Raw genomic sequence first — 115,343 nt, forward strand, 5'->3', positions numbered from 1 at the left:
TTTCCAAAAACTCCAAAGTCATTTGATTTTGGAGTTTTTTTATTTTATATAATTCATGAAATACATTGTTTATGGGGCATGTTCAAAAGTTGGGGACTAAGCAAAAAGATTAGATAATCTGAATAAGAAAAAATCTAGGATCAACACGAAAACCTGTAGATTTATAATTTAATCGTAGATAATAGGTTAGTCCAAAAAAGAAAATTCTCCATTTCTTGCATCTCAGAACTATAAGAACCTTTGTTTAAGAGCTAATATTAAGCTTATATCCTTTGCCACGAATAACAACAATTTTGATGTCCGGATCATGTTCTAGTTTTTTTCTAAGTTTTGATATGAACATATCCAGACTACGGCCCACAATAACACCTTCATCTTCCCATATCTCTTTTTGCAGTCGGTTTCTTTCTATGATCTCATTAGGAGACAATGCAAAAATGAGCAATACACGGTTTTCCGTTGCCGTCAGGTCTATTGTCTTCTCATTCATAATAAGCTTCCGACTTTTCGCATCGAACAACACTGAACCCAAAGTAAATATATTAGTATCTTGACTGTCAGGAAAATCTTTTCGTGGCTTAACAGATCTCAAAAAAACAAATCCAACAAATGCTAAAAATGACAGACCACCAAGAAGATATCCATTTTTTGCTGTAGCTATCCCTGTTGGTTTAAATTTAATGTTAATCATGTAACATGCTCTGGGCTGCTTTCTCCCTATACAGGCTACAATATCATCTTGCTTGTTTTTTGAAATAGCATATCCATAAGCTACACTGCCATTGCCACAGTTCAGAACGTTAACTATATAATTACTGGCAAAGGGCGTTTTGTCTAAAAAACGTCTGGTAATACTTATTAGGGAATCAGGTTGAAAAGTAAGTTCATTTTCAAAACTAATTTGGTATTCATTTTCGGCGATCTTTTTTACCGGAAGTACTCTTGATGTGCTGTCGCCCGACTGCAAAAGTAGTTCATGTCCGATCCTGCGGAGTAAAACTTCCCTTCTGGAGATATCAAAATCATTATCATCCTCCATATTGAAAGCCACACAGATTACAGAGATAAACAGAAATACTATCAATGTAAACAGGTATCCGCGTTTTCCGGACAGAAGTTTTTGGCTATCAAGCATAGTGTCAATACTTTATTTACAAAGTTTACATTTTTATTTACAATTCATATCTATCAAACAGAAAAATATCAAAGTAATTTTGTTTCAACAACTTTAATAAGGATGTGAAAAATAAAAAGAATGTTTTACATGACCAAGATTTATCATGAGATAGATCTGTTTTAATTAAACCTAAAAAAAAATATGAAAAAAATCATTTATGCGCTGATCTTAGCGCTGGTTGTAGTAAGTGGACTAGTGTTTGCAAATTGCGAAATTAAAAATGAAACTACCAAAAAACTACTCTCTGCTGATGAAAAAAAAACAGAATTAAAGAAATGGGAAGCTACCCCTGATGGTATAAAGGTCAAAAAGTGGAAAATGTCTCCCAAAGGTAAAAAAGTTCTTATCGATGCTGCTAAAATAAGCAAGCATATAACTGCCTTTACCGATTTAGAGGCTGTTATAACCTGCCTTTCTCTTCCGCCAGGATCATTACTAGGTTACGGAGTAATGGCCAGAATTAATGGCGAAGATTATATTCTTACATTTGAGCCAGAAGAGTCTCAACTTAAGCAATTGAACAGCCTGAAAGTTAACGACAAAATAATTTTAAAAAGCCAAAGTGTATCGTACGCGCCAAAGTATTCATATCCAATAGTATCGGTCGACTATGTACAACGAGGTAGTAAAGTAATTTATAAACGTGCCCCTCGCAAAGGCGGCTGCTAAGTAATAAATTAAAAATAGATTCACATAAAAGCATTAGGGATATGCAACAGTCGTTTTTAATGCTACTCTTATTCTAAAATTTTATATTTTCGAAAAACGTCAAAATTGGCATCAAGTGTTCGATTACTATCCCTGACACTCCACAAAAAGACAAACAACGCCATTGGATTCCAGTGGCGTTGTTTCTTTGTTTACACACTTCAAAAATTGTTTTACAAAATTTTATAATCTTAAAAGAGTAAAACTATTCTAGAACCGAAGTTTGTTTTTTATAACTTTGTAAAATGCAAAACAAAATAACACGCTCGGTTTCAGAATTCAATACTGAATTAAAACTAAAAGGCTTTAATGTTTTTCAAATAGAAAGTGATGGTAATGCAACGCGCAATTACAGCCGCAAAGATTTTTATAAAATCTGTTTGACTACCGGGAAAAGCATTATTCACTACGCCGATAAAAGTTTTAATGCCGAAGGAACTGTTTTGTTTTTTGGGAATCCGCATATTCCATATTCCTGGGAAACTATTTCAACAAGTTATGTAGGTTATACTTGTTTATTTTCTGAGGAATTTTTAAAACCTGACCGTTCCGAAAGTTTACAGCATTCTTCATTATTTAAGATTGGAGGAACTCCGATATTAAATATAACCGAAGAACAAAGGAATTTTTTGAATACACTCTTCCAAAAAATGATCACGGAACAGCAAACAGATTATGCCTATAAAGATGATCTGATCCGAAACTACATTAATTTAATAATTCATGAAGCATTAAAAATGCAGCCTTCTGAAAATTATACCAACACTAATAATGCTCAATCCAGAATTGCATCTGTTTTTTTAGAATTATTGGAAAGACAATTTCCTATTGAAACCAGTGAACGACCACTCGAATTAAAAACAGCACAAGATTATTCAAAGGCGTTATCATTGCATGTTAATTATTTAAATCGTGCAGTGAAAGCTGTTACAGGAAAATCAACTACAACTCATATTTCTGAGCGCATTATCGGCGAAGCAAAAGCACTTTTACAACATACTAACTGGAACATTGCAGAAATAGCTTATGCACTTGGCTTTGAATATCCATCTTACTTCAATAACTTTTTTAAGAAGAATACAGGAACAAATCCCAAAAATTTTCGTTTAGATCTAGTTTGAAATTCTTAACTATCGGTTTGATTCGTTTTACTGCATAAATTTAGTTCCCCTGTAATTTTGTATTCATAATAAATGCAAATAAATATGGAAACTATATCAATTTTTACAAGAGATAAATCTGGGGAAACAATTCAGCTTGATGATCCAGAATACCCCCAATTATTTCAGATTATTCAAAAGGCTATTCGCGCTACTGCAAAGCTCAATACGCTTGTAACAGATGATATACAGGAAATCAATGCTATTTTTAGCGAATTAATTGGCACAAAAGTAGATGATAGCTTTTTTATAATTCCACCTTTCTATTCTGATTTTGGAGAAAATATTACCATTGGAAAAAATGTATTTGTAAATCACGCCTGTACTTTTATGGATAGGGGCGGTATTATGATTGAAGATAATGTTCTTATTGGTCCAAAAGTAAATATTATAACAACCAATCATCCCATTAATCCTTCTGAAAGAAGAGCGACAATTTCTCAACCAATAATCATAAAAAAGGGAGCTTGGATAGGAGTAGGAGCTACAATACTTCCGGGCGTTACAATAGGTGTAAATTCTATAGTTGCAGCAGGCGCTGTAGTTTCTAAAGATGTTCCCGACAATACTATTGTAGGTGGTATCCCTGCTAAGATCATCAAATCTATTTCCGAAAATTATTAACAATATTCAAACAAATAAAATGAAAAGAATTTCAATTTTAATAATTATATCTCTTATGCTGTATGGGCAAACTTACGCACAAAAGAGTCAAAAAGATCAAACAAAAATGAAACAGATCGCAGCAACAGAATTTACAACTTTTAAAGTAAGTGACAATGTTACAATGTACGAGGTTACTTTTAAAAATCAATATAAATTAGAGATTGCAGGACATCTTTTTATTTCAAAAAAAATTAATCAAAATATAAAAAATCCTGCAATTATTGTTGGACATCCAATGGGAGCTGTAAAGGAACAAAGTGCGGATGTATATGCCGTAAATATGGCAGAACGAGGATTTATAACTTTAGCTATTGATTTGTCTTTTTGGGGAGAAAGCGCAGGTGAGCCTCGTAACGCTGTTCTTCCAGATATGTACGCTGAAGATTTTAGCGCTGCAGTCGATTTTTTAGGAACACGTCAGTTTATTGACAGAGACAATATTGGCATAATTGGAGTTTGTGGCAGTGGCAGTTTTGTTATAAGTGCCGCTAAGATTGATCCAAGATTAAAAGCCATTGCAACGGTGAGTATGTATGATATGGGATCGGCGAATCGTAATGCATTGAATCATTCGCAGACACTTGAAGAGAGAAAGAAAATTATAGCTGAAGCAGCTCAGCAACGTTATGTAGAATTTAATGGAGGTGAAACAAAATACACAAGCGGAACCGTACATAAACTAGATGAAAATACGCATCCTATACAACGCGAATTTTACGATTTCTATCGTACACCAAGAGGAGAATATACTCCTAAAAATGGATCGCCAGAAACTACAACTCATCCAACTTTGAGCAGTAATATTAAGTTTATGAATTTTTATCCATTTAATGATATAGAGACCATTTCGCCTCGCCCGTTGCTTTTTATCACTGGAGATAAAGCCCACTCAAAAGAATTTAGTGAAGACGCTTATAAGCGAGCAGCTGAACCAAAAGAATTATATTATGTTCCAGATGCAGGTCATGTAGATCTTTATGATAAAACCGAATTAATTCCGTTTGACAAATTGGAAAGCTTTTTTACAAAATATTTAAAAGGATAACTACATTTTAAGCTTGTAATATTCTAAAAATTAACATTATGAAACAGAAAATTTTAATGCTTATTTTGGTGTTTTCTTTTTTTAAAGTTTTTTCATGCTGCAGTAAAGAACAAGAGCAACGTGTTACGGATTCTATAAATAACGAAAACACTACTGATAACGAAATGACGAATAGTAAAATAAGAATTAAGATTGATTCAAAAGTTTTTAACGCTACACTTTCAAATAACGCTACAGCTGCTGCTTTTAAAGCAATGTTGCCCATGACGGTTAATATGACAGAGCTTAACGGAAATGAAAAATACTTCAATCTATCCAATAATTTACCTGTTAATGCCTCTAATCTATCAAATATTCAAAATGGAGATTTGATGATGTATGGCAGTAATACGCTGGTTCTTTTTTACAAATCTTTTGCGACAGCCTACAGTTACACTAATCTTGGGCGTATTAATGACACAACTGGCTTAACCGATGCACTTGGTACTGGAAATGTAGAAATTACCTTTGAATTTCAATAAGAAAATTTCTTTCTTAGCCAGATGAACGGTTTCATTATAAAAGATTTCAGTTATATCTTAAAGTCCATTATTAACAATAATATTAGACCGAAAGTATTTCTAAATTTTGTAAAAAATGGTTCGTAAATAGGTTCGTAAGGACCATCCAGAAACTTCATTAGAAAAATAATGAAGTTTTTTTTCAAACATATTTGAGATCAATATGAAAACGGAGGAGCAGTTTTAAAACAGTGAACTTAAAAAAAGTAAATTCGGCTTACAGCCGCTAAAGACACAATAGACCTTTTAGCCTTTACCTTGTTGCGTCCTAATTCCCATTCCTTTAACTACTTAAAATGAAATACCGTATAAATACGCATGTTTTATAGCTAAAATAATCCTTAATTTGAGGTTATAAATTATAAAAACAGTCCTAATGGAAACCAAACCAAAAATCAGTATCGATTCGCACGATTTAGACATGGTTGCGTTTAATTCAAACCAAAAGACAAGGGCTAGAAATGCTGTGTTAGGAGTTGATGCAGCCATGCAGGAAAACTATTCAGCTTTAAAATCAGAATTAATTGGGCATTTAAGTCCAGTGATTGTAGTGCAAAACGATGGACAGGGAGGGACTTTTACTTTAGTGTATCAAGGTACACAGGAAACTGTTCAGCCTGTACCCCAGCTGTTTCAATTGGTTAAATCAGTTAGCCATACGCCTCTTGGAATTTATGTTATTATTGCACCTTATTTAAAGCAACCCCATATAAAAGATTGGGTTAAACCTTTGGAAAAGTTCAAAGAGACGCTTCAAGAAGCCCAGAAAAATTTACCCGATGCCCAATTGCCACAGCTTGCATTAGCATCTTGTACAAAAGTACTGGATGGCGGCATTCAATTTATAAACGATTCTGTAAAAGCAGACTCCTTTAGTATTGAAAGTTTTCAGACATTTACAGCTAGTGTCCAGGGAGACATTCAAACCAACATGAGTTATGCTGCCAAGGCACAGGTCGATGGAGTAGAAGGGCTGTTGGAACGCTGGCGCAAAAAACTAGGTTCGGAACAATGGAAAAAAACTTACGCCATTGTTTTAGCTATTTGGACTACTGAAAACTTGAATCAGAATTGGCTAATATTGCGTCATATGATGGACCCTAAAACGGTAGATGCGCATTTGATTACCATAGGAATAGCCAGTTTTTCCGAAAACACAGTGGCTGTTGCTTTAGACAACTTGGCTCGTATTGTTCAGGATAATGTTGCAGCCGCTATGGTTTTTCCCAAGGATTCTGTACTTGCGGATTCTTTAAAAGGACCTCAGGATCTGCTTTCTACAGCGATTGAGAAAATTATTGGCTGTCCACATGCTGCTAAAATGCTAAAATAAAGTGTTACTAATTTTATCTGTTTATGCTGGTTAACTCAAATCTCAACCGCTTCTTGTTACCAAATGTATCACAAAGCGAGGCCGTGAAAGATTCTGTCATATAGGACTGTGCCGCGTAATATAATCGGAACTGTTCCACAAACTAACGCACCCGTTTCATACAGATACCTAATTATATCTAATAAAAAGGTAATTTTGCAGTATGAAGAACTTCAAAGACTTTAAATCATTTAATAACCACATTGGGTTACAAGAACCTTTGGATGAAGATATTGATGTTGGATATTACGATCCTTCTAATATGCTTTTAAAGTCGGATCCTGTAATAGTCGATTTTTATCGTATTTCTTTTAAAATTAATTTTATTGATAAATCGGCTGATGATGGTAAACCTATAACTGCTGTTTTCTTCAATAGTCCAAATCGAGCCAATGGTTGGGATGTTGAGCCTAGTTACACAGGAATGTACCTTCAGCTTTCAAAAAAAATAATAGAAAAGAATCGTTTCTTATTTAAAAATTATCTTGATTACGGCGAACATGAAGCATTATATTTAACTGAAAATGAAATTCAGGAAATTAAAATTATTTTTGATTTAATGTTCAAATACTACCAAGAAAATCAGATAAACTATGAGGTATTAATTTCGTATGTTCATGTTTTAATTTCACTGGTAGAAGCTTTTTACAAAAGACAATTCTCAACACATCCTAAAGAATACAATCATATTCTATCAGATTTCCAGCAACTCTTAAACGAATACTATAACCAGCCTGTAAGTCAGATTCCTTCGGTACAATATTTTGCTGATAAACTGGATTTAACTCCAAATTATTTAGGAGATATCATTAAGCATTTTACTCAAAAATCTGCCATTGAAAACATACACGAAGTGGTCATTAAAAGAGCAACAACATTGTTAAAAGAAAATAGCACTCTCAATAACGCTGATGTAGCTTATGAACTTGGTTTTGACTACCCAAATTACTTTGCTAAGTTTTTTAAAAAAAATCTTGGTTTGACTCCGAAACAATACCGATCTGAAGTTTTAAAAAGACAAAAACAATAGACAAACACCATAACAAGGTGCTTTTTTTGTATCAGTAAAATGCTTCCTTTTTAGGAGTAGTCTGTATCCTTTGCATAGATGGCTTATTTATAATTTTGCATCGTAACCTTTATACTATCGTGTAAAATCGAGAAATAAAAAAACGATACAGATATGAAAGAAATCAATTCACGAAGAAATTTTATTCAGCAAACCGCTCTTGCCGGAACTGGAATTATCTTGGCACCCTTGCTATGGAGCGCCACATCAGATCCAATAATAAATAATCCTGATGTAAAATTCAATAAAAAAGAATCCAATATGAAAACAAGAAATTTAGGAAACCTTAAAGTTTCAGCATTAGGAGCAGGGTGTATGAGTATTAGTGCCAACTATGGTCCATCTGCTAACAAAAAAGAAGGTATTCGCGTTATCAGAGAATCATATGAAAAAGGAGTTTCATTCTTTGATACTGCCGAAGTCTACGGACCGTATATTAATGAAGAACTTGTTGGAGAAGCACTTGCTCCATTCCGTAATGAAATTAGTATTGCTAGTAAATTTGGATTTAATATTGAAGCAGGTGGTTCAAATAGCAGACCAGAACATATTAAAAAAGTAGTTGAGGAATCACTTAAACGTCTTAAAACTGACCGAATAGACCTTTATTATCAGCACCGTGTCGATCCAAATGTACCAATTGAAGATGTTGCAGGAGCAATTAAAGATCTTATCAACGAGGGAAAGGTACTTCATTTTGGCCTTTCTGAAGCAAGTGCAAAAACGATACAAAGAGCACATCTTATTCAACCTGTCACAGCTGTTCAAAGTGAATATTCTGTTATGGAAAGAAGTCCCGAACGCAATGGCGTTTTAGCAACCTGTGAAGAACTAGGTATTGGATTTGTTCCTTGGGGTCCAGTTGGAATGGGATATTTAACAGGTAAAATTAATAGTAATACGAAATTTGACCCTAAAAATGATCTTCGATCGGGGTTTGATCGTTTTTCTGCCGAAAACATCAAAGCAAATATGCCTGTTATCGATTTACTTAAGAAAGTTGCTAAAGAGAAAAATGCAACTCCTGCCCAAATTTCGTTAGCTTGGCTTTTGGCACAAAAAACATTTATAGTTCCTATTCCAGGTACTCGTAATATGGATCACCTAAACGAGAATTTAGCATCACTAAATATTGAATTAACAGTTTCGGACCTTAGCCGTATAAATACTGCATTGTCTAAAATTGAAATTTATGGAGGACGCATGAACGAAATGCAAATGAAAATAGTAGAATAAAAAGAGAAAATTTAATTAAATATTGATTTTTAAAAATAAACATAATGAAAAAAGTATTATTGATAGACGCACATTTAACTTATCCTAATTGGACAGAAGGAACCCTTAACAACTCATTTCTTCAAAAAGCCAAAGATTTTTTCAGTTCGGAGAACTACGAAATTTTAGTAACTAAAATTGAATCTGGTTACAATCCAGATGAGGAAGTAGCAAAACATTTACTTGCCGATATTGTAATTTTACAAATGCCAGTAAACTGGTTTGGCGCACCTTGGATATACAAAAAATATGTTGATGAAGTTTTTAATAGCGGATTACATAGTCAAAAATTTCTTTCCGGAGACGGAAGAACAAGAGAAGATGTTAGCAAGCAATACGGGTCGGGAGGAAAAATGCAGGGGAAAAAATTCATGATCTGCGCAACTTGGAATGCCCCAAAAGAAGCTTTTAATAATCCGAATCAACAATTATTAAGAGGTAAAGATACATCAGATCTATTTTTAAATATAAGTTCAAATTACCGTTTTTGTGGTTATGATATCGCTGAGGGGTATAATTGTTTTGATATTTTTAAAAGTGCCAATATTGAATCCGATTTAGAAAATTATCCAGCACATCTTAAAAATGTGATTGAAAATTAAAAAAATGAAAGTATAGCTAATACAGAGGTAGCTTCTTTAATGCATTTTTTTCAAAGATTCTCAGTTGTTTGACATTTTTACAAGACAGATTTTAAATCCGAGCGATCGAATTGTAATTTTTTGTTTCAACAAAAAATATCATAGCAAAAATAAATTATATTTACGCAAATAATGAGATTCGTACGTTTTTAAACAAACCAACGGCGTATACCATTTAAGTGAAATTTTCCAAAAAACCAACAAATAGAAATTTAACCATGAGACATTTTAAAATTGTATTGCTTTTACTCTTATTTAGCATTAATAGTTTCGGACAAACCAAATCTTTAACAAATTATAATTCCATTGCCGATAGTTTGTACAAAGCAAAAAACTACAACCTAGCTACAAATTTATATATAAAAGCATCACAGTATGCTGATTTCCCTAGTAGGAAAGCAGGTGCTTTATATAATGCAGCTTGTTGTTTGGCCCTTCAAAATAAAAAAGACAGTGCTTTCATTTTCGTAAACAAAGCCGTAGATTTTGGTTATAATGATAAAGACAATATTACAAACGACACCGATTTTAATTCTCTTCACGGAAATAGTGAATGGGATAATTTAATAAAAAGGTTTAAAGAAGAAAAAACAAAATCGGTAAATGACAATCCTGCAAAAGTTACTTTTTTTACAGAAGATATTCATAGGTTTTGGAAAGCATACGATTTAGCCAATAAAGATTCGATTCATTATAAAGAAATTTTTAAAACTTATTACTTTGACAAAGCGAGCATTGGAATGAATGATTATTTTGGCAGTAAAGTTGGTAGTATTGATGAGTTTATTAAGCATATAAAATCAGCACCTAAGTTTTACCATTCTATCAAAAAAAACACTTTAAAAGTTGATGACTATAAAAAGGATTTTAGAAAATCATTTCAAAACTTAAAAGATATCTATCCTGCTGCCAAATTTCCTGACATTTATTTTGTCATTGGCGCTTTTACAAGTGGCGGAACCGTTTCAAAAAACGGCTTATTAATTGGACTGAATCAAGCAAGTGAAAGTGATGAAACACCAACAGATGAACTAAGCGAAAGACAAAAAACGAGATTAAGCAAAATTAAATATTTACCTAATTTACTTGCACATGAACTGATACATTTTCAACAAAAAACAAAGAGAGACACCATTACTTTAGGTTATGTAATAATTGAAGGAATGGGTGATTTTATCGGTGAGTTGATAAGTGGAAGTACCGCAAATCCAGATTTGATGAATTGGGCACAAGGAAAAGAAAAGGTAATTTGGGAAAAATTCACAAAAGATATGTATTTTAATAGATACAATAATTGGATTGCAAATTCAAAACAATCTTCAGCAGATAATCCACCTGACCAAGGTTATTGGATTGGTTATGAAATTTGCAAAGCGTATTACGAAAATGCAAAAGACAAAAAGAAAGCCATTTCTGAAATGCTAAATATTCAAGATTATAGAAAATTTTTAGCCGAAAGCGGTTGGGAGGAGAAACTAAGCAGGATGAAATAAACACAACATTTTAGCAGATAAATTAAGCTCGTTTAATTCTTTTTAAGCGAGCTTAATTTTTATTAAAATATTATTTCTTAGATTTTTGTACTATAATTTGATTTTTTTTCTGCCAATAGGAGAGAAGCAACAATAGCACGGTAATGGTTTACATGCCTGTAAAGAATGTCATTTTTATTTTGAACCAATTTTCATAAGTTCGGCATATATATTATTTAAAAAATTTTGCTGATCTGCATTGTCCTTAAAATAGCGCTGATAGAGTACACTACAACTCTCAACATCTGAAATGTTTTTTGTGTTAAAAGACCAATCATCAGTATTTTGCACTGTAATTCCTAAATCATTACTGCAACTTTGCCACAAGTCAGAGAATTTAGTTTTTTTATCATTACTTAATTTATCAAAGTTTGCATAAACTGTAAAACCATGCATTTCCGAATTAAAAAATTTATTAATCGAAGTTACGGGAACACCACCCCAATCTATTGTTTGATTAATTGGAAGTTCTAGTGTAATGAGTTTTTCCTCACTTAGCATTTTATCTTGTTTCCCTTTTTTAAAAAAGGACTCTTCATAAGATAACTTTGTCCCCGCCGGAACCAATATCTTTTTAACAACCAATGGTTCTGTAGTGATAAAGTAAGGATAATTTGGCGTAGAATTTCCACCTGTAGGATTCATATTTCCAATACAACCAGTTAAAAAGAGTAAGCCAAATAAAGAATAATAAGGTTTGAAAAATTTCATAAGCGTTATATTTGTTATTCTTGCTTAACGAAAATAAGAATAAAAACACTAATTCCACTAAATTCAGATATGATTAGAGACTAGCTCAAATAAATCGGCTAAGATTTGTTACACGTCTTTTTTCGTCAAACATCTTCCTCTCGGCTGATCGCCCTCATGAAGCACAATTTCAGAATGCAGGAACTGTGCGGCTTCTGCTGAATCTTTTACTTTTACAGCGCTGCGTTCTAGCATTTCTGCTTCAAAATCATTTAATACACTTTTCCTAATTCCAGCTTTCCTCCATTGAGATAAAGGTCTGCATTCTTTTGTGATTCCTCGAGCCAGTGAGAGCGCATCCAGTAGCGCCTGATTTGCTCCTTGTCCTTTAAATGGACTCATTGGGTGAGCTGCATCTCCAATAAGAGTTACTTGTTGTCCTTTTTGTAACAATTCGGGTTTGAGTAATTCTCGATCATAAACAGGATAGCCAGAAATTTGAGCTTCTTGAGTCGCTGTTATTATCTGAGGAATAGGGTCGTGCCATTGAGTTCTACGACAAGCTTCTTCCTTGAGCGCTTGAATACCTTGAGCACTTAACGCTTTTGCTTCTTCTTCTGGCATTGGGAAGCTGAGTTGCCACATAACCGAATCTGACGTATAAGGCATAATATAGATTCGCTCGTTACCATTGGCAGTTTGAAATACGGTAGCAGAATCCAGTAAAGAATTATTAAGACCTTCGAGAGCGCTTAAAGGACAAATCCCCAATATTACAATACAATCCAGGTAACGCAATGGAGTAGTTTCCTCGCCAATAAGTAATCTGCGGACTGAACTACGAATACCATCGGCTCCAACTACAAGATCTGCCTTTGAGGTCTTTATCTTACCATTTACCAGAAAGCTTAAATCAACGCTTCCATCCTCAGATTCTTTAAAATCGATTAATTGATGTCCCCATTCTACAACATCATGCTTGCCCAGTTGTTCAAGTAGCTCTAAGCGCAAAGATTGTCGTGCAATATGTATATTTGAACGTTTCGGAGAAGTTTTTATATCAGATTGTATCCACTTTCTAACTCCCCATTCACCAATCACTTTTCCTTCTGTTGTATGAACGAGATGCCTTGTTGAAACCACGCCATCTTTTAAAGAAAAAATACCTAATCCTTCGATTGCTTTACTAGCTTGTTGCAAAGTAAGTCCATAGCCTTGAGATCGGGCAGCAAAATCATTATCACGTTCGTAAAGAGTAAAAGGGATTCCGCGATGTAAGCAAGCCACAGCCAGAGCAACTCCGCCTATACCAGCACCAATAATAGCAACTTGTGGATAGTTTTCTTTATCTACCACAGGTGGACTAGAAGAACGTACCAATCCAGATCCGTGACAGATCGGGCAGGAGTACAAATGTCCTTTAGGGCGAATTGGAGCTGTTCCTTCGTCTTTGTTTTTTTCAAATTGATCGAGAGCTATTTGGTATTGGAGTCGCACTTTCTTGCTGATTCTTCTGCTTTTTTTGCCACGTCCTTGGCATTCCTGGCAAGTAGTCCAGCTTACCTCTTCATTTTCTCCTTTTTTCACTTCCTCTTTATTAACTTAATCTTGACTTCGTTCTGTATGCAAAAATAAGAGTTATGGTGAGACCTATTTATTATTTAGTGTTTAATAATTGCTTTTTATTCAATTCATTTGGTTTTCTATTTATGATTTTAGTAAACTACTCAGAACCTTTTTACCGTTTTCGTTATTAGGATTTAATTCAACAGATTTTTGATACATCTTAATAGCTTCTTCCTTTTTACCACATTGCAGTAATGTTTCTCCATAACTATCATAAATATTCCAGCTCTCTGGGAATAGTAATGATGCAGTTTTAAATGTTTGTAAAGCATTTTCTTTTTTTTGTTGTCTAAGAAACTCATACCCTAATCGGTTAAAATCTCTTTCGTTTGCTTCAAAACTTTTAGGATTTTTTAAATACTCATCAATCGCTTGATTTGCTTTTTCTTTATTTCCGTTTTCTAGTAAATTGCCATAGGTTCTCGAAAGATTTTGTGCAGGAATTGTATAATGCTTATTATCAATTAATTGCGAGGCAGCATTAGCGATAGCAAATACAGGGCAGTTTCCTGTATTGGATAAAAGTATTACTGTTTGATTCTTAGTAATATTATGTGCCAGAATACTGGTAAGTCCTGTAATAGATCCGTCGTGAAAAACTATTTTTCCTTGGCTTTCATCAGTGTACATTTCCCATCCTAAGCCATAACTAGTTTCTTTTCCATCTATAGTATAAGTTACTTTTTTTCCGTCATTGAGTATTGTAGCCGTAAGAGCTTCTTCTAGTTCTGTTTTGCCTAAAATTTGATGGGTAAATAATGCATTTTGATATTTTTGCAAGTCCAAAGCTGTACTTATGATTCCTCCATTTCCATAAAAATTACTTTTTTCAAATATAAAGAATGGCTCTTTTAAGGTATTTGCATTTACATAATCGTTTGAATATGAATTGGGATAGGTGTGTAGTTCTACCTGATTTGGGTTTTTTATCTTTCTGTTATTGGGAACAAATGAATCTTTCATTTTTGCAGGACCAAAAATATTTTGTTCTAAATAACTAGCATAACTTATTCCCGATATTTTTTCGATAATTAGTGCAGCGATGCAAAAATTCACATTGTTGTATTCCCATTTGCTTCCGGGTAAAAATGTGAGTGACGTTTTAAAACGAATGAATGTTGGGATAATATCCTGATTTGTAATTATTTTTTCTGGTTGCTCTTTTATTACACTATCAAACAAATTATAGTATTGTGCCAATCCTGATGTGTTATTAAGCAGTTGTTTGATGCTGATATTCGGATAAGGAAAATCGGGAAGGTATTTCTGTACGGGATCATCAATTTTAAGTTTACCTTTTTGCTTAAGCTGTAATATAGCAGTTGCTGTAAAGGTTTTTGTTATAGAAGCAATAGGAAATTGAGAATTATCATTAAACTTTTCTTTCTTTTCGATATTAGAAAATCCATAAGTATTAGAAAAAATGGTTTTTCCTGATTTAGAAATTACCACACTTCCATTAAAAAGATTTTTTTCAGAAAGTGTTAAAAAGAAATTATCTAATTCTTGTGCCGAAACTGTGTTTATCAATAAATTAGAGAATAAGATAATAAAAAATATTTTTTTCATTTTATTTTAATTTTTACTGTTTGCTATTACTTTTTCAAAACTTCACCATAATTTGTATCAAACAAATAATCCCAATGTAACTAGAATTAAGGTATTTATAATTATTTTTACAGATAGATGTTTTTATATATAGACTAATAATTAATAGGATTGTTACGCCTATAATTTTATTATTTTGAATTATAGCGTTTATCTAGTTGAAAAGTGTACGAAGTCAAGAGACTTCGTATAGTTCAAGAGCTAGCAAAACGTACCAATCCAGATCCGTGAAAGATTGCACAGGAGTACAAATGCTCTTTAGGGCGAATTGGAGCTGTTCCTTCGTCTTTATTTTTTTAAATTGATCGAGAACAATTTGGTATTCGAGTCGCACTTTCTTGCTAATTCTTCTGCTTTTTTTACCACGTCCTTGGCATTCCTAGCAAATAGTCCAGCTTATCTCTTCATTTTCTCCTTTTTTCACTTCCTCTTTATTAACTTAATCTTGACTTCTCTCTATAAAAAAATTAGCCGATATAATTGATGCCGGATTCAATAGTAAATTGTTGCTAGTAAAAGAAGATTATATTTTTTTTGATATTATTATACTATCAACTTCAAATGATTTATTTCTCCATTTTGGTTTTATCAATTTATCTTTACTCAATTGCAATAAAATGATTGAAGCAAGTAAACAAAATATAATTGCTTGTATTGATCCTTCCGGTCCAAAATCCCCACCTGTAATTAATTCACTTCCAACTATCTTAGTTGTTAGTAAACCAGTTGTTTGGTCATTACCAGAAGTAACCGCTCCAAAAATACCTGATTGCATAAAATTCCAAGCAAAATGTATCGCTATTGGAAACCATAAACTTCTAGTATAAATATAAGCCAAACCAATTAATAATCCAGCTTCCAAGGCAACACATAATGCTGATATTGGAGTACTACTAGGATTGCTTAAATGCAATGCGCCAAAAATAATTGCAGAAATAATCAAAGAGATATAACTCCCTAATTTCTCTTCGATTATTCTAAAAATAATACCTCTGATCAAAATTTCTTCAAAAATAGCAACGGTAAAAGCTATTGTAAAAGGAATAATCATATTGGAGATAGGATTAATAGAAACTATTTTGAAACTTCCATTAATAAAAATGATCAATATTGTCAGACTTTGTAATATTGCTCCTAAGAGCATACCTGTTATAATATATTTGATTGCTCCCTTACTTGAAAATTCTGTCACTTCTCTTTTCTCATATTTTCTAAAAAAAAAGACATACGCACTAATTAATAACGCAGATACAATTATTCCTTTTACCAGATTCCTGAAATCTCTATTTAAAGGAGTTAAATCAAGCATTTTAGATGCAAATTGTTGCGCTAGTATAAAAGTGATAAAACATGCCAAGAAACCCAGTATGATTCTAGTTACCGGGAAATTTAAAACTCGTTGTTTGGTAGTAATTGATTCCATAATTTTTGCAATTAATTGATTTAGATTGATTACAAAAATAATAGCGCAGGAATTCTAAAAATAGAATGAAATTTGCCTTTTGAATTATAAATTTTGGAATTTTTTTGGTAAAAATCCTGTTTGCTGCTTAAATGTTCTAATAAAGTGACTTTGGTCTGCAAAGCCGCATTCAAAACTAATCTCAGTTAATGATGCCGAAGGTTTTTGTATTAAAGTAAGTGATCTGTTTATTTTCAACCGTCGAACATATTCTCCCAAAGTGCATCCAAAATATTTAGGAAAATGCTTTGAAATAGAGATAGGATTTATATTTAAAATTTTTGATAATTCATTTAAACTTGGGTTTTCATTCCAACAATCATTTAATAATTCATAGAGTGGATATACCCAATTTGGACATTTGGAAAATTGGTCCAAATAATTTTTATTGCTAGCTAAATCAGTGAATAGCATATGTATTGAATCTTTAGAAAAAGCATCTCCAATTAAACATTCGTTATAGATTTTTAGAATTAATAATTTTGTCTTTACTGTATTTGCAGTTCCTATTTTTAATAATTCTTCGGTGATATCAAATTCATTAAGATGGTTTTTGCTTATTTCTATATTTATATTTTTTGATGGGAATAGCGTATTTTGATTTAAGTGGAGTTCATCGCTATGATAAAACAATACTGTTCCTGGTGAAACTGAAAAATTTTCCTTTTTCCTTTTTTCAATTGTCCCGCCTTTCAAGAATAAAGTGATATGAGCATTTTCATGAGAATGCCAACCTTCATATACTTTGTTCTGATATTCAGTTTCTATGATAGAAATTCCTTCAGACTTATTATATACATTTTTTGAATTTCCTAAATAAATTTCTTTTTCTAAATTATACATTTTATAATTTTAATTTAAACCATTTTTCAGGTAATCAATTAAGCCAATTTTTTTACTTGTTTTAAATGTTTTTAGAAAAAAGCGTTGCATTTTGGAAACTTGGGAATTCATATGAATTCTCAATAAGAAAATTTAATAATTCTTTAGCAGCATTATCAGAACAAGATAATAATTTATTACCAACATATTCTCTTCCACTATCTGAACTTGCATAACTTAAATCAATATTTTGCGGAAGAAAATAGTCGTCAAACACGGATTCAAGCGCTCTATTTATTTGATCTAATTTGCCAAGTTCGGAATCTACGAAAAAACAAATTTTTGATTCTTTATACTTGTCATTATTTACATATTTTAAAAAATACTTCCAACTTACTCTTTCAGGATTAATGTTGTTTAAATCATTTATAGAGAATGCAATAGCTCTTATTGGTATAATAGAAACTCCAGAATTTGAAGTCCCCAGAATACTTAGACAACCTACGCAGACTTTTTTATCACCAATAAATTTTGTATTGGTATCACACGCGAATACCATATTATAACGCTTATTTAACCGCTCGTCATCAAATTCTAGTATTCTATCAACAAAATATTGCGAATGTATAACCTTATCCTTACCGCTATCCCTCTCATAAACTATTTCCGTTTTAATTTGATCTAACTTTATATCATTGAGTTTGCCAATATTCGAAATTCTGAATGTATTTGATTTGTTATCCAATTCAAAATTTGGAATTTTAGTTGAATTAATAAAAATTTTAATAATTTTCTGTTTCTTTTTTGATTTCATCGTGATGTAATTATTATTGGTAAAATGTGTAGATTACTCGATGTTTTCCTATTAAGGATATATCATAAGGAATACAAAAGCAAATAAATTAACCAAAAGTACCACTCCATAAACAATATTCGATTTCCCTTTGCTTAATGACAACATTACCGTAAACACTGATAATGCTAATAAAACAATCGATTTAATGTCAAGCCCCAGAATAATAGGCATATCCATATAAATACAAACTGCAGCAACACTAGGAATAGTTAATCCGATACTTGCTAAAGCAGACCCCAAAGCTAAATTTATACTCGTTTGAAGTCTGTTTTTTCTAGCCGCTATAATCGCAGCAATTGCTTCAGGTAGTAAAATTATTGCAGCAATTACAACCCCAACTAAAGTTTTTGGAAGATGATAGCTTACAATGATACTTTCAATAGTTGGAGATAGCGTTTTTGCCAATAATACAACAATACCTAAGCTTATAACAAGGAAAATGAGACTTGTATAAAACGTTTTATTATTGATTAATATAGGTTCTGCTATTTCTTCGTTTTCATCGTCTCCAATTGTTAGAAAATATTGTCTGTATCTTGTAGTTTGTGCAAATAGAAAAGATGCATAGATAATAATACAGGCACCAGATGCAAAAACGAGTTGTGGGATCGAATAATAAGATCCTTTAACACTTTCTGTGAAGGTAGGGAAGACCAATGTAAACACTATAATCGAAACTAATGAAACCAAACCAATGGTTACAGATGAGACAGAAAAATTCTGTTCATAATGCTTTAAACCACCAATTAACAGGCATAGTCCAATGATACCATTAAGAATAAGCATTGTTGCCGCATATACAGTATCTCTTGCCAATGAAGCTGCGGCAGAACCTTCGGACAACATTAAAGACACAATAATTGAAACCTCAATAACGGTTATAGATATAGCCAAAATAATGGTTCCATAAGGTTCTCCAACTCTTTCTGCTATTATTTCGGAATGATGCACTGCCGACATAACGCTAAGGATAAGCAGTATACTTGCAACAATTTGAAAGAAACTGCTGTTGTCTACAAGCCCGCTAAAAAAAAGAATCCATGCAAGTGCTGGAATGATGATTGTCCACTGAAGTAATTGTTTCATTTTATAATAGGTAAATTAATATCTTGCCAATAGTTCTTACCACAAATCGGCTTTTTTATTTCCCCCAATATAGAGTTTTTTAGCTAAAAATAACTAAAAAAACGTATTATCTTTAGTTCCATACTATTATATATGTAGCTAATCTCTTTTTAAAACACATATAAAATAACTCGTAAACAGGTTCTTAAACAACATAAAATTCAATTGTAAATAATGGAGTATTTTCATGGAATAAAATTAAATTATTTTATATTTATTAAAATTTACACAATGAATATAATAACTAAAAAGAATAGAATTATACTTTTCATCATTTTATTAATTACTTGGAGCGATTGTTACAGCCAATCCTATCAAAAACAAACTAATCTTGATAGTCTATTTCAAAAAGCTCATAAATCAAAAGCCTTCAACGGAAATGTTTTAATTGCTCAAAAAGGCAAAATAATATATGAAAAAGCCATCGGACAAGCTGATGCAAGTAACACAACTCAATTAAATGAAAAATATCGCTTTCATGTAGGTTCAATTGCTAAAGAATTTAATGCTATAGGAATTATGATGCTTAAAGAGCAAGGAAAATTAAAACTTGACGATACAATTACTAAATTTCTTCCTGAGCTTCCTTCTTGGGCAAATAAAATTAAAATTATTCACTTACTTCAATATACAAGTGGCCTCCCACAAATAAAATGGAATGAAGTTAATCAAGATTCAGACAATATGGCAATACTAAAAAAAACATTGCTTCTTGATTTTGAACCCGGAACAAGATATGATTATAACAATAATAATGTATTTCTGCAGAGACGGATTATAGAAAAAATTACCAATATGTCTTTCAATACTTTTGTAATAAAAAAAATACTTCAACCCATTGGTATAAAAAATGGACTTATAGATCCTAATGAAAATGAAAAGCTTTTTGCAAAATCATTTAATAATAAAGGAAAACAAGATGTTATTAAATATAACATCTCAGGCTGGACAGCATTAAATTTAGAAGATTTTTATAAATGGTCTGAAGCAATAAATAAATTTAAAATTATTAATCCTGAATCAACACTTGAACTTTTTACTCCTTTTTCCAAAGGAAATCAAACTGGGTTAGGAGAAGGCACTATTGAATTAGGTCAAGTTAAAAGTCATATACACGATGGTGCTGCTTTTAATTACCAAGCTTTACTAATATGCAATTCTAATTTTACAATTATTTTGATGACTAACAACAAACAAAATAATTTAGATGAAATTAGCAATTCAATACAATCAATACTCGAAGAAAAGCCATACAATTAAATTCAGAATTCTATAAATAATTAAATTAAACTTCCAATTTTTAATCAATTCCGACTTTATTCTCGGAACAGTCTATATATATGCAGTTTTTCAAAAATATTTTATTACCTAACATTCCTGTCATTCCCGAAAATTTCATAAGCATATATTGCGTTTGTGAAAATCCTTCCACATAAGTAACTTCGTTTAATGGAATTACTTTGTTTTTAAACAGTATTGTATTATTGCTTTTTGCGGTAAAGGTTGTTAAGATATTGTGCTTCGATTGGGCTTTCTCTATTATGATTTTTGAATTTGGTAATTTTAAATCTTTCCAAATTTCCTTGCTAGTTAATAATTCAAAAGCACTTGTACCTGAATCATATAGGAATTTTTCACTTTTCCCTTTTAAAAGTGCTTGAATAATGATTTTTCGTCTTTTAAATTTAAAGTCAATTAGTTTATTTTGAAATTCGATTGGTTGATTTAATAGATTAAAAACAAGATAATTTTCTCTTAAATTGATAATTGTTTTTCTGTTTTCAAGAATATCCGCACCAAGAGTACCAATTATTTTAATCGAATCATTTTTATCGGTTTCTTTTCCTGTATCAGCAATTTTGAATTTATCGGAAGTAATTTTTGTATTTCCTATATAGAATGAGGTTTCAGCAATTTTATTATTGATTTTTATCTCTTTCAAATGTTTTATTGATCTATAGTAAAACTCTGTATATTCGGATCCTGTATCAAATTGCAGGTAATATTTTGCAGTATCTTCAGGGAATTTTATAGGAACTAATAGTACGTTTTTATCAATCCCTAGCCAAGTTGGTTCAATTTTTTCACTCTCTTTTTCTACAGTTAGATAATTTTTATCTGGAGTGAATTTTTGGTCAAAATAAAAATAACCACCTAATAACGATAAAACAATAATAAATAAAATAGTCGCTGCAATTTTCTTAAATATTTTCATACTGATATTTTTCTGCAAGATTCGGCTTTAAGAATCGATTTTCTTGCAAAAACAATATGACAATTTTACGTCAGTTTTACGACTGACCTTATAAGGAGTTGTTTTTCAGTTTGATATATAAGTCGCTTTTTCGATTTAAACTTATACCATTCTTTAAGATTACTAATAATTTTACACCAATAAGAATAATCAAAAATAGGAGGAAAAGGGGAAATTGCATTGATAATGCTTTTTGAATGAATGGGCTTATAATCATTAAAATAGAAAGAATAACAGTTAAAATAATCTGAATTGCTACTATATTTTTTCCGAGTTCCTTATTCTTTGAATCGTTTGTTTTATAAGTTAAAATTAAAGGAAAAATAACACCTCCAAATGGCACAATAAGACCCGACAAAGCCGAAAAATTAATTATTTTGGCTCTGTCAATCGCAGTATTTTCTTCAACATTAGAGATAATCCCCTGTGGTTCGACTTCCAAAGATTGGGCAATCGCTTTTAAAGTAAAACCTTTTGGGGTATTTCCTGCTTCAACTCTTTGAATTGTTCTTAACGAAAGTCCTGATTTTTCGGCGAGTTCAGTTTGAGTCATATTTTTCTCTTCTCTCAAAATCTGAACTTTATTCTTAATTTTCATTTGGCTATCTTTTTTGATAAACTTCATACTAATCTTTTTTTGCATTAAGCATAAATAATCTAAGTTTTACAAATTTAATCAAGGTTCCCAAAGTTCAATCTTATTTCCTTCGGCATCCATAATATGTACAAATTTACCATAATCGTAAGTCTCAATATTATCAAGTATAGTCACTCCGTTATTTTTAAGTTTACTTACAAGCCCTTCAATATTCTGAACTTGGTAATTAATCATATAATCTTTTTTGGATGGAGAGAAATATTCATCACCTTTTTTAAATGGACTCCATTGAAGACGGTTTATCTCATCTGGATTATTAATATTTCTGGATTCAAAAGTAGTACCCCATTCATTGACTTCCAATCCTAAATTTTTGGCATACCATTCTTTGGATTCATCCGGATTGTCAGAAAAAAAGAAAATACCCCCAATTCCTGTCACCTTTGGTGTTGAGTCAACAGATGAAGCTGAGTTGTCTGTTTGATTTTTTGAATCTTCCATAATGTTTGTTTTTATAGTTAGCGAGTTAAAAATACAAAATGGCTTCTATCATCCTAATTTAGAGTGACAATATTCCATTAATTATTATGTTATAATTGCGAATATATAGATAATTTTACTACAAATAATAATTTTAGAGCTAAACATCATTCTGTAATTTTCCTTTATTTTAATAATTAACTTTGTATAAATTCCCCTTAAATATGGAAGAAGATATAAATATGTCCACGGTTGAGCCTTTGATTAAATATTTCGAAAAGCTCATTCCTTTAAGCCAAGATGAAAAAGCACTTGTGAATGAAAAATTCCAAATGAGACTCTATAGAAAAAAGCAATACGCATTACAGGAAGGAGATATATGTAGCCATCTCCATTTTATAGTACGTGGCTGCTTACGAATGTATAAAATAGATCCCAAAGGGAATACACATATTCTAGATTTTGCTGCCGAAAACTGGTGGATAAGTGATATTGGTAGCTATCACTCGGTACTACCTTCAGAGATGAATATTGATGCTATAGAAGATACTATGGTATTCCAGATAAGTTATAAAAACCTCATAACGCTCTATACTCAGGCGCCTAAATTTAATCTCATCTTTAGAGTACTCATTGAAAATAGTTATGTAGCATTACAAAAACGACTGTTGCAAAATATAAGCTCTACGGCAGAAGAACGCTATAATTATTTCCTGGAAACCTATCCACATCTTATTAACAGACTGCCACAAACCCAGATAGCTGCATTTGTAGGTATAACCCCTGAGTTTGTAAGCCGCCTTCGTAATCGCCGCATAAAGCCATAATCTTAAACCAGATCAATATTATTTCTTGATTCAGATCATTGGTACGAGATAGCTTTTTACTAGAAATTTGTCTTATCAAACATTGAATTGTTTAACCATAAAAAGAAATATTATGTCATCAAAAAAAATAGCCATTATTGGCTTAGGAAACATCGGAAAGGTAGTTGCTCAAAACCTTGAGAAATCTAAACAAGAGTTTATTGTAGCCGGGAATGATTTAGAAAAAACAAAACAAATTGCAACTACAATTGCCCCATCTGCTAAGGTAACAGATATCACCACTGCAATTAAAGAGGCTGATATTGTAATATTACCAATACCTTTTAAAAGCATTGTTCCTTTTATAAAAGAATATGCAACCGAATTAGAAGGTAAAATTGTGGTTGATCCTTCGAACCCAATTGCTCCTGACGAAAATGGAGGATTCAAAAAAATCATCGACGAAAAGACTTCTGCCGGACAGGTTAATGCCGCTGCATTACCAAAGGGTATAAAACTAGCTAAAGCACTTGGTACATTAGGCGCAGGCTCATTATCGACAGCTGCTTTTCAAAATCCTAAAAACGTTTTGTTCTACGCTACAGATGATACTGCTATTAATGCCGATATTGAGCAACTTATTGCAAATGTAGGCTTTGCAGCGGCTAGAGCAGGAGGTATCGACCAATCTATTCGCATCGAGGTATTTGGAAATCTGCATGAATTTGGAGCCTTAGGAAAAACCATAACTTTGGAAGAAGCTAAATCAGTAATTTAAGCATATACAAAATGGTTCCTGAAAACTATAAAAGCTTCTTAATTTTTTAGGGAGCTTTTATTATAAAAAAATAGAGTAAATACTTTATGAACGGGTTACTTTGTTTTTTTACATATAATGTTGTAGAATGGAAAATTCTCATTGACGGTTGTAATTTCTTGTAATTCAAAATTGTCAAACTCTGCATGAACAGATTCTAAATCATAAAAAAACATTTTAACTCCTTCGAATATTTCATAACGATCCTTACTTATAAATTTACCTTTCCCATAAGTTTGAGCATCTTTTGTAATAACGGTAAAAACCATATAACCGTTATCAGATAGTTGATTATAACAATCCTGAATTAACTTTTTTCTTTCGTTATTATCTAATAAATGTATTAAGGCATAGCAAAATATTCCATCATATTTACAATTATCAAATGGCATATCTGTTACAGAACCGTGATGGATTACCATATCGGTTCCATAATGTTTTGTAGCCATTTCAATAGCTGTTTTTGATATTTCGATACCAGTTACAGTTATTCCGTTATCTCTAAAAATTTGCGCATTCCTTCCGTAGCCAATTCCCGGAATAAGCATGTTTTTTACTGATGTTTTTACAAAAAAATCTTTTGTTAATACTGCCGATTTAGAAGGTTCAGAGCCCCACATTTCCTGCTTTTCAACAAAGTTTGATTCCCAAAATTCTGCCATAATTTGCTGTTTACACATTCTTCCTACCTCAATAATTCTTTTCAAAGTTATGAATTACATCTTTTAATGCCTAAATTTTTTTATCAGCCTTCTTATCCAGATAAATAAGGGAATTTAGTCGAAAATAGTATTTCTAAATAGTCATAATTAAAACGAACTGCTTTTATAATAATTATTCTGTAATACTATCTTTAGCTTCTAATCCGTTGTTACATTATAAATTGAGATTATATTACAAATGATTATTTTAGCAAAAGAACCAAACTTAAAAATGAAAAACATTCACTTTGCCTATATTTTATTATTGCTCAACATCTTTACTATATCCGCACAAACTAAATATAAATCCCAGAATGTACTTCTGCAACAAATGACCGATTCTATTACTAAGAATCATTATTCGGGAATTCATAGTGTCCTTATCGCAAAGGATAATCAACTGGTATATGAACGATACTTTAATGGTTACACACGAGATTCTCTACACGATTCCCGCTCCTCTTTTAAATCAATTACAAGCTTACTAGTAGGAATAGCTATTGATAAAGGTTTTATTAAAGACGTCAACCAGAAAGTCTATGAGTTTTTTCCCGAATATCCATCACTAGAAAAAGATCCATTAAAAAAACTCCTGACTATAAAAAATTTATTGGAAATGAAATCCGGTTTTGACTGTGAGGAATTTAATGACACAAAAGATTGTGAGGATGAAATGAGTTTAAGCAAAAACTGGGTGGAATATGCATTAAATCTCTCAATGAAAGACAAACCTGGCGAAATATGGTCATATACCTCAATAGATCCAATGATTTTAAGTGGCGTGATAAGAAAAGCTACCAATATTTCTATTATGGATTTTGCAAAAAAATATTTATTTGAACCTCTGGGTATTTCATCCTATAAATGGACAGTAGATCCAAGTGGAAATGGCATGACTGCTGGATCGTTTTATATTCGCCCAATAGACATGATGAAAATTGGACAACTGGTAAAGGATAAAGGAGTTTGGGGCGGTAAAAAAATTATTTCGAGCAAATGGATTACTCAATCTACACTTTGCGATATTGCAATTCCTGATTTTTCATATATGAAATCAAGCAAAAGTAAAATAGCATCGCCACAACCAGCTTATTATGGTTATTATTGGTATCGAGAGCAGATAAAAACAAATGATTTACAGGAAAATTTGCTCTTTGCATCAGGTAATGGAGGTCAGTATATCTTTATAATCGAAAATTTAAATTTAACTATTGTTTTTACTCAGGGTAATTACAGAACTTATAAAGCTAAGCAGGCTTTTGAAATTTTGGCTAAATATATTTTACCAAGTTATAAAAATTAAAAATTTAACCAGAAACCATTTTGACAGAAACAAAACCAATTTCGCAAAGTCAGCGAACACCAATTATTGATATTTTAAGGGGCTGTGCATTATTTAGTGTGGCTGTAATGAATTATTCTGCAATACATGATTGGAATAATCACTCAAAAAATGCTAATTCAAATTCTATTTCGGAAACTATAAAAACAATATCAGAGATTGTTATTGAATCCAAAGGCTGGACATTATTAGCATTGTTATTTGGTTATGGGTTTTCTGTTTTACTAAAAAACATTAAGCAAAATGAACAAAATCACTATACTTTTTTTATAAATCGCATGCTTTGGTTATTTGTATTTGGGTTTGTAAATACGCTATTTTTTGGTGGCGATATTTTAAACGATTATGCATTAATGGGTTTAATACTACTGCTGTTTTATAATTGTAGTACAAAATCGCTCTTTATTTTGGCAACACTTATATTACTACTAACGCCTGCATTACAGTCACTTTTAGGAAGGTATCATTTACTGTTTACACCAAAATATCGTGATGCTTTTTATGAACTTTATAATGCAGATACAACACTGGATAGTATTAAGGCTAATTTATATATGCGATATAAATGGATGTTACGCTTGGGTTATTCGATTGTATTACATCTAGTCCAATTAGGTTATTTTATATTAGGGATGGCGTTACAAAGAAGCAATTTCTTCGAAATGATAGATAAAAAACCAAGAAGAGTTCTTAAAAAAATAATGTTCTATAGTTTGATATTTTCCATAATAACATTTGTATCACAAATGGTTATAGAGAAATACGAATGGTCATTTAATGATTATTACAACTTGTTTTATCCAAAAGCATTAAGCTCAATGATTTTCTTAAGTTCGCTTATTTGTTGGATATATTTTTCTGGATATTTCAAGAGCACTTTCAACCTCATAAAAGCAACCGGGAGAATGACATTGACCAATTACATTTTGCAAAATATAATTTCGTTCTTTTTATTTATTTGTATAAGACCGGATTGGGCATGGCATTGGTATTTCTTTACAGGAGTTATTATTTACATTTTGCAAATGTTTTTTAGTAATTGGTGGTTAAATAAGTATAACTACGGCTTATTGGAGTGGTTATGGAGAAGTTTATCATACAAAAAGTGGTTTCCTTTGATTAAAACAAAATAGTAAGCGATCATACAATGCTCCATTTTTTATGCCATTTTATTTAAACAACTATCAAGTATAAACCTACTTAATGCTGCAATATTCTTGCTTTTCTGAGCTATTCCAGGATTTGTTTAAATTAATAAAAAACTTAATTATTTATAATTTAAAAAACATATACAGTAATTTTATAGTTAATTTATAGATTATTTCGTATCAAAACAGCGTAAAATAGTACAAAAAAATCATCATAAATAAAAATACCTTTGGTCTCAATATTAACAAACCCCAAAAATATTATGAAACTAAAATTATTTTTATTTATGGCGTTCATTTTCATTCTCAAAGTAAGCGCCCAAGGCCTGCCTTGTAGAGCAAAAGAAGAAAATGATAAGATTTACAAACAGAGCCCTAATGCATTAAAAGAAAGACAAGATTTTGATGCATTTAGTAAAAAGTTTAGATCCGAAAGAAAATCTAAAACTTCCAAAGTATTACAGACATCGTATGTGATTCCTGTTGTTTTTCATATATATGGCGATGTTCAAAGCGGAAAAACGATTACTTATCAAAAAATCGTTAATCACTTAGCACAACTTAATGATGATTTTAACGGTCGTAATGCCGATTATGCAACGGTTGATCCCTTTTTTCAAGCCAGAAGAGGTACATTAAATGTTGAATTTAAGTTGGCCAAAATTGACCCAAATGGAGGCTGCACTTCCGGAGTTATATTCCATTCTGCCAAAAACGGTTACGGCAATGGTAGTGGATATGATGATCAAATTGCAGCAGATGCCTGGGACAATACAAAGTACATGAATGTTTATATCCAAAATGACCTGTATCAGGATGGAACACTCAATAACTCTGGCGTTGCATGGTACCCAGACTCAGGAATGACAGCCAGTAACACGGCGAGAGTTGTTTTTAATGGAGCTTATTTATATGATAACTCATACAGTAAAGAGTTTTCGGCTACATTAACACATGAATTTGGACATTTCATGAATTTAATACACACTTTCGAAGGCGGATGTACTGGCACAGATGAAGTAGATGACACTCCTCTCGAGGATGGGAAACATACACTAGCCTGCACTCAAGGAACAAATTGTAACGGAGACCGGGTAAACAATGAAAATTACATGGGATACAACGGAGCACAAGGTTGTTATAAAATGTATACTCAGGGACAAATTGACCGGATGCTCGCGGCCTTGGAACATCCTGCAAGAAAAACACTATGGCAAGAAAGCAACCTCATTGCAACCGGAGTGAATTACACCGGAAGCTTACTGACTGCAAATACTAGTTCTTTTAAGGAAGCTGTTGCAAATGATGGCTCTTTCGACACAGCATCAATAATCACACTATCAGGAACAAAAATACTCACACTTAGTTCCGGAACAATGATCGCAGGAACACATTTTACGCATACATTTCCAGCAGGAATTACACCAGTACTTACAGTTAATTCCAATTCACAAATAACTGTAACATTAACAGGTAAAGCGACAAATCATTTAGTATCCAATAATATAAAAGGAGCTATTACATTTTTACCGGCTGCATTCTCTGGTGGCATTACAGGTTTATCTTGTACAAGCTTATATTACGATTTTAAATATGTGGATCCCTATGGGATTTTCTTTGTTGATATGCCAGACGTAACTGTTTCATCGGCACTTACATGGAAATATTTTGAAATCGAAAAAGGGGATGATTCTGCTTTTGGAGGATGGAGATTTGCAGCAAATGCGTTAAAAATCGAAACCTATGCCAAAAAATTAGTATGCGAAACAGGTACAAAAAATATTTCGCTATTAGGAGCAAATACTCAAGTAGGAACTACAAGTAATTTTACAGCACCAGGAGCATACCCTAATCAGTTGGATTTACGCACAGCAGCTTATACAAATTGGGATGGTAAAACAGGATATGTAGGTTTTGACTACCTAATAGACGGATTAACTTGCTATGGCTGGTTTAAAGTTACTGTCGCCGCAAATGGAGATGGATATACAATCTCCGAATATGCGTATAACACCCAACCGGGAGCATCAATATATACAGGCATGACGGCAAAAACCGCTGTAGTATTATCTGCCAATACTTTGTATGAAGGAGACGCAAATGATGGCGGAATTACCTCTAATACCGAAATCTCATTATCTACCAATAATGGAACTTTTACCAAAAGTACAGGAACTTTTACCGCAGGTACCGATTATACTATTTCGGGAGTTCCAGCAGGTTTAACTGCCGTTTTAACATTACAAAGTAACTCCAAAGTAGCACTTACATTTACAGGAAAAGCAAGTTCACATTTACCGGCAAATGACGCTTCAGTAATAGTTACATTTAAAGATGTTGCAATAACAGGAGGCATAGTAACACTCGATAATGCAGTAAAAACAATAAATTTAAAATTCGATGCTCCATACGGAATCGTTTATGTAGACAATCCAGATTATGTAGTATCTCCAGCAGTTACCTGGAAATATATTGATCTTGGTATAGGAGATAATACCGAATACGGAGCTTGGCAATTTGCAGCCAATGCACTAAAAATCGAAACCTATGGTAAAAGATTAGTAGGTGTAACAGGTACACGAAATATTGCAAAAATTGCTGCAGGAACTTCTATAGGTTCTACAAGCACATTTGTAACTCCGGGGGCAGCATATCCTGACCAATTGGACTTGCGTACAGCAACTTACACAGCTTGGGATAATCAAACCGGTTATGTAGGTTTTGAATACACAAGCAGAGGTAGAGCTTGCTACGGATGGTTTAAAGTTAAAGTAACTGCAAGCGGGGATGGATATACCATTACAGATTATGCCTATAACACCAAACCTTATGAAGCTATAATAGCAGGAGCAACAAGCGGAACAACTGTTGCCGCGCCAACAAATTTAGTAGCGACAGCCAATTCAACTTCACTTCAAGCTATATTAACATGGACAGATAATGCAACCAATGAAACAGCATATACTTTAGAAAGAGCCTCAACAGATGGTGTTTATAGTGTTATCGCCACGCTTGGAGCAAATGTAGCAACTTATACAAACACAGGGCTTACCGCAGGAAATACTTATACATACAGAGTGAGAGCAAATGCAAACACTACTTATTCTGATTATTCGAATGTTGCAACGGCTGTAATCACATCCACTTCAGCTTATTGTAGCGCTCAGGGAACTAATCAATACGAATATATTAAAGAGGTAGTAATTGGAAGTTTCACAAATACATCTGGAGCAGATACTTCGGGGTATGGAAATTATACTTCTAAGAATATTACATTGACTCCAAATGCTAGTGTTGCAGTAAGTTTAACTCCTGGTTTCTCAAGCTCAAATTATACAGAATCTTGGGGAGTTTGGATTGATTACAACAAAAACAACACATTCGAAGCTTCAGAAAAAGTAATTAATGGACTTTCGTCAAATGGTACAGTTACGGGTAATTTTACTGTAGCAAATGCAACCGGAACTACCAGAATGCGTATTGTAATGAAGTACAATGCAAACCCTGAATCTACATGCGGAAGTATTGGCGATGGAGAAGTCGAAGATTATACGGTAACATTCGGACCTACAAATCCAAATCCAGTAACTTTGGCAACACCTACAAATATTACTAACTCAGGAATTTATGCTTCTGGATTCTATGCATCATGGACACAAGTAACCAGTGCCACAGGTTACGAGGTACAGTTGTATAAAGCTGCAACTGGATGGGCTACTATTGGAACATCAACTACGTATTATTTATGGATTCCAAAACAAAGTACAGAAACTGCGTATAGATTTAGAGTAAGAGCAACAAACGCAGCAGGAACGAGCGATTGGAGTAATTATCTTGATATAAATCTTCCTCTTGCCGGAGCCGAAGTCAATGATATATCAACTGGTAATAAATCTTTTGCAATGTATCCAAATCCAGCTTCAGATGTTCTTAATTTCTCTTTCGAAAATGTAAATAGTACAACGGCAGTGATTACGATTTACAATAACAATGGGGTTATAATTGACACTATTCGCAATGCATCCAGTTATACGTTACAGTATTTACCAACTGGTATTTATCATGTAATACTCACAGATGGTACTTTTAAGCAAAGCAAAAAATTATTAAAAAAATAAATTACTGCTTATTTTAAGAGAGTAATGCTAAACTAAACCCGTTGAAAGAAAGCCTTTCAACGGGTTTTTATTTGCAATTTGTTAATGTAAAAAACTATACTTTTTGTGTCTTATTGTGTTTCTTATCTATTGGTCTTTTTTATAAATTCTCTCCTGTCCGTCCTGATAGATTCTTTTGATTCCTGTTATTGAATTATTCTCGGAAATTATTCTAATACGGAAACTATCTATTCCATCAACCAAAAATAAATCTTTTTCCAAAGGCGTTAGCAAAAGAGTAACCCTATTATCCCATTTATAATATAAATTATTTGTTTCGTATATCAATTCTGTTTTACCATATTTTCCTTGGTATGATTTTAAAATTGCAGGATCTACATTTACCGGTTTTTGTCTGTTTTTTACAACAGGAACAAACCAATCAATATCTTTTGATGAATCCTCATTTTTTAAGGCTAGTTTTTGCAAGGCTAATAAATGCGAAGTATTTACTGCCTCTTCGCTTTTGCAAAGAACATCTGGTACAACACCTTTTCCTTCGAAATCAAGATTTGTGATAGGATCTTTCACTTCTCCAAACGGAATATTTACAGAAAAACCTTGCGGTAATACTTTTCGATCAATAGGATGTGCTCCGCCTGCCGTTTTTTCGCCCACAATAATGACCCGTTTTAAATTTTGAAGCGAATAACTCATCCATTCGGCAGCCGAAAAAGTAGCTCCACTCGTTAAAATATAAATATCAATATCATCCAGACGTTTACCTGGGACAGATGGCAACAGCCACATTTCTCTGTCTATTTTTTTTCTGTTTTTCTCGTAATAATAATATTTATAAAGCGGTAGTTCTTTATCCGAATAAAAGTAACTACTAATAAATTGTCCCATTTCCATTGCTCCACCATTATTTTTGCGTAAATCTATAATTAGTGCATCTGTATTACTTAAAAATTGCATCATAGATGCGGCAGTTTCGCTTGCTATTGCAGGATCTTCAAAATAAGTAAATTCTAAATATCCAACATTTCCCTCCAGAATTCGAGCTTGTTGAAATCCAAAATTCTTCTTTTTAGCTTCTGCTAATTCCTCTGCTTTAATTTTCTTACGAGACTCATTATCAATATTTTTTAACTGACTATCCGACCATTGCGGATCATACATCACTCTAAAATGTAAATCTTTACTAACATCCAAGAGACCTGTGGTGAGTTTAAGAGCAAATTCATTTGGATTTAAAATGTTTTTATAGTTTCCTTTTTTATAATTTTCATTCAGTTTTTTCTTTATTTCGCCAATAGCGTTTGGTCTAATATAAAACTCATCGAGTTCCTTGATTAGCGAATCGATGATTTGTTTTTTGTTTAATTCCGTAAGATTGATTTCTTCTTTTTGAATCGATTCTTTTTGTGAATATCCACAAATCGAGAATAGTAACAATGCTAAAGTTATAATGTGTTTCATTTTTATGCAGTTTTACAATTAGAAATTATTTTATGAAGTAGTTTGTCAAGTAATTCTATTTCATCAATAGCCAGTCCATCAAGTGCTGTTTTGCGATTTAGCTTAAATATAGGCGTCAATAAACCAATAGTTTTTTGCCCTTTTTCGGTTATTACAAGCTTCGATTTTCTTTTATCAAGTTCATTTATTTCTCTTGACAGATAATCTTTTTTAACCATTAATTCAATTATTCTGGTGACCGAAGCATTATCCTTAAAGATTAGTTTCGCCATTTCTATTTGAGAAATTTTTGAGTTTTCGTTTAAGATAATTAATACTAAACATTGATCGACTGTAATATCACTTACAATCTTCTGTATGTTCTTTTGACAAACTTTCCTATATTCTTTAATTGCCTGCTCAATGGTGTAAAGTACTGTTCCAGTTGGGTTTTTATGCTTCATATTGAACTGTTTATATATTGAATTACTTGATATATCAAATATAATTATTTATTCTAATATTAGAATAATATTTGTAAAAAAGTAAAAAGAAAATAATTTTGAGGTTGGAACTAACTGTTTAAGAAGACATAAAAAAGCGCAAAAGTCAAAAAGACGTTTGCGCATTATTTTTGTGGTTTCTTGAGAGAATAGGTTAGGAGCCAGGTTCTACAAAAAATCTCCATAAGAAACTGGAAATAATTTTGTTGGAGCTACTTGAAGGCATATGTTAGTTATCTTTTTAGCCTATTTGTAAAGATTATTCAATAGTAAGACAATAAAATCATCCCTCAATCAAACAAACTTCTAAAGTAGTTTTTCCATCTTCATTCTTATAGGCTAGGTAACCGCCATGAGCCTCTATAATACTTTTGGATAATGTTAATCCTATTCCGGCGCCTTCTTGTCGAGTGGTGAAGAAGGGTAAGAATATTTTGTTTTCTATTTCCTTTTCTATGCCTTTCCCATTATCTGTAATTCTTATAAAAGTTCTGTTTTCTTTGGCTTCAGTCGAAATGAAAATTTGCTTATTGTGAATGTCTTCAAGCGCATAAATACAATTTGTTAGAAGATTTATCAGCACTTGTTCCATTTGTTGTGAATCAACATTTATCGAGCGATTAAAAGTGATTGTATTTATAACTTCTATTTGATTTTTTCTGAATAATGGATTCATGATTTTAAGAGTATTATCTATCAAATATTGCAAATCTATTCTCTCCTTTTTGGGAGATGGCAACATAGCTAGTTTTCGATAACCCTCTACAAATTTTTGCAAATGATCGCTTCGCCTCAACATCGTGGAAACACTATTTTTTATATCCTCCAGATCTTCGGCCGACATCGTATCTTGCTCTACCAAGTCTTGCAGGTTTTGACAAATGGAACGAATAGGAGTGATGGAGTTTAAAAGTTCATGAGAAATGACTTTCATCAAATTGCTCCAAGCTTCTTTCTCTTTTTTCTCTACTACATTTTGAATTGAGTCCAGCAAAACAATAAAGTAATCCAAATTACAAATTTCTGTTCTGGAAGTTTGCATCACAAATGTTTGTACGTTTTCATGATTTACACGAATCTCTAATGATGTTTTAATTTCTTGAAAATCTTGTCCCTCAATAACCTCACATAAAGAAGGTAAATGATTTTTTAAGTATTTCCATTTTGTGATTTTTGGAACATCAAAGTGTGTGGAAAAATAATCATTCATTAAAAAAATGTTCCAGTCATTACCTTCCTTTTGCAAAATGAAAATTCCAGTTTCAATATTATTTAATATAGAACGATAAATAATATCCTTTGAAACCTCCTCTTTTTGTTTGTTTTTTAGAGTATCATACAGATTAAATAAATCATCATAGTTTTTATTGAACTTTAGCTTAGAAAAGTCTGAAGTGAAATCATTTTGCAATATAGAACCTATAGTTTTATTATAGAGTAAAACGAAATTTCGAACATATAAATACATTTCTCGGATAAGAAAAAGAACAATGAACAAGCCAAATATAGCCGTGAAAATCAAATCCTTTTTAAAAGAGTAAATAGAAATTTCGATACCCAATAAAATAAGTATTAACCTCAGGAAAAGAAGGTTGTATATTTTTAATGATTTAAACATATCTCTTATGGGTTTATGTTATATTTCTCTAAACGTCGGTATAATGAGCCTCTTGATAATCCTAGTTCTTCGGCTGTTTTACTAATGTTATTATTGTTTTTAAGCAAAGCTTTTTCAACCGTAGCTTTTTCTACAGACGAAAGCTGAATATCATCCGGATTTTCGTCATAAGTTGTTATTTCGCTTAAATCTAAATCAGAAACTGTAATGCGATTGTTTTCACAAAGAATAACAGCGCGCTCGATTTTGTTTTCCATTTCACGGATATTCCCCTTCCAAGCATGCTTTTCGATTTGTTCGAATACTTTTTTGTCAAAAGTAATTTTATCTCTATCGTATTTTGTTATCATTTTTTCCAAAAGATATTCTGCCAGAGGAATTTTGTCCTCGTTACGTTCTCGCAATGGAGGCAAGACTATTTCCATGGTATTAATACGATAATATAAATCTTCTCTAAAAGTTTTATCCTCAACTTCTAGTTTAAGATTTAAGTTGGTTGCCGTGATGATACGCACATTAAGCGGTCTGGGTTTTGTTTCTCCTAATCGGGTTACGGTTTTAGTTTGTATAACCTGTAACAGTTTTGATTGTAAATGTAGCGGGACATTTCCTATTTCGTCCAAGAAAATAGTTCCGTTTTGAGCCATTTCAAAACGTCCTGGGGTATCAATTTTTGCATCGGTAAAAGCTCCTTTGGCATAGCCAAATAATTCACTTTCGAATATATTAGAATTCAGCGAGCCCAAATCAACTGCAATAAACGGGTTATTTTTCCTTTCGGATTGACCGTAAATATGATGTGCCAAAACAAATTTACCTGTTCCGTTTTCGCCCAATATTAAAACATTGGCATCAGTTTTAGCTACTTTATCTGCCAATGAATATGCTTTTTTTATAATGTCTGAATTACCTACAAAGAAATCATCGGCAGGTTGGTGGTCTTTAAACTTCTTTTGGTCTTTACGAGATTTATCTACTGCTTGTTTTACAGATTCTAATAATTTTTTATTTTCCCATGGTTTTAAGATATAATCAAAAGCTCCAGATTTTAATCCTTCTACAGCCGTTTCGACTTTACCAAAAGCCGTCATTAGGATAACTACTGTTTTTGGCGAAAGCGTTTTTATCTCTTTTAATAAATACAAACCTTCTTTTCCGTCCTCAAAACCTATTCGATAATTCATGTCGAGCAAAACTACATCGATGGCATTTTTTGCCAATAATTCGACGATATTTTTTGGATTATTGAGCGTGTAAATGTTCTCAAAATACTTTTTCAGGTACACTTTGGACGCAAAAAGGATGTCTTCCTGGTCGTCTATGATTAATATTGAGGCGTTTGTCTTTTTCATTTTTGTTCGGTTATGGACGAATAATGTCCAATAATGGACACTTTAAAATTTGGCTTTAAATAAAAATCTAAAAATAAGGCAGTTACAATGTTTAAAATTTTGGCATGAAAATCACATTAGGACTAACAAATCATTAAGTATGAGCATCATAATTGCAAGTAAAAGTAACAAAAAAAGGTATTTCTCAATTATATTGTTAATTATCTTAATTTCGAACCTGTTTCTTTTACCTCGGCAATAAAAAAAGTATGAAGAAATCAATAACCATTAAATAATCATCATGATAACCATTAACAAACTTTCTAAAATTTTTAGATCCGAGGAGTTAGAAACCAGTGCATTAAATGAAATTACATTAACTATTAATGAAGGTGATTTTGTATCTATTATGGGACCATCGGGAAGCGGAAAATCAACTTTATTAAATATCATAGGATTACTGGACAGTGCGTCAAGCGGAAGTTATCTATTACTAAATCAAGAGATGATCGGATTAAAAGAGAAATTTAAATCGAAAGCCAGAAAAGAAAATATTGGGTTTATATTTCAGAATTTTAATTTAATTGATGAATTATCGGTTTATGATAATATCGAATTACCGTTGATTTACAATAATGTTCCATCATCTGAAAGAAAGAAGAAAATAGAGAATATTGCAACTGTATTGGGGATTTCGCATCGATTAAAACATTATCCGCAACAACTTTCGGGAGGACAACAGCAACGTGTAGCCGTTGCGAGAGCTTTGATAAATGATCCTAAAATTATTCTTGCTGATGAACCTACAGGAAATCTGGATAGTAAAAACGGAAATGAGGTAATGGAATTACTTACCGATTTACATGCCAATGGCGCAACTATACTTATGGTAACACACTCGGATTATGATGCGTCTTTTTCTCAAAAAACGGTTTTAATGAAAGACGGAATTATACTTTCGGAAAAAATGAATAACAGAAATGTAGATGTATTAGTTTCTAATTCTAAAAAACTGGAATCATGCTAAAAAACTGGATCAACATATTTTTTTATCAGATAAAAAACAATAAGTTTTTTACGGCTTTAAATGTTTTAGGTTTGAGTATTGGAATTGCAGGATTAATTTTTGCCACTTTGTATTGGAATGAGGAGCATTCCTATGATCAATGGAATCCCGGGAAGGATAAAATTTACACTGTCCTTAATAATATTGGTGGCGGTAATGTTTGGGCTGTAAATTCGGCCGTTCCAGGTCCAATCTTAAAAGCAACTTCTTCGAATTTACAGGATTATTGCTACTTTACAACTAATTACAATAAAGAAACCATAGAATATAATGGAAAAATAGAATTAGTAAATAAGATTTTCTCAGCACAAAGTAGTTTCTTTTCTTTTTTTCCTTTTGAATTTATTCAGGGTAATAGAAAAAGTGCTCTTCATGATCGTAATAGTATGGCTATTTCTGAAGAGCTTGCTTCTCGCTTGTTTAAGAATGAAAATCCAATGGGAAAGCAGGTTAAGTATGCTGGTAATTTCTTCATTGTTCGCGGCGTATATAGTTTATCACAAAAATCATCTGTGATGCCCGCTGCAGTTACAACTATAATCGAAGAAGAGCTGGAAAAAAAGAAGGATAGCTGGGGATTAAATTTCGGATTAATGCTAAAGCTAAAAAAGCAAAGTGATACAACTGCTATACTCAAAGATTTAAATAATATTTATGTTGAAAATAACTTTAAAAAACAGGCTAAGGAAGAAGGAATAACCTATGAAGCATTTTTAAAACTGTATGGTGAGCCAGTAAAAGCCAAATTACTTCCGCTTCCTAGTGTGAGACTTCATTTAGGAAATTACCCATTTCCGGAAGGAACAGCAAATCTTCATTTTCTAAAAATTTTAATGGGGTTATCAATACTTATTTTACTGTTATCTATTGTAAATTATATTAATCTAGCTACCGCAAACGCTGTAAAACGCGCTAAAGAAGTTGGAGTAAGAAAAATAGTAGGCGCTACAAAACCGCAAATTATTACTCAATTTGTATTTGAAACGACTTTAATTACGCTTTTTTCACTTTTATTGGCACTTGTAATTGTAGAACTTTCATTGCCTTTTTATAATTCACTTTTGGCAAAAAATCTGGTTCTTAAAGGTGCTCAATTTTATGTACAATTAATCTTTATTTTTATAATTGTCATTTTAGTTGCTGGAGTTTTACCTGCTATATATGTTTCTAATTTTGAGCCTTTGAAGGTTTTAAAAGGGAATTTCTCTCGTAGCAAAAGCGGAATTTGGCTTAGAAATGGTATGCTGATTTTTCAATTTGCTATAGCGACATTTTTCATAATTGGTTCATTCATTGTATATCAGCAGGTAAATTATATGGCCAATAAAGACTTAGGTTTTAAAGGTGCTCAGGTAATGGATATTACCTTTAAACCTAAAAAAGGGAAAAATCAATTAGAAAGATACAAAACAATAAAACAAGAGCTTTTAAAAATAAAAGGCGTTCAGGCTGTTTCGGCGGGAGTATTTTCTATAGGAAACGATGTTAATTCGTGGTCTGGAATGCATTATAAAGATAATAAAGAGGTTATTGCACAGCAAATGGCAATTGATTTTGGAATGCTGGATGTTTTAGGTGTACGAATAATTAAGGGAAGGGATTTAACAAATAAAATTGCGTCGGATAGTATTAGTAACGTTTTACTGAATGAAGCTGCTGCAAAAACATTACTGGAAAAAGACCCTATCAATAAAGAAATTATTTGGGAAAATAGAAAATTAAAGGTAGTTGGAGTTGTTAATGACTTCAATTATTTTGGACTTCAAAATCGTATTGCACCAATGATTTTCATGCATATCACAGCATTTGACTGGATACAAAAAGATTTACTTAATATTTCGGTTAAAATTGCACCTCAGGATATGCCTAAAACGATTGGCGCCATAGATAAATTCTGGAAGGCTAAAGTAGATGCTGAATATCCTTTTGAATTCAATTTTGTAGATAGAAGCTTTGCTCGAACTTATAAAGAGTATCAAAATCAAAGTCAATTATTTTCGCTCTTAAACGTGATTGTTATTCTTATTGCTGTGTTTGGATTATTTGCCTTGGCTTCTTTCTCTATGGAACGTAGATTACGCGAAATTGCGATTAGAAAAACACTAGGAGCAGAGACTAATGTTTTGCTCAAGGAATTATCCAAGCAATATGTAATCTTTTGTATAATAGGATTCATAATAGGGATTATTCCCGCGTATCTCTTATTGCAACAATGGCTCGATTTCTTTGCTTTTAGAATAAATATTCAGGTATTCCCATTTATAATCGCTTTTGTCTCTTTATTGTTTTTAACGCTTACAATTGTTTTGGCAAAAGCATATCAGGTTACCAAAATCGATATTTTGAAGTATTTGAAATATGAATAAAGGTTCTGAGTTGCAAAGGTTCTAAGGTTTTTTAAGAAATAATGGGACAAAGATGTAGGAGAGACTAAGTTTGAGTAGATAATCTATAGAATAGCGTATATACTCAATTAATCTTATCGCAATCTTGTCACTCTCGCGGAGTCGAAGAGCAATACTGATTTTCGATTAAGTTTATCCTTTGCGAACTCTTATTAAGCATAATTTAATACGCAGATGACACGGATTCGTCAAAGATGAAAACTCGGATAAGAACGGATTTTTTCTTATTGTAATTTTAAAAAATCTATTTTTATCTGTGTCTTTATGAAGTAAGTCCATATCATCTGCGTTTCATCTTTATAATACTTATGCGTTTAAGGCATCATCGCTTTTGAGACTTCAATAAATGAATCTGTGTAATGATGTCCTCCGTCCAGATATATAATTCTTGCACTCTCCTTTGAGATATGTTCGATAGGAAGGTCATCTTCGTCTTTCCCAAAGAAACAGATTGGATGTATATCTGTGATTTTATTAATTTCATTTGGTACTGAAAGTCCTGCTGGAGCATCGCCTATATTAAAGAGTTCCGAAACATGAACCTCAAAGTCGGTATCTTTTGACGGTGATAATAAACCTACTCCAGATATGTTCTTTTTAAACTTTTCGGGTAGTCTATTGTATACAAACGGCATAACATCTGCACCGAAGGAATATCCCATAAGTATAACTTTTTCCTTTTTCCACTCTTCCAGATAAGTTTCTATTATTCTGGCTACATCTACTGTAGTTTGTTCTGGGCTTTTTTTCTGCCAAAAATATTTAAGTGCATCAAGACCTATTACAGGTGCGCCTTTTGAAGCAAATGAAGTTGCCATTTGTTGGTCAAAATCTGTCCAACCACCATCACCAGAGATAAAAACAACCATATAAGGACTTATTTTACCTGCTGCAGAATTTGTGACATGGAGTGGGAGGTTAAGATTTTTTGCTACTCCTTCGGGAATAGATTCATCTTTTTTTTCCAATATACTGTTATATGCCAGCATAAATTGTGGCAACCAGTTTTTTTCTACACCATAACCGTGTCCAACTTTGGCAAGCGATATTACTTTGGCATTAGGCACATCTTTAAGAAAAGCTACTGTTGCCTGGTAATTACATACTTGATCTGTTTGTCCTTGCAACGATATAAAGGGTGTCGCTAGATTTTGAGCTGGACCTAAATCATATCCTTTTCCATTGGCTAACTTGGTATTAATAAATTTTCCTGATCCCAGACACAAAGGTTTGTCTATTTGTATGTCGGGACAAAAACCCATTGCTATCCCTGCACGAAAAGTGTTTTGAGGTGCTTGGGCAACCAATCCATAAACTAAAGTTGCACCTGAGGAATATCCCAAAAGTACCGGTATAGTATAAGTTTGGTAGCCTAATTTTTTTTGCACAAACTGACTCATACGTTCAAAGTCGGCAGCAGGGTAGAGGCAAGCCGATTTGCTTTTTTTCATGTATTTAAATACCTGACGAATATCTACACCAATAATCAAAGTGTTTTCGTTTTTTAGATGAAGTGCAATTCCTTCAATTCCTTTATTCCAACCTCCATCTCCCGAAATACAAATAACCACATCGGTAACTGTTTTAACAGGTTTATAAAGCGTAAGGTAACCAAACCCATTACAAGCAAGTGTATCTTTTTGTATCATAGGAGTTGCCGCAGATACAGCATGAGATAACATTGAAAATACTACTGCAATTAAGATTTTATCAATTCTGATAGACTTTATTTTTTGTAACATAATATATTTAAGTTTAACCGTTTACAGATCTGTTTATAAAATAGATACAGATTTAAAGTTACTATAATTATATGATTTATTGTTAACCCATTTCATATATTTATTTTAGATTTTAAAACTTTGCGAACCCACAATAAATCTTTATGAACTTCGCGGTTAATTTTTTTGCCACAGATTTAAAGGATTAAATATGTTTGTAAAAAAATTAGCCACGAATTACCACTAATTTTTATTTAACTAAAAAACTACTAAAACCTTTGCATCCTTTGCGTAAATCTTTGCGGACATTGCGGTTAATTTTTTGCCACAGATTTAAAAGATTAAAAGGATTTAATATGTTTTAAAAAAAAGTTAGCCACGAATTACCACTAATTTTTATTTAACTAAAAAACTACTAAAACCTTTGCATCCTTTGCGTAAATCTTTGCGGACATTGCGGTTAATTTTTTGCCACAGATTAAAAGATTAAAAAAACTTTGTGTTCAATTTTTTATACTCTAAGTGAACCACGGAATCCTCTAACGGCATAGTAAGAATCGGCACCATTATGATACACGAATACAGTACCGTAGCGATAATCGCAAAAGATAGCGCCGCCAAGTTTTCGGATATCTACGGGTGTTTTAATCCAGCTTGAAGATTTTGCATCAAAGTTTCCAAGTTGTTGCAAAGCTTTATATTCTTCCTCTGTTAGAATACTAATCCCCATTATAGCAGCCATATTTATAGCACTATTTTTTGGTTTATGTTCTTTTCTTGCTTCTAGTGCTTCATGATCATAACAAATACTTCTGCGCCCTTTGGGAGTTTCGGCCGAGCAATCATAAAAAATGTATTCATCTGTATTCTTGTCATGACCAATAACGTCTGGTTCGCCTCCAGTTTCTTCCATTTCATTAAGCGACCATAATTTTTCGGTATTTGCTTCGAGTTTTGTTTGTATTTTGAGCCATTCAAAATCTTCATGACGCTTTTTATTTTTCTCAAAACGGGTTTTTAATGTGTTAAGTAGTTCTTCAGATTGTTTTGGTGATAATTCTTTTTTCATGATTTCTTAGTTTAATTTATTTGCGATTTCTTGTAATCGGTTATGCGCCATATTTAAACCTTGAGCAAAAGGCAATTTCAGCATTTGATCCCGATGGGCAACAGATTTATATATGCTATGTATTGTAAGTTTGCTTGTATTATCTGTCAGTTTTTCAAATTCCAAAAACTCTAGTTGAACGCTAAAAGGGGCGTTTTCCATTTCAAATGTTCTTATAATTTTCTGATTTTGGATGAACTCATGAATTGCACCATTGGCTTTAAATACAATGTTTCCCTTGGCATCGCTTGTTTCGAATTGCCAACTTCCATGCTTTTTATTTTCGAGTTTCAGTACTTTAGTTCCCATCCATTGTTCTACAATTTTAGGCTCAGTATATGCTTTAAAGAGTAATTCTAATGGTAAATCAAATTCCCTTGTAATCGTTAAGTCCTGCTTACTGTTCTCGGCATTAATTTTTGTTTTTTGTTCCATAGTTAGATAATGTCTTTATAATTTTTCATTATTGTTTCTAATTTATTGAATCGGTCATCCCACATTTGACGGAATGGCTCAATAAAATCGGCTACATCTTTCATCTTTTTAGCATTAATGTGATAGTAAATTTCTCTACCATTTTGAACCTGTTCCAATAATTCACATTCTGTTAATATTTTTATGTGTTTTGAAATAGTTTGTCTCGATGAGTCAAAATTTTCAGCTATTGCACCAGGAGTCATTGCCTGTATTGCTACTAAACTAAGTATTGCCCTTCGGGTAGGGTCGGCTATTGCCTGAAATACATCTCTACGAATATCCATATATGCTGTTATTTAACTGCTAATATAACGCAGTTATTTGACTGCGCAAAATATTTTAGCAAAAATTTAAACCTTAACTAACTAGTTTTTAATAGTATTCCGTTTTCAGTCTCAGTTTGAGTGAAATTCTTGTGATTTTTCCTAATCCTAATGTGTTCTTTTTAATTGATTAAAAAAACGATATGTAAATTATTAAAGAGAATAAACTCATGACATTATCCTGTTTTTTAGACAATGTTCATAACTAGCCCAGATAGGAGCGGTATCCTTTTTATCTCGTTTTTTTAGAGATAAAAAGATATAGCGGATAGCTGGAAAAAGCTCCAAATTCGGCTAAAATGTATTCTTAATTTAGGTTTATTTCTCTCAATAAAAATATACCTTTGTGATATATTGATTATCTACAAAAACATAATTTTATGGATTATGACAAATTTATTTTCTGCCTCGAAGCTGTTCGAGATGTAGAAACTGAGACAACTACCGAAGTTGTTAAAAACCTAGAACAACTGGCTTTTGATCAAGGTATTACCAGCATTCATAAAACTTGTGATACTATCGAGGGACTGGAAGATAGTTTGAATGCTTTGCTTTATGATGATCATAACTTTAAGGATTACGAAATAATATACTTGGTGATGCCAGGGGAGGCAAATAATGTATGCCTAAATGAATATTATTACAGTCTGGAAGAAATTGCCGAGATCTTTGAAGGCAAAATGAAAGGTAAAATTTTACATTTTGCCAATGCAAAAATATTGGATTTAAGCCAGGAAGAAGCACAATACTTTCTTGATATTACTGGAGCACGTGCCATTTCGGGCTATGGTGCTGCATTTAATAAAATAACAAGTAGCAGTACACTTGACAAAGCTTTCTTTAGTTTGTGTCAGGATGAGGATGATGTAATCGAAATCGTTGAAGAATTACACCAGAAACACTATGACCTTTGCAAGCACCTCGATTTTAGATTGTATTATTGATTTTAAAGAATTTAGGAATCCTAATGCAATATCGGATGCTCTGGCAAAAAATAAACACCAACATAAAGAGAATAAAAGCAAGAAATGTTTTTAGGAATAATAAAAAGGGAAGTAGGAATAGAAGATTATATTTTAAATGCAACTTAACCTTACTTAAATTAAGTTGCATTTTTTTACTTACAAGTTGCATTAATGTGACACCGATTTTAAGCCGATGATAGAGCCTACTAATGTTGCAATAAAGAACAATCTCCAAAAGTTTGTTGGGTCTTTAAATACAAAGATTCCCACTAAAACTGTTCCTACAGCTCCAATTCCTGTCCATACCGCATATGCTGTTCCGATTGGCAGTGTTTGTGTACTTTTAATAAGTAACAACATACTTATAATAAGCGAAGCCAAAAAACCTCCGTACCATAAATAAACATCATTTCCTGTTGCTATTTTTGCTTTTCCTAAACACGAAGCAAACGCTACCTCAAATAATCCCGCAATAACCAAAAGAATCCAATTCATATTTTTATACTTTAATATGGCAAAGATCCTTAAGGGAAGTCATTAAAAATTTAACAAATGATAAAAAATAATACTATTTTATTTCGGCTCGTATTCGGCTTAAACTTACTTGGGTAATACCGAGATAGGAGGCAATATAACCTAATTGTACTCTTTTTATTAAATCGGAATTATTGGTTATTAGTTCATTATATCTTTCGGACGCTGTTTTAAATTGTCTCGAAATTAGCCTTTCTTCTGTTTTTATGAGTTCTTTTTCGGCAAATTTCCTTCCCCAGTTGGCAATATGAATATCTTGTTCAAACAATCTTTGTAGATTTTCTGTTTTTAATTCATAGAGTTCGCAATCTTCCAGAAGTTCTATATCTTCATAGCCTTTTTGCTTTTCGACATAGCTTTTCATAGAAATGATTGTTTCTCCTTCTTTTACAAAACAAAAAGTGACATCAATATCCTTTTGAATCACGTAAGCTCTTACAATTCCTTTTTTTATAAAATAGATATTTGTCTCTATTTTGCCTGCTTTCAATAAAATATGCCCCTTTGGATAATTTACCTGAGTAATATTATCTTCTAAGGCTTTCTTAGAGCTCTCTGGTAATTCGAATATCCGATCAAGAATAATATTGATGTTCATTTATGGGATTATTAATTTGGAATTTTCCAATTGCTTTAAAACTCAATTACTAATAGGATATGGATAACGATTTTATTCTGCAAATTTCCATTTAAATTGTTTCTCTAAATTCTCTTGTTCTTCTTTGGTTAGCCTCATTATTGCAATTGACTGTCCAAATCCATATCCATCATCTCCTAAGCAATCAACTATTCGGATATTTTTTTCTTTTATTTTTTCTTTACAAATCCTAAAAACAATTTCATCCAGCCAATCATCACGAAATTCGGGCTTGAAATTTATTTTCTTCTTATCAAGTTCAAATTCAACTTCGATTGACCCTGTTTCGCTATTCCAGGTTTCTTTTATATTCTTTGGATTAAAAACATAATCTGTTAATTTCGAATGCAAGTTTATAACTTCTTCATAAACTTTGTTTTCTTTACATACACCAGCTTCTAAATCAATAAATATCACTTTAGTATCATCAAGACAAGCTAAATCAAATTCATCTAATTCCATTCCTGGATCGTGTTCTTTTTCGAATAATTTTGAATATTCAATTTTTCTAATAGAATGCAATTTCTTAAATATCTCTGTATTACTTAGCTTTTCATAATTTTTAAAAAAGCCGCTTTTTCGTAAAATAGTAGTATTTTCAATGACTTTATTTTTCATTAAAACGGCTTTATCTTTCGATAAATTTTTCTTTGGTTCTTTATTACATGAAATTAGTAACAAACAGATTATGAGTAAATATTTCATTTGACAAAATTTTTAAACTTCTGATGAACTTATTCTTTAGTTGAGAAACTAAATAAAATTTATAATAGAGATTTCTCCAAATTAATTCTGCAATACAGGAATAATATGCTCCCAGTTAAATTGTTTCGCATAATCTAGTGCAGTTTTACCTTGATTTGTTTTCATGTTGGTATCTACTCCAGATGCCAATAAAACTTCTACAGATGTCAAATTTCCTGCAATAGTTTCTCTGTGCAATAATGAATATCCTTCTTCATCCTGATGAGTGATTTCGTTCTGATTTTGCTCAATAAAATCAATCAATTTCTCTTTCATGTTTTTACTCATAGGATGCTCTATAAGATTCTCTGGCTTTTCATTTTGCTCATTTACTAATAAAACTTCATTGTAATCACCAAAATCTAATCCCCAAGCTTTATCATGTTCTTTTCTTTCCTGATTTGACATTTCTGAGCGTATTGCCTGAATCGTAAATCCGCCATAAGTTTTGGGCTGAGGAGAAGAAAATAATTTCGAAAGCCCCTTTGGTGCGCTTCCATGAATTGCAAATAACCAATCACTTATCTGACTTAAAGGAACTGCTACAGCATCCCCATTTTCGATATTTGTTAACTCATCGGGGGCATTTATCAAAATACCTCTTACCAATTCTCCATCAAAATCAATGTCGTTAATCCACATATGTTCTACTATAGGATTCTCACTTCCATCTCTGTTTTCTGAGAATGCAACTTTTGCACATGCCACGCTTAATCCAGGAACAATTCTTCGGTATTCCCAAGATAATTCTCTCCAAAAATATTTAAAAGTTTCTTGTGCATTTTTAAAAGCTTCAATCATTTTTGGACTATTTCCATCAGCAAAAAATATTTCTTTATTCGTCATTTATCAAATTATTTTTAGTTTGTTTTATATTTCGGGGACAATTTTTGTACTGCTAATTTAGTTTAATTGTCCATTCTATATTTACTTATTTCTAAAAAAAAAATCACAATATGACATAAAAATAAATACCTATTGATTGTAGTTGTTCCTAATATGATGTTGCAAATACCCCAATTACTGATCGACACATTGACCACAATAACAACATAGAGTCTAATAATTAGATAGTTAATACCTATATAGACTTAGAAAGTTACACTTACTTTGGCTAGATTATATCCATATGCACGGGATGCATTAAAATTATAGGTGTATCTTTTATTTTCTAAATTTTTGCAGCTTTTTTTAATCTTACTATTAGCAATATTTTTTCCAATAATATACCCCATAACCAAAGCAACCGGATAATCGGATACCCAATGTACTCCTCCTTGAACCATTTCGAATCCTAAAACGGTTATTAGGCTGTAGCCAACAGGTTTAATCCATTTTACCTCTGGATAATTACCCATAATTACATATAATGCTGCTGTTGCAGTCATTAAATGCCCGGATGGAAAAGCATCATAATTTGGCGTATTGGAAGCAAAAGCTTTAAAACTAGGAAAAGGATTCCATGCTCCACCGGGATTTCCATCTGCGATAGCAGGAGCAGGGCTCTGTCTTCCTGTAACTCGTTTTATCGTTTGACTAAATACGCCCGATATTGCAAGACTCTCTATTAATCCCGAAGCTGTGTTTAATGATCGATAATCATCTTTTATCAATCCATAACTTGCAAAACCTAAACTTAGCAATAATGGAGTCGTACCATTTCCTAATAAATAGATTCCCGAAGTAATGTTTGGAGGAATATTACTTAAAGGTCCGAAATTTTTATATCTCGCCGTTTCCTGTAATCCTATTTTCTCTCCAATTTCACGTGATTGATCCAGTAAATATTGATCTGCAGGTAATAAGGCAACTGTAGTAACTGCAGAAACTCCTAGAGCAATAAGATTTTCTTTATTACCAATGTCTTTTATTGTTCCCGTAAAGTCTTTAGGCAGTTTGGTAATAAAATCAAAAAGATGAGGCTTTTTATAAGTATAAAATTCACCGTTCGGGAGTTGGTAAACTTGATATTTTAATCCATCGATTAAACTATCCTTAACTTGTGATTGCACGCTTTGCGATAATATAAATATAAAAATATAAAAGTAGATTGATTTTCTCATGTACAAAGGTAAAGCGCTTATATATAGTGGTAACCCAACAAAACACGTTGGATAACAATTAAATATTTACGCTTGAATTTTATTAAAAAAGCGATAAGTGAGACTGAATAAATAAGACCTAATCATTTTACTTGGGATTGATACATTAAAGTTTATAGTTTCCTAAAATAGAGGATATACAGACTTTAATGTATCTAAACTAAATAGGCACACAGTGAATCTATACTGGAACTAAATAGCCAATATAAGACATTGCACAACTAAATTTGAGATTATTTCTTTTTGAATAAATAACTTTCTAATGAAGTTATTTAGCTTGAGCAATTTGTCTTCTGGTCTTGTAGGCTTTTAGGTATTCTCCTTTGGGAGTTCCATCATCAAAAGAGCCAAATTTAGTTATAAATCTTGTACCTAGACGCGCTTGTTCGTTAGTGAAATTTTCATATTCTATTCGATACAATGCCGAGTACATTTCGGCTCTGCCTATACCGTGATAGCAATGAATAAGAACAGGATAATTATCCTTATTATCCATTATTTTAAAAAATATATCTAAGTTTTTTTTAACTGGAACCTGATCCGATCCATCGTTAAAATAATTAACTCCTTTTATTTTTGCAATTGCTTCTTTTTCGGCAGTTAGTTCAGCTGGAATTTCCGGATTATTATCTAAATCCAAAGTTCCTGGAAAACGTAAATCAATTACTGATTTAATATGATATTTGTTGATATAATCTGCCAATTGATCTGGCGGAATAACTCCCGACTTATACACTTTTCCCTCGGATATTGTTTTAAAATTATGATTGATATTCATATCATAAACATATTTTGCAACACCGATAAGTATAATTGCAATAATAGCAAAACCAAATATTTTTTTCTTATTTTTCATTTATTCTAATTTTATGAATTTTGTTATTTCTTATAATAAAGTTTCTGATCAACGACTCTGTTGTAATAATCTTCTATAAATGCCTTACAGTTCAATTCTATTTCCTTCATTTCGGCATTTTTATGAGCAATTAAATTATTTTTCAGGTCTTTATCATTTTTATCATAAAAACCAAGGGCATTTTTACCATCAAACGTGCAGATATAATTTCCTTTTGAAAATTGATAAATAGTCCCGGTTGAGTTAATAACAAATGGTTGGGATGATTTTTTATCAAGTAAACTTCTGCCCCAACTTCTAAAAGGTTTTGGGTATCCTATCATATCCAATATTGTAGGATAAATATCTATTTGTTGAGCAAAGTCATCATCAACACCTACGTATTGGCTATTAGGCTTGTAAATGATAATAGGAACGGCAAAATGATTTATAGCTTTTTGATATTCATCATAATAAATCTGATTACAATGATCGGCAACCAACACAAAGATTGTATTGGAAAACCACGGTTTCTTTTTGGCTTCGTCAAAGAATCTTTTTAAAGCATAATCGGTATATTCTGCACACTTATGAATAGGAACTCCACCTTCGTGAAATCTATTTTTATATTTTTCGGGAATAATATAAGGTTCGTGTGAAGAAACTGTAAATACACTGGCAAAAAATGGTGTTTTCTTTTTATCCAACGTTTTTTCCATAAATTGTAAAAATGGCTCATCCCATATCCCCCAATAACCATCAAATTGCGAGTCGTCATTAAACTCTGTTCTTCCATAATAATTGTCGATTCCTAAGATATTGGCAAATCCTAAAAAACCCATGGAACCATTTGCAGCTCCATGAAAAAAGGAGGTATTATATCCTTCGCTTTTTAATGTAGAAACTAATGACTCAATCTTTTGTTTTGGGTATGGCGATGATGTAAAGGCATCCTTAAAAGAAGGAATTCCTGCCAAAACAGATGACATGCCGTGAATAGATTGTCGTCCATTTGCGTAAGCATTTGTAAAAATCATACTATGCTGAGACAAAGAGTCCAAAAAAGGAGCATGGCTTTTATAATTTGGGATTTTGGAATCTTTATTGAATGCTCCAATATATTCGCGACCATAACTTTCGAGTATAAAAACAACAACATTAGGCTTTGTCTGTGGGTTGTTTTTATATTGTTTTATCGGCTGTACTTTTTCCAGAATTATCTGTTCATTTACATCTATGTAATTTGTCTTCTTGAAGCTATTGGTAAACAAGGTTCTAAGAATTGCAAATGGTGTATTTAGTACAATATCCGAATGTACAATATTGGTTACATGGCGACTAGCATCTAATATATTAATTGGTCGGGTAGATTTTTTAAAATCACCTCCTCTAATTCCTCCAATTGTAAACAAAACAACCAGTAGAAAGCTAATCGTTGAAAATCCAAAATAGTAAAGTTTATTTGTCGGTATATTAACCTTAACTGTCACTCTTTTATACAAGAATATCCAAAATGCCGAGAAAATAAGGAATAGAATAAGTATATACCAATAATCTACAAGAAAGCTAAAGAGCAATACTTTCTTATTCGTTTCATGTTGCAAGACATTTAAAACCACAATAGTCGTTCTTGCAAAAGTATATTTGTAGTAAATAAAATCAATAAAATTGGTTGCATACGCAATTAGATTTGTAGTAAAATAGAGGTAGAAAAGAAATTTTTGATACCCTGGATTTGTATTTCTATATAAAGGAATAACTGATAATACTATAAACAGTAAGTTAACATATAAAATCGCTGTAGTATCAAATGCTAATCCATAATAACAAAGAGAAAAGAACTCGGAAATAGAGTCTACTTTTAATATATTTTTATTAAAAAGATAGAATAAAATTCTGGCGAAGAAATAAAAAAGATAAGCTAATGAAAGTCTATAAAATAAGACTAGGAATTCATTTAAACGAATGTGTTTAGGCATTTTTATTATTTTTTAATTGCAATTTTTGATTAATCAAACATGGTTGTAAATAAATGAATATAAGTTTACTCCAACTTGTAATCAATGTGATATTTGAATAAACAAACTGTTTGTTTAATGTTATATCAGGCTGAAATTTTCCTGATATAATGCTTTAAATCACTTACTGTGTAATCAAATTGTTAAGTTTATCAACTAAATAAAAACACAAAAATCCTCCCAAGTAGAATATTGGAGGATTATTGAAGGATCTATTCTTTGATTTGATTTCTGCTTTAGCAAATGATCTTACGTCAGACACAATTGCTCTTTCTAAGAATGTTTTTTCCATCTTTAAAAAATAAAACTTGAATTATTAATTTTATTCGATAAAGGTGATATTCAATTCTATTTTAATTCTATGCGAAGTTGCCGAATTAACTTATTTTACTTTTAATGTAAAACGATGTTCATTATTAATGAATTTATATTTTAGTTTTAACCCGCTTACTTCGGCTATTTCATATGCAATTGCCAAGCCTAATCCTGTAGATAAATGCGAAGTCGACATTTTTTGGAAACGCTCTGCAAGTAATAATATATCAAGAGGTTCTTCCTGACCGGTATTCTGGATAGAAAGGGAATTATGTTTTATAGAAATAACAATTTTTCCTTTATTAATATTATGACGAATTGCATTTTGAAATAAATTATTAATCAGAACCAGACATAAATCGGTATTCATATTGATTAAAAAATCACTCTGAATATTTTTTTCAACACTAATTTTATTTTCTTTAATATGTTCCTCAAACAATACCAGTGACTGGTTTACCATTTTTTCGGCAGATACAATTTCTGTAGTTTTAAATTGTCTGTTTTCTATTTTGGTAAGTAATAACAATGATTTGTTTAAGCGAATCAATTTTGAGCAAGCATCATCTATAGCAATAATTAGCTCGATATCATTGGGTTGTAAACTTTCGGATTGAATAAGAAGATCGACCTTTGATTTTATTACTGCCAATGGCGTCTGGATTTCATGTGATGCATTTTCTGTAAATTTCTTCTGGCTGTTATAATCCATAATCATCTTATTCATCATTTCTTTAAGCGAATGATTTAGTTCTTTGAATTCATTTACACATGTTTTTTCAAATTCGGGAACCTCATTATCACTTGCCCGAAAAATTTTCAAATGATGTATTGCATTATAAAACGGTCTCCATAAGGTTCTTGAAACCCAAAAATTAATAAGCATTGAGATTATAACTTGCAAGACTAGAATAGCCGTGAGGAGAAAAAATATACCTTCAAAAAGTTCTTCAAATTCTAGTGTACTACGCCAAATCTTGATTTGATAATTGGTACCATTAACTTTTACATTGGAGGTAATCATTTGGTTTATGGCAAGCTCTTTTTCTATCTTGTCATAAATTAAAGTATCCGAAAATATGGTTTGATTCTCTTTTTTTAAGTCCAGATTATTAATTTTATTTATCTGGGCTTCTTTACTTTTTGTAATAAAACGAAGTGAAATACTGTCATTATTCTTTAAGTACTCCTCAATCATTATTTTACGGTCTAATAACATATCTTCATTACTTTCTTTTAGTTCTCCAGTAATAAAATAATAGCTAACAACTCCGGATATGATTAAAATCGGAATACTAAGAATCAAGAAATATAAATTAGTCTTTACAAGTAATTTCATTCATGTATTTTAAAGTTATACCCAATCCCGTATATGGTTTGGAGGTAATCGTCACATTTTTTTTCCAAAAGTTTTTTTCTCAAATTCTTTACATGATTATAAATAAAATCAAAATTGTCTAAGCGATCTGCATTATCTCCCCAAAGATGTTCGGCCAATGCATTCTTACTTACTACTCGATTCTTATTGGCTATAAAGTAAAGTAATAAGTCGTATTCTTTGGAAGTCAAAGTTACACTTTTGTTATTGACAAAGACACTTCTTTGGGCTGGCAGAATTCTAATTTCATTTATGATAATTTCCATATTACCATCAAAGCTTTTTCGTCTAATCAAAGCTTTTATTCTCGAATTAAGTTCGGATAAATGAAAAGGTTTTGGCAAATAATCATCTGCACCAAGATCTAGTCCATAAATTTTATCATCAAGAGAATTTTTGGCAGAAATAATGATAACACCAGCTTTGGATTTTTTTAATTTTATTTCTCTTATTAAATCAAGTCCTGAGCCTTTGGGCAAAGTAATATCTACCAGAATACAATCATAATCATAGAGCGCAATTTTTTGTTCGGCTTTATCATAATCCGAAGCAACTTCTACAACATTGCCTTCCATCTCAAAATATTGCTTGATACTTTTTTGCAATTCTGGTTCATCCTCAATTAATAATATCTTCATAGTATAGGTTTTTCATTTAATAAGAGATTTGATTTTGATGTTATAAGATACTACCTCTTAAACATTTCGGTGCAATTTTACAACCTGAATCTATTTTAATTCTATTTAAGTTTCATGAATCGAGAATGCTTAAACAATAGAATTGAAATAGAATTGAGATAGAATTGAGGTAGAATGGCATACTAATGTTGTAGTATATTTATCAACCCAGAATAAAATGGCACACCGTGTTTTTGAATTTCAAATTTTACTATTTATTAGTGTATTGTTATTTTTTTGGATTTTGGAATATTTCCTGTTTTCTCAAAGAATTAAAGATAAGCTTTCTCATACATTTTTAAATGCTAAATTTTTATTTTTTGTAGTTCCTGTACAATTTTCATTATCAATAGTAGTATTACTTGTTTCTAACTTTATAGAAGCCAAGCATTGGGGACTATTATTTTTATTACCAATTACCAAAAATTCTTTTGTCTTTTTTATTGTAGCCTTTGTAATTCTTGATCTCTTTGATTACTTGTATCACTTTATGATGCATAAAATACCATTTTTTTGGAAATTCCATCAAATACATCATAGCGATCTCGATGTAGATATTTCGACTACCGTAAGGGAACATCCAGGGGAAACATTCATTAGAGTAAGCTATTCAATACTTGTAATTTGCCTTGTTGGGGCAACTCCTTGGGTATTAATTTTCAAACAGATTATTCAGAGTTTTTCGAATATAGTTTCACATTCCAAAGCAAAACTTCCTCCAAAAATAAACAATATTGTCTCTAGAATTTTTGTCACGCCAAATACACATCATATACATCATCATTATGAATTACCTTATACCGACAGTAATTTCGGGGATGTGCTAACGATTTGGGATCAACTATTTACGACATTTAATAAACTCAAACAATCCGAAATTATCTGTGGAGTAGATACTAATATGACTCGTGAGGACAATGAAAATTTTAAAAAATTAATAACCAGACCTTTTCTCGAAAAAGACAGGTGTGCAGATGAAAAAATTAAAACCGAAGCGGTACTTTTAAAAAAACGATATCTGTTTTTTATATTCTTTCTATTCATATCAGCAAGTAATTATTGTCAAACCAATGTAAAAGGTATCCTCACAGATGATAAAAACAAACCAATCGCTAATGCAAATATTTCATTTTTGGGTTCGCATGATGGCACATTTACAAATACATCCGGTTTATTTGTTTTGAAATCCAATAAAATATATTCGGATATTAGCGTGAGCTATGTAGGTTTTGAAAATAAAATAATTCATCTGGAAAAACGGAACACTGATAACCTGACTATTGCACTCAAAGAAGAAACAACAACACTAAACGAAGTCGCAATAAATTACGGTCCAAAAAAAAGATTAAAAAAAAAAGATAATCCTGCTTATAAAATAATGGAACGTATTTGGAAAAATAAAAAACAAAATGGATTAAAACTCTCCAAATGTTACCAATATAATAAATACTCAACCACCGAATTGGGTCTGGATAATTTTGATACTCTTTTTATAAAAAAAGTGTTGAAGGAAAATTTTGATTCCATCGTATTGAAAATCAAAACCAATGCAGATAATAAATTTTTCTTACCAATAGAACTTATTGAAAAGAACGTAAAAATATATGGAAATAATATATTGAAAAAGGAGCGTATCGATATTGAAGGTCAAAGAATTACTGGAATTAAACAACAAGGACAAATCTTTAAGGATATTGAAGCAACATTTAGAGAAATAGATGTTTATGAAGACAACATAACCATTTTAAATAAAAATTTTGTGAGTCCGATTTCCACACAAGGCTTTGGCAGTTATGATTATGAGTTGTCCGACAGTACTTATGTTGGAGGTAAAAAATATTATTCTATTCGGTTTTTTCCAAGAAACACAAGAGACTTTTCCTTTAGGGGAAATTTTACTGTTGCTGCCAATAATTTTGCTTTGACGGAAATTGAAATGGATACTCCCAAAAAAATGAATTTAAACTTTGTTAGAAATCTGACTTTCAAAAAAACTTTTGAAGTTAAAAACGATAGTATTTACTTACCGCTACTCAATGAATATAAAGGTGATTTTACATTACTTACCAAAGATGAAACAGAAAAAGGTGCCTATGTCATAAAAACAGAAAAATTTAGCAATTATGTTCTAAATGCTCCTAAAGAGGATCGTTTTTATGATGAATCGATACAACAAGTCAATGCTAATCAGTTTGAAAGAGATACTGTCTACTGGAACGAAAAGCAGGATCAAGAAATTAAGAATGTCTATAAAGCCGTAAATGTTATTAAGGATAGTGAAAAAATAAAAACAATATCCAATACAATGTATTTACTGTCGGATGGATACATACAATTAACTAAAGGATTACAAGTAGGTAATGTTTGGGCGACAGTCGCAACAAATCAAGTAGAAGGATTGCGGTTAAGACTGGGAATGAGAACTTTTTTTACCGAAGATGATCGTTTTCGTGCAGAAACTTTTGTGGCTTACGGGAACAAAGACAAAGTCATGAAATACGGTCTGGAAGCGAGATACTTATTTGAAAATAATCCCAGAATGACCATTAGTGCAGCGTTTCTAAAAGACAATGAACAAATGGGGTTAACGCAATTTAATGGAATCCATCTTTTGCCTGAAGCTGATAAAGGTTCAAAAGCATTGTTTAATAGGGGAGACAATTATTTCCTTTCGAATATCCAAAAAAGCATGTTCCGTTTTGATATGGAACCCAAAAAGAATTTACATTTGGGACTTATCTTAAGTCATAATATAATCACATCAGCTGCTCCGGATAAGTTTTCTCTGGACTATCTTGATACTGCCACTTCACAAATAAAATCGAAAACTACCGATGTAGCCTCAGATATATATCTTACTTATACACCCGGAAAAGACGTTTCGGGATTTGGTGTTGATGAAAAGCAAGGTATTACGCTACATCCCACATTAATGATTAATTATCGGCGAGGATATAAAAACATTTTAGGCGGAAGTTTCGATTATAATCGAATTCAGGTTCTATATAACAATCCTATTTCATTGGGTAAATTTGGAATTTTTGACGCTACGGTTGGTGCAGGTAAAACCTTTGAACCAACTCCTTTGTCAATTCTAACAGCCGTCTCATCCAATCAGACTTATTTTTTATTGCCCAATACTTTTGCGCTTTTGGATTATTATGATTTTGTTGCTGATACTTACGTAGAAGGGCATTTCGAACAACATTTAAACGGATTTCTTTTAAATAAAATTCCCATCGTAAAGAAATTAAACTGGAGAAGTGTATTGACTTTTAGAGGTGTATATGGTACCATTTCGGATAAAAATATAGAAATAAACAGATCATCAATTTTATATGTTGCGCCTACTAAATTATATTACGAATACGGCTTTGGTTTTGAAAATATCGGTTACGGAAACATACGCCCTTTCCGTGTGGATTTTATTTGGAGGAGTGACTTTCAGAATTTTAATGGCCCTGTTAATCCAAAATTCGGAATACGAATTGGTTTAAAAACAACATTTTAATTTTTATTCCGCCAAAATTGCTCACCAATTGATTATATCTCATAAAAAAACTTCTTAATTTCTTAAGAAGTTTTGTAGTTTTCAGAAAAAGAAACTTCGGATTTATTTTTTATCAAAGGTTAATTTTATTTCTTTTCCATCCAATATCAGTTTATCATTTTCTATCGTACTTGCATAAGAATATGGAGTACCTACTTCATCTTTAAGTACCAGATCCTTTCCACCTTTAGATAAAGCAAAAGTTCCTTTAAAATCAACATCCAAATATCCAGTTACTTTTCCGTCTTTTGTAAACGTAAGGTTTCCTTTAGTCAGAATTACATTTTTTAAAGAATCAGAAAGCGGCTTCCCTGTAGCCTCGACATTTGTAACTTTCCAGGAGTTAATAAGTTTATTTCTTCCCTTATGGCATGAAATCATTAATACCGATAATAAGGCAAGTCCAAAAATAAATAAAGTAGATTTTCTCATAATTTTTTGATTAAAAGTTAGACCGGAAAAAGTTACGAAAAAATAATATTAAATTTAATATTTTAGAATTAAAATATCTAGCTACTAACTTGTTATACTTTTTTATTCTATTCTAAGTCTTATTTAATGGGCAGTTTTAAATCAATTAAATGAGTGACTAAATTCTAAAAGGGGAGGAGTTTGCTTTTGTTTTAGCCAACTTACTAAAGGATTGTTGGTCCTCAAAAAATAATTGATATCAACTGTTCTCGTAGCTGAATTGTGTGAATGTTATTCATTCCTCTTAACTTCAAAATATTGCATTGAAGCAGTATTTCCTCTTGCTTTAATTTTATTTTTATTTAGTAAAATAAATAATCTATACATTAAATGATAGTCTCCAATATCACTTTTTTGTTGTCCCATAGTTTCACCAATAACTCTTGCTGCGATTTGATAATCATTGGTACAGTTTGCAAGAATAGCTTTGTCATAGAAATCGTCCTCTACAGAATAAACTTTCTTGTTTTGTAATATCCTTGTTGTTTTTTGATCTCTTTTTAATTGCGCCCAATTTTGAGCATATTCATTCCTTGCCTCTGGATTTATACTATTTAAAATATCAAATATTCCGTCAAGATCTTTGAGTGGGTTCTTAGTCGCGAGTGAATTCGAGTTATAACCGGGGGTTAAAGGTCTTTTGTCTAAATTGATTTCATATAAATCCCTGCCTTTAAGTAGTTCGCAATATCTATACAACATGATTCTTTCGCCAGTAGAACTTCCGTGCCAAATAATTAATGGTTTATCCTTTGGGAAATCAATCTTAAATTGTGTTTCGAGATTTGGAAACTGAAAATCATCATCGTAATCATCGTAAATAATTTCTATATAATCACATCCTTCAATTTGAGTTTTACAAACCGAATCAACTAAATTGTGATAGGCTCTAATCTCATCAAAATGGGCTGGGGTTATAAAATCATTCAACGGTCCAACTGATAAATCGGTATGAATGGCATGAATCTCTATTTTATCATTAGGATAATATTCATTAAAATAAGCTCTTAATCCTCCTAAAGCAGAATAACCGTACACCAAATGAATTGCATTTTTTACATCAATCATAACTAAAATTTTAAATGATTTTGTTTACATAAATATACGTGATTTCATGAATTAAGCTATATTAAATAAATATCCCTAGCCCAGATAGAAACGATATCCTTTTCTTTGTTTTTTTAACAAAGAAAAGATATAGTGGATAGCTGGAAATAGCTCCAAAAAAATATTAGTAAATTTTATTTAAGAGTAAGTGCACCAAGAATCTCTTCGGACATGAATGGTCCTCCAGGATATTTGGCAGTATAGTCTAGATTAAGCCACACTTGTCCACGCTCATCGATATGATAATGTAATGTTTGCTTATGACTTTCTTTTACAAAAAGGACATTTTTAATTAAGTAATTGACCTTTTCTAAGTCGATCATTGACCCAATTAATATTTCGGGATATATATGCCCTTTGGTATGAATAAGTCTTGGTGTACCACCGATAGAGCGTATTGCAGCTGCCATTAAAATAGAATGATCATCGCAATCACCCGAAAAATACATCAAGGATTCGCTTGCAGTTGCAATATAATCGCCTTCCTTGGGATCACTTACATAGTTCCATCGGCTATTGATTTCTTTAAAAACAGCAAAACATTGTATTATAGTTCTATAATCCGAATATCCTTTTATGTTCTTAAAATGTTTTGACGTTGCCATTATCGCAAAATTCCTCACTTTAGGATTTTGGTATTCAATCGCATTCAGGATTTTTGACTTATTAGGAAACGGAAGTAATTTGGCAACAATAATATCTTGAGGAAAGGGATTATCGGACATTGTGTATATAATCGAATTGTAATCTTCGGCAACTTCAGTAAAACCATAATTCCCTAAAGCTGTCCCGTAAAACAAAACTATTAGATACAAAATAATGCAAATAATGATAATTGTCTTTAACTGCATTAAAGTATAATAAATGCCAACAAGCACAAAAATAAAGAGTAAAACTCTATCGAAATTAAAAGGCCAGTTAAGATCTATTAAATTCTGATGCAAAATGATAAAAGCCGGAAGTGTGATTAAAAAACTCAATAGCATAATAATAACCTTGTTCCAAGGTGATTTTACCTGAAGGCTACTTTTAAGTTTATTTAAGTCAATTTTTCTAGTTTTTATCATAATGCCCAAAAGCAATTTTTAAAGAACTTTTACCGTTTCTACAAAAGTACTTTTTTTATCAATAATACCCAGCTCAAATAACTGATTTTGAATTTTATTGAGTGTTTTTTCATTCAATGGTTTTTGCGACCATTGCGTTAATTTTAACCACTCCTGAATATCTTCAACTTTCTGTGCAAACAATTCAGATAATGTCCTGTCAATACTAGGAATTGACTTAAAATCTTCGGTTGTAGTATTTATAATTTCAAGAATTGCAGCAATTATTTCGGGATTATTTTTAATCACTTCATCTCTTACCGCAATTACAAATGACGGCCATGGAGTAGGGCAGTCTGTTATTCTTCTGAAAATACCTTTATCGACCAATGGCTTTGTCATAAAACGCTCCCACATAAAGTAATCGGCAGTTTTATTTGTTAGCGCTTCTACAGCACCATCAATAGTATTTACAATTTCGAATTCGAGATTATTAGTTTTCCAGCCTTGATTATTGGCATTTACATAAGCCATTAATTGAGAACCGGATCCTAAACGAGAAATTGCTACTTTTTTATTTTCTAAATCTCCAATGGCTTTATAATCGGAATTTGCAGCAACGTGAATCCCCCAAATTAATGGTGATTGCACATATACTTGGACAATCTTACTTGGATTTCCGGCAGCAATATCTTTTACAATTCCTTCGGTTAAGATAACTGCAATATCTGTTTCTCCATCTCGAAGCATCTGACACATTTTTCCGGTTCCTTCCGGTACATCCGTCCATTGTAAATCAATACCTTCAGCTTCAAATTCTCCGTTTTCAATGCATAAATGCCAAGGTAAATTAAAGTGTTCGGGAACTCCTGCTATTTTTATAGTTTTCATTTTAGACTACTTAGATTATTAGACTACTTAGATTATTAGATTAAAAAGAATCTGGTTTTATCTAAAGTCATGTTCTTTTTTTATTTGATTAATGTGATGTTCCAGATGTTCAACATAGTCTTTCATTAAAAAATCTAGGTTAATCATGGAACCATCACTTAATATGATTTCGTAATCCAGCGCTTTTTCATCTACAGATTTAAAAAGTCTAATTATCTGACTGTTTATAGAATACCAAAGCTGTATTAACTCCTCCATATCCATAGATTGATATTGATTAATAGCAACCAAATCATTTTGTTTATATGGCCTGTGATTATACGGCTTTGGCAAATAATTTATCTCTGTAAAACGAACGAGATTATGTATTGACGAATCTACTAAATGTCCTAAAATTTCTTTTCTAGACCACTTTTCAGGTACTTTATTCTCTAAAGATTCTTTGTCTAAAGATTTTAAATATTCTGAATTCTCATGGAGTAATTTTTCAAACTTGCAGATCGCATTTTGCATATTAGTTCGCAGTTATTTTATCCAAAGTATACTTAATTAACTCATCTACTGCCTTGTACGGATCTTCACTGAAAGTTCCCGAAGCTCGATTTGCAATAATAGCATTTAGTGATAAAGCATTATGTCCTAAAAGTGCCGAAAGACCATAAATAGCAGCCGTTTCCATTTCCAGGTTGGTAATTCGGTTGTCATTAAATGTAAAATTATCCATTTTAGAATTTAATTCTTCATCCTGAATATTTAAACGTAAAACACGCCCTTGTGGGCCATAAAAACCTCCCGCAGTTGCAGTGATTCCTTTGTGTATTTTATCACTCTCGATAAGTTTTTCTAATTTCTCTGAGCATGCAATTACATAAGGTTTTCCTTTACGGATATCCCAATTGGTGTGGTTAATAAAAGCTTCTTCCATTGCTGCATTCGAAACTTCATCGATCAAGTAAGAGCGAAGCATATTGTCAAGTCCTAACCCGAAAGTAGACATTACAAAACTATCCACAGGAATATCGGCTTGTAGAGATCCCGAAGTTCCGATTCTTATAATATTTAAAGAAGTTAGTTTCTCTTTTGGTTCACGAGTAACTAAATCAATGTTTACTAAAGCATCCAATTCATTAACAACAATGTCAATATTGTCGGGACCAATTCCAGTAGACATTACTGTAATTCTCTTTCCTTTATAAACTCCGGTTTGTGTTTTAAACTCTCTTTTTTGAGTAGAAAATTCGACGCTGTCAAAAAACTGTGTAATTTTTTCTACACGATTTTGATCGCCTACAAAAATAATGTCATTAGCAATGTTTTCTGGACGAAGATTTAAATGATAGACGCTTCCGTCTGGATTTAGGATTAATTCTGATGATTGTATCATTGTTTATTTATTTTAAGGTTCTGAGGGACAAAGGTTCTGAGGTTCTATGGTTTATTATAGAAGCGCATAATCTGGATGTCTTTATTTTTAAGGTTCAAAGGGACAAAGGTTCTAAGGTTTTCTTATGAAAACGCATAACTGAATGTCTTTTTTTTATGATTTAGCCACAAGGTTCGCAAAGAAAGAATCTAAACTCTAAAATCATAAATCTAAAATTATTATCCACCTACCCGTTTTACTTTAAATCCTTTTGCTTTTAGTATTTCCATTATTTTATCACGATAATCGCCTTGTATAATAATAGAATCGTCTTTAAAAGTTCCACCAACACTTAATTTGGTTTTAATTTCTTTAGCAAGGATTTTAAAGTCTTCGTCGGTACCTTCGTAACCTTCGATTATAGTTGTAGCTTTCCCTTTTCGCTTTTCGAATTTACAAATCATAGGCTCTTTCTGGATAAAAAGTTCATGATCTTCCGGAACTACGATTTCATCAGGAGATACTTCGTGATCAGGGAAAAGGTTTTTTAATTGGTCTTGTAAGTCCATTTGTAATTTATTTTAAAATTAAAAAGACATTAAGTATAAACTCAATGTCTTTTTATTATTAGGTAAATTTAAAGATTATTTTTTGATTAATCCCAAATCTACCAAACGTTCGTATAAATAATCTCCAGCTGTAATATCTTCGAACTTTTTAGGATTCTCAGCATCAATACAGTTCTCCAAACAATCCAAACGCATGTCGCTTACTGGATGCATAAAAAACGGAATAGAGTAACGTGAAGTTCCCCATAATTCTCTTGGAGGGTTAACTACTTGATGAATAGTCGATTTTAACTTGTTATTGGTATGACGTGAAAGCATATCACCCACATTAATTACCAATTGATCATCTTCGGCAATGGCATCAATCCATTCTCCATCATGATTTTGAACTTGCAATCCTTTTCCTTGTGCACCCATTAATAGAGTGATTAGGTTAATATCCCCGTGCGCAGCAGCACGAATTGCATCTTTTGGCTCAGATGTAATTGGTGGATAATGAATAGGACGCAAAATAGAATTTCCGTCTTTGGCATAATTGTCAAAATAGAATTCATCCAATCCAAGGTGTAGTGCTAAAGCTCTTAAAACATAAACACCTGTTTTTTCAAGCATCTGATAAGCTTCTTTACCTACAACATTAAATCTTGGTAATTCTGTTACTTCAACATTTTCAGGATATTCCGAAGCATACTTTGAGTTTTCACTCACATACTGACCAAAATGCCAGAATTCTTTCAAGTCACCTTCTTTTCTCCCTTTGGCATGTTCTGTACCAAAAGAAACATAACCTCGCTGTCCTCCAATTCCTGGGATTTCATAATTATGTTTAGATTCAATTGGCAAAGCGAAAAATTTTCTAATTTCGCCATAAAGCTCGTCTACTAACTGATCATCCAAAAAATGACCTTTTAGGGCTACGAAGCCAATGTTTTCAAATGCATTTCCGATTTCATTTACAAATTTTTGTTTACGTTCCGGGTTGTCCGAAAGGAAATCACGTAAGTCTACACTAGGAATGTTTTGCATACTTTACATATTTATTGATAACTTGATAAGTCTAAAAACCTTATCTTGAGCAAATGTAAAACTAATTTGTTATTTTTATTTCAAGAAATACTAATAATTTATATTTATATAACAAAATATAACCGAATTGTTATATTTTTACAACATTCATTGACTAAACAATAAACCTAAAAATGATCTTCGACAGAAAAAACCTAACCAACGACCAATTACTAGATTTATACAAGAGAATTTTAAAACCAAGATTAATAGAGGAGAAGATGCTCATCTTGATTCGTCAGGGAAAAGTATCCAAATGGTTTTCCGGAATAGGACAAGAAGCAATATCGGTAGGAGTAACTGCTGTTTTAGATTCCGATGAATATATTTTACCTATGCACCGTAACCTTGGTGTTTTTACAGGAAGAGATATTCCACTATATAGACTTTTTTCGCAATGGCAAGGAAAAGCCAATGGATTTACTAAAGGTCGCGACAGAAGCTTTCACTTTGGGACACAACAATATAAGATAATAGGAATGATTTCGCATTTAGGCCCACAATTAGGTGTTGCCGACGGAATTGCTTTAGCCAATAAACTAAAAAAGAATAATAAAGTAACTGCTGTATTTACAGGAGAAGGAGCAACTAGCGAAGGAGATTTTCATGAAGCCTTAAATATCGCTGCCGTATGGGAATTACCAGTAATGTTTGTTATCGAGAATAACGGTTACGGATTATCGACTCCTACAAATGAGCAATATCGTTGCGAAAACCTTGCCGATAAAGGGATTGGCTACGGAATAGAAAGTCACATTATCGACGGAAATAACATCCTTGAAGTATATAATCTTTTATCAGAATTAAAAACTTCGATGATCGAGAATCCACGTCCGGTTTTACTGGAGTTCAAAACATTTAGAATGCGTGGACATGAAGAGGCGAGTGGTACCAAGTATGTTCCGCAGGAATTAATGGATATGTGGGCTGTAAAAGATCCTGTAAATAATTACAAAAACTACCTGACCAAAATAGGCGTTTTAACTACAGAATATGACGAGACTTTACATGCCGAAATCAAGAAAGATATCGATGAAAGTTTAGTTCTTGCCAATGAAGAACCCGAAATCGAAGCTTCTTATGAAGAAGAACTAAATGATGTTTACAAACCTTATAAGTACAAGGAAATTACGCCAGACTTAGCACAACAAAACATGCGTTTTATAGATGCTATTTCCTCGGCTTTAAGACAATCCATGCAATTGCATACCAATTCGGTTATTATGGGACAAGACATTGCCGAATATGGTGGTGCTTTTAAAATCACCGATGGTTTTGTTGAACTATTTGGAAAAGAACGTGTACGGAATACTCCAATTTGCGAAAGCGCGGTAGTATCTGCAGGAATGGGACTTTCTATAAATGGTTATAAAGCAATAGTCGAGATGCAATTTGCCGATTTTGTCTCAACAGGGTTTAATCCAATTGTAAATCTATTGGCAAAATCACATTATCGCTGGCTGGAAAACGCTGATGTAGTGGTTCGAATGCCTTGTGGTGGCGGAACTCAAGCAGGTCCTTTTCATTCACAGACTAATGAAGCCTGGTTTACAAAAACACCAGGTTTAAAAGTAGTTTATCCCGCTTTTCCTTATGATGCCAAAGGATTACTAAATGAGTCTATCAACGACCCAAATCCGGTTTTATTCTTTGAGCACAAACAATTATACAGAAGTGTTTACCAAGACATTCCAACAGATTATTATACAATTCCTCTAGGAAAAGCAGCTTTATTAAAAGAAGGAAATGATGTAACTATTATTGCTTTTGGTGCTCCGGTACATTGGGCTTTGGAAACACTTGCCAAAAAACCAGAAATCTCTGCCGATTTATTGGATTTAAGAACTTTGCAACCATTGGATACCGAAGCTATCTACGAATCGGTTAAAAAAACAGGACGTGTAATAATCTATCAGGAAGATTCTCTTTTTGGAGGTATCGCCAGTGATATTTCGGCGTTAATTATGGAAAATTGTTTCCGTTATCTGGATGCTCCCGTAAGACGTGTTGCTAGTTTAGACTCTCCAATTCCTTTTACAAAAGCACTGGAAGATCAATATTTACCGAAAGGACGATTTGAAAAAGAACTTCTGGATTTGTTGACTTATTAAAGGTACTAAGGCTCAGAAGACCAAAGATTCAAAGGTTTTCTGAGCTTTGCAGTTAATTTTTTTCTGCCACAGATATACTTCGTCTCTTCGACTTTCAGTCTCGGTTCAAGAAAGTCGGTTTGAGACTTTGAAAAAGAGTTACTAACTTAAATTGTCTATAAGAGGACGCGGATTAAAAACTGATTTAAAAACAATCAAAAATAAAATCCGTTTAATCCGTGTTTTCGCATTAGCGAATTCGTATCATCCGCGTTCCTTTCGCAAAGAGTTATATAGAATCAAGCAATCTTTGTGTAAACCCTTGTAAACTTCGCAGTCAAATTTTACACCACGTTAAATTATTATAAATGATTTTAATCCATACAATAGCGCGTCATAAAGATCATTTTTTATCTTTATCGTTCTAATAAATTAAGAAATATGAAAAAACTTTTTATTCCTATTGTCATTGTTGCGTTATTAGTTTCTTGCAATAAGAATGCTAAAACAGGCGATGATAAAGCTACAAATGAAAAATTTGAAAAATATAAGGATGGTTTTATTACGGACCTATGGAAACTGAATCCTGATTGGGCTGCTAGTCAAGGATATCATAAACTGGATAGCGTTCTGGTTGTTCCAAATGCCGACAACCAAAAGAAACAACTAGCGTTTGCTAACTCTCAATTAGATTCATTAAAACAATATTCTTTAGAAAGTCTTTCTGATAATAACAAAACTGATTTTTATATGATTAAAAATCAGTTGGAAAGCACTCTTTTTAGCATTAAAGAACTTAGATCTTCAGAGTGGAATCCTTCTGAATATAATGTCTGTGGTGCTTTCGCAGAAATACTAAACGGGAAGTATGATTCACTAGATGTTAGATTACATAATTTCAATCTAAAGATGAATGCAATTCCTGCTTATTATGAAGCAGCAAAATTGAACATTAAAAACCCAACCAAAGAACATACAGCACTTGCAATAGATCAGAATTTAGGAGGAACGTCTGTTTTTAAAGAAGATTTAATTGCCGCTTTAAGCAAAAGTAAATTATCTGCCGAAGAGAAAAAAGCAATTACAGATAAAGCAGCTACTTCGGTAAAAGCAATAACAGATTATGCCGATTGGCTTAAAAAATTAGACAATAAAACACCTCGTTCTTTTAGATTAGGTTCAGGATTATATGCCAAAAAATTCAACTTTGATATTCAATCAGGATATACTGCTGATCAAATCTTTAAAATAGCAGTAAATCACAAAAAAGAATTGCATGATAAAATGTTGGTACTTGCCAATAAATTATGGGAAAAATATAACGGAACAGCTCCAAAACCAGCGGATAAACTGGAATTAATCAAACAAGTAATTGATAAAATTTCATTACAACATACAACTCCAGAAAAATTCCAATCGGAAATCGAAAAGCAAATCCCCGAATTGGTAGCTTATGTAAAAGCTAAAGATTTACTTTATATAGATCCATCTAAACCACTTGTAGTAAGAAAAGAACCTGCATATATGGCAGGTGTTGCCGGAGCTTCAATATCTGCTCCTGGCCCATACGATAAAAATGCAAACACTTATTATAATGTGGGTAGCATGGCTGGATGGACACCCGAAAATGCCGAAAGTTATTTAAGAGAATACAATGATTATATCTTGCAAATTCTTAATATTCACGAAGCAATTCCTGGACATTACACACAATTGGTTTACAGTAATCAATCGCCAAGTATCATAAAATCTATTTTAGGAAATGGAGCAATGGTAGAAGGCTGGGCTGTTTATGCCGAAAGAATGATGCTGGAAAGTGGGTACAAAAACTCCGATGAAATGTGGTTGATGTATTACAAATGGAATCTTAGAACAACTTGTAATACAATACTGGATTATAGCGTACATACCAAAAACATGTCCAAAGAAGATGCAATAGCTTTACTTACCAAAGAAGCTTTCCAACAACAAGCAGAAGCAGATGGGAAGTGGAAGCGTGTAACATTATCACAAGTTCAGCTATGTTCTTATTTTACAGGTTATACAGAGATTTATGACTTTAGAGAATCATTAAAAAAAGAACAAGGAACGAAATTTAACCTGAAACAATTTCATGAAAAATTCTTAAGTTATGGTAGCGCTCCGGTAAAATACATTAAAGAACTAATGACTAGTAAAGAGTAGCTTTAAAACTCTTTAGCAAAAACACAAAAGGTTTGATAAGGTAGAAATTCAGTTTCATTTCCTTATCAAACCTTTTTATTTTAGACAGTTACAACTAATCGTTTACCATCTCCAACTTCTTTACTCCACATTTCTTCTATATCTACCAAACTACCGGTTTCAATAGTAACTTTTAATTTATTATGAGCTGCCAGAAGAAACATTTCGGGAAGTATTTCCGAAAATAGTAATTTCACTTCTTCTTTTGTCCAACTTCCTAAACCAGAACCTGATAATTGGAGATTAGCACTTCTTAAAATTCCTGACGATAATTGAATAGTGTCTCCAGCCATTCCTCCAATAGTAACATATCTTACTTTTGTCGTAAACGAACCATTTCCTTTTAGAGCTGCAAGGATCAATTCTGCAGGATGTCCCCATAAATAATCCAAAACAATATCAATAGGAGTATTTAAGTGAGTTGCTTTAAGTTGAGCCATAATTGCTTCATCTTCTTGTTTAAGCGAAATAATCTCGTCAGCACCTAGTTCTAAAAGTGTTTTAAGTGTTTTTTCATTTCGTCCCGTAACGATTATTTTCTTTGCACCATAATGTTTCGCAATCTGAATCGCTATTTGACCTGTAAAACCAGTCGCTCCATTTATTAAAACCGTTTCTCCCGATTTTATTTCGGCTCTAAATTTAAGCGCCATTGCAGAACCAGCAACAGCATTGGGCAATGAAGCTGCTACTGCATCACTAATTCCTTCTGGTAAGGGAACAAATATGTTTTTGTCGATAATTGCTTTTTCGGCAATTGTACCGCTGATTCCACGAGCATAAACTCTGGTTCCATCTTCTAGTAAACCAACACCATCGCTGCCAATTACAAAACCATTTTGATTATCATTTTCAGAAGAATAGTGTTTACCACTTGCTTTTCCTTTATCCAAATTGGTAATAGCTACCGCTTTGACCGAAAATAAAATTTCGTTTTCATTGTTTACAACCGGATCTGCAAATTCTGCGTATTTTGGCATTTCGCCTTTCTTATAAATTACTGCTGCTTTCATAATTATTTATTTTTATGATGCAAAGTTCCGTAGTCGTTTACAGGCAGACGATAACATTTGTTATCAAATGCAATTATCCTATTTTTTGTGAACTAATTTACTTTTAATTCGACTTAAATGAACTGTACTAACTCCCAAATAGGATGCTATATAATGTTGAGGAACTCGCTGAACGATTTGAGGCTTTTCTTCCATTAAGTTAAGATAACGTTGAGTAGGCGAGTCTTTTATAAAAGAAAAGAAATGCTTCATATAATCAAATGTACGCTGAAAAAGGACATTGATAAATTGATCTCTCAATTGAGCAATTTCAATTACTTCTGCCAAAATTCTATCCATATCTTTTTTATGAATCCACCATAAAACAGAAGGTTCAATCGTTTCGACAACAACTGGACTTGGAAATTTTTTCACAAAACTCTCGAGAGACGCCACACTTTGATTTTCAAAAAAGAACTGAAAAGTAACATCTTTACCATTGTTATTAAACCAAACCCGAATACATCCTTTTTCAATTATAAACAGTTTTTTCGAAATCTCTCCTTCATTCAACAAAATTGTTTTTGCAGGAACTTCAATGCGCTCAAAACAATTGATATAATTATTCCAATGTTGGTCATCAAGAGGAAATCTATCACGGAATTGGTCAAACATGGTAATTAATCTTAATTCGATTCTAATTCAAACAACTGCACTTGACTTTTCAATCGGTCAATCAATAAGTTCATCATCCTTTTATTTAAACTCGATGAATTTTTAATGTATGTATCGTATTCTTCAATCGTAAAAAGTGCCATGACAATTCCTTTTAAAGAATTTCGGAACTTAATATCTTTTTGAATCGAGTTTTCGATTACCGAAAGCTTCTTTTCGACGGTATAAGAATAAAAATCAGCTTTGTTCTTATTTACGTAATTAATAAAAACGGCAATAAACAAATCATTTTGAAGTTTTAAAATAGGTCTAATCGTCTGATTTTGAAACAACTCATCTGGTGAAGATTGAGCACTTACAGTTCCTAAAGTTTCGCCTCTGAATTCTTTTAAAAAAGTGTCTCTATCTTCCATGTTTTTCTTTTAAAATTAAAAAAAATAATGATACTAAAATGTTATTTTTGTTACAAATAAATTATCAAATATGAGATTTCATACTCGAAAATGGGTTAAACCCGAAGATCTAAATCCAAACGGAACTTTATTTGGAGGACAACTACTAGCATGGATAGACGAAGAGTTAGCTTTATATACAATTATCCAGTTGGAAAATTACAGAGTCGTAACCAAACATATGTCCGAAATTAACTTTAAAAGTTCGGCGAAACAAGGAGACATTGTCGAAATTGGGATTGATGTAGTAAAATTTGGAAATACTTCGCTTGTATTAAGATGCATTGTACGAAACATGATGACCAGAGAAACTATTATTACAATCGATAATATTACAATGGTTAATCTAGGTGAAGACGGCAAACCTAAAGCACACGGGAAAACAAAAATAGAATATGTAAAAGACCGCTTATAGGTTTTAAATTATATAAAAAAACCATATAAGTTATGTAAGTTCATTTAAGCAATGCTTATATTTTCTTATATAACTTTATATGGTTTAGGTTTTTATTCCAAATGACCAATCTGCGATGGTAATTCGAATATTTGAAGATCGAAATACACTGCAGAGGCAATGACATGATCGAAAATGTCTGCCATTATATATTCGTAATTGGCCCAACGTTTATCATTCGAAAAAGTATAAATCTCCAATGGAACACCATGTGCAGTCGATTGTAATTGGCGACACATCATGTGCATATCTTTATTTAATCCTGGATGATCAAGTAAATATTGAATAATATATTTTCTGAACAAACCTAAATTTGTCATATTACGTCCATTTACCGCAAGTGACTTATCTATACCACGCAATGAGTTGAATTTTTCAATTTCAGCCTGACGAGATTCAATATAAGGAGCAATCATCTGGATTCTTTTCATCTGATTCAAATCTTCATTTGACAAAAACCGAATTGTACTCGTTTTTATCAAAATATGTCTTTTAATACGGCGTCCATCCGATTTTTGCATTCCGCGCCAATTCTGGAAAGAGTCCGAACTTAATGCATAAGTAGGAATAGTGGTTATAGTATTATCAAAATTTCGAACTTTTACAGTCGTTAAATTAATCTCGATTACATCACCATCGGCACCGAATTTATCCATTGTAATCCAGTCACCAATACGAACCATATCGTTAATAGCAACCTGTACACTTGAAACAAACCCTAGAATTGTATCTCTAAATATCAAGATAATAATTGCCGAAAGCGTTCCTAAAATCGTTAATAATTCGCTTTGCTTGATTCCGAATAGTTTAGAAATAATAATCGCCACCCCAAATATCCAGAGAATCATCATCACTACCTGAATAAAACTATCGATAGGCTTATCGCTATATTCAGGTTTTTGTTTTAAATAATCTTTAAGCGAATTAAATATAGTACGAATAATCCATAACACTAATAATACTATATATACACCAACTATTTTTCCAAAAATCAATTCCCAATATTCATACTTATCCAAGATTATTGGAACAGCCTTATAAATAAAGAAGAACGGAATTAAGTAAGCCGTATATTTTGTTGTTTTATTATGGATTAAAAAATCATCAAACTTAGTTTTTGTCTTTTGGGCAAAAACCGCTGTAAGTGTTACTAAAACAAACTTTGCCAAATAATATACAGCATAAGCCAATATAATTAATATAGCAATATTAAAAGCAAGGCTGAGATAAGCAGCAATATTGCGGCTCATTCCCCAGTCTCTAAAAAGAGGGTATAAGAAGTTAAATATTTTCTCCAAAAAATTAGGCATTTTTTAAGTATTTGTACTCAACATAAAAAGTTCCAAACGGAATCACAGAAGCTGCCAAAATGAATAAGAAAGTTTTAAAATCCCATTTTTGAGCTTTTTTCAATAAAATTGCCAATAAAACATAACCTATAAAAAGTACACCATGACTCATCCCAATAGGATATAACAATGTTTTATATAAAGCAAAGTTTGTTGGCTTAATAAAAAGCATATTTGAAAATAAAACTAAGTATGAAATTCCTTCTAAAATCGCTGTAACTTTAAAAATCTTGAGCATTTAAATATATTTTTTAATTATTATCGGTAAAATTAATGATTCTGCTTCATTTTTAGGGTATCGAATGCTAAAGTAATTTACTTTTACAATCTTAAACTTTGATAATGAGTAAACGCGATTTAAAAAAATATTTAAACGATCTTACTAAAGAACAACTAGAAGAGCAGATAATCGAATTGTACGAGAAATTTAGCCCTGTAAAAGTCTATTACAATTTTGTTTTTAATCCTAAAGAAGAAACGCTTTTGCAGGAATGCAAGCTAAAAATTTCGCATGAATATTTTCCAGTTAGAGTTAAAGCCACAAGACGTCGTGTAAAACCAAAAATGCGTCGGTCAGTAGCTCAAAAATACATCAAACATTTTATACTTTTGGGCGTTGACCCGTTTGTAATCGCCGACGTTATGCTTTATAATATCGAAATTGCCCAAACATTCTCTTCTGAAAACCCGATAAAGCAGGAACTTTTTTACAAAAGCATGTTTAATTCATTTGAACAAGCTGTAACTTTTATAATTTCCAACGGAATTTTAGCAGAATTTAAATCCCGAATTAACCAAATTCATCAGGAAACTATTACCCAAAAATGGAAAAACGAGCCTGATTTTGAAGTAATTTTGGATAAAATCTCCTTTTAGAACCGAATCCATATTAAATAATAGCGAACTTTTCCTTTTTATTTTAAGATAAAAAAGACAGAATAACTGTTTTTTAGGTGTATTTTTGCAAAAACCAATAAAATACAATGTCTCAAAACACTTTAGAAATAGAAAGAGAAGAAAAAAAAGAACTTTACGCATACCAAAAGGGTGATATTGACGCCATTTTCGATCGTTTAGACAACGGTTCGGCACAGCATCATTTGTTGTATCAATTACCTACGGGTGGAGGAAAAACAGTAGTTTTTTCCGAAATCGTACGTCGTTATTTGTCACAACATGAGAAAAAAGTAGTAGTTTTAACACACAGAATTGAACTTTGCAAGCAAACTTCAAAAATGTTGAAAGGTTTTGGTGTTAAAAATAAAATCATCAATAGTAAAGTAAAAGAACTATTAGACCAAAACGAATATTCTTGTTTTGTTGCAATGGTCGAAACATTAAAAAACCGTATTAATGACGAAAAATTACATTTAGACAATATTGGTTTAGTAATTATCGATGAGGCGCATTACAATTCATTCCGAAAATTATTAAGTTCGTTTAAAAATGCGTTTATATTAGGAGTAACTGCAACCCCGTTGAGTTCGAATATTAAATTGCCAATGCACGAAAGTTATGATGAATTAATTGTAGGAGACACAATTGGTTCATTGATCGAAAAAGGCTTTTTGGCAAAAGCAACTACATATAGTTACGATGTAGGTTTAACATCCTTAAAAGTAGGTATCAATGGAGATTATACCGTAAAATCTTCGGATGATTTATATACAAATACAATCATGCAAGAGAAATTATTGCATGCATACACAGAAAAATCTCTTGGTAAAAAAACCTTGATTTTCAATAATGGTATTCATACCTCTTTATATGTATACGAAACTTTCAGGGAAGCAGGATACGATATTCGCCACCTGGACAATACAAGTAGTAATGAAGAGCGAAAAGATATCTTGCAATGGTTCAAGAAAACCCCGGATGCAATATTAACATCTGTTGGTATCTTAACCACTGGTTTTGATGAGCCTACGGTAGAAACCATTATATTAAACAGAGCAACCAAATCATTGACATTATATTACCAAATGATTGGTCGTGGTTCTAGAAAACTACCTCATAAAGACGAATTTACAGTAATCGATTTAGGAAATAATGCTGCACGTTTTGGTTTATGGAGCGAGCCGGTTAACTGGCAACACATCTTTAAATCACCAGAATTTTATTTGGAGAATTTACGTGATGATACCGAAATCGAATTGTATTTTAAATACAGCATGCCACCAGAATTACGTGCTAAATTCAGTAAAACTGCCGATGTAACATTTGATGTTGATGAAGAACATAAGTTAGTCATTGCTCAAAATTTACGTTCAAAAGTAGTTTTGGATAAATCATTAGAGCAACATGCAGCAATGTGTGTAGATAATTCCGAAACATTGCAAGAAGCTAAATCATTAGGAAAAGAGCTAGACGATGACATCGATTGTCGTATCAAGCGCTACTCTAAATGTTTAAGCCAATGTAGTAAGAATTACCGCGAATGGCTTGTAGACGATTATAAATTAAAATTGGTATTATTAACCGGTAAAAAATACCGTGAAAAAATAATGAACGAACCAGATTGATACATTTTTAGTCTGAAAGCTGAAAGTCTGAAAGCTGAAAGTCTGAAAGCTGAAAGTCTGAAAGCTGAAAGTCTTAAAGTTAAAAGTCTTAAAGTTAAAAGTCTTAAAGTTAAAAGTTTGTCACTCTGAGCGTCCCGCGACTTCGGGAGAAGAGTTAGGAGCTATTTCCTGCTGTACACTATATCTTTTATTTTTTAAAGAAAAAAATAAAAGGATACCGTTTCCATCAGGGCTAGGAGTTTCGTAGTTATAATAAAATAAAAATTTTGAACCATTAAGAGGTTAAGAAAAGTCAAGTCTAAATAAAACTTAATCCCTTAATGGTAAAATAAAAAATTAGCGCAATTCGTGTAATTCGTGGCTAAAAAGAATAAAACTATTAAAAGATTAAGCTTAATTTTCCTTAATCTACTAATGGTTCAAAAAATACAATCAGAAATCTTTAAATCTTTAAATTTTTCAATTTTTAAATAAATTAAAACAATGTCAAAACAATTTTCAGATTTAGGAATTTCAGCACCGATACTAAAAGCGCTAACCGAATTAAATATAGTTACACCAACTGAAATTCAGCAGAAAACTATTCCGCTTATTTTGGCAAATAACAGTGACGTAGTAGGTTTAGCAAAAACAGGAACTGGTAAAACTGCTGCTTTTGGATTACCATTGTTACAGTTAATCAACCCAGAGCTTCCTACAGTTCAGGCTATAATTTTAGTTCCAACAAGAGAATTAGGACATCAGATATTTAAAAACTTAGAAGATTTTTCAAAACACCTGCCACAAGTTTCTATTGCAGCTACTTGCGGAGGAATCCCAATAAAACCACAAATCGAACGTCTTACGCAGCCTACACATATAGTAGTTGCAACGCCAGGACGTTTAATAGATTTAATTCAGCGTAAAGCGATTAACCTAAAAGAGACACAATACCTTGTTTTGGATGAAGCTGATGAAATGGTTTCTATATTAAAAGAAAGTCTTGACGAAATCGTAGCCGAATTACCTAAAAAACATACAACATTCTTATTTTCTGCAACATTACCAGGAACAATCAAGCAATTGATTCAGAATTACTTATCCAAAAACGTGATTCAGGTAAGTGCCGACATGGAAACAGTAGGAAATCAAGGAATTGACCATGAATATATTGTAGTTGATCCTATTGAAAAACTAGAAGTATTAATGCATTTCCTAAACTCTAGAGATGGTGAACGCGGAATCATATTTTGTAAAACAAAAGCTGCCGTAAATAAATTAGCCAAAAATTTAGCCATTAACCGTTTTTCATCGGGAGCTTTACATGGTAGTTTATCACAAGGAATCCGTGATAGAATCATGGAGCAATTTCGTGAAGGACATATCAACATATTAGTCGCTACTGATTTGGCTGCCAGAGGTATCGACGTCAAAGAAATTTCTTATGTTGTAAATTATCATTTACCAGATGCTTACGAAGCTTATGTTCATCGAAGCGGTAGAACTGCAAGAGCTGGTGCAAAAGGACTTTCGCTTACTGTTTTACAACCAGAAGAAGTGATTGAAATAACCGAGTTTGAAAAAGCATTAGGAATTAAATTCAGTGAATTTAAAAAACCATCTGTAGCGAGTCTTGAAGAAAACAATACGCTATTATGGGCAAAACAAATCTTTAAAACGAAACCAAATCACGACGTTTCAACAGATTTAAAAACCAAAGTAAAAACAGTTTTCCATCATTTAACCAAAGATGAATTGATAGAAAAATTGCTTGCAAATTATTTGTTGCAAAACAAACCTGAAGTAGTCGAAAAACCTGTTAAAAAATTCAAAAAGTAAGGATTCCAAGGTTTGTAACTGTTAATTTATGTTGTACTTTTATAAGGTATTTTTTTTTTAAATCAATCTTACTTATAAAATAACCACATATGAAGATAGTTATTATAGGTGGCGGTTTTGCAGGAATAAATCTTGCAAAAGAGCTAGTCAATCACAGCCAAATCCAAGTTACTCTTGTAGACAAAAATAATTATAATTTCTTTCCGCCTCTTATCTATCAGGTCGCTACTGCTTTTTTAGAACCATCAAGTATTAGTTATCCATTTAGAAAATTCTTTGCCGGTAAAAAAAATCTTCAATTTCGATTAGGGGAACTTCAACAAGTAATTCCAGCCGAAAATAAAGTAATTCTTCACAATGGAGAATTATCATATGATTACTTAGTTTTTGCAACTGGAGCAGAAACCAGTTATTTCGGAATGGAAAATGTTATGAAAAACGCCATTCCGATGAAAACGTTAAACGATGCAATCGTAATGCGTAATACATTGCTTAAAAATCTTGAAAAAGCTACTATTACCAAAGACATTCGTAAACGTCGTAAGTTACTAACCATTGTTGTAGCCGGAGGTGGACCAACAGGAGTAGAAGTTTCGGGAATGTTTGCCGAAATGCGTAAAAATATTTTATTAAAAGAATACCCGGAATTAGACACCACTGCAAGTAATGTTTATTTAGTCGATGGCGGAGATGCTTTGCTTGCACCAATGAGTAAAGCTTCGCAACAAGATACACTAAAAGCACTTACAGATTTAGGAGTTGTTGTAAAACTCAACAATCGTGTTACAGATTATGTAGATGATATTGTTTATTTTTCGAATGGAGAAACCATTCATACCAAAAATCTAATTTGGGCAGCTGGAGTTTCAGCCAAAGCTTTTGATGGAATTCCGTTAGAAAGTTACGGACGTGGTAAACGTATGGCAACCGATGCTTACAATAAAGTAAATGGTATGCAAAATATTTATGCCATTGGTGATACATCAATCATGGATACAGATACTGCATTTCTTAATGGTCACCCGCAAGTGGCACAAGTAGCAATTCAGCAAGGATTAAACTTAGCCAAAAATTTCAAAGCTATTGCTCAAAACAAACCTTTAAAACCATTTATATACGCAGATAAAGGTTCTATGGCAATTATAGGTAAAAATAAAGCTGTTGTAGATTTACCAAAACCTAAATGGCATTTTAACGGATTCTTAGCTTGGGTAATCTGGTTATTTATACATCTTATTTCTCTTATCACATACAGAAACCGCCTAAGTACTTTTTACAACTGGATGATTGCTTATTTTGCAAAGGACCAATCATTACGTATGATTATCAGACCAGATAAAAAGCAGGCAATAAATTAAAAGAGATTTTTCAGATTTCAGTCTGGGATCAAGGAAGTCGATTTTGGATTATCTATAAAGGAACGCAGATGATACGGATTTTTTATCTATAATATTTAAAAAATCCGTTTAATCCGCGTTCCTTTAGCAAACTATATCTATTTTATTAATGAATCATTGCTGTTTCTTCATCATTAGAAGCAGTAATTTTTTCTTTTATAAAACGTTTACCAATATTAAGAATAATAAAGGCCGTAATAGTAGTTGTTGTCATAATTGCAACCATTGGAACTATCGAGTTTATAACAAAAATACCAACAGCAAACGAAGCGATTGCACCCAATCCAAGCTGAATCGCACCCATTAATGCAGATGCACTTCCTGCGTTTTTGGCAAAAGGTGCCATTGTAAGACCTGCAGTATTTGGATTTGAAATCCCCAAACAAGCCAGGTAAATAAATAACATTCCGATTGTTCCATATAAACCAAGCACATTATTCATTGCCAAGATCAAAAATACAATACTTATTATAGATTGCGTTACCAATGCACCAAATATCATTTGTTCACTTGAAAATTTTCTCAATAAAAATGAATTCAATTGACTCGCACCTATAAAACTCAAAGACATAAATGCAAAAACCCAACCATATATCTTAGCGTCAACCTTAAAAATATCCATAAAAACGATAGGGGAGGACGCTACATAAGTAAATAACCCCGAAAATGATACTGCACCAGTAAAAGCATAAGTATAAAACTGAGGCTCTTTTACAACTTTAATGAAGTTTGTAATAATCGGCTTTGGTTTTAAAGAAATAGATGTATCGGGTTTATGCGTATTTGGTAAACCAATTTGAGACGCTAATAAAATTACAATTCCCATGCACATTAATATAAAGAATACTGTATGCCAGCCATAATCAGAAGTAACATATCCACCAATTGTTGGAGCAAGCATTGGAGAAAGTCCAACAACCAACATTAATAAGGAGAAAACTTTAGGAATATCTTTAACAGGGAAAAGATCACGAACCATAGCTACAGAAGCTACTGTAGCAGCGCAACTACCAACAGCTTGTAGAAAACGTAATCCTATAAAAGTATCAATATCAGTAACAAAAACACAGCCTAATGAAGCCAAAATATAAACCAACAATCCGATAAACAAAGGTTTTTTTCTTCCAAAACGATCCAATAAAGGCCCGTAAAGCAATTGTCCGGCAGAAATACCGATAAAATAGCTAGATAAACTCATCGAAACTTTAGCCACTGTCGTGTTTAAATCCTTTGCAATTCCTGAGAAACCAGGTAAATACATATCAATAGAAAACGGCCCAAGAGCGGTTAAGGAACCTAAAATAAGTATTAGTTTAATGTATTTTTTTGTAGTCATTTATTTAAAAAATAATGTTTTATTTCCTTGCAAAGATAAATATTTCGTATCTTGTTGATTCATTAAAGGATTTGTTTAATGAAATAACTACTTATTTAACATAGTTAGCTTTGTAAATGGCTATAATTATTAATTTAAAATTATCAATTATGAAAAGATGTGCCTTATTATTACTTTTAGTTACTACAGTTTCTTTCTCTCAAACAATTACCTCTAAAATTGAGCCTGTAACCGTTGAACAGTATGAATTTATTAAAAAAGTAAATAAATTTTACCCTGACATTCCTCTTACTAAGCAAATTACTAATTTTTACACAGATGAGAAAATTATTGATTCTAAACAAGAATTTGATTTACAAGGAACGCCATTCACATCGTATAGCTTAGGAATTGGTCCTTACAATAAAAAAATGATATTTGATTACACTACAAAAGTTGACGGTAGAGTTCATGGTGATATTTCTCTTTTTAAAGGAGACGTTTATAAAACCGCTTACTATGATGATAAAAGTCGATTTGAAGTTTTCTTAAATGGGAAATCCGTTTACGCAAAGAAATACTAATCAATATTTGCAATCATACAAAAGCCATCTTAGCAACAAGGTGGCTTTTTCTTTGCTTCCATCTTCTAATGATATAATTGACCTATAATTTATATTATGTAAAATAGAATATTTTTAAACCTCAATATAATCATATCAAGTCCTATCTTTACAATCGCATGCTTTTATTGCTTATTTTAGCTTAAATAAGATATATAAAAATAAAACCTATTCAAAATTATTTATGCTTTCATTGTAAGAGTTTATTTTATTATTTTTACATACGATACTTTATAAAAAATTATCAAACTTATGAATACAATTGCTGAGCATATTGCAGATTTCCTAAAAGAATATCCGCCATTCGATAATTTGACTTTTCAAGAATTATCAGAGATTGCAACTAATATTCGTGTTATCAATTTAGAAAAACACGCAGTATTATTTCAAATTAATGATCCTCTACATGATAGTTTTTATGTAGTTGCTTCTGGCGTTATTAATTTATCTGTAATTGCAGATGCCGAGGAAACTTTATTAAATAAATGCCATGATGGCGATATTTTTGGCTTACGTCCATTTTTTGCCAAAAACAACTATATGATGACGGCAAAAGCCAGAGAAGAAAGTATTGTATATGCAATACCTATTTCCGTTTTTAGACCTTTTGTAGCAAACAATCCGGATGTTTTAAATTTTTTATTAGAAAGTTTTGCAGCAAATACACGCCAAACCAAAGACAATTCTGATTTTAAAGGAAATCATATTTCAGATAATATTTTTTATTCTGATCAACAATCAGAAATACAATATATTCAGTCTTTAAATTATAATAACTCCCCATTAATAACTCAGGGAAATAGTATTGTTAAGGAAGTTGCATTGCGCATGACCGAAGCTATGGTTGATAATATTGTTGTTTGCGAAAACAATAATCCTATTGGTATTGTTACAGATGCCGATTTATCTTCGAAAATTGCCACAGGTCGATTCTCAATTAATGAAACAGTTGATAAAATAATGTCCTCGCCTGTTGTAACTGTAATAGAAAATGTTTCACTTGCCGAAGCCCAATTATTAATGTTAAAACATAATGTTAGCCATTTATGTGTTACAAAAGACGGAACAAGTAAATCGTCAGTTAAAGGAGTAATCTCCGAACATGATTTAATTGTTGCTCAAGCCAGTAATCCTGGCGTATTGATAAAAGAAATCAAACGCTCACAACTACCTAAAGATTTAAAACAAATTAGAGATCGTTTATCGGATTTAATTCAGAATTACATTCAGAAAAATATTCCGCTTTCACATATTAGTAATATTGCAAATGAAATCAATTTAGCACTGATAAAACGATCTGTTGAGCTTTCGATTTTAGAAATGGGCTCACCTCCTGCTCGATTTGCATGGTTAAGCATTGGTAGTCAAGGAAGAAAAGAACAACTATTACTAACTGATCAGGATAGTATCTTAATTTTCGAAGATGTTACTGCAGATAAATACAGAGATGTAAAAGATTACTTTTTGCATCTTGCTAAAAGAACAACAACTACCTTAGAAAAAATAGGTTATGAATTTTGTCCAAATGGGCACATGGCAAGTAACATGATGTGGTGTAAGTCATTGACAGACTGGACAAAACAATACAATAGCTGGATGAATACTCCAGGAGAAAACAGTAATGATTTAAGCAGTATCTTCTTTGATTATGAAATCGTTTTTGGAGAGCCAAAAATCGAAGAAGCAATTGAAAATGTGATTTTTAAAAATGCAACTAACAACACCTTATTCTTTGATTTCTTAGGAAATGATGCTTTAAAGAAAAACTCACCTTTAAGTTTCTTTAAGAAATTTATAGTTGAGGAAGAAGGTCCTAATAAATTTAAGTTTGATATTAAAACTCGCGCATTAATGCCATTAATTGATGGAGCTCGTTTATTGATATTAAGTTCCAATATTAAAGGAATAAAAAATACTTATTTAAGATTTAAACAATTAGCAATTACAGATTCCAAGAATGCTGATATTTATCTTAACTGTGCCGAAGCTTTTTTAACTTTGTCTAAGTTTAGAACTATCGAAGGTTTAAAAAATGACGATTCTGGTCAATATATAAATTTAAGAGAATTATCAAAAAGCGATAAAGACAAACTAAAAAATGCATTGGCACCAATGAGAGATCTCGAAGAGCTAATAAAGAGTAAATTTCAACTGACCCAATTTTCATAATATGTTAGACTGGCTGAAAAATATCAACAAAGAATACCCTGATTTTTGGAAAGAGTATCTTGCCAAATTTGAAACTAAATCGGAGCGATTTGTTGTTTTATCTACCGAAACATCTGGGTTAAACCCAACTAAAGACGTAATACTTTCTATTGGTTCATTTGCCGTAATAAATAACAGCATTGTTATTCAGGACAGCTTTGAAGCAGTTCTTTTGCAATATAAATTTTTCCATGATAATGGACTCACAAACGAGTTTATAATTGAAAGCAAAATGGAAAAACTACCTGAACCCGATGCTCTTAAAGCGCTAATCGAATATATTGGCAATGGAGTTCTGGTTGGGCATCATATTAATTTTGATGTCGAAATGATTAACGCCGCTTTGGAAAAACTAGATTGCGGAAGATTAAAAAATGAAGCTTTGGATGTAGATGTTATGTATCGCAAACTTCACGATATTACCGATAAACAATTCTCTTTGGATGAATTGTGCGATATTTATAAAATCCCAAAAAGCGAACGAAATTCTTCTTCAGAAGATGCTTATAAAATCGCATTATTGTTTTTGAAACTCAAGTCAAGATTAGGGATAAAATAAAACATTAAGCCAATCTTATTAATTTCATAAAACGTCCGTGATGACTTATCGAGACTGGTATTTTACAATTTGTAATTACATCTATTACATACGGAATACCAGTCTCTTTATATATTTTTGTTTCATTATCCAATGAAACAATTCTATTTAAATCATTCTCTTTTAAAACAGCTATTGTATACACATAATCTTGTGTAACTTTAGTTTTTGTAAAATACAATCTATTATCTATAGTCACTTCGCCATAACCCTCACTTTCATAAATACAAACTAATCTTAACGGAAAATAACCTCTTATTTTTGTCTCTCTATTAAATATCTTATAAGCAGCTTCTTTTCGACTCCATAAATTCCAAACCATTATTTCTGGCTTTTCTGAATTCAAAATAAGAAATTGTTCCTCAGCAGTAAAAATTTTATCCAAAAAACCTTTACGCTTCCAGTTGCTTTCCTCCTTGGCAATTTCTAAATCAACAATATCGTTCCCTATCATTTTTCATCTAGTTTGGCTTGAATTATACTTAAAGCGGCTTTACCATTAATCATCTTCTCCATTGATTCATTGTCTATTATAATATCAAATTTCTCTTCAACATCAAGCACAACATCAACCAAATTAGCAGAGTTTATATTTAAATCTGTAATAAAATCAGTATCTTCTGTGAAATTACTAAAAGCCTCTTCGTTTTTTATATACGGCTTGACAATGTCTTTTAATTCTATAAGTATTTGTTGACTATTCATATTTATTAGGTTATTTATAAAAGATTATTTTAAATTATATTTTTTCAAAATTATACAACCATTAACATCACCAAAACCAAAACTCGCTTTGGCAATGATATTTAAATCTGAATTGATTAACTGAGTTGGAATTTTTGTTTTATCAATAATAGCTGTAATTTCTGGATTTAAATCCTCACAATTAATATTTGGAAAAATAAATCCTTGATGCAACTGTAAAACCGAAGCTACAATTTCGATACTTCCTGCTGCCGATAAACAATGACCAACCATTGATTTTAATGCATTTACATAAGGAAAATCTATTCCTTTGCGTCCTAATGCAATACTCCAATTTTCTATTTCCAAAGCATCTTTGGAAGTTGCTGTTAAATGACCATTAATTAAATCAATTTCCAAAGCCGATATTTTAGCATTTTCTAATGCATCATTTATACATTTTTGTACAGCAATTGGATTTGGAGCCGTCATGCTTCCCTCGCCTCTCTGACCGCCGGAATTAAGATTTCCTCCTAATACTTCGGCGTAAATTCTGGCGCCTCTATTTAAAGCAGTTTCCAAATCTTCCAGAACCAAAGCCCCTGCTCCACTCCCTGGTACAAAACCTGAAGCACTTATACTCATTGGCCTCGAGCCTTTTTCGGGAAAATCATTGTGCTTGAATGTACACACCTTCATAGCGTCAAAACCTCCCCAGATATAAGCGCCAGAATCACTTGTTGCTCCTACCAAAATACGTTTAGCGTAGCCAGATTTTATCCGTTCATATCCCATTAATACACTTTCGGTACCTGTTGTACACGCAGATGAATTTGTAGTAACTTGATTTCCGAGACCAATTTTACCTCCTAGATAAGCACTAACACCACTATTCATTGTTTGCGCAACCACTGTGCTTCCTAAGCGTCTGGCCTGGAAATCATCTATTTTATAAATACTTTCTCTAAATTTATCTATTCCCGAAGTTCCAGAACCAAAAATTGTTCCGCTATCCCAATCGGGATCTCCATCCCTAACAATAGTTAAACCAGCATCTTTCCAAGCGTCCAACCCTGCAATTACACCGTATAAGATTCCTGTAGCGTTAAAATTGCGTAATTCAAGTTCTGTAAAATACTGAGAGATTAATTCGGGAGATAATTCTGGGGTTCCCGAAATCTGACAAGAAAATTGCAACCGTTCCAATTCAGGATCATGTTTAATTCCTGATATGCCATTTTTTAATGCATGCGTAAATGCATCAAGTCCCACCCCATTTGGAGCAACAACACCCAGACCTGTAATAACAACTCTTTTTTGCATTTTACTATTTTTAATTTAAATAATCATTCCGGCAATAACACCGGAACAAACTTCTTGATCTTGTTCATTCTTCATGCTTACTTTACACTTTAATTTTCCAAATCTAAAATATATTTTATGAGAAACAACAGTTACTTTTTCTTTCGGATATACAGGTTTTAAAAATTCAATTTCAACTGAGGTTAAAGCAATTGAATGTGTTTTGGTAAACTCTTTATTTAATATATATATCCCTAAACAAACTAGACCTATTTGCGCCATAACTTCAGTTAAGATTACGCCGGGAGTAATTGGATTTGACGCAAAATGACCTTTGTAAAATTCCAAATTCTCATCAAAATAAAACGCCCCCTCTACCCCATTCTCAGATATCGAAATGATTTCATCTACAAATAAAAATGGTTTAGTATAAGGTAATTTAGCTATAATATCCTGATTTATCATTTTGAATTTAATTTAGAATTGCAACAAAACCCTTTGTGCAGAAAATCCTGGGCCAAAACTTAACATTAACCCCTTCTCTCCTATTTTAGGTTTTTTATCCATAATTTCCTCTAATACATATAAAACCGTTGCGCTAGACATATTACCGTATAATCGCAGTACCTCTTTTGTATCTTCGATGTTCTTCCCCAGATTCAAAAATAGATCTTCTACTGTTTGGACAATTTTTTTCCCTCCAGGATGAAATATCAAGTGATCTATATCTTCTATTTTTAAATTATTTTTGGCTAAAAAAGGATGAATAATATCGGGGAAATGCGAAGCAATAGTTTCGGGAACTTCAATATCCAAAACCATTTGCAATCCTGTATTTACAAGCTTGAACCCCATCATGTGGATGTTGTCATAAAAATGATACATCTCTTCATCCAAAATTTCAGGTCCATTATCGTCTTCATGGGAAGAAAGCAAAACACAAGCAGCACCATCACCAAAAATTGCTGCGGAAACAATATTTGCCATCGAGAAATCATTCAACTGGAAAGTTGCAGTTGGACTTTCGACAGCTATTACAGCGGCACGTTTCCCAGGATTGGCTTTCAAAAAGTTCTTGGCATAAATAATACCAGAAATTCCGGCAGCACAACCCATCTCGGTAACAGGAAGACGTACTATATCCTGACGTAGTTTTAGTTTATTAATAAGATATGCATCCAATGAAGGAATCATAATACCAGTACAACTCACAGTAATAATGTAATCCAAACTTTTAGCGTCCCAGTTTAATTTTTGCAATGCTTTTTCCAAAACCTTTTCGCCTAAATCTATAACTTCACGAACATAAATATCATTTCTATCCTCAAATGTAGTATTCGCAAAAACTTCAATTGGATCCATAATAGAATAGCGCTTATCTACAGTTGCTCCTTCAAAAATTTTCTTAACTTTTCGGATAAAACGCTCATCTTGCCCAATAAGCCAAGAATCTAAAAACGGAATAATTTCTTCGGTCGTTCTTGAATATTTAGGTAATTGTTTGGCAACTGTAGTTATTTTTACACTCATATTTTTGAAATTATCCATTGGTATCGGAATGCCCATTTCCATTGAATGTTATATTTTTTTAAATCTAATTGCTTCGAAAAATCAACTAGTTCTCTTTTTTTGAATCCTCGTAATATTGAAGTCAATCCATCCTTACGAGACATTCCGTTTAATCCGGTAACAAAACAAACTGCCTGAAACAACCGATAAGAAATGATACTTCTTTGCAAATCATTTATTACAACTCCGTAGCGGCTATTAGCTTTAAAAATCGTTAATAATTTCACAATTTCATCTTCTTTAAAATGATGTAATGTCAAAGTACACAATAATATATCATATTTTAGCTCACTAAAAACTTCACTGAAAATATCTTCACAACGATAGCATATATTAGGATAATGTACTGATAATTTTCGAGCATAATTAATTGTAAATGCATTAGCGTCGATTCCGATTAATTTAAAATTCCAATCTTGTTTTAATGCGTAATCGGCTAGCATTCTTAACATATCTCCATTCCCACATCCTACATCTACAATTGTAATAACCTGATCTTTGGACAAACCAGCTATTATTTTTTGCACTCCTTGTAAAGTTAAGTAGTTTCCTCCCAAAAGCTGATTTATTTTTGCAATTTTATCTAATGCATCTTGCAAAGTTTCACCATGTAATGTAAAATCATCCATGATTTCAATATCGTCTGTTCTGTGTTTGGTATTTATAGCCATTAATAATTTACAGTTATAGGTTTGCCATGTGTTGCTTTAATAATTTTGGGTAATAAAAAAGGAAACTGAATTAATAACCACATTACAAATGCAGATTTGTTTTTATTTTGTAAAAGAGTGGCTAAAAACCGACCAATTCTTAATCGCTTATTAAAATTATGATTCCACAATTTTATATATTGTTTTTCAAATTCCTGCCTTGTTTTAATTTTATTACTGCCAAAATCAAGAATTAATTCTGATGCAATTTTAGCGCTATGAATTGCCATTGCCATCCCATTACCACATAAAGGCTGAATCAAACCTGCGCTATCACCAATCATTAGAATATGATTTTGGATGGCAGTTTTCCTTTCAAATGAAATCTGACTTATTGTTAAAGACTTATCAAATAATAGCGTACTATTCTTAAAAAGACGTTTTAAATGTGGATTTTTACAAATCACATTAGTTTGAAAATTATCAATACTCTTATGTTTTTTAAAAGAATCATAATTAACCAAATAACAAACATTTATTATATCATTTTCGACTTTAGAAACACCACAATATCCTCCTTTAAAATTGTACAAACCAACAAGATCATCTGCAAAATCTCCCTTATAATGTGCTTTTACAGCTAACCAAGGTGCTTTCTTCTGAATGAATTCACGTTCTAGTTTTATATCAAAATTAGAACGTTTGCCAAAAGCACCAATAGTAATTTTTGCAGCTATTTTTTTTCTATCTAAGGTTGAAATTGTAAATAAATCATCCTGAAATCCAACATCTTCAACTGTATCATGAATTATCTCACAGCCGTTTTCGATTGCTTTTTGATACAAGTAATAATCTAAGGAATAACGACTAATCCCGAATCCTCCCAGAGGTAAATCGCAACCAATAGTTCTTCCGTTTATTGCCGAGAATTCTAATTTTGAGATTGTTGTAGGATTCAAATCTTGAATGTTTAAATCAAGCCAATCGAGATACAATTTTACTTCGTTGGAAATGTATTCACCACAAACTTTATGTTTCGGGAATTCGTTTTTTTCAATTAAAACAACCTGTAACTTCATTTTAGACAAATGAATAGCACATGTTAATCCTGCTAGTCCACCACCAATAATTACTACATCAGCATTTTTTTTCATATGTAGATACTATTTGCTTTTAACAGATCTGATACCGTCAATTGAGTTTTTATAAGACATTTAATATTATGACGATTAATGCTATTGCTAATTTAAGTAATTTCTTAATAGAAAACCAATTTTAAATAAAAAAGCTGGCTTAAAATTCACTTAAAACACATCCACTTTCTCCACTTATAATTATCCTGAAAAATGTCTTAATCCATCGGTTCTATAACTTATTGAGGCTAATTATAAGTTTGTCCGCTCCTTAACTTTACAAAAGTACTATTTATAGAAAAATACTTAATAAATAATTAACCTGTTAAAAACTAAAACTATGAGTTTCCTAGCCAAATTACAAATCGATGGAGAAGAGTATAATATTCTTGATTTCAATATCAACTTTAAACAAGAAACAGATACAACAACCAAACCAACAGGAAATGCCAAAGGAGGAATTATAAAAATGACAATTCAAGCAGATCACAGTACCAATTTTTTATCATGGATGTTAAGTAGTGACCAAAGTAAAGACGGTAAAATTACTTTTTACAGAAGAGATGCTATGAGCAAAATGAAAGAGCTAACCTTCGAAAAAGCTTTTTGTATAGGCTATGAAGAACAATTTTCGAGTACAAACGATATTCCGATGAAGATAACAATGGAAATAGTAAGCCGTGAAATGGCTTTTGGTGAGGCTAAATTCCTCAATGACTGGATCGAATTGATTTAAATTCTAAAATACCAACCAATAAGCCAACATATCATGTCGAAATTTTCAGAACAAGTTCATATATCTATAAGCAGTTTTTCTCAAAACGTCATTTATTCCAATTTTAAGCTATCGCAACAAATGGCAGACCATCACCATTTTTCATTTTTATGGCAATATACCAGTAAAGCAATAATAGAACCTTCTGATCAGGCATCAGCCATTGGTAAATATATAGGAAGCGAAGTAATCTTTACTTTTAAGGTAAACGGAATTCAATTGATGTCCAAAGGTATGATATCAAATCTAGTTTCTATTAACCTGCATGGCAGTCCTGCCGGATTATATGTTACCGGTATTAGTCATACGATTGTAATTGATGATATGAAAAAATCAAGAATCTTTCTTGAGAAAAACCTACAGGAAATTGCACTGGAAATTTTTGCCGAAGAAAGCTCGGGAGAATTTTACCAAAACGAAGCAATATTACCTACTTTCTCCAAAACATTCAAATACAAGACACAATATAACGAAACTAGTTTTAATTTCATGAAACGTCTTTCAGCTCGTTATGGGCAGTGGTTCTATTTTGATGGAATGCGCATGCAGTTTGGACAAACCAAACCCTCTAAAGTAAAATTAATAAACGGTTCTTCCTTACATAAATTCAAGATTGAAGCAAATTTAGTATCCCATAAAACCTCTTTTGGAGGCTATAACTACAACAATGCAGAGAAAATTAGAAATGCCTCAGAGAAAATCACAACAGGCAGCCGCGACCGGTTTGCATCTATTGTAGGCTACAATCAGGGATCGGTGGCACGACAAGGTTTAAGTCATGGTGCTTATACTAATAATGCTCAAAATAAAGATGAAATCGAGGAAATGGTGAGATTGCAAACAGCAGGTCGCGATGCTAATAGCGTTTTTTATAGCGGAGTCTCCTATTTCCCGATTGGTTTAGGACAGGTATTTACAATCCAGAATAAAAACGTAGAGCATGAACTTATTGCGATCGAAATCATACACCTGTCTGAAGGACACGGAAACTACAGTTGTGAGTTTAAAGCTATTCCTGCCGATGTGGCGGCACCACATTATACCGATGTCGAAGTATTTGGCAAAGCCGATAGCCAACCCGCGATAATAAGCGACAATAATGATCCCGAAGCAATGGGTCGTGTAAAAGTAGATTTTTATTGGGCAGGCTGGGGAAACTCAAGCGAATGGATGCGTATGGTGCAACAATATGGCGGTTCTGGTCGAGGTTCATACATCATCCCAGAAATAGGCGATGAAGTACAAGTGAGTTTTGAAGCAGGAAATGCCGATTGTCCTTATGTATCGGGAGCTTTTTATAACGGAAAAGCAAAACCTGAATTTTTCGATCCAAAAAATAGGATAAAAGGATGGAGACTTCAATTTGGACAATTATTAAAGTTTGTAGAAAAAGTAGGCATTTGGCTCTCCGATCCAAGCGGGAATGAAATTCATCTGGATGAAAAGAATAAAAACATGAACTTCACTTCTCCCGAAACGGTCACTTTTAATTGCAAAAGCTTTATAATAAATGCCTCAGAGGGGATTACTTATAATGCAGGAACAGATATAATACAAAAAGCAGCGCATGATATTGATATTAGTGCTGGTGGAAATATTACAGAAATGGGAGATGAAAAATTAGATTTTATAGACGGAAAAATGACAGTAACCTCTGCAGAATATACCGAAGTTGCCGAAAAGATAAATCTAAATACCACCCAAGGAGATATGATTCTAAAGGCATCAAAATCGATTATAGCGAATAGTAGTGAGAGAAGTAATTTTAATTAAACAAACCATTATCATGGCAATTATAAAACGAGCAAAAAGTATCACCATCAAGATTACCAAAGGATATGCTGTAATGGCTGGTGAAATAGAAAAAACGGCAGGAACTATTAAAATAGTAGCTACCTATGGAGATATTGAATTAAACAGTACAAAAAAAATCATAAAAAATGGGAACATCAGTTAGTCTAGGTGATTATGAGCCAGAAGAAATAAAAGAACCTTGGGAAGAATCACAATATCGGGATTTATCTAGAGCTTATTATACACAAAGCCTTAATATGAAGATTGATACTGATAATGACGGTTTGTTACATTGCATTACAGCAGTAACCTCATTAGAACTTAATAAATGTTATACTGATTCAAAAGAAAATCTAACTATAAATAAATCCCCAAGAAATTGTTATTTGAGTGCGTTGACTATTTATATGGACAATAAGGGAGAAATAATAAAAGGTGAAAAGATACTTACACAATTTAGACTCGTTTATGAGGCTTCTGAAGGCAGGCATCTTTTAGATTCCTCATTTAAAATAAAAAAACAAAAAGAGGCTTGTATAGATGCTAAAGAGTTGCACAATCATGTTATCAAAAATAAAATAGTTACTTTTAGAAATGGTAAAGTTTATTTGTTAAAAAAATTTCATGAATACATTATTCAGGCTTCACTTTGTAACCGCCGTACCGATGTAAATTATACCAATATGAAAGTTACAGCAAATCGTGACGAGCTTAATAAAACACTAAGTCTTTTGGGTATAGCAGAATCAAGTATTGGTTTTACACCCGGAAAGGCTCCAATAATTGCTGATATTGCGATGAAAATTTTAGGACTGGCTTTAAGTGTAGAACCACAATTTAGTCTTGCAGAATACACTTATCCTATTAAAGGACCTGTTTATCTTGATAATGCTACTACAATTCAAGAATACAAACGAGAAAATGCAAATGGCTATGTGTCTCCTCAAAGAAAAATCGGTGAGCCTCGAAGAGAGAATAAAGATATTTTAAAGATATTAGAAGAATGGGGACTAAACATAAAAAAGTAACAGGATGAAAAATATAATTATACTATTAATAACGATACTATCTCTTTTTTCATGCGGAAAAAGAGATACAATCAATCATTATTTAACCAAACCCGTAACACAACAGGAATTAGCCGAAAATGGTTTTTATAAATATTCGTATACATACATAATCGATGATGAAGATAAAGTTGATGATACAATCAAGTCAATAGTAAAATATGATATGTATTCGAACGTAAAACCCGAAAGAAACAAAGAAGGGAAATTATGCCCAACACAATTATGGAATTTTTATCGTGAAGATTCAATTAAAGCAATAAAAAATACAAACTATCTCAAGAACAAATTAAATAGCAGAGTTATTACTTATCTGTTTAGAAATGATTCTTTGTTTTATAAAAATATAGAAGTTCCTTCTTTTGATAATAAGCACAATGAAATTGTCGATTTTACTAGTCGAGAAAAAATTATTAAATATTACGACAGTCTGAAAATTTCTATAAAGCCAGTAATAAAAAACAGTAAAACAGGAGAAATATATACAGGACAGTTTATGATTGATACTCACAAAACCCGATTTTATTTCTCCGAAAAAGAAAAATATTATGAAATGTTTACAAACTATTTAACCAACTCTACTTATTATAATATTCGAGAATATTGGTATTCTGGACATATAAGTGAAATGCATTATTTATTGTAAATGAAAAATATAATTTTATTAATAACAATCCTGTCTCTTTTTTCATGCCGTAAACGAGATACAATTAATCATTATTTAACAAAACCTATTACACAAAAAGAATTAGCCGAAAATGGTTTTTATAAATATTCATACACAGATACAATTGATAATAAAGATAAAATTAAGGATACTATCAGATTAATAGTAAGATATGATATGTATTCAAATGTTAAACCAGAAAGAAACAAAAACGGCAAATTATACCCTATGTCTTTTTTTGGTGATAAAAATGAAGATTCATTCAAATTAAAATAAAATTATCTAAAAAATGATTTAAATGGAAGAATTATAACCTATGTATATAAGAATAATTAGTAGTTGATTTTAATGGTAAACAGAAAGAGAAAATTACGGATTTAAGTACAAAAGAGAAAATTTTAAAGTATTACAGTAGTTTAAAAATACCTATAAAATTAATAATAAAAGAAAAAGTAAGTACCAAAAAGCATCCTACGCTTTTTATGATTAACAATTATAAAACAAGAATTTACTACTATAATAGTAAAGGGTATGATATGCTTGTTAATTATAGTAAAGAAGAAATGCCTTTTTGGAATGTTATTGAAGAATGGTATAACGGACAGAATTATGAATTATCTAAATAAATGAAAAATATAACCATATTATTAATAACAATACTATCTCTTTTTTCATGCGGAAAAAGAGATACAATCAATCATTATTTAACCAAACCCTTAACACAACAGGAATTAGCCGAAAATGGTTTTTATAAATATTCGTATACATACATAATCGATGATGAGGATAAAGTTGATGATACAATCAAGTCAATAGTAAATAATGAAACCGAAATAGATAAATTTTACTCCCAAGCCGAAGATCATAAAATGTTAATGACATTACGCCATAAATACTTACATTGTTCTGCGAGCATGGACGGTATAGGTATGGAACCCCGCATGACAAAACCTACCGGAGTGGGTTCAAACTCTTACAGAGAAATAATTTGGGAGCGATTTAAAATAAATGGATAATATGAAAAATAAGATAAGAGTATTACTATTACTTACACTATTAAACTTAACACTGGCTTCGTGCCAAAAAAATATGGAACAAAAAGAATACAGCTGGACAACAGCTGCCTGCACACCAAAAAACTATCCTGCCGAAATTTTCTCTGGACACTTACTAACAAATCTAAAACCGAATAGCTATTATGCTTACCTTCCCTTTAATACTGTTATAAATCCAAAAGAAGGTTTGGGAAGCAATAATAATTCAACCACAGATGGGGCTACTGGAATTGTACCAAAAAAACTCGATATTACTTGGATATCCTATACCGAAAACAAAAGTTATTCGGGAGTTTTTAATCTTGATGCCAATAAAATAGAAGCCTTGATGATAAATGGAGACAGAGAACCTTTTTATGACAACAAACTAAAGAAGATAGTAATTAATAAATATTACGGTTATGGTATAAATGTAGGGCTTCTTCCTGGTGGAGTAGTCTTGGTTTGGGTAGGAGGATCGGAAAACACAACTTTAGTAGGTCGTTACCAAGCCCATGAAGACAAAAACGTAGATTGGAAAGTAGCACATTCATCAATGGAAGAGAAAAAAGGAGCTGATGAATATGTTGCTGATATAGTTAGTAGATTACCACAAGAAATAAAAAACCAGATTGTACATGGAAGGATACCTTTTGGCTATTGGGACACTTTGTTAAAACAATATAATTTAACGCCTGTAGTAAAACCCGAAGATAAAGTAGAATCCATTTATTTTAATTATATAAACGGTGAGTTCGAATCTATTTTCCTGAGTTTAGACGATAATGTAATGTCTATAAAAAAGAGAGCAGCACCACGAAAAATGAATATTGTTTGGCATGATATAAACGACAGACGTATGGAAAGTGATGTTTACTTTGATGAAAAAAAAATAAAAGCCTTGTTTGAGCAAACCAAACCCAATGAAGGTATTGGTTTTGTAATTAATATAGATAGAAATACCAAGCCACGAGAAACAACAGGAATGGCTATAAAACTTAAAACTAAAGATAGAGAAATAGATTTACAAGAAGCAATAGTATCGCAAGAAACTTTTACAAAGCCAGTGCCATATTAATTTATAAGCAATAAAAGAGAGATAATATTTCTGCACTCGGGTCAATCATGGTACCATAAGAGGCACCGTGATTGACTGTTTTTAGACTGCATATTGCTCAAGTTTTTTCCACATTTCATATTGTTCTACAGAAACATCAAATCCCATTTTTTTAAGAAACGAAATAGTTCCGAGAGCCATATCATCAATATTTAAAATGGCAATTGTATTTGCAATGTTTTCACTAACTGCATTAAAGAGCTTTGCTCCTATTCCTTTTCTTCTAAAATTCTCATGGACAGCAAATTGATGGATTTTATTTGAACTTTTTCCATATATCACATAACCCACTAGTTGTTCATCTATATACGCACCTATAAAATGACAATGCTCTTGAATTTGCTGCAAAGCAAAATCTGAATTTTGCCAAGTTGGTTTAAAGTCCCAAAAAGTTCGAAACAGATCCCAGTCAGGGGAATTTATTTCTTTGATAGAAACATTGGATGTTTTACTTATCACATTAATATTTCCTCTAAAACACAATAGTTTACGGGTTATAGCATAATTAAATTTCTGATAAGCTTTTATGGCCGAAGTATTTTGGGTTATTACTTCCAATACCAAATGATCACATTGTATTTCGGCAAGCTTTGGAAGAATAAATTGATACATTTTATCGACTAGACCAAGTCCTCTTTTTTTTGGAATTATCCCCGTCCCCCCATTATATATAACGTTCTTACCGTCTATAAGCTGTTTACCGTGAAGTATAAATCCACAAAGTTGGTTTTCTTCAAATATACCTACAGATAAATTGAAATCTATTTTATCCGAAATAATTTTAAATTTTAATTGTTCCATTGATAAATGAAAAGGAACTATATAATCTGAAAAAGAATAGTTAAAAGTATTTAAGAGAATCTCAAGATCGATGTTGTTTAAATTTTTAATTTCCATTATAAAAGTTTTTTTGCTAAAATATACGCTTTTAGTACTGATGTAAATTTAAATATCTTTTTCTGAAAAAATATATTTTATTGAAGACAAATCAGATGGTGCAAGCGAGCCAGCACTCAAAAAAAAAGCTGCCTCAAATTTGAGACAGCTTTCACTTTAATTTCTTGAAAAATATTAGATTTTTTCTTTCATAATTTCCTCAACAACTTCAGGATTCAATAATGTTGAAATATCGCCAAAATTTGAGTAATCTCCTTCGGCAATCTTACGTAAAATTCTACGCATGATTTTCCCAGAACGTGTTTTAGGCAAGCCGGACACAAACTGAATTTTATCTAATTTAGCAATTGGTCCGATATGATCCGAGATATATTGATTGATCTCTTTACTTAAATTTGCTCGATCTCTATATTCTCCTGTTTCTTTTAGGATTACGAATCCATATAATGCATTTCCTTTAATATCATGTGGAAATCCAACAATAGCCGATTCTGCTACTGCAGGATGCTCATTAATAGCATCTTCTATTGGAGCTGTTCCTAAGTTGTGTCCTGAAACAATTACAACATCATCTACTCTACCTGTGATTCTGTAATATCCAACCTCATCTCTTAAAGCACCATCTCCTGTAAAATATTTACCTGGAAAAGCAGAGAAATATGTGTCTTTATATCGTTGATGATCTCCCCAGATTGTTCTTGCTATTCCTGGCCATGGAAACTTAATACATAGGCTTCCTACAACTTGATTCCCTTCTATTTCGTTGCGTCTTTCATCCATCAAAACAGGTTGAATACCCGGTAATGGTAAAGTTGCATACGTAGGTTTTGTAGGTGTTACAAAAGCAATTGGCGAAATCATGATTCCTCCAGTTTCTGTTTGCCACCAAGTATCTACTACAGGACATCTTTTATCTCCAACGTGGTCATTATACCAGTGCCAAGCCTCTTCGTTTATAGGCTCTCCTACTGATCCGATTACTTTAAGCGATTTTAAAGGATATTTTTGAACATAATCCAAGCTCTCTTTTGCCAAAGAACGAATAGCCGTTGGCGCAGTATAAAACTGAGTTACTTTATGTTTCTCAATAATTTCCCAAAAACGACTAAAATCAGGATAAGACGGAACTCCTTCAAAAATTACTGTAGTACCTCCATTTAATAAAGGACCGTATAATATGTATGAGTGACCTGTTATCCAACCAATATCGGCAGTACACCAGAAAATATCATTTTCTTCGTGATTAAATACGTTTTTAAATGTATAAGCTGTGTAAACCATGTAACCTGCGGTAGTATGAACCATCCCTTTAGGTTTACCAGTAGAACCCGAAGTATACAAAATAAACAATGGATCTTCTGCATCCATGATTTCAGCAACATTATAATCTAATGCAGCATCTAGAAGCGGTTGCAACCATTGGTCACGTCCTTCTTTCATTTTTACATTAGTTTGAGTTCTTTTGGCTACCAAAACTTTTTCTACACATGGACAAGTTTCTAATGCTTCGTCTATGATTGCTTTTAAATCAATAGTTTTATTACCTCTATACCCTCCATCTGAAGTGATAACCATTTTACATTCGCTATCATTTATCCTTGCTGTTACAGCCGATGCCGAAAATCCTGCAAATACAACCGAATGTATTGCTCCAATTCTGGCACATGCTAATACTGACACTGCCAATTCTGGAATCATTGGCAAATAAATACAAACTCTGTCTCCTTTTTTTACTCCTTGTTCACGTAGAACGTTAGCCATTTTAGAAACTCTTTCATACAATTCATTATAACTAATGTGTAATGAACTTTCTGATGGATCGTTTGGCTCAAATATTATTGCTGTTTTTTCTCCTCTTTTACTTAAATGTCTGTCGATACAGTTTTTAGTAATATTAACTTTAGCTTCGGTAAACCATTTCACCTCTGCCTCTGCCATATTAAAATCGACAACTTTTTCCCATTGTTGATACCATGTGAAATTTTCCTCTGCTATTTTTCCCCAAAATTTTCTTGGTTCACGAACTGATTTATTGTAGTGTTTAAAATATTGTTCTAAATTTTCAATTTTGTAATAACTCATGTTTCTCAATTTTTTTATAAAAGTATTAAATCTCTTTCTATTCTTAAAACTATTTAATTTATTAATTATGGCAAAAAATTATATTATATATTTAAAATATAGCGATTAAATTCTTTTTTTCTAAAATTTAGCCATAATGAGTAAATATACTTATATAAAAAAAGGCATGATATTAAATATCACACCTTTAGTATTAACAAGATTAACAACAATTAATCTTAATGTCTGAAAATACTGAATAAGACAAAATAAACTTATCATTTTCGTTATTTCTGTAATTTATTATAATACAACATTAAGTTTATCTCCTGTACGTTACAATATCCTCTGATTTTGAAAATAGCAGCAACATTATTAATTAATAGGGAAAGCCAAAGACAAAATTAAATTGTCTTTTCTTAGGTATTACTCCACTTAACTATCTACTCATTTGTAGTTAAGTGAAAGTAATATGCTCTATATCCATATTATCTTAATAAGTGCTTACTAATTCAAAATATTATATAAAAACAGAGATACAGCGCAAGCTTCAACACATCGACCATGAGGTTAAAGTCCCAATTTTATTATCCAATTTTTTTCATTGCAGTCATTGACTCTCTTAACCAAGCTCCTACTTCTTCAATAGGGTGCTGACGAATAGTTTTATTTACCGCAATAAGTACTGCATTATCTACTCCATTTGAAGTTGAAAATGGTTTCCCGATTACATTAGTATCAACTGTTTTCATATAATCAGTTAATAACGGTTTGCAAGCATGGTCAAATAAATAACAACCATATTCTGCAGTATCAGAAATAACACGGTTCATTTCAAATAATTTCTTTCTTGCAATTGTGTTTGCAATCAATGGTAATTCATGCAATGACTCATAATAAGCTGATTCTTCAATAATACCTGCTTCTGTCATTGTTTCAAAAGCCAATTCTACACCAGCTTTTACCATTGCAATCATTAAGACTCCATTATCAAAATATTCTTGTTCTGAAATTGAAGCAGTAGTTGGAGCTGTTTTTTCAAAATTAGTTTCTCCTGTTGCAGCTCTCCAAGTCAATAAATTAACATCATCATTTGCCCAGTCAATCATCATGTTTCTAGAGAATTCTCCAGACATGATATCATCTTGATGTTTTTGAAATAATGGACGCATAATATCTTTTAACTCATCTGCAATTTCATAAGCTTCAATTTTTGCAGGATTAGAAAGACGATCCAACATATTGGTGATTCCCCCATGTTTCAAAGCCTCAGTAATGGTTTCCCATCCGTATTGAATTAATTTAGAAGCATATCCTGGCTCGATTCCTTTTTCTACCATTTTATCAAAACATAAAATAGAACCCGTTTGCAATAATCCACAAAGAATAGTTTGCTCACCCATTAAATCCGATTTTACTTCGGCAACAAATGAAGATTTTAAAACTCCTGCTTTATGTCCTCCAGTTGCTACAGCGTAAGCTTTTGCCTGATCCAAACCTAAATTGTTTGGGTCATTCTCTGGGTGAACAGCAATTAATGTTGGTACACCAAACCCTCTTTTGTATTCTTCACGAACCTCAGAACCTGGGCATTTAGGAGCACACATAATAACAGTGATGTCTTTACGAATTTGCATTCCTTCCTCAACAATATTAAAACCGTGAGAATATGATAGTGTAGAACCATTTTTCATCAATGGCATAATCGCTGTAACTACAGCAGTATGTTGTTTGTCTGGTGTAAGATTACATACTAAATCTGCTGTTGGGATTAATTCTTCATAAGTACCTACTTTAAAACCATTTTCGGTAGCATTTTTATAAGAAGGTCTTTTTTCTGCAATTGCATCTGCACGTAAAGCATAAGAAATATCAAGTCCTGAGTCTCTCATGTTCAAACCTTGGTTTAAACCTTGGGCTCCGCAACCTACGATAACTACTTTTTTTCCTTTTAAAGCAGCAATTCCATCAGCGAATTCTGATTGTTCCATAAATTCGCAAACGCCTAATTGTTCTAATTGTAATCTTAGTGGTAATGTGTTGAAATAATTTGCCATTTTTTTTGTAAAATATTTAATGATGTAAAATTTAATAATTGAATAAGTCAGTTGCTACTGCAAACTGAGACTGATTATTTTTTAAGTTCTTCTAGTAATGTGGATACTTCCATTTTTTCTTTAGAAACCGAAATTCTTCCCGAACGCACAAATTGCATAATTCCGTAAGGTTTCAATTTAGCATGTACTTCTTCAATTTCCGAACGTCTTCCTGATTTTGAAATCACAAAGAAATCACGAGAAACCGTTACGATAGTAGATTGGCTTTCTTTGATTATATTCTGAATTTGTTTTTCATCAAATAACAAATTTGAATGTATCTTGAACAAAGCATTTTCTAAATAAATTGTCTCTTCATCTGTATGATAAAAAGCTTTTATTACCTCGATTTGTTTTTCTATTTGTCCTACAATATTCTTAACCCATTTTTCTGTTGTTTCTACAACTATAACAAATCTTGAAACATTGTCTATCTCTGATTCTGAAACATTTAGACTTAATATATTAATGTGACGCTTTAAGAATATTCCTGATATTCTATTTAATAAACCCACATTGTTTTCTGAGTATACCGAAATGGTGAATGTTCTATTTTCCATATTTTTTTAGCTTAATCTGATATCAGAAACACATGCTCCTGTTGGAATCATTGGGAATACATTATTTTCTTTCTCAACCATAACTTCTAAGAAATACGCATCTTTTGAAGCCATCATTTCAGCAACAGCTGCGTCTAAATCTTCGCGTTTTGTTACCTTCTTTGCTTTGATGTAATACCCTTCAGCAATAGCAACAAAATTTGGATTAATCATTTCTGTAGAAGCATATCTGTTATCAAAAAACAATTCTTGCCATTGACGTACCATTCCTAAGAATTCGTTATTAAGTACTACTATTTTTACTGGGACTCTGGTCTGGAAAATAGTTCCTAATTCCTGAATCGTCATCTGGAATCCTCCGTCTCCAATAATAGCTACAACTTCACGATCCGGTCTTCCCATTTTTGCACCAATTGCGGCTGGTAAAGCAAATCCCATTGTTCCTAAACCACCCGAAGTAACATTACTTTTGGTTGAATTAAATTTGGCATAACGACAAGCAAACATTTGGTGTTGACCTACATCTGAAACAATTATTGCATCACCTTTCGAGTGTTTGTTAATCATTTCCATAGCTTCACCCATTGATATTCCTGGTCTTGATGGATTTAATTCTTCCTTTATAACCGTATCAAATTCTATTTTATGTTTTTCTTTGAATATATTATGCCAAGCCTCGTGTTTATTGTTTTCGATTAATGGAAGTAAAGCATCCAATGCTTCTCTAACATCTCCTAAAACACCGACTTCTGTCTTAACATTTTTATCAATTTCGGCTGGATCAATGTCGAAATGAATCACTTTGGCCTGTTTTGCATAAGTTGCTAAATTCCCTGTAACACGATCGTCAAAACGCATTCCTAGTGCAATTAAAACATCGCATTCGTTGGTAAGCAAGTTTGGACCGTAATTACCGTGCATTCCTAACATTCCTACGTTTAACGGATGATCTGTAGGCAAAGCCGAAAGTCCTAATATTGTCCAACCAGCTGGAATTCCAGATTTTTCAATCAACGCTTTTAATTGTCCTTCGGCTTGACCAAGAATAATTCCCTGACCAAAAACAATAAACGGTTTTTTAGCTTTATTAATTAACTCGGCTGCAGCTGCGACTTTATCTAGTTTTAATTTAGGAACCGGATTATAACTTCTTATTCCTGTACATTTTTCATAACTAAAATCTAACTCATCAAATTGAGCATTTTTTGTTATATCAATTAAAACTGGGCCTGGACGACCTGATTTTGCAATATAAAATGCTTTTGCAATAATCTCAGGAATTTCCGAAGCTTCGGTAACTTGGTAATTCCACTTTGTAACCGGGGTCGAAATCCCAATAATATCTGTTTCCTGAAAAGCATCAGAACCTAGTAGGTGTTTCCCTACTTGTCCTGTAATGCAAACCATTGGAGTCGAATCTATTTGAGCATCGGCAATTCCTGTAACTAAATTTGTTGCTCCGGGACCAGAAGTTGCAATTGCGACTCCTACTTTTCCTGTTGCTCTTGCATACCCTTGAGCAGCATGTGTTGCACCTTGTTCATGACGTACAAGAACGTGGTGTAATTGATCTTTAAATTTATATAATTCATCATAAACCGGCATTATGGCTCCACCAGGATATCCATAAACCAAGTCTACTCCTTCTTCTAATAAGCATCTAATAACGGCTTCGGCGCCTGATATTTTAGTTGTTCCCATTTGGTAATTTTTTTCCTTTTCCCAACTCTCTCCCAAAGAGAAAGAGCTGAGATAGGTATATTATTTATTTTACTTTTATATAAAAATGTAAACGTTATATCATTCCCCCTCGTGGGTCAGGGATTATTTATCGGTTACGCATCCTGTTGAAGCGCTTGAAACGGATTTTGCATATTTAAACAAAACTCCTTTTGTCGCTTTTAGAGGAGGCTGAATCCAACTCGCTTTTCGAGCTGCAAACTCCTCATCTGAGATCTTCAGGTTGATAGTATTTTTCACCGCATCAATAGTAATTAAATCACCATTTTTAACTAGCGCAATACCTCCGCCATCATAAGCTTCTGGTGTTATGTGTCCTACCACAAATCCATGTGAACCTCCAGAGAACCTACCGTCTGTAATAAGAGCAACGCTACTTCCTAATCCAGCACCAATAATTGCCGATGTAGGTTTTAGCATTTCAGGCATCCCTGGACCACCTTTTGGCCCACAGTTCCTGATGACGACTACATCTCCTGGTTTTACTTTTCCGGATTGAACACCTGGAATAACATCAAATTCTCCTTCAAAAATAACAGCAGGTCCTTCAAAATACTCCCCTTCTTTTCCGCTGATTTTTGCAACACAACCTTCAGATGCAAGGTTTCCGTATAAAATCTGAATATTTCCTGTTGGTTTTAATGCTTTTTGGATTTCATAAATTACTTCTTGTCCATCATTTAAATCTGGAACTGAGGCTAAATTTTCGGCTACTGTTTTTCCTGTTACAGTTAAACAATCTCCATGAATGAATCCTTCTTTCAATAAATATTTCATTACTGCAGGAACACCTCCTACATCATGTAAATCTTCCATCATGTATTTACCGCTTGGTTTTAAATCGGCAAGTACTGGCGTTTTATCACTAATTCTTTGGAAATCATCTATTGTAATTTCTATATCAACAGAGTGAGCCATAGCAATTAAGTGCATAACAGCATTTGTAGAACCTCCTAAAACTGCTACAAGTGTAATCGCATTTTCAAAAGCTTTACGAGTCATAATGTCTCTAGGCTTAATATCTTTTTCTAGTAATACTCTGATTGCTTTTCCAGCCTCAAGACATTCTTGTCTTTTTTCAGGACTTAAAGCAGGATAAGAAGAACTAAATGGTAAACTCATTCCCAAAGCTTCAATTGCCGATGACATAGTATTTGCAGTATACATTCCGCCACAAGCACCAGCTCCCGGACAAGCATTTTGAATTACTCCTTTAAAATCTTCATCAGAAATAGTTTTTTGGAATTTTTTTCCTAATGCTTCAAAAGCTGAAACAATATTCAAAGATTCTCCTTTCCATTTTCCAGAATGAATTGATCCTCCATAAACCATAATTGCCGGACGATTTACTCTTCCCATAGCAATTAAAGCTCCTGGCATATTTTTATCGCAACCAGGAATAGCAATTAAACTATCGTACCATTGTGCTCCCATAACAGTTTCAATAGAGTCAGCAATTACATCACGAGAAACCAATGAAAAACGCATTCCGTCTGTACCGTTTGAAATTCCATCACTGACACCAATTGTATTAAAAATCAGTCCGACTAAATCAGCATTCCAAACACCTTTCTTGACGTCTTTGGCCAAATCATTCAAGTGCATATTACACGTGTTACCTTCGTAACCCATGCTTACAATCCCAACTTGTGCTTTTTTCAAATCTTCTTCAGTTAAACCAATTCCGTACAACATTGCTTGTGCTGCTGGTTGTGTTTGATCTTGAGTGATGACTTTACTGTACTTATTTAATTCCATTATGTATTATTTGTATTTTAATTTTTATTCAAAAAAAAACCTCCCAGTATTTGGAAGGTTTATAATATTATTTTTCAATTATATTTATACCATTCCCCTATGTATATGTGATTACCACATTGACATTAATGACAGAAGATATAATAATTGAAATTCTCATGTTTTCTTTTTAGATGTGTCAAAAGTATAAAAACTAATACTACTAAAAAAATAAAATCTCAACATTTCAACTTCTTCTTGTGATTAATTTCATGATTTTAACAAATTACCTTAAACAATCGTAGATTGTCCGATATGTACGTTATCATTATTAAAATAAAGCAAGTCATCTTTACTTAAAATGAAATTAGAAACAAACTCCCCTACTTCATTGGTTCCAAACTTTGAATCAGATTTCAAATCTGTTGTTACAACTTGATATTCGATTGCTTTCTCAACAGCTTCATATACTTTATTTGCTTCTTTAAAAAGACCAAAATGCTCCAATAACATTGCAGCCGATAATATTGATGCAATAGGATTTGCAATATTCTTACCTTTTGCTTGCGGATAAGAACCATGAATTGGTTCAAAAAGCGCATTTTTTTCTCCTAATGAAGCTGAAGCTAATAATCCTATTGAACCTGTAATCACACTGGCTTCATCTGATAAGATATCCCCAAATAAGTTTTCTGTCAGGATAACATCAAACTGTCTTGGATTAAGGATAATTTGCATTGCTGCATTATCTACAAAAAGGAAATCCAAAGCTACATCCGGATAATTCTCACTTACCGTTTTTACAACTTTTCTCCATAATCTCGAAGTTTCAAGAACATTTGCCTTATCGACCATTGTTACTTTTTTGCGACGATTTTGTGCTGCTTTAAAAGCTAAATGTGTAATCCTTGTGATTTCTTCTTCTGAATATTCACATAAATCGGAAGCATGTGTTCCTGCTTCATTTAATTTTTTCTCACCAAAATAAGCACCTCCGGTAAGTTCTCTGAAAATTGTAAAATCGGCACCTTCAATAATCTCTCCTTTTAAAGGTGATGCGTCTAACAATGCCTTATATGGTTTTATCGGACGAATATTTGCAAATAAACCAAGTTCTTTACGCAGTTTTAATAATCCTTGCTCTGGACGTACTTTTACTTCTGGATTATTGTCATATTTTGGATCACCGATTGCGCCAAATAAAACAGCGTCGGTGTTTAAGCAAAGGTTTAAAGTTTGCTCTGGAAGTGGATTTCCTGTTTTGTCGATCGCAACTGCACCCATAAGCGCATCCTCAAAGACAAATTCATGATTGTACACTTCTCCAATAGCATATAATGCTTTTTTGGCTTGTAAAATTACCTCTGGTCCGATTCCGTCTCCAGATAAAACTGCTATTTTCAAATTCATAATGCCTCGTTCTTTATGTATTTAAATCTTAATTTATTTTTAATTAGCTTCTAATTAATTCACTTTCTATTTTACAAGCTTCAATAATTTGATGAATATCTTCATCTATAACTTCTTTCTTAATATCTGCAAATTTCAAGAACTCAACATATACAATATCCAATTGTACTTTGGTAAGTTCATAACCTACTTTCTTAGCACGGTAAGCCAATGCTGCTCTACCACTTCTTGCTGTAAGAATAATTGAAGATTCATTTACTCCAACATCCAGCGGATCCATGATCTCGTAAGTAGCTCTATTTTTAATTACACCGTCTTGGTGGATTCCAGAACTATGCGCAAAAGCATTTGCTCCTACAATCGCTTTATTTGGCTGAACAATCATTCCCATACTTTCAGAAACCAAACGACTCATTTCGTTTAACTGACGGGTATTGATATTCGTATCTAAATTTAAATAAGGATGTTGCTTAAAAATCATCACCACTTCTTCAAGGGCAGTATTTCCAGCTCTTTCGCCAATACCATTAATAGTACATTCTATTTGTCTTGCTCCATTAATAGCTCCTGCGATTGAGTTTGCAGTAGCCATTCCTAAATCATTGTGACAATGGCATGAAAGAATTACATTCTCGATACCTTTTACATTTTCTCTTAGGTATTTAATTTTCGCACCGTATTCATCAGGCAAACAATATCCTGTTGTATCTGGAATATTAAGCACTGTTGCTCCCGATTTTATTACTTCTTCGCAAACTTTTGCAAGGAAAGCATTGTCGGTTCTACCAGCATCTTCTGCATAAAACTCTACATCTTCTACATATGATTTGGCATGCGAAACAGCAAATTTGGCTCTCGCTATAATATCTTCTCTTGTTGTGTTTAATTTATGGAGGATGTGAGAATCTGAGGTTCCGATTCCGGTATGGATTCTTGGTTTTTTAGCATATTTTAATGCTGCTGCTGCAACATCAATGTCGTTTTTCACAGCTCTTGTAAGACCACAGACGGTGGCGTTTTCTACAATTTTGCAAATCTCAGAGACTGATAAAAAGTCTCCTGGACTAGACACAGGAAAACCTGCCTCAATGATATCAACTCCCATTTCATCCAGTCGTTTCGCTATCACTAACTTTTGTTTTGTATCTAACTTACATCCTGGGACTTGTTCGCCATCTCTTAAGGTGGTATCAAAAATTTGAACTTTCTCTCTATTCATTTTAATATATTTAATGTAATTTCACATCCTGATAACAAACTTATATTGTATTACTTTAGTATGAAATTCATTTTAATGAAAATATACTGTTCATAACGCAAAATAAAACCTATCAACTATCTAAATATCAATAAATTACATTATTATATTTTACAATGGCTAACCATCAAAAAGATTTTTTATTTGTATTAATAAAATCCCTTTCCAAATCCGAAAAAAGACAATTTAAGATTTTTGCCAGTCGATTAGAGACTAGTTCAAATACAAAATTTATCGAACTTTTTAATATTTTAGACAAATCTGAAGTCTACGATGAGAAGCTCATTTTGAAAAATGGTATTATTAAAAAGGTACAATTATCAAATCTTAAATCGTATTTATACAAGCAAATTTTGGTTAGTATTCGTTTGAATATCCCTAGTCAGAACATTCGCTATCAATTGCGAGAACAGATCGATTTTGCAGCCATACTATATAATAAAGGATTGTACAAACAGAGTTTGAAGATTTTGGATAAAACCAAACAACAAGCACTAGAGAACGATGAAAAATATATGGCGTATGAAATTGTTGAATTCGAGAAATTAATCGAGTCTCAGTATATTACACGAAGTATTCAAGGTCGCGCCGATGAGTTGGTAATCCAAGCCAAAGAATTAAATTACCGCAATACTATTTCCAGCAAACTCTCCAACTTATCCTTGCAGTTATACGGCATCATGCTTAAAACTGGTTATGTAAAGAGTGATGAAGAATACAAATACATCGATGATTATTTTAATAAACATATTGGAAAATTAGACGAAAGTACGTTTGGTTTTCGTGAAAAATATTGGTTTTACAATGCCAATTTATGGCGTAGTTTCTTGGTTCAGGACTTCTTAGCCAGTTATAAATATGCTTATAAATGGGTAACGCTGTTTTACGATAACCCGAATATGATTTTCCTGAATCCAGTGTTCTTTTTAAAAGGAAATCATTATTTTCTGGAATCGCTTTATATGTTGAAATACAAATCGAATTTCAAAAAATATCTGACTCTACTAGAAGAAACTATTCAGGATCCACGCTTTCCCGTTAATGACAATGTAGCTTCATTATCATTCTTGTATTTGTATAATAACAAACTAAACTATCATATACTTGATGCTTCTTTTGCTGAAAGCGAATATCTAATCCCTGAAATTTTAGATAAAATAAAGTTACATAGCGAACATCTTGATGAACATCACGAGATGTTATTTTATTATAAAATTGCCTGTATTTATTTCGGTAACGAAAAGTACAATGAATCCATATTTTATTTGGAGAAAATCATAAACAATAAGAATCTTTCGATGCGTGAAGATTTGATGTGTTTCTCCCGAATACTATGTCTTATTGTTCATTATGAATTAGGGAAAGATTATTACTTAGAAAGTCAATTGAAAAACACATACAAGTTTCTATTAAAAATGAATGACTTACACGAAGTTCAAAAAGAGATTATTAAGTTCTTGAAAAATCTAAATAATTTCTATCCAAATGACATCAAGAAAGAATTCATAAAAATGAGAGTACGTTTTATCGAACTTGAAAAAAATACTTACGAAAAGAGAGCCTTTTTATATTTGGATATTATTTCGTGGCTTGAAAGCAAAATCGAGAATCGAAAAATTGCTGATATCATGAGAGAAAAAGCAAAACTTATTAATAGATAAAGGAAAAGGTTCTGAGCAGCTAAGTCTCTAAGAGACTAAGAACCTTTGTGTTTAATTTTTAGCTACCGATTTAAGGGATTAAAAATTGTTAGCCACTAATTACTTAATTAGCACTAATTTTTTAAACTTTGCGTAAACCTTTATGCCCTTTGCGGTTAGTTCTATAATTAAAAAGGCTTCCAGTTACGGAAGCCTTTCTTATATATTTTATTATCTGCAATAACAGCACGTTGAAGTTCCTTGTAAACAAACATCACCTCTACCTGGGGTATTAGATAATACTCCACCGCCTTCACCGCATAATCTATCACACAAACCAATTGTAGGATTTACATAAGGAAGAGTACCTCCAAATATAGATTTTTGAGCATCTTTAGTCACAATTTCAAAGTTTTTTAGGTTTTTTAAATTTTTCATAATAGTGTAATTTGTTTTTCTCCTACTCTTTTAGCTTTTCGGATTACGCTTTTAATCTACTAGTAATTAAATATTTAATATTATTCTTTATTACTATCTAAATTAAAAAAAATAAATTCATAAATAGCTCATTTTTAAATATTTATAAAAACATAAAATGTTTTGATATAAAATCCCCTTCATTGAATTATAACAAAAAAGGGCTTCCGTTATCTGAAAGCCCTTTATCAGGTTGTTTATCTAAAAGATAATTATTTAGTTATGTTCAATTCTGCAACATAAAAATTAATATCTATTTTTAAATCTGTTTTATCAGATCCTACTTTAAGACGAGACCATTCTGTTTTTGGTTTTAGCAAAGTTTCAGTACCGTTTAAAGTAACTTTTACTGGCATATCAAAATCATGTACAGCATTTGACCAACGGTACCCTAGTTCTCCATCTTTGAAATAATATTCTAAAGTTGGAATCATTATTGTTCTTAAATATTGATTAAAAACAGGCGTTAAGTTCATACCAGATTCTTTGTTTATATAGCCTTCTATTTGCTCCGTAGTAACAGTTTGATGATAAAATGTGCTATTTAATCCTCTCAATATAGATCTCCATTTTTCATCATTATTTATAAGCTGACGTATTGTATGCAACATATTTGCACCCTTAGGATACATATCTCCCGACCCTTCATTGTTTACATCATAATTACCAATGATAGGTTTATCATTACGAATGCTTTTTCTACATCCTCTTACATATTCTGCTCCTGCATCTTTACCATAATAAAATTCTACAAAAAGACTTTCGGAATAGTTTGTAAAACTTTCATGGATCCACATATCGGCAATGTCTTTGTAAGTAATATTATTAGCAAACCATTCGTGCCCTGATTCATGAATGATGATAAAATCAAATTTTAATCCCCAACCAGTTCCGCTTAAATCACGTCCTAGATAACCGTTTTTATACTCGTTACCATAAGTCACGCTGCTTTGGTGTTCCATTCCTAGATAAGGAGCTTCTACCAGTTTATAACTGTCTTCGTAAAAAGGATAAGGACCAAACCAGTGTTCGAAAGCTTTAAGCATTCTTGGTGCGTCTTTGAATTGTATTTTGGCTTTTGCCAAATTATCTCTTAAAACATAATAGTTGCAATCTAAATCGCCTTTTTCTCCTTTATATTTTTCTGAGAAATTAACGTAATCTCCAACATTTATGTTTACTCCGTAATTGTTAATTGGGTTGGCAACATACCAATTATAGGTTTTAGTACCGTCTTTTAATTTTTTAACGCTTTGTAAACGTCCATTTGATACATCCATTAAATGCCCCGGAACATTCACACTAATCAACATATTCTCTACTTCGTCATACATATGATCCTTGTTTGGCCACCATACACTAGCGCCTAATCCCTGACATGATGAAGCTATAAAATCATTTCCGTTACTGTCTTTTTTCCAGGTAAGTCCTCCGTCCCATGGTGGTCTCACAGCAACTCTTGGTTTTCCTCCAAAGAATACTTTTACTTCTTTTACTTCGCCTACTTTTTGACTTGCGATTAATTGAATAAAAAAAGCATTTCCTTCTCTTTCAAACTTCAATTCTTTACCATCCTGAATAACTTTATAGATATTCATTGGTTCTTGTAAATCAATTTGCATTTTATTGTAATCCTGCAGCACTGTATACCTGATTGTGTTAGATCCAGTAATCGTACTATCTTTCGGATTTACTTTTACATCTAGATGATAGTATTTTAAATCCCACCAAGCTCTTTCTTTGGTAATACTGCCACGCAAAGTGTCTTGTCGTGTAAAAGCAGTTTCAGACTTATTGAGAAGTCCTTGGGCACTTGCGTAATTAAAAACAAATGCTGCGAAAAAAATAACGCTAAAACATTTTTTCATGAATTCTAGTTTTTGGATAATAACTTGTAATAATTTTTATTTCAACAAATGTAACCAATCCTATTAAATTGATGTCAATTTCAAATTTCAAATTATAGATAAATAGTTGTTGTCATCTAGTTTTTCTTCCTTAATTTAGCAAGGTATAAAGCTATAACACTAGTTATGAAGATCTCCTGTTTATTTTATCTGGTAGTTTTTAATTTTTCTTTATTATCCTATTCTCAAACTTTTCCTATTCATAAAATAACAAATGTTATTACTATTGATGGAGATTTATCCGATTGGAAAACGCCATTTATTGGACCATTTGTCATACATGATTCAGGATTAAAAGCCACTCAGGAAACCTATGTTTCTCTTTCATGGGATAATGAAAACCTTTATCTAGCCTATCGTAGTAAAGATTCCAAAATTATAGGCTCAGCTAAAAAAAATGATAGTCAAATATTTAATACCGATGATTTAGTCGAATTTTTTATGGATCCCGATGGAGATTCTCAAAACTATATTGAGGTGGGTGTAAATGCTTTTTCCAGTAATTATGATATGATTATTCATTGTGTTTCACCTTCCTGTGGTGGTTGGGATACCGATATCTCATTGGATATTGTAGGAATGAAAACCGCCAGTAAAATTACTTCTGACGGTTATAATGTCGAAATCAAGATTCCGTTTTCCAGTTTAACCTCTATAAAAGATGCCGATTTTACAACTCCGATAATTGGTACAAAATGGAAAGGAAATCTTTTTAGGATTGATTACGGAAATGAAACCGAATATCAGGCGATTTCCCCATATAATGATTCAAAATTTGGATTTCATCAACCAGATCAGTTTAAAACTTTTGAGTTTATAGAGTAAAGGTTCAGAGGTAATGAGAAGCAAAGGTTCAAAGTTAAAAAACTGATTTTTACGCGTAAACCTTTGTCAAAGTTTTTTCAACTTTGTCAAAGGTTGCATTGAAATTTCGATTCTTGCATTACCTATCTAAACCTTAGAGAAGACTAAAAAAAACGTTGATAAAGACGACTCTATTCTTCTGCGCGAGGAACATCTTCTAAACTGTAATACACTTTTAAGCCTCTTTCTTTGGCGATTCTAACGTCTTCGTCGGCTCCTTTAGAAATTCCTTCGATACGAAGAACAGCATCACACTTTTCAAGAATTCTATGAGCTACCGGATATTGTATTTCTTGCCAGGCTTCGTCACCAGGTTTGGTAGAGCCAGCAAGCTTAATAAGTGGCAAAGCAACCCATTCCCCAATCATAGGTATATGTCCTAATCGGAATAATGGTAATGCAACAGCTGCCAGTTTTTCGAGATTTTGTTGCATTAATTCGGGATTGTCGTTTGTCCCACTACGGTAAGGACCTGCAATAAGTATAAGCATATCTTTTTATTTTTGACAAAGCAACTAAAGATATTACCTAAAAAAAATAAAGTAGTTTAAGAAATTACTTTATTTTTATTGCTCCGTATCATACTTAAAAACTCGGGTGTGATTCCTAAATAGGACGCGATTTGTTTCAATTTTACTTGTTTTGCAACTTGTGGATATTTTTCTAAAAAGATATAATACCGTTCTTCTGCCGTGAGAGAAAGATTTTCTATTATTCTAAGTTGTTCTCGTATATAGGCGTTTTGCATTATTATCCTAAAAAACTTTTCGAATTTTGGAATCTTAAGATATAACTTATCTAAATCTTCTTTTGATAATTGAAGAATAAAACTATCCTCTAAAGCCTCAATATTGAGCATTGCGGGTTTCTTGTTTATAAAACAAAACATATCTGTAACCCACCAATCTGCCACAGCAAACATAATAGTAGACTCCTTCCCTGCCTTATCTGTATAATAAGCTCTTAATGTTCCCGATTGAACAAAGTAAATCTCTCTGCAAACTTCATCAGCTTTTAAAATTGTTTCCTTTTTACAGACTTTCTTCTCTTTTAAAAGTGATAAAAAATATAAAGCTTCTTGTTTATCAAGTGAAATATGTTTTCCTATATTTTTTAGAATCAGACTGTCTTCCATAGTTTCTATTGTAATGTATAAACCTTTGTCAAAATTAAAAAACTTTAACAAAGGTTTTCATGTACTGTTTGTATCCTTCGGCTCCGCTCAGGAGGACAAGTTTGTCGGGGAAAAAATTATGTATAAATCCCCAAAATCATGACAAAGAACGAGGACTCTAGCCCTGATAGTAGCGGCATCCTTTTTCTAGCTCTTTTTGCTAGAAAAAGATATAGCGGATAGCAGGAAACAGCTCCTTAAACTACTTCTGACGCTTTTTTAATACTTCGATAACATCATCAATCCTGAAACCTTTGGCCTGTAATAAGATAAGATAATGAAAAAGTAAATCGGCGCTTTCGCTAAGGAACAAATCATCGTTATCATCCTTGGCTTCGATTACAACTTCTATGGCTTCCTCGCCTACTTTTTGAGCAATTTTATTGATTCCTAATTGGAATAAGGAAGCAACATAACTCTTCTCAGAATCGGCATTTTTTCTTCTTGATTCAATTGTGTTTTCAAGATTAGATATAAATCCATAAGTTGCCTTATTTTCTTCTTGCCAGCAAGTATCTGCTCCTGTATGACACGTAGGCCCTTCGGGTTTAACATGGATCAATAGAGTGTCGTTATCACAGTCGTTTTTGATACTTTTTAGGTGCAAAAAGTTGCCACTCTCCTCACCTTTTGTCCATAATCGTTTTTTGGTACGGCTGTAGAATGTTACTTTTTGAGTTTCGATTGTTTTTTGATACGCTTCTTCATTCATGTAACCAAGCATCAACACGTTTTTGGTTTCGCTATCTTGAATTATTGCCGGGATTAAACCGTCAGCATTTTTTGAGAAATCTATATTCATGTTCTTTTAGTCTAAGGTTTTATTTGCTTGAAATTCTTCAAATTTCTGTGTTATAATATATTTCAGTTCTATAAAAGGAATTTTAAGTCCATTGGCAGAAATACTTACCGGCGAACCTGATTCTTTAAAATTCATTTTGATCATTTTCTTTTTAAGAGAATTAGTTTGTTTATCAATATAATCTTCTGGGTTTTTAAGAAAAATAGTAACGAATTTTTGGGTAATAACTGTTCGTTCAATAACTCCCATTACATCCGACCAAGGAATTCTCCCAATCGATACTCCCGATGAATTATCGATAATTCCGATAGAATCAATAACAACACCTGGTTTTTTATCGAAAATCTTTTTTGTAAAGAAATATATTCCACCCAATCCCATTAAAATTCCTAAAATAGCTGCTCCATTTTTTAAAATGAAATTATCCAAAATAAGATTATTTACTTCAGGCTGGCATAATAATATCCAAAGGCTACCAATTAAAAATAAGACTGAAAAAAACAAAAATTTTATCAATTTACCTTTACTCATTGCAATCTCTATCCTATCTTTATTCTCCATATATTAATTTATTATTATCTAAAAACACTTAAAGTCTTACTTCAATAGAGTTGTTTTTAAGTGCTTGTTTTAAGTTTTTTATTTTAATTTCTTTAAAATGAAAAACGCTTGCTGCCAAAGCTGCATCTGCTTTACCTTCTTTAAAAGTATCCACAAAATGCTGAATATTTCCTGCTCCGCCAGATGCGATAATCGGGATGTTAACCAGTCCTGAAAGTTTAGCCAAAGCCTCATTTGCAAATCCATTTTTTGTACCGTCATTATCCATCGAAGTAAACAAGATTTCGCCTGCACCACGTTGGGCGACTTCTACAGCCCAATCGAATAGGTTTAATTCCGTAGGGACTTTTCCGCCTACTAAATGTACAATCCATTGCCCATTAATTTGTTTGGCATCTATAGCAACAACTACACATTGGCTTCCGAATTTTTGAGCCAAATCATTAATTAACTGCGGATTTTTTACCGCAGATGAATTAATAGAGACTTTATCGGCTCCGTTATTCAGTAAGATTTCAACATCTTCAACAGATGATATTCCTCCACCAACTGTAAATGGAATATTAATCGTCGAAGCTACTTTTCGAACTAAATCAACCAAAGTTTTTCTTCTTTCTTCGGTTGCCGAAATATCTAAGAAAACCAATTCATCGGCACCTTCATCCGAATATATTTTGGCTAATTCCACAGGATCACCCGCATCACGTAAAGCTACGAAATTAACACCTTTTACAGTTCTTCCGTTTTTTATATCAAGGCAAGGGATTATTCTTTTTGTTAACATATATCGTAAGTATTAATTATTAAGGATGAAGTATTAAGCTTTTTTGGTGTTATTTTTCGAAGTTATAATTATGCTTTTTATTAATTTCAAAACTTCAACACCATCATTATTCATACTTAAAAATTCTTCATTAGAAATATAATCTGTTGCTTGTAAAAGCTCCAGCCAATATAAAGTTTCATCGGCTTCTTTCTGAGAAATTCCCATTTTATGTATAAAATCAGCTTTGCTTTCTGCATTTTTGGCTTCTCGAATATTTGCGCCAACAGAAGTACCTGAACGCAATATTTGTTTACTCATTACATACTCTCCTCTACCATTTAATATTTTATATAGATTAACAATTCTTATAGCAAACGAAAAACTTTTCTTTTTAATAATATCCTCATTCATAACTTAATACTTCATCCTTAATAATTGATACTTAATATATAGTTTTCTAGTTGTTTCAAGGAAATTCGTCCTTCGTAAATTGCTTTCCCTATGATTGTTCCTTCGCAGCCTAATTCGGCTAGTTTTGGTAATTCGTCAAAGGTTGAAATTCCTCCAGAAGCGATTAGTTTTATTTTCCTTGTGATGGTTTTATCATCAGTTATTACCGTTGCATGATTTAATATTTTTTCGTACAAATCAAAACTTGGTCCTTCGAGCATTCCGTCTTTGGCGATATCAGTACAAATTACATACTCAATCCCTTTTTTCATGTACTCTTTAATGAACGGAATTAAATCTTCATTAGAATCCTCCAGCCAACCCGAAACAGCTACTTTCTCATTATTAGCATCGGCTCCAAGGATAATTTTGTCCGAACCATATTCGGCAATCCATTTTTCGAATATTTCTCTGTTTTTTACAGCGATACTTCCGCCTGTGATCTGGTCTGCACCACTTTCGAAAGCAATTTTCAAATCATCATCGGATTTTAATCCGCCACCAAAATCAATTTTCAA

The 115,343-nt window shown here is 32.2% G+C and carries 108 protein-coding genes (1 of these 108 running past the window's edge); 41 read left to right on the forward strand and 67 right to left on the reverse strand.

Translation table 11 applies throughout. The features are described 5' to 3' along the window. Positions 1 to 244: 244 nt before the first annotated feature. Positions 245 to 1,135, reverse strand: coding sequence for a winged helix-turn-helix domain-containing protein (locus OIU83_RS13475; RefSeq protein ID WP_264206786.1), 891 nt, complete (start codon positions 1,133 to 1,135; stop codon positions 245 to 247). Positions 1,136 to 1,318: 183 nt separating this feature from the next. Between OIU83_RS13475 and OIU83_RS13480 the strand changes: the two genes are divergently transcribed. The 10 genes from OIU83_RS13480 to OIU83_RS13525 all read left to right on the forward strand — a co-directional run bounded on the left by OIU83_RS13480 (position 1,319) and on the right by OIU83_RS13525 (position 11,166). Beyond that, complete coding sequence (locus OIU83_RS13480) at positions 1,319 to 1,846, forward strand: hypothetical protein (protein WP_264206787.1); 528 nt, start codon at positions 1,319 to 1,321, stop codon at positions 1,844 to 1,846. Between the two features lie 284 nt (positions 1,847 to 2,130). Beyond that, positions 2,131 to 3,006: a helix-turn-helix domain-containing protein gene (locus OIU83_RS13485; RefSeq protein ID WP_264206788.1), complete on the forward strand. Its 876-nt coding sequence runs from the start codon at positions 2,131 to 2,133 to the stop codon at positions 3,004 to 3,006. Positions 3,007 to 3,090: 84 nt separating this feature from the next. Continuing rightward, the gene (locus OIU83_RS13490) at positions 3,091 to 3,669 is read left to right on the forward strand and encodes a sugar O-acetyltransferase (RefSeq protein WP_264206789.1); all 579 of its coding nucleotides are present in this window, start codon (positions 3,091 to 3,093) and stop codon (positions 3,667 to 3,669) included. A gap of 106 nt (positions 3,670 to 3,775) precedes the next feature. Then, positions 3,776 to 4,756 (forward strand): alpha/beta hydrolase, encoded by a 981-nt coding sequence (locus OIU83_RS13495; RefSeq protein ID WP_264206790.1) that lies wholly within the window; start codon positions 3,776 to 3,778, stop codon positions 4,754 to 4,756. 38 nt (positions 4,757 to 4,794) lie between these two features. Continuing rightward, complete coding sequence (locus OIU83_RS13500) at positions 4,795 to 5,277, forward strand: cyclophilin-like fold protein (RefSeq protein WP_264206791.1); 483 nt, start codon at positions 4,795 to 4,797, stop codon at positions 5,275 to 5,277. 415 nt (positions 5,278 to 5,692) lie between these two features. After that, positions 5,693 to 6,649, forward strand: a complete 957-nt coding sequence (locus OIU83_RS13505) for a hypothetical protein (RefSeq protein ID WP_264206792.1) — start codon at positions 5,693 to 5,695, stop codon at positions 6,647 to 6,649. A gap of 202 nt (positions 6,650 to 6,851) precedes the next feature. Continuing rightward, positions 6,852 to 7,718 carry a helix-turn-helix domain-containing protein gene (locus OIU83_RS13510; RefSeq protein WP_264206793.1) on the forward strand — a complete coding sequence of 289 codons (867 nt, stop codon included), beginning with the start codon at positions 6,852 to 6,854 and terminating at the stop codon, positions 7,716 to 7,718. 153 nt (positions 7,719 to 7,871) lie between these two features. Further along, positions 7,872 to 8,993 carry an aldo/keto reductase gene (locus OIU83_RS13515; protein WP_319005355.1) on the forward strand — a complete coding sequence of 374 codons (1,122 nt, stop codon included), beginning with the start codon at positions 7,872 to 7,874 and terminating at the stop codon, positions 8,991 to 8,993. Between the two features lie 44 nt (positions 8,994 to 9,037). Then, a complete protein-coding gene (locus OIU83_RS13520) occupies positions 9,038 to 9,634 on the forward strand; it encodes an NAD(P)H-dependent oxidoreductase (protein WP_264206794.1) in 597 nt (198 codons plus the stop codon). A gap of 257 nt (positions 9,635 to 9,891) precedes the next feature. Then, complete coding sequence (locus tag OIU83_RS13525) at positions 9,892 to 11,166, forward strand: DUF2268 domain-containing protein (RefSeq protein ID WP_264206795.1); 1,275 nt, start codon at positions 9,892 to 9,894, stop codon at positions 11,164 to 11,166. 174 nt (positions 11,167 to 11,340) lie between these two features. On the opposite strand, the gene OIU83_RS13530 is transcribed toward OIU83_RS13525, so the two are convergent. From OIU83_RS13530 to OIU83_RS13560, 7 genes are all read right to left on the reverse strand, one after another. Beyond that, positions 11,341 to 11,916: a hypothetical protein gene (locus tag OIU83_RS13530; RefSeq protein WP_264206796.1), complete on the reverse strand. Its 576-nt coding sequence runs from the start codon at positions 11,914 to 11,916 to the stop codon at positions 11,341 to 11,343. Positions 11,917 to 12,024: 108 nt separating this feature from the next. Further along, entirely contained in the window at positions 12,025 to 13,482 is a 1,458-nt protein-coding gene (locus OIU83_RS13535) for an FAD-dependent oxidoreductase (protein WP_264206797.1), read from the reverse strand. A 120-nt stretch (positions 13,483 to 13,602) separates the two neighbouring features. Next, the gene (locus OIU83_RS13540) at positions 13,603 to 15,090 is read right to left on the reverse strand and encodes a serine hydrolase (protein ID WP_264206798.1); all 1,488 of its coding nucleotides are present in this window, start codon (positions 15,088 to 15,090) and stop codon (positions 13,603 to 13,605) included. Positions 15,091 to 15,652: 562 nt separating this feature from the next. Further along, on the reverse strand, positions 15,653 to 16,552 hold the full coding sequence (locus tag OIU83_RS13545) for a CPBP family intramembrane glutamic endopeptidase (RefSeq protein ID WP_264206799.1): 900 nt from the start codon (positions 16,550 to 16,552) through the stop codon (positions 15,653 to 15,655). An 84-nt stretch (positions 16,553 to 16,636) separates the two neighbouring features. Further along, positions 16,637 to 17,434 carry an AraC family transcriptional regulator gene (locus OIU83_RS13550; protein ID WP_264206800.1) on the reverse strand — a complete coding sequence of 266 codons (798 nt, stop codon included), beginning with the start codon at positions 17,432 to 17,434 and terminating at the stop codon, positions 16,637 to 16,639. Between the two features lie 61 nt (positions 17,435 to 17,495). Then, a complete protein-coding gene (locus tag OIU83_RS13555) occupies positions 17,496 to 18,227 on the reverse strand; it encodes a hypothetical protein (RefSeq protein ID WP_264206801.1) in 732 nt (243 codons plus the stop codon). A gap of 51 nt (positions 18,228 to 18,278) precedes the next feature. Then, complete coding sequence (locus OIU83_RS13560) at positions 18,279 to 19,355, reverse strand: calcium:proton antiporter (RefSeq protein ID WP_264206802.1); 1,077 nt, start codon at positions 19,353 to 19,355, stop codon at positions 18,279 to 18,281. Between the two features lie 270 nt (positions 19,356 to 19,625). On the opposite strand from OIU83_RS13560, the gene OIU83_RS13565 reads away from it, so the two are divergent. Then, complete coding sequence (locus tag OIU83_RS13565; RefSeq protein ID WP_264206803.1) at positions 19,626 to 20,654, forward strand: serine hydrolase domain-containing protein; 1,029 nt, start codon at positions 19,626 to 19,628, stop codon at positions 20,652 to 20,654. A 40-nt stretch (positions 20,655 to 20,694) separates the two neighbouring features. Here the strand turns inward: OIU83_RS13565 and OIU83_RS13570 are convergent, their stop codons facing one another. From OIU83_RS13570 to OIU83_RS13580, 3 genes are all read right to left on the reverse strand, one after another. Continuing rightward, the gene (locus OIU83_RS13570; protein WP_264206804.1) at positions 20,695 to 21,609 is read right to left on the reverse strand and encodes a hypothetical protein; all 915 of its coding nucleotides are present in this window, start codon (positions 21,607 to 21,609) and stop codon (positions 20,695 to 20,697) included. An 88-nt stretch (positions 21,610 to 21,697) separates the two neighbouring features. Next, positions 21,698 to 22,273 carry a helix-turn-helix domain-containing protein gene (locus OIU83_RS13575; RefSeq protein WP_319005356.1) on the reverse strand — a complete coding sequence of 192 codons (576 nt, stop codon included), beginning with the start codon at positions 22,271 to 22,273 and terminating at the stop codon, positions 21,698 to 21,700. Between the two features lie 51 nt (positions 22,274 to 22,324). Further along, positions 22,325 to 22,747: a VOC family protein gene (locus OIU83_RS13580; RefSeq protein ID WP_264206805.1), complete on the reverse strand. Its 423-nt coding sequence runs from the start codon at positions 22,745 to 22,747 to the stop codon at positions 22,325 to 22,327. 221 nt (positions 22,748 to 22,968) lie between these two features. Between OIU83_RS13580 and OIU83_RS13585 the strand changes: the two genes are divergently transcribed. After that, positions 22,969 to 23,553 carry a Crp/Fnr family transcriptional regulator gene (locus tag OIU83_RS13585; RefSeq protein ID WP_264206806.1) on the forward strand — a complete coding sequence of 195 codons (585 nt, stop codon included), beginning with the start codon at positions 22,969 to 22,971 and terminating at the stop codon, positions 23,551 to 23,553. Between the two features lie 112 nt (positions 23,554 to 23,665). Further along, a complete protein-coding gene (locus OIU83_RS13590; RefSeq protein ID WP_264206807.1) occupies positions 23,666 to 24,310 on the forward strand; it encodes an NADPH-dependent F420 reductase in 645 nt (214 codons plus the stop codon). 95 nt (positions 24,311 to 24,405) lie between these two features. Here OIU83_RS13590 and OIU83_RS13595 read toward each other — a convergent pair whose 3' ends face one another. Further along, a complete protein-coding gene (locus tag OIU83_RS13595; RefSeq protein WP_264206808.1) occupies positions 24,406 to 25,011 on the reverse strand; it encodes a class I SAM-dependent methyltransferase in 606 nt (201 codons plus the stop codon). Positions 25,012 to 25,282: 271 nt separating this feature from the next. Between OIU83_RS13595 and OIU83_RS13600 the strand changes: the two genes are divergently transcribed. The 3 genes from OIU83_RS13600 to OIU83_RS13610 all read left to right on the forward strand — a co-directional run bounded on the left by OIU83_RS13600 (position 25,283) and on the right by OIU83_RS13610 (position 31,658). Then, positions 25,283 to 26,353 carry a serine hydrolase domain-containing protein gene (locus OIU83_RS13600; RefSeq protein WP_264206809.1) on the forward strand — a complete coding sequence of 357 codons (1,071 nt, stop codon included), beginning with the start codon at positions 25,283 to 25,285 and terminating at the stop codon, positions 26,351 to 26,353. Between the two features lie 20 nt (positions 26,354 to 26,373). After that, on the forward strand, positions 26,374 to 27,525 hold the full coding sequence (locus tag OIU83_RS13605; RefSeq protein ID WP_264206810.1) for a DUF418 domain-containing protein: 1,152 nt from the start codon (positions 26,374 to 26,376) through the stop codon (positions 27,523 to 27,525). Positions 27,526 to 27,827: 302 nt separating this feature from the next. After that, positions 27,828 to 31,658 carry a M43 family zinc metalloprotease gene (locus OIU83_RS13610; protein ID WP_264206811.1) on the forward strand — a complete coding sequence of 1,277 codons (3,831 nt, stop codon included), beginning with the start codon at positions 27,828 to 27,830 and terminating at the stop codon, positions 31,656 to 31,658. Positions 31,659 to 31,784: 126 nt separating this feature from the next. Here OIU83_RS13610 and OIU83_RS13615 read toward each other — a convergent pair whose 3' ends face one another. From OIU83_RS13615 to OIU83_RS13630, 4 genes are all read right to left on the reverse strand, one after another. Beyond that, a complete protein-coding gene (locus OIU83_RS13615; protein WP_264206812.1) occupies positions 31,785 to 33,119 on the reverse strand; it encodes a S41 family peptidase in 1,335 nt (444 codons plus the stop codon). A gap of 2 nt (positions 33,120 to 33,121) precedes the next feature. Next, on the reverse strand, positions 33,122 to 33,562 hold the full coding sequence (locus OIU83_RS13620) for a MarR family winged helix-turn-helix transcriptional regulator (RefSeq protein WP_264206813.1): 441 nt from the start codon (positions 33,560 to 33,562) through the stop codon (positions 33,122 to 33,124). A 322-nt stretch (positions 33,563 to 33,884) separates the two neighbouring features. After that, positions 33,885 to 35,219, reverse strand: a complete 1,335-nt coding sequence (locus OIU83_RS13625) for a sensor histidine kinase (protein ID WP_264206814.1) — start codon at positions 35,217 to 35,219, stop codon at positions 33,885 to 33,887. A gap of 5 nt (positions 35,220 to 35,224) precedes the next feature. Further along, on the reverse strand, positions 35,225 to 36,571 hold the full coding sequence (locus tag OIU83_RS13630) for a sigma-54-dependent transcriptional regulator (protein ID WP_264206815.1): 1,347 nt from the start codon (positions 36,569 to 36,571) through the stop codon (positions 35,225 to 35,227). Between the two features lie 280 nt (positions 36,572 to 36,851). Between OIU83_RS13630 and OIU83_RS13635 the strand changes: the two genes are divergently transcribed. Both OIU83_RS13635 and OIU83_RS13640 read left to right on the forward strand, forming a co-directional pair. Further along, entirely contained in the window at positions 36,852 to 37,577 is a 726-nt protein-coding gene (locus OIU83_RS13635; protein ID WP_264206816.1) for an ABC transporter ATP-binding protein, read from the forward strand. After that, positions 37,571 to 39,982 (forward strand): ABC transporter permease, encoded by a 2,412-nt coding sequence (locus OIU83_RS13640; RefSeq protein ID WP_264206817.1) that lies wholly within the window; start codon positions 37,571 to 37,573, stop codon positions 39,980 to 39,982. Before OIU83_RS13635 ends, OIU83_RS13640 begins: the two co-directional genes overlap by 7 nt. 353 nt (positions 39,983 to 40,335) lie before the next feature. Here the strand turns inward: OIU83_RS13640 and OIU83_RS13645 are convergent, their stop codons facing one another. The 4 genes from OIU83_RS13645 to OIU83_RS13660 all read right to left on the reverse strand — a co-directional run bounded on the left by OIU83_RS13645 (position 40,336) and on the right by OIU83_RS13660 (position 43,611). Further along, on the reverse strand, positions 40,336 to 41,763 hold the full coding sequence (locus OIU83_RS13645; RefSeq protein ID WP_264206818.1) for an alpha/beta fold hydrolase: 1,428 nt from the start codon (positions 41,761 to 41,763) through the stop codon (positions 40,336 to 40,338). A gap of 490 nt (positions 41,764 to 42,253) precedes the next feature. After that, positions 42,254 to 42,811, reverse strand: coding sequence for a DUF4256 domain-containing protein (locus tag OIU83_RS13650; RefSeq protein WP_264206819.1), 558 nt, complete (start codon positions 42,809 to 42,811; stop codon positions 42,254 to 42,256). Between the two features lie 6 nt (positions 42,812 to 42,817). Beyond that, positions 42,818 to 43,285, reverse strand: coding sequence for an SRPBCC family protein (locus tag OIU83_RS13655; RefSeq protein WP_264206820.1), 468 nt, complete (start codon positions 43,283 to 43,285; stop codon positions 42,818 to 42,820). A gap of 2 nt (positions 43,286 to 43,287) precedes the next feature. Further along, positions 43,288 to 43,611: an ArsR/SmtB family transcription factor gene (locus OIU83_RS13660; protein ID WP_264206821.1), complete on the reverse strand. Its 324-nt coding sequence runs from the start codon at positions 43,609 to 43,611 to the stop codon at positions 43,288 to 43,290. A gap of 419 nt (positions 43,612 to 44,030) precedes the next feature. On the opposite strand from OIU83_RS13660, the gene OIU83_RS13665 reads away from it, so the two are divergent. Continuing rightward, complete coding sequence (locus tag OIU83_RS13665) at positions 44,031 to 44,594, forward strand: DUF6642 family protein (protein WP_264206822.1); 564 nt, start codon at positions 44,031 to 44,033, stop codon at positions 44,592 to 44,594. A gap of 189 nt (positions 44,595 to 44,783) precedes the next feature. Here OIU83_RS13665 and OIU83_RS13670 read toward each other — a convergent pair whose 3' ends face one another. The 9 genes from OIU83_RS13670 to OIU83_RS13710 form a co-directional block, all read right to left on the reverse strand. Then, the gene (locus OIU83_RS13670) at positions 44,784 to 45,110 is read right to left on the reverse strand and encodes a DMT family transporter (protein ID WP_264206823.1); all 327 of its coding nucleotides are present in this window, start codon (positions 45,108 to 45,110) and stop codon (positions 44,784 to 44,786) included. Between the two features lie 73 nt (positions 45,111 to 45,183). Further along, positions 45,184 to 45,747 carry a Crp/Fnr family transcriptional regulator gene (locus tag OIU83_RS13675; RefSeq protein ID WP_264206824.1) on the reverse strand — a complete coding sequence of 188 codons (564 nt, stop codon included), beginning with the start codon at positions 45,745 to 45,747 and terminating at the stop codon, positions 45,184 to 45,186. Positions 45,748 to 45,819: 72 nt separating this feature from the next. After that, the gene (locus OIU83_RS13680) at positions 45,820 to 46,491 is read right to left on the reverse strand and encodes a hypothetical protein (protein WP_264206825.1); all 672 of its coding nucleotides are present in this window, start codon (positions 46,489 to 46,491) and stop codon (positions 45,820 to 45,822) included. 81 nt (positions 46,492 to 46,572) lie between these two features. After that, positions 46,573 to 47,376, reverse strand: a complete 804-nt coding sequence (locus tag OIU83_RS13685) for a DUF2314 domain-containing protein (protein ID WP_264206826.1) — start codon at positions 47,374 to 47,376, stop codon at positions 46,573 to 46,575. A gap of 245 nt (positions 47,377 to 47,621) precedes the next feature. Then, positions 47,622 to 48,593, reverse strand: a complete 972-nt coding sequence (locus tag OIU83_RS13690; protein WP_264206827.1) for a phosphatase PAP2 family protein — start codon at positions 48,591 to 48,593, stop codon at positions 47,622 to 47,624. A gap of 307 nt (positions 48,594 to 48,900) precedes the next feature. Then, entirely contained in the window at positions 48,901 to 49,488 is a 588-nt protein-coding gene (locus tag OIU83_RS13695) for a dual specificity protein phosphatase family protein (protein WP_264206828.1), read from the reverse strand. Positions 49,489 to 49,511: 23 nt separating this feature from the next. Next, positions 49,512 to 51,446, reverse strand: a complete 1,935-nt coding sequence (locus OIU83_RS13700) for an LTA synthase family protein (protein WP_264206829.1) — start codon at positions 51,444 to 51,446, stop codon at positions 49,512 to 49,514. Between the two features lie 421 nt (positions 51,447 to 51,867). Then, positions 51,868 to 53,139 carry a sensor histidine kinase gene (locus OIU83_RS13705; RefSeq protein WP_264206830.1) on the reverse strand — a complete coding sequence of 424 codons (1,272 nt, stop codon included), beginning with the start codon at positions 53,137 to 53,139 and terminating at the stop codon, positions 51,868 to 51,870. Further along, positions 53,136 to 53,816: a response regulator transcription factor gene (locus OIU83_RS13710; RefSeq protein ID WP_264206831.1), complete on the reverse strand. Its 681-nt coding sequence runs from the start codon at positions 53,814 to 53,816 to the stop codon at positions 53,136 to 53,138. The genes OIU83_RS13705 and OIU83_RS13710 overlap by 4 nt, the downstream gene beginning before the upstream one ends. Positions 53,817 to 54,033: 217 nt before the next feature. Between OIU83_RS13710 and OIU83_RS13715 the strand changes: the two genes are divergently transcribed. Further along, positions 54,034 to 57,366: a DUF5686 family protein gene (locus OIU83_RS13715; protein ID WP_264206832.1), complete on the forward strand. Its 3,333-nt coding sequence runs from the start codon at positions 54,034 to 54,036 to the stop codon at positions 57,364 to 57,366. Positions 57,367 to 57,468: 102 nt separating this feature from the next. Here OIU83_RS13715 and OIU83_RS13720 read toward each other — a convergent pair whose 3' ends face one another. From OIU83_RS13720 to OIU83_RS13755, 8 genes are all read right to left on the reverse strand, one after another. Continuing rightward, positions 57,469 to 57,837, reverse strand: a complete 369-nt coding sequence (locus OIU83_RS13720; RefSeq protein ID WP_264206833.1) for a hypothetical protein — start codon at positions 57,835 to 57,837, stop codon at positions 57,469 to 57,471. A 270-nt stretch (positions 57,838 to 58,107) separates the two neighbouring features. Next, entirely contained in the window at positions 58,108 to 58,944 is an 837-nt protein-coding gene (locus OIU83_RS13725) for a DUF1835 domain-containing protein (RefSeq protein WP_264206834.1), read from the reverse strand. A 173-nt stretch (positions 58,945 to 59,117) separates the two neighbouring features. Next, complete coding sequence (locus OIU83_RS13730) at positions 59,118 to 60,050, reverse strand: transglutaminase (RefSeq protein ID WP_264206835.1); 933 nt, start codon at positions 60,048 to 60,050, stop codon at positions 59,118 to 59,120. A gap of 18 nt (positions 60,051 to 60,068) precedes the next feature. Then, entirely contained in the window at positions 60,069 to 60,920 is an 852-nt protein-coding gene (locus OIU83_RS13735; RefSeq protein ID WP_264206836.1) for a substrate-binding domain-containing protein, read from the reverse strand. Positions 60,921 to 60,977: 57 nt separating this feature from the next. Then, entirely contained in the window at positions 60,978 to 61,433 is a 456-nt protein-coding gene (locus tag OIU83_RS13740) for a DinB family protein (protein WP_264206837.1), read from the reverse strand. 1 nt (position 61,434) lies between these two features. Beyond that, positions 61,435 to 62,304: a nucleoside phosphorylase gene (locus OIU83_RS13745; RefSeq protein ID WP_264206838.1), complete on the reverse strand. Its 870-nt coding sequence runs from the start codon at positions 62,302 to 62,304 to the stop codon at positions 61,435 to 61,437. Positions 62,305 to 62,522: 218 nt separating this feature from the next. Next, positions 62,523 to 62,852: a translation initiation factor gene (locus OIU83_RS13750; protein ID WP_264206839.1), complete on the reverse strand. Its 330-nt coding sequence runs from the start codon at positions 62,850 to 62,852 to the stop codon at positions 62,523 to 62,525. A 75-nt stretch (positions 62,853 to 62,927) separates the two neighbouring features. Then, on the reverse strand, positions 62,928 to 63,878 hold the full coding sequence (locus tag OIU83_RS13755; RefSeq protein WP_264206840.1) for an isopenicillin N synthase family dioxygenase: 951 nt from the start codon (positions 63,876 to 63,878) through the stop codon (positions 62,928 to 62,930). A 173-nt stretch (positions 63,879 to 64,051) separates the two neighbouring features. Between OIU83_RS13755 and OIU83_RS13760 the strand changes: the two genes are divergently transcribed. Then, on the forward strand, positions 64,052 to 66,028 hold the full coding sequence (locus OIU83_RS13760) for an alpha-ketoacid dehydrogenase subunit alpha/beta (protein WP_264206841.1): 1,977 nt from the start codon (positions 64,052 to 64,054) through the stop codon (positions 66,026 to 66,028). A 420-nt stretch (positions 66,029 to 66,448) separates the two neighbouring features. Further along, complete coding sequence (locus OIU83_RS13765; RefSeq protein ID WP_264206842.1) at positions 66,449 to 68,191, forward strand: DUF885 domain-containing protein; 1,743 nt, start codon at positions 66,449 to 66,451, stop codon at positions 68,189 to 68,191. An 80-nt stretch (positions 68,192 to 68,271) separates the two neighbouring features. On the opposite strand, the gene OIU83_RS13770 is transcribed toward OIU83_RS13765, so the two are convergent. The 3 genes from OIU83_RS13770 to OIU83_RS13780 form a co-directional block, all read right to left on the reverse strand. Further along, the gene (locus OIU83_RS13770; protein ID WP_264206843.1) at positions 68,272 to 69,243 is read right to left on the reverse strand and encodes a quinone oxidoreductase family protein; all 972 of its coding nucleotides are present in this window, start codon (positions 69,241 to 69,243) and stop codon (positions 68,272 to 68,274) included. Positions 69,244 to 69,321: 78 nt separating this feature from the next. Then, complete coding sequence (locus OIU83_RS13775; RefSeq protein WP_264206844.1) at positions 69,322 to 69,897, reverse strand: Crp/Fnr family transcriptional regulator; 576 nt, start codon at positions 69,895 to 69,897, stop codon at positions 69,322 to 69,324. Positions 69,898 to 69,908: 11 nt separating this feature from the next. After that, positions 69,909 to 70,310 (reverse strand): glyoxalase, encoded by a 402-nt coding sequence (locus tag OIU83_RS13780; RefSeq protein WP_264206845.1) that lies wholly within the window; start codon positions 70,308 to 70,310, stop codon positions 69,909 to 69,911. Positions 70,311 to 70,380: 70 nt separating this feature from the next. Here OIU83_RS13780 and OIU83_RS13785 point away from each other — a divergent pair, with 70 nt between their 5' ends. Next, on the forward strand, positions 70,381 to 70,764 hold the full coding sequence (locus tag OIU83_RS13785) for an acyl-CoA thioesterase (RefSeq protein WP_264206846.1): 384 nt from the start codon (positions 70,381 to 70,383) through the stop codon (positions 70,762 to 70,764). 92 nt (positions 70,765 to 70,856) lie between these two features. Here the strand turns inward: OIU83_RS13785 and OIU83_RS13790 are convergent, their stop codons facing one another. After that, complete coding sequence (locus OIU83_RS13790) at positions 70,857 to 72,113, reverse strand: mechanosensitive ion channel family protein (protein WP_264206847.1); 1,257 nt, start codon at positions 72,111 to 72,113, stop codon at positions 70,857 to 70,859. Beyond that, on the reverse strand, positions 72,106 to 72,390 hold the full coding sequence (locus OIU83_RS13795) for a DUF3817 domain-containing protein (protein ID WP_264206848.1): 285 nt from the start codon (positions 72,388 to 72,390) through the stop codon (positions 72,106 to 72,108). The genes OIU83_RS13790 and OIU83_RS13795 overlap by 8 nt, the downstream gene beginning before the upstream one ends. A gap of 104 nt (positions 72,391 to 72,494) precedes the next feature. On the opposite strand from OIU83_RS13795, the gene OIU83_RS13800 reads away from it, so the two are divergent. From OIU83_RS13800 to OIU83_RS13815, 4 genes are all read left to right on the forward strand, one after another. Further along, entirely contained in the window at positions 72,495 to 73,028 is a 534-nt protein-coding gene (locus OIU83_RS13800; protein ID WP_264206849.1) for a DUF6155 family protein, read from the forward strand. A gap of 107 nt (positions 73,029 to 73,135) precedes the next feature. After that, positions 73,136 to 74,674 carry a DEAD/DEAH box helicase gene (locus OIU83_RS13805; RefSeq protein ID WP_264206850.1) on the forward strand — a complete coding sequence of 513 codons (1,539 nt, stop codon included), beginning with the start codon at positions 73,136 to 73,138 and terminating at the stop codon, positions 74,672 to 74,674. 483 nt (positions 74,675 to 75,157) lie between these two features. After that, positions 75,158 to 76,492 (forward strand): DEAD/DEAH box helicase, encoded by a 1,335-nt coding sequence (locus OIU83_RS13810; protein ID WP_264206851.1) that lies wholly within the window; start codon positions 75,158 to 75,160, stop codon positions 76,490 to 76,492. 89 nt (positions 76,493 to 76,581) lie between these two features. Continuing rightward, a complete protein-coding gene (locus tag OIU83_RS13815) occupies positions 76,582 to 77,850 on the forward strand; it encodes an NAD(P)/FAD-dependent oxidoreductase (protein ID WP_264206852.1) in 1,269 nt (422 codons plus the stop codon). 145 nt (positions 77,851 to 77,995) lie between these two features. Here OIU83_RS13815 and OIU83_RS13820 read toward each other — a convergent pair whose 3' ends face one another. Next, entirely contained in the window at positions 77,996 to 79,225 is a 1,230-nt protein-coding gene (locus OIU83_RS13820) for a multidrug effflux MFS transporter (RefSeq protein ID WP_264206853.1), read from the reverse strand. 149 nt (positions 79,226 to 79,374) lie between these two features. Here OIU83_RS13820 and OIU83_RS13825 point away from each other — a divergent pair, with 149 nt between their 5' ends. The 3 genes from OIU83_RS13825 (at position 79,375) to OIU83_RS13835 (ending at position 82,594) form a co-directional block, all read left to right on the forward strand. Then, on the forward strand, positions 79,375 to 79,788 hold the full coding sequence (locus OIU83_RS13825) for a hypothetical protein (RefSeq protein WP_264206854.1): 414 nt from the start codon (positions 79,375 to 79,377) through the stop codon (positions 79,786 to 79,788). A 291-nt stretch (positions 79,789 to 80,079) separates the two neighbouring features. Next, positions 80,080 to 81,996, forward strand: a complete 1,917-nt coding sequence (locus tag OIU83_RS13830; RefSeq protein WP_264206855.1) for a DUF294 nucleotidyltransferase-like domain-containing protein — start codon at positions 80,080 to 80,082, stop codon at positions 81,994 to 81,996. Between the two features lies 1 nt (position 81,997). Then, positions 81,998 to 82,594, forward strand: coding sequence for a 3'-5' exonuclease (locus OIU83_RS13835; RefSeq protein ID WP_264206856.1), 597 nt, complete (start codon positions 81,998 to 82,000; stop codon positions 82,592 to 82,594). A 4-nt stretch (positions 82,595 to 82,598) separates the two neighbouring features. Here the strand turns inward: OIU83_RS13835 and OIU83_RS13840 are convergent, their stop codons facing one another. From OIU83_RS13840 to OIU83_RS13870, 7 genes are read right to left on the reverse strand one after another with little or no spacing between them, the layout of a single operon-like run. Then, entirely contained in the window at positions 82,599 to 83,087 is a 489-nt protein-coding gene (locus tag OIU83_RS13840; RefSeq protein ID WP_264206857.1) for a 4'-phosphopantetheinyl transferase family protein, read from the reverse strand. After that, on the reverse strand, positions 83,084 to 83,338 hold the full coding sequence (locus OIU83_RS13845) for an acyl carrier protein (protein WP_264206858.1): 255 nt from the start codon (positions 83,336 to 83,338) through the stop codon (positions 83,084 to 83,086). The genes OIU83_RS13840 and OIU83_RS13845 overlap by 4 nt, the downstream gene beginning before the upstream one ends. Positions 83,339 to 83,362: 24 nt before the next feature. Further along, complete coding sequence (locus OIU83_RS13850; protein ID WP_264206859.1) at positions 83,363 to 84,640, reverse strand: beta-ketoacyl-[acyl-carrier-protein] synthase family protein; 1,278 nt, start codon at positions 84,638 to 84,640, stop codon at positions 83,363 to 83,365. 15 nt (positions 84,641 to 84,655) lie between these two features. Further along, positions 84,656 to 85,084, reverse strand: coding sequence for a 3-hydroxyacyl-ACP dehydratase FabZ family protein (locus OIU83_RS13855; RefSeq protein WP_264206860.1), 429 nt, complete (start codon positions 85,082 to 85,084; stop codon positions 84,656 to 84,658). A 12-nt stretch (positions 85,085 to 85,096) separates the two neighbouring features. Continuing rightward, positions 85,097 to 86,149, reverse strand: coding sequence for a type III polyketide synthase (locus OIU83_RS13860; RefSeq protein WP_264206932.1), 1,053 nt, complete (start codon positions 86,147 to 86,149; stop codon positions 85,097 to 85,099). After that, positions 86,146 to 86,859 carry a methyltransferase domain-containing protein gene (locus OIU83_RS13865; protein WP_264206861.1) on the reverse strand — a complete coding sequence of 238 codons (714 nt, stop codon included), beginning with the start codon at positions 86,857 to 86,859 and terminating at the stop codon, positions 86,146 to 86,148. The genes OIU83_RS13860 and OIU83_RS13865 overlap by 4 nt, the downstream gene beginning before the upstream one ends. Continuing rightward, positions 86,859 to 87,992: an NAD(P)/FAD-dependent oxidoreductase gene (locus tag OIU83_RS13870; protein ID WP_264206862.1), complete on the reverse strand. Its 1,134-nt coding sequence runs from the start codon at positions 87,990 to 87,992 to the stop codon at positions 86,859 to 86,861. Before OIU83_RS13870 ends, OIU83_RS13865 begins: the two co-directional genes overlap by 1 nt. Positions 87,993 to 88,311: 319 nt before the next feature. On the opposite strand from OIU83_RS13870, the gene tssD reads away from it, so the two are divergent. From tssD to OIU83_RS13915, 9 genes are all read left to right on the forward strand, one after another. After that, positions 88,312 to 88,707 carry a type VI secretion system tube protein TssD gene (gene tssD, locus OIU83_RS13875; protein ID WP_264206863.1) on the forward strand — a complete coding sequence of 132 codons (396 nt, stop codon included), beginning with the start codon at positions 88,312 to 88,314 and terminating at the stop codon, positions 88,705 to 88,707. Positions 88,708 to 88,740: 33 nt separating this feature from the next. Continuing rightward, positions 88,741 to 90,519 (forward strand): type VI secretion system Vgr family protein, encoded by a 1,779-nt coding sequence (locus OIU83_RS13880; protein ID WP_264206864.1) that lies wholly within the window; start codon positions 88,741 to 88,743, stop codon positions 90,517 to 90,519. A gap of 13 nt (positions 90,520 to 90,532) precedes the next feature. Next, entirely contained in the window at positions 90,533 to 90,703 is a 171-nt protein-coding gene (locus OIU83_RS13885; protein WP_264206865.1) for a hypothetical protein, read from the forward strand. Then, on the forward strand, positions 90,687 to 91,568 hold the full coding sequence (locus OIU83_RS13890; protein ID WP_264206866.1) for a hypothetical protein: 882 nt from the start codon (positions 90,687 to 90,689) through the stop codon (positions 91,566 to 91,568). The genes OIU83_RS13885 and OIU83_RS13890 overlap by 17 nt, the downstream gene beginning before the upstream one ends. Positions 91,569 to 91,572: 4 nt before the next feature. After that, positions 91,573 to 92,253, forward strand: a complete 681-nt coding sequence (locus tag OIU83_RS13895; protein WP_264206867.1) for a hypothetical protein — start codon at positions 91,573 to 91,575, stop codon at positions 92,251 to 92,253. After that, positions 92,254 to 92,550, forward strand: coding sequence for a hypothetical protein (locus OIU83_RS13900; RefSeq protein WP_264206868.1), 297 nt, complete (start codon positions 92,254 to 92,256; stop codon positions 92,548 to 92,550). Between the two features lie 206 nt (positions 92,551 to 92,756). Next, positions 92,757 to 92,900, forward strand: coding sequence for a hypothetical protein (locus tag OIU83_RS13905; protein ID WP_264206869.1), 144 nt, complete (start codon positions 92,757 to 92,759; stop codon positions 92,898 to 92,900). Continuing rightward, positions 92,901 to 93,290, forward strand: a complete 390-nt coding sequence (locus OIU83_RS13910; RefSeq protein WP_264206870.1) for a hypothetical protein — start codon at positions 92,901 to 92,903, stop codon at positions 93,288 to 93,290. 1 nt (position 93,291) lies between these two features. Next, on the forward strand, positions 93,292 to 94,386 hold the full coding sequence (locus OIU83_RS13915) for a DUF2931 family protein (RefSeq protein ID WP_264206871.1): 1,095 nt from the start codon (positions 93,292 to 93,294) through the stop codon (positions 94,384 to 94,386). A gap of 81 nt (positions 94,387 to 94,467) precedes the next feature. On the opposite strand, the gene OIU83_RS13920 is transcribed toward OIU83_RS13915, so the two are convergent. The 8 genes from OIU83_RS13920 to OIU83_RS13955 form a co-directional block, all read right to left on the reverse strand. Continuing rightward, complete coding sequence (locus tag OIU83_RS13920; protein ID WP_264206872.1) at positions 94,468 to 95,322, reverse strand: GNAT family N-acetyltransferase; 855 nt, start codon at positions 95,320 to 95,322, stop codon at positions 94,468 to 94,470. A 174-nt stretch (positions 95,323 to 95,496) separates the two neighbouring features. Beyond that, positions 95,497 to 97,404 carry an acetate--CoA ligase gene (acs, locus tag OIU83_RS13925; RefSeq protein WP_264206873.1) on the reverse strand — a complete coding sequence of 636 codons (1,908 nt, stop codon included), beginning with the start codon at positions 97,402 to 97,404 and terminating at the stop codon, positions 95,497 to 95,499. Between the two features lie 566 nt (positions 97,405 to 97,970). Further along, positions 97,971 to 99,440, reverse strand: coding sequence for a ketol-acid reductoisomerase (gene ilvC / locus OIU83_RS13930; protein ID WP_264206874.1), 1,470 nt, complete (start codon positions 99,438 to 99,440; stop codon positions 97,971 to 97,973). Positions 99,441 to 99,514: 74 nt separating this feature from the next. Further along, positions 99,515 to 100,039 (reverse strand): acetolactate synthase small subunit, encoded by a 525-nt coding sequence (gene ilvN / locus OIU83_RS13935; protein ID WP_264206875.1) that lies wholly within the window; start codon positions 100,037 to 100,039, stop codon positions 99,515 to 99,517. 6 nt (positions 100,040 to 100,045) lie between these two features. Continuing rightward, on the reverse strand, positions 100,046 to 101,740 hold the full coding sequence (gene ilvB, locus OIU83_RS13940) for a biosynthetic-type acetolactate synthase large subunit (protein ID WP_264206876.1): 1,695 nt from the start codon (positions 101,738 to 101,740) through the stop codon (positions 100,046 to 100,048). 123 nt (positions 101,741 to 101,863) lie between these two features. Continuing rightward, entirely contained in the window at positions 101,864 to 103,537 is a 1,674-nt protein-coding gene (gene ilvD, locus OIU83_RS13945) for a dihydroxy-acid dehydratase (RefSeq protein ID WP_264206877.1), read from the reverse strand. Positions 103,538 to 103,807: 270 nt separating this feature from the next. Then, complete coding sequence (gene leuB, locus OIU83_RS13950; RefSeq protein ID WP_264206878.1) at positions 103,808 to 104,926, reverse strand: 3-isopropylmalate dehydrogenase; 1,119 nt, start codon at positions 104,924 to 104,926, stop codon at positions 103,808 to 103,810. Positions 104,927 to 104,969: 43 nt separating this feature from the next. Next, on the reverse strand, positions 104,970 to 106,145 hold the full coding sequence (locus OIU83_RS13955) for a 2-isopropylmalate synthase (RefSeq protein WP_264206879.1): 1,176 nt from the start codon (positions 106,143 to 106,145) through the stop codon (positions 104,970 to 104,972). Between the two features lie 155 nt (positions 106,146 to 106,300). Between OIU83_RS13955 and OIU83_RS13960 the strand changes: the two genes are divergently transcribed. Next, on the forward strand, positions 106,301 to 107,845 hold the full coding sequence (locus OIU83_RS13960) for a hypothetical protein (RefSeq protein ID WP_264206880.1): 1,545 nt from the start codon (positions 106,301 to 106,303) through the stop codon (positions 107,843 to 107,845). A gap of 210 nt (positions 107,846 to 108,055) precedes the next feature. On the opposite strand, the gene OIU83_RS13965 is transcribed toward OIU83_RS13960, so the two are convergent. Both OIU83_RS13965 and OIU83_RS13970 read right to left on the reverse strand, forming a co-directional pair. Beyond that, the gene (locus tag OIU83_RS13965; protein ID WP_264206881.1) at positions 108,056 to 108,262 is read right to left on the reverse strand and encodes a hypothetical protein; all 207 of its coding nucleotides are present in this window, start codon (positions 108,260 to 108,262) and stop codon (positions 108,056 to 108,058) included. Positions 108,263 to 108,513: 251 nt separating this feature from the next. Continuing rightward, positions 108,514 to 110,169, reverse strand: a complete 1,656-nt coding sequence (locus OIU83_RS13970) for a M1 family metallopeptidase (RefSeq protein ID WP_264206882.1) — start codon at positions 110,167 to 110,169, stop codon at positions 108,514 to 108,516. A gap of 165 nt (positions 110,170 to 110,334) precedes the next feature. Between OIU83_RS13970 and OIU83_RS13975 the strand changes: the two genes are divergently transcribed. Next, entirely contained in the window at positions 110,335 to 111,033 is a 699-nt protein-coding gene (locus OIU83_RS13975) for a carbohydrate-binding family 9-like protein (RefSeq protein WP_264206883.1), read from the forward strand. Between the two features lie 170 nt (positions 111,034 to 111,203). On the opposite strand, the gene OIU83_RS13980 is transcribed toward OIU83_RS13975, so the two are convergent. The 7 genes from OIU83_RS13980 to hisA all read right to left on the reverse strand — a co-directional run. Further along, complete coding sequence (locus OIU83_RS13980; protein WP_264206884.1) at positions 111,204 to 111,563, reverse strand: DUF4406 domain-containing protein; 360 nt, start codon at positions 111,561 to 111,563, stop codon at positions 111,204 to 111,206. A 56-nt stretch (positions 111,564 to 111,619) separates the two neighbouring features. Beyond that, the gene (locus OIU83_RS13985) at positions 111,620 to 112,207 is read right to left on the reverse strand and encodes a Crp/Fnr family transcriptional regulator (protein ID WP_264206885.1); all 588 of its coding nucleotides are present in this window, start codon (positions 112,205 to 112,207) and stop codon (positions 111,620 to 111,622) included. Positions 112,208 to 112,448: 241 nt separating this feature from the next. Beyond that, on the reverse strand, positions 112,449 to 113,048 hold the full coding sequence (gene hisIE, locus OIU83_RS13990; RefSeq protein ID WP_264206886.1) for a bifunctional phosphoribosyl-AMP cyclohydrolase/phosphoribosyl-ATP diphosphatase HisIE: 600 nt from the start codon (positions 113,046 to 113,048) through the stop codon (positions 112,449 to 112,451). Between the two features lie 6 nt (positions 113,049 to 113,054). Beyond that, positions 113,055 to 113,609 (reverse strand): STM3941 family protein, encoded by a 555-nt coding sequence (locus tag OIU83_RS13995; protein ID WP_264206887.1) that lies wholly within the window; start codon positions 113,607 to 113,609, stop codon positions 113,055 to 113,057. Positions 113,610 to 113,637: 28 nt separating this feature from the next. Further along, positions 113,638 to 114,393, reverse strand: coding sequence for an imidazole glycerol phosphate synthase subunit HisF (gene hisF, locus OIU83_RS14000; RefSeq protein ID WP_264206888.1), 756 nt, complete (start codon positions 114,391 to 114,393; stop codon positions 113,638 to 113,640). Between the two features lie 33 nt (positions 114,394 to 114,426). After that, positions 114,427 to 114,786 (reverse strand): four helix bundle protein, encoded by a 360-nt coding sequence (locus OIU83_RS14005; RefSeq protein ID WP_264206889.1) that lies wholly within the window; start codon positions 114,784 to 114,786, stop codon positions 114,427 to 114,429. A gap of 17 nt (positions 114,787 to 114,803) precedes the next feature. Further along, a protein-coding gene (gene hisA / locus OIU83_RS14010; RefSeq protein ID WP_264206890.1) for a 1-(5-phosphoribosyl)-5-[(5-phosphoribosylamino)methylideneamino]imidazole-4-carboxamide isomerase crosses the window boundary here: on the reverse strand, positions 114,804 to 115,343 show its 3' portion. 222 nt of this gene lie beyond the right edge of the window; 540 of the gene's 762 nt are visible here — the last part of the coding sequence; the start codon falls outside the window, past its right edge; it ends in the stop codon at positions 114,804 to 114,806.

The organism is Flavobacterium shii (genome assembly GCF_025847235.1).
In the GTDB taxonomy this organism is placed as follows: Bacteria; Bacteroidota; Bacteroidia; order Flavobacteriales; family Flavobacteriaceae; genus Flavobacterium; species Flavobacterium shii.

What these genes read in the sequence shown, in the direction of transcription:
- OIU83_RS13545 (WP_264206799.1), bottom strand. Translation starts at nt 16,552, where the DNA reads ATGGAATCAATTACTACCAAACAACGAGTTTTAAATTTCCCGGTAACT.
- OIU83_RS13655 (WP_264206820.1), bottom strand. Translation starts at nt 43,285, where the DNA reads ATGGAACAAAAAACAAAAATTAATGCCGAGAACAGTAAGCAGGACTTA.
- OIU83_RS13765 (WP_264206842.1), top strand. Translation starts at nt 66,449, where the DNA reads ATGAAAAAACTTTTTATTCCTATTGTCATTGTTGCGTTATTAGTTTCT.
- OIU83_RS13685 (WP_264206826.1), bottom strand. Translation starts at nt 47,376, where the DNA reads ATGACGAATAAAGAAATATTTTTTGCTGATGGAAATAGTCCAAAAATG.
- OIU83_RS13835 (WP_264206856.1), top strand. Translation starts at nt 81,998, where the DNA reads ATGTTAGACTGGCTGAAAAATATCAACAAAGAATACCCTGATTTTTGG.
- OIU83_RS13550 (WP_264206800.1), bottom strand. Translation starts at nt 17,434, where the DNA reads ATGTATAATTTAGAAAAAGAAATTTATTTAGGAAATTCAAAAAATGTA.
- OIU83_RS13770 (WP_264206843.1), bottom strand. Translation starts at nt 69,243, where the DNA reads ATGAAAGCAGCAGTAATTTATAAGAAAGGCGAAATGCCAAAATACGCA.
- OIU83_RS13670 (WP_264206823.1), bottom strand. Translation starts at nt 45,110, where the DNA reads ATGAATTGGATTCTTTTGGTTATTGCGGGATTATTTGAGGTAGCGTTT.
- OIU83_RS13960 (WP_264206880.1), top strand. Translation starts at nt 106,301, where the DNA reads ATGGCTAACCATCAAAAAGATTTTTTATTTGTATTAATAAAATCCCTT.
- OIU83_RS13510 (WP_264206793.1), top strand. Translation starts at nt 6,852, where the DNA reads ATGAAGAACTTCAAAGACTTTAAATCATTTAATAACCACATTGGGTTA.
- OIU83_RS13575 (WP_319005356.1), bottom strand. Translation starts at nt 22,273, where the DNA reads ATGAAGTTTATCAAAAAAGATAGCCAAATGAAAATTAAGAATAAAGTT.
- OIU83_RS13490 (WP_264206789.1), top strand. Translation starts at nt 3,091, where the DNA reads ATGGAAACTATATCAATTTTTACAAGAGATAAATCTGGGGAAACAATT.
- OIU83_RS13690 (WP_264206827.1), bottom strand. Translation starts at nt 48,593, where the DNA reads ATGAGAAAATCAATCTACTTTTATATTTTTATATTTATATTATCGCAA.
- hisF (WP_264206888.1), bottom strand. Translation starts at nt 114,393, where the DNA reads ATGTTAACAAAAAGAATAATCCCTTGCCTTGATATAAAAAACGGAAGA.
- OIU83_RS13710 (WP_264206831.1), bottom strand. Translation starts at nt 53,816, where the DNA reads ATGAAGATATTATTAATTGAGGATGAACCAGAATTGCAAAAAAGTATC.
- OIU83_RS13880 (WP_264206864.1), top strand. Translation starts at nt 88,741, where the DNA reads ATGTCGAAATTTTCAGAACAAGTTCATATATCTATAAGCAGTTTTTCT.
- OIU83_RS13780 (WP_264206845.1), bottom strand. Translation starts at nt 70,310, where the DNA reads ATGGAAGATAGAGACACTTTTTTAAAAGAATTCAGAGGCGAAACTTTA.
- OIU83_RS13660 (WP_264206821.1), bottom strand. Translation starts at nt 43,611, where the DNA reads ATGGATATTCGTAGAGATGTATTTCAGGCAATAGCCGACCCTACCCGA.
- OIU83_RS13480 (WP_264206787.1), top strand. Translation starts at nt 1,319, where the DNA reads ATGAAAAAAATCATTTATGCGCTGATCTTAGCGCTGGTTGTAGTAAGT.
- OIU83_RS13795 (WP_264206848.1), bottom strand. Translation starts at nt 72,390, where the DNA reads ATGCTCAAGATTTTTAAAGTTACAGCGATTTTAGAAGGAATTTCATAC.
- OIU83_RS13790 (WP_264206847.1), bottom strand. Translation starts at nt 72,113, where the DNA reads ATGCCTAATTTTTTGGAGAAAATATTTAACTTCTTATACCCTCTTTTT.
- ilvD (WP_264206877.1), bottom strand. Translation starts at nt 103,537, where the DNA reads ATGGAATTAAATAAGTACAGTAAAGTCATCACTCAAGATCAAACACAA.
- OIU83_RS13530 (WP_264206796.1), bottom strand. Translation starts at nt 11,916, where the DNA reads ATGAAATTTTTCAAACCTTATTATTCTTTATTTGGCTTACTCTTTTTA.
- OIU83_RS13740 (WP_264206837.1), bottom strand. Translation starts at nt 61,433, where the DNA reads ATGCAAAATGCGATCTGCAAGTTTGAAAAATTACTCCATGAGAATTCA.
- OIU83_RS13565 (WP_264206803.1), top strand. Translation starts at nt 19,626, where the DNA reads ATGAATATAATAACTAAAAAGAATAGAATTATACTTTTCATCATTTTA.
- OIU83_RS13580 (WP_264206805.1), bottom strand. Translation starts at nt 22,747, where the DNA reads ATGGAAGATTCAAAAAATCAAACAGACAACTCAGCTTCATCTGTTGAC.
- OIU83_RS13890 (WP_264206866.1), top strand. Translation starts at nt 90,687, where the DNA reads ATGGGAACATCAGTTAGTCTAGGTGATTATGAGCCAGAAGAAATAAAA.
- OIU83_RS13895 (WP_264206867.1), top strand. Translation starts at nt 91,573, where the DNA reads ATGAAAAATATAATTATACTATTAATAACGATACTATCTCTTTTTTCA.
- OIU83_RS13785 (WP_264206846.1), top strand. Translation starts at nt 70,381, where the DNA reads ATGAGATTTCATACTCGAAAATGGGTTAAACCCGAAGATCTAAATCCA.
- OIU83_RS13615 (WP_264206812.1), bottom strand. Translation starts at nt 33,119, where the DNA reads ATGAAACACATTATAACTTTAGCATTGTTACTATTCTCGATTTGTGGA.
- OIU83_RS13730 (WP_264206835.1), bottom strand. Translation starts at nt 60,050, where the DNA reads ATGATAAAAACTAGAAAAATTGACTTAAATAAACTTAAAAGTAGCCTT.
- OIU83_RS13645 (WP_264206818.1), bottom strand. Translation starts at nt 41,763, where the DNA reads ATGTTACAAAAAATAAAGTCTATCAGAATTGATAAAATCTTAATTGCA.
- hisIE (WP_264206886.1), bottom strand. Translation starts at nt 113,048, where the DNA reads ATGAATATAGATTTCTCAAAAAATGCTGACGGTTTAATCCCGGCAATA.
- OIU83_RS13755 (WP_264206840.1), bottom strand. Translation starts at nt 63,878, where the DNA reads ATGCAAAACATTCCTAGTGTAGACTTACGTGATTTCCTTTCGGACAAC.
- leuB (WP_264206878.1), bottom strand. Translation starts at nt 104,926, where the DNA reads ATGAATTTGAAAATAGCAGTTTTATCTGGAGACGGAATCGGACCAGAG.
- OIU83_RS13760 (WP_264206841.1), top strand. Translation starts at nt 64,052, where the DNA reads ATGATCTTCGACAGAAAAAACCTAACCAACGACCAATTACTAGATTTA.
- OIU83_RS13625 (WP_264206814.1), bottom strand. Translation starts at nt 35,219, where the DNA reads ATGTTTAAATCATTAAAAATATACAACCTTCTTTTCCTGAGGTTAATA.
- OIU83_RS13910 (WP_264206870.1), top strand. Translation starts at nt 92,901, where the DNA reads ATGAAAAATATAACCATATTATTAATAACAATACTATCTCTTTTTTCA.
- OIU83_RS13520 (WP_264206794.1), top strand. Translation starts at nt 9,038, where the DNA reads ATGAAAAAAGTATTATTGATAGACGCACATTTAACTTATCCTAATTGG.
- OIU83_RS13650 (WP_264206819.1), bottom strand. Translation starts at nt 42,811, where the DNA reads ATGAAAAAAGAATTATCACCAAAACAATCTGAAGAACTACTTAACACA.
- OIU83_RS13865 (WP_264206861.1), bottom strand. Translation starts at nt 86,859, where the DNA reads ATGGCTATAAATACCAAACACAGAACAGACGATATTGAAATCATGGAT.
- OIU83_RS13850 (WP_264206859.1), bottom strand. Translation starts at nt 84,640, where the DNA reads ATGCAAAAAAGAGTTGTTATTACAGGTCTGGGTGTTGTTGCTCCAAAT.
- OIU83_RS13555 (WP_264206801.1), bottom strand. Translation starts at nt 18,227, where the DNA reads ATGAAATCAAAAAAGAAACAGAAAATTATTAAAATTTTTATTAATTCA.
- OIU83_RS13985 (WP_264206885.1), bottom strand. Translation starts at nt 112,207, where the DNA reads ATGGAAGACAGTCTGATTCTAAAAAATATAGGAAAACATATTTCACTT.
- OIU83_RS13975 (WP_264206883.1), top strand. Translation starts at nt 110,335, where the DNA reads ATGAAGATCTCCTGTTTATTTTATCTGGTAGTTTTTAATTTTTCTTTA.
- OIU83_RS13505 (WP_264206792.1), top strand. Translation starts at nt 5,693, where the DNA reads ATGGAAACCAAACCAAAAATCAGTATCGATTCGCACGATTTAGACATG.
- ilvN (WP_264206875.1), bottom strand. Translation starts at nt 100,039, where the DNA reads ATGGAAAATAGAACATTCACCATTTCGGTATACTCAGAAAACAATGTG.
- OIU83_RS13570 (WP_264206804.1), bottom strand. Translation starts at nt 21,609, where the DNA reads ATGAAAATATTTAAGAAAATTGCAGCGACTATTTTATTTATTATTGTT.
- OIU83_RS13680 (WP_264206825.1), bottom strand. Translation starts at nt 46,491, where the DNA reads ATGAAATATTTACTCATAATCTGTTTGTTACTAATTTCATGTAATAAA.
- OIU83_RS13830 (WP_264206855.1), top strand. Translation starts at nt 80,080, where the DNA reads ATGAATACAATTGCTGAGCATATTGCAGATTTCCTAAAAGAATATCCG.
- OIU83_RS13585 (WP_264206806.1), top strand. Translation starts at nt 22,969, where the DNA reads ATGTCCACGGTTGAGCCTTTGATTAAATATTTCGAAAAGCTCATTCCT.
- OIU83_RS13955 (WP_264206879.1), bottom strand. Translation starts at nt 106,145, where the DNA reads ATGAATAGAGAGAAAGTTCAAATTTTTGATACCACCTTAAGAGATGGC.
- ilvB (WP_264206876.1), bottom strand. Translation starts at nt 101,740, where the DNA reads ATGGGAACAACTAAAATATCAGGCGCCGAAGCCGTTATTAGATGCTTA.
- OIU83_RS13825 (WP_264206854.1), top strand. Translation starts at nt 79,375, where the DNA reads ATGAAAAGATGTGCCTTATTATTACTTTTAGTTACTACAGTTTCTTTC.
- OIU83_RS13560 (WP_264206802.1), bottom strand. Translation starts at nt 19,355, where the DNA reads ATGAAACAATTACTTCAGTGGACAATCATCATTCCAGCACTTGCATGG.
- OIU83_RS13840 (WP_264206857.1), bottom strand. Translation starts at nt 83,087, where the DNA reads ATGATAGGGAACGATATTGTTGATTTAGAAATTGCCAAGGAGGAAAGC.
- OIU83_RS13635 (WP_264206816.1), top strand. Translation starts at nt 36,852, where the DNA reads ATGATAACCATTAACAAACTTTCTAAAATTTTTAGATCCGAGGAGTTA.
- OIU83_RS13515 (WP_319005355.1), top strand. Translation starts at nt 7,872, where the DNA reads ATGAAAGAAATCAATTCACGAAGAAATTTTATTCAGCAAACCGCTCTT.
- OIU83_RS13920 (WP_264206872.1), bottom strand. Translation starts at nt 95,322, where the DNA reads ATGGAAATTAAAAATTTAAACAACATCGATCTTGAGATTCTCTTAAAT.
- OIU83_RS13860 (WP_264206932.1), bottom strand. Translation starts at nt 86,149, where the DNA reads ATGAGTGTAAAAATAACTACAGTTGCCAAACAATTACCTAAATATTCA.
- acs (WP_264206873.1), bottom strand. Translation starts at nt 97,404, where the DNA reads ATGAGTTATTACAAAATTGAAAATTTAGAACAATATTTTAAACACTAC.
- OIU83_RS13815 (WP_264206852.1), top strand. Translation starts at nt 76,582, where the DNA reads ATGAAGATAGTTATTATAGGTGGCGGTTTTGCAGGAATAAATCTTGCA.
- OIU83_RS13775 (WP_264206844.1), bottom strand. Translation starts at nt 69,897, where the DNA reads ATGTTTGACCAATTCCGTGATAGATTTCCTCTTGATGACCAACATTGG.
- OIU83_RS13980 (WP_264206884.1), bottom strand. Translation starts at nt 111,563, where the DNA reads ATGCTTATACTTATTGCAGGTCCTTACCGTAGTGGGACAAACGACAAT.
- OIU83_RS13970 (WP_264206882.1), bottom strand. Translation starts at nt 110,169, where the DNA reads ATGAAAAAATGTTTTAGCGTTATTTTTTTCGCAGCATTTGTTTTTAAT.
- OIU83_RS13885 (WP_264206865.1), top strand. Translation starts at nt 90,533, where the DNA reads ATGGCAATTATAAAACGAGCAAAAAGTATCACCATCAAGATTACCAAA.
- OIU83_RS13965 (WP_264206881.1), bottom strand. Translation starts at nt 108,262, where the DNA reads ATGAAAAATTTAAAAAACCTAAAAAACTTTGAAATTGTGACTAAAGAT.
- OIU83_RS13720 (WP_264206833.1), bottom strand. Translation starts at nt 57,837, where the DNA reads ATGAGAAAATCTACTTTATTTATTTTTGGACTTGCCTTATTATCGGTA.
- OIU83_RS13630 (WP_264206815.1), bottom strand. Translation starts at nt 36,571, where the DNA reads ATGAAAAAGACAAACGCCTCAATATTAATCATAGACGACCAGGAAGAC.
- OIU83_RS13715 (WP_264206832.1), top strand. Translation starts at nt 54,034, where the DNA reads ATGGCACACCGTGTTTTTGAATTTCAAATTTTACTATTTATTAGTGTA.
- OIU83_RS13485 (WP_264206788.1), top strand. Translation starts at nt 2,131, where the DNA reads ATGCAAAACAAAATAACACGCTCGGTTTCAGAATTCAATACTGAATTA.
- OIU83_RS13820 (WP_264206853.1), bottom strand. Translation starts at nt 79,225, where the DNA reads ATGACTACAAAAAAATACATTAAACTAATACTTATTTTAGGTTCCTTA.
- OIU83_RS13805 (WP_264206850.1), top strand. Translation starts at nt 73,136, where the DNA reads ATGTCTCAAAACACTTTAGAAATAGAAAGAGAAGAAAAAAAAGAACTT.
- OIU83_RS13750 (WP_264206839.1), bottom strand. Translation starts at nt 62,852, where the DNA reads ATGGACTTACAAGACCAATTAAAAAACCTTTTCCCTGATCACGAAGTA.
- OIU83_RS13995 (WP_264206887.1), bottom strand. Translation starts at nt 113,609, where the DNA reads ATGGAGAATAAAGATAGGATAGAGATTGCAATGAGTAAAGGTAAATTG.
- tssD (WP_264206863.1), top strand. Translation starts at nt 88,312, where the DNA reads ATGAGTTTCCTAGCCAAATTACAAATCGATGGAGAAGAGTATAATATT.
- OIU83_RS13855 (WP_264206860.1), bottom strand. Translation starts at nt 85,084, where the DNA reads ATGATAAATCAGGATATTATAGCTAAATTACCTTATACTAAACCATTT.
- OIU83_RS13870 (WP_264206862.1), bottom strand. Translation starts at nt 87,992, where the DNA reads ATGAAAAAAAATGCTGATGTAGTAATTATTGGTGGTGGACTAGCAGGA.
- OIU83_RS13700 (WP_264206829.1), bottom strand. Translation starts at nt 51,446, where the DNA reads ATGCCTAAACACATTCGTTTAAATGAATTCCTAGTCTTATTTTATAGA.
- OIU83_RS13915 (WP_264206871.1), top strand. Translation starts at nt 93,292, where the DNA reads ATGAAAAATAAGATAAGAGTATTACTATTACTTACACTATTAAACTTA.
- OIU83_RS13810 (WP_264206851.1), top strand. Translation starts at nt 75,158, where the DNA reads ATGTCAAAACAATTTTCAGATTTAGGAATTTCAGCACCGATACTAAAA.
- OIU83_RS13595 (WP_264206808.1), bottom strand. Translation starts at nt 25,011, where the DNA reads ATGGCAGAATTTTGGGAATCAAACTTTGTTGAAAAGCAGGAAATGTGG.
- OIU83_RS13475 (WP_264206786.1), bottom strand. Translation starts at nt 1,135, where the DNA reads ATGCTTGATAGCCAAAAACTTCTGTCCGGAAAACGCGGATACCTGTTT.
- OIU83_RS13665 (WP_264206822.1), top strand. Translation starts at nt 44,031, where the DNA reads ATGGATTATGACAAATTTATTTTCTGCCTCGAAGCTGTTCGAGATGTA.
- OIU83_RS13540 (WP_264206798.1), bottom strand. Translation starts at nt 15,090, where the DNA reads ATGAAAAAAATATTTTTTATTATCTTATTCTCTAATTTATTGATAAAC.
- OIU83_RS13590 (WP_264206807.1), top strand. Translation starts at nt 23,666, where the DNA reads ATGTCATCAAAAAAAATAGCCATTATTGGCTTAGGAAACATCGGAAAG.
- OIU83_RS13800 (WP_264206849.1), top strand. Translation starts at nt 72,495, where the DNA reads ATGAGTAAACGCGATTTAAAAAAATATTTAAACGATCTTACTAAAGAA.
- ilvC (WP_264206874.1), bottom strand. Translation starts at nt 99,440, where the DNA reads ATGGCAAATTATTTCAACACATTACCACTAAGATTACAATTAGAACAA.
- OIU83_RS13620 (WP_264206813.1), bottom strand. Translation starts at nt 33,562, where the DNA reads ATGAAGCATAAAAACCCAACTGGAACAGTACTTTACACCATTGAGCAG.
- OIU83_RS13695 (WP_264206828.1), bottom strand. Translation starts at nt 49,488, where the DNA reads ATGAAAAATAAGAAAAAAATATTTGGTTTTGCTATTATTGCAATTATA.
- OIU83_RS13845 (WP_264206858.1), bottom strand. Translation starts at nt 83,338, where the DNA reads ATGAATAGTCAACAAATACTTATAGAATTAAAAGACATTGTCAAGCCG.
- OIU83_RS13600 (WP_264206809.1), top strand. Translation starts at nt 25,283, where the DNA reads ATGAAAAACATTCACTTTGCCTATATTTTATTATTGCTCAACATCTTT.
- OIU83_RS13640 (WP_264206817.1), top strand. Translation starts at nt 37,571, where the DNA reads ATGCTAAAAAACTGGATCAACATATTTTTTTATCAGATAAAAAACAAT.
- OIU83_RS14005 (WP_264206889.1), bottom strand. Translation starts at nt 114,786, where the DNA reads ATGAATGAGGATATTATTAAAAAGAAAAGTTTTTCGTTTGCTATAAGA.
- OIU83_RS13735 (WP_264206836.1), bottom strand. Translation starts at nt 60,920, where the DNA reads ATGAAAACTATAAAAATAGCAGGAGTTCCCGAACACTTTAATTTACCT.
- OIU83_RS13745 (WP_264206838.1), bottom strand. Translation starts at nt 62,304, where the DNA reads ATGATACAATCATCAGAATTAATCCTAAATCCAGACGGAAGCGTCTAT.
- OIU83_RS13610 (WP_264206811.1), top strand. Translation starts at nt 27,828, where the DNA reads ATGGCGTTCATTTTCATTCTCAAAGTAAGCGCCCAAGGCCTGCCTTGT.
- OIU83_RS13500 (WP_264206791.1), top strand. Translation starts at nt 4,795, where the DNA reads ATGAAACAGAAAATTTTAATGCTTATTTTGGTGTTTTCTTTTTTTAAA.
- OIU83_RS13725 (WP_264206834.1), bottom strand. Translation starts at nt 58,944, where the DNA reads ATGATTGATGTAAAAAATGCAATTCATTTGGTGTACGGTTATTCTGCT.
- OIU83_RS13900 (WP_264206868.1), top strand. Translation starts at nt 92,254, where the DNA reads ATGAAAAATATAATTTTATTAATAACAATCCTGTCTCTTTTTTCATGC.
- OIU83_RS13905 (WP_264206869.1), top strand. Translation starts at nt 92,757, where the DNA reads ATGATTAACAATTATAAAACAAGAATTTACTACTATAATAGTAAAGGG.
- OIU83_RS13525 (WP_264206795.1), top strand. Translation starts at nt 9,892, where the DNA reads ATGAGACATTTTAAAATTGTATTGCTTTTACTCTTATTTAGCATTAAT.
- OIU83_RS13675 (WP_264206824.1), bottom strand. Translation starts at nt 45,747, where the DNA reads ATGAACATCAATATTATTCTTGATCGGATATTCGAATTACCAGAGAGC.
- OIU83_RS13495 (WP_264206790.1), top strand. Translation starts at nt 3,776, where the DNA reads ATGAAACAGATCGCAGCAACAGAATTTACAACTTTTAAAGTAAGTGAC.
- OIU83_RS13705 (WP_264206830.1), bottom strand. Translation starts at nt 53,139, where the DNA reads ATGAAATTACTTGTAAAGACTAATTTATATTTCTTGATTCTTAGTATT.